Annotated in this window: 101 protein-coding genes and 6 pseudogenes (1 of these 107 running past the window's edge); 25 read left to right on the top strand and 82 right to left on the bottom strand. The window is 69.0% G+C overall.

What is annotated here, in order from left to right:
* The 7 genes from purF to aceE form a co-directional block, all read right to left on the bottom strand.
* Nucleotides 1-1,009, bottom strand: partial view of an amidophosphoribosyltransferase gene (purF, locus tag HNR28_RS11845; RefSeq protein ID WP_151025603.1) — the 5' portion only. 494 nt of this gene lie to the left of the window's left edge; the window shows 1,009 of its 1,503 coding nt (coding positions 1-1,009); the start codon lies at nt 1,007-1,009; the stop codon falls past the left edge of the window.
* Between the two features lie 69 nt (nt 1,010-1,078).
* The gene (locus tag HNR28_RS11840) at nt 1,079-1,567 is read right to left on the bottom strand and encodes a CvpA family protein (protein ID WP_043682474.1); all 489 of its coding nucleotides are present in this window, start codon (nt 1,565-1,567) and stop codon (nt 1,079-1,081) included.
* Nucleotides 1,564-2,334: an SPOR domain-containing protein gene (locus tag HNR28_RS11835; protein ID WP_322789938.1), complete on the bottom strand. Its 771-nt coding sequence runs from the start codon at nt 2,332-2,334 to the stop codon at nt 1,564-1,566. The genes HNR28_RS11840 and HNR28_RS11835 overlap by 4 nt, the downstream gene beginning before the upstream one ends.
* 129 nt (nt 2,335-2,463) lie before the next feature.
* Nucleotides 2,464-3,876, bottom strand: a complete 1,413-nt coding sequence (folC, locus tag HNR28_RS11830; RefSeq protein WP_151025595.1) for a bifunctional tetrahydrofolate synthase/dihydrofolate synthase — start codon at nt 3,874-3,876, stop codon at nt 2,464-2,466.
* Between the two features lie 211 nt (nt 3,877-4,087).
* Nucleotides 4,088-5,887 carry a dihydrolipoyl dehydrogenase gene (gene lpdA, locus HNR28_RS11825; protein WP_184142898.1) on the bottom strand — a complete coding sequence of 600 codons (1,800 nt, stop codon included), beginning with the start codon at nt 5,885-5,887 and terminating at the stop codon, nt 4,088-4,090.
* Nucleotides 5,888-5,897: 10 nt separating this feature from the next.
* Entirely contained in the window at nt 5,898-7,607 is a 1,710-nt protein-coding gene (gene aceF / locus HNR28_RS11820; protein ID WP_184142895.1) for a dihydrolipoyllysine-residue acetyltransferase, read from the bottom strand.
* Nucleotides 7,608-7,621: 14 nt separating this feature from the next.
* Nucleotides 7,622-10,330, bottom strand: coding sequence for a pyruvate dehydrogenase (acetyl-transferring), homodimeric type (gene aceE / locus HNR28_RS11815; protein ID WP_151024813.1), 2,709 nt, complete (start codon nt 10,328-10,330; stop codon nt 7,622-7,624).
* Nucleotides 10,331-10,604: 274 nt separating this feature from the next.
* Here aceE and HNR28_RS11810 point away from each other — a divergent pair, with 274 nt between their 5' ends.
* The 5 genes from HNR28_RS11810 (at nt 10,605) to HNR28_RS11790 (ending at nt 16,726) form a co-directional block, all read left to right on the top strand.
* Nucleotides 10,605-12,356, top strand: a complete 1,752-nt coding sequence (locus HNR28_RS11810) for a PAS domain-containing sensor histidine kinase (RefSeq protein WP_151024812.1) — start codon at nt 10,605-10,607, stop codon at nt 12,354-12,356.
* Nucleotides 12,353-12,976 (top strand): response regulator transcription factor, encoded by a 624-nt coding sequence (locus HNR28_RS11805; RefSeq protein ID WP_043682461.1) that lies wholly within the window; start codon nt 12,353-12,355, stop codon nt 12,974-12,976. The genes HNR28_RS11810 and HNR28_RS11805 overlap by 4 nt, the downstream gene beginning before the upstream one ends.
* A 1-nt stretch (nt 12,977) precedes the next feature.
* Nucleotides 12,978-13,832: a bifunctional methylenetetrahydrofolate dehydrogenase/methenyltetrahydrofolate cyclohydrolase FolD gene (folD, locus tag HNR28_RS11800; RefSeq protein ID WP_043682459.1), complete on the top strand. Its 855-nt coding sequence runs from the start codon at nt 12,978-12,980 to the stop codon at nt 13,830-13,832.
* 124 nt (nt 13,833-13,956) lie between these two features.
* Entirely contained in the window at nt 13,957-16,038 is a 2,082-nt protein-coding gene (locus HNR28_RS11795; protein WP_151024811.1) for a M3 family metallopeptidase, read from the top strand.
* A 115-nt stretch (nt 16,039-16,153) separates the two neighbouring features.
* Nucleotides 16,154-16,726, top strand: a complete 573-nt coding sequence (locus tag HNR28_RS11790) for an SCO family protein (RefSeq protein ID WP_409360351.1) — start codon at nt 16,154-16,156, stop codon at nt 16,724-16,726.
* 111 nt (nt 16,727-16,837) lie between these two features.
* On the opposite strand, the gene HNR28_RS11785 is transcribed toward HNR28_RS11790, so the two are convergent.
* The 5 genes from HNR28_RS11785 to HNR28_RS11765 form a co-directional block, all read right to left on the bottom strand.
* Nucleotides 16,838-18,226, bottom strand: a complete 1,389-nt coding sequence (locus HNR28_RS11785) for a dihydrolipoyl dehydrogenase (RefSeq protein ID WP_151024809.1) — start codon at nt 18,224-18,226, stop codon at nt 16,838-16,840.
* A 14-nt stretch (nt 18,227-18,240) separates the two neighbouring features.
* Nucleotides 18,241-18,441 carry a heavy-metal-associated domain-containing protein gene (locus HNR28_RS11780; RefSeq protein ID WP_151024808.1) on the bottom strand — a complete coding sequence of 67 codons (201 nt, stop codon included), beginning with the start codon at nt 18,439-18,441 and terminating at the stop codon, nt 18,241-18,243.
* A gap of 86 nt (nt 18,442-18,527) precedes the next feature.
* Complete coding sequence (locus tag HNR28_RS11775) at nt 18,528-18,821, bottom strand: HigA family addiction module antitoxin (protein WP_151024807.1); 294 nt, start codon at nt 18,819-18,821, stop codon at nt 18,528-18,530.
* Nucleotides 18,818-19,099, bottom strand: a complete 282-nt coding sequence (locus HNR28_RS11770; RefSeq protein WP_151024806.1) for a type II toxin-antitoxin system RelE/ParE family toxin — start codon at nt 19,097-19,099, stop codon at nt 18,818-18,820. Before HNR28_RS11770 ends, HNR28_RS11775 begins: the two co-directional genes overlap by 4 nt.
* An 80-nt stretch (nt 19,100-19,179) precedes the next feature.
* Entirely contained in the window at nt 19,180-19,572 is a 393-nt protein-coding gene (locus tag HNR28_RS11765) for a VOC family protein (RefSeq protein WP_151024805.1), read from the bottom strand.
* 108 nt (nt 19,573-19,680) lie between these two features.
* Between HNR28_RS11765 and HNR28_RS11760 the strand changes: the two genes are divergently transcribed.
* Nucleotides 19,681-21,957, top strand: a complete 2,277-nt coding sequence (locus HNR28_RS11760) for a heavy metal translocating P-type ATPase (protein ID WP_151024804.1) — start codon at nt 19,681-19,683, stop codon at nt 21,955-21,957.
* Complete coding sequence (gene cueR / locus HNR28_RS11755; protein WP_151024803.1) at nt 21,950-22,447, top strand: Cu(I)-responsive transcriptional regulator; 498 nt, start codon at nt 21,950-21,952, stop codon at nt 22,445-22,447. Before HNR28_RS11760 ends, cueR begins: the two co-directional genes overlap by 8 nt.
* Here the strand turns inward: cueR and HNR28_RS11750 are convergent.
* The 20 genes from HNR28_RS11750 to aroC form a co-directional block, all read right to left on the bottom strand.
* Complete coding sequence (locus HNR28_RS11750; protein WP_043682443.1) at nt 22,411-22,989, bottom strand: nitroreductase family protein; 579 nt, start codon at nt 22,987-22,989, stop codon at nt 22,411-22,413. The genes cueR and HNR28_RS11750 overlap by 37 nt on opposite strands.
* An 11-nt stretch (nt 22,990-23,000) precedes the next feature.
* A complete protein-coding gene (gene pdxJ, locus HNR28_RS11745) occupies nt 23,001-23,729 on the bottom strand; it encodes a pyridoxine 5'-phosphate synthase (protein WP_151024802.1) in 729 nt (242 codons plus the stop codon).
* Nucleotides 23,726-25,192, bottom strand: coding sequence for an efflux transporter outer membrane subunit (locus HNR28_RS11740; RefSeq protein ID WP_409360350.1), 1,467 nt, complete (start codon nt 25,190-25,192; stop codon nt 23,726-23,728). The genes pdxJ and HNR28_RS11740 overlap by 4 nt, the downstream gene beginning before the upstream one ends.
* Nucleotides 25,189-28,356: an efflux RND transporter permease subunit gene (locus HNR28_RS11735; RefSeq protein ID WP_151024801.1), complete on the bottom strand. Its 3,168-nt coding sequence runs from the start codon at nt 28,354-28,356 to the stop codon at nt 25,189-25,191. Before HNR28_RS11735 ends, HNR28_RS11740 begins: the two co-directional genes overlap by 4 nt.
* 50 nt (nt 28,357-28,406) lie before the next feature.
* The gene (locus HNR28_RS11730; RefSeq protein WP_184142893.1) at nt 28,407-29,723 is read right to left on the bottom strand and encodes an efflux RND transporter periplasmic adaptor subunit; all 1,317 of its coding nucleotides are present in this window, start codon (nt 29,721-29,723) and stop codon (nt 28,407-28,409) included.
* A 175-nt stretch (nt 29,724-29,898) separates the two neighbouring features.
* Nucleotides 29,899-30,447: a TetR/AcrR family transcriptional regulator gene (locus HNR28_RS18705; RefSeq protein WP_043682437.1), complete on the bottom strand. Its 549-nt coding sequence runs from the start codon at nt 30,445-30,447 to the stop codon at nt 29,899-29,901.
* Between the two features lie 289 nt (nt 30,448-30,736).
* Nucleotides 30,737-31,531 (bottom strand): ABC transporter ATP-binding protein, encoded by a 795-nt coding sequence (locus HNR28_RS11720; RefSeq protein ID WP_151025310.1) that lies wholly within the window; start codon nt 31,529-31,531, stop codon nt 30,737-30,739.
* Between the two features lie 27 nt (nt 31,532-31,558).
* Entirely contained in the window at nt 31,559-32,446 is an 888-nt protein-coding gene (locus HNR28_RS11715) for an ABC transporter permease (protein WP_043682432.1), read from the bottom strand.
* A gap of 91 nt (nt 32,447-32,537) precedes the next feature.
* On the bottom strand, nt 32,538-33,506 hold the full coding sequence (locus HNR28_RS11710; protein ID WP_043682429.1) for an ABC transporter substrate binding protein: 969 nt from the start codon (nt 33,504-33,506) through the stop codon (nt 32,538-32,540).
* A gap of 399 nt (nt 33,507-33,905) precedes the next feature.
* Nucleotides 33,906-34,583 carry a phosphoribosylanthranilate isomerase gene (locus HNR28_RS11705; protein WP_151025312.1) on the bottom strand — a complete coding sequence of 226 codons (678 nt, stop codon included), beginning with the start codon at nt 34,581-34,583 and terminating at the stop codon, nt 33,906-33,908.
* 53 nt (nt 34,584-34,636) lie between these two features.
* Entirely contained in the window at nt 34,637-36,304 is a 1,668-nt protein-coding gene (locus HNR28_RS11700) for a TRAP transporter large permease (protein ID WP_151025309.1), read from the bottom strand.
* Nucleotides 36,305-36,306: 2 nt separating this feature from the next.
* Nucleotides 36,307-36,921: a TRAP transporter small permease subunit gene (locus HNR28_RS11695; RefSeq protein ID WP_151025308.1), complete on the bottom strand. Its 615-nt coding sequence runs from the start codon at nt 36,919-36,921 to the stop codon at nt 36,307-36,309.
* Between the two features lie 279 nt (nt 36,922-37,200).
* A complete protein-coding gene (gene truA / locus HNR28_RS11690; RefSeq protein ID WP_151025307.1) occupies nt 37,201-38,034 on the bottom strand; it encodes a tRNA pseudouridine(38-40) synthase TruA in 834 nt (277 codons plus the stop codon).
* A 76-nt stretch (nt 38,035-38,110) separates the two neighbouring features.
* Entirely contained in the window at nt 38,111-40,243 is a 2,133-nt protein-coding gene (locus HNR28_RS11685) for a FimV/HubP family polar landmark protein (protein WP_184142891.1), read from the bottom strand.
* Nucleotides 40,244-40,245: 2 nt separating this feature from the next.
* Nucleotides 40,246-41,376: an aspartate-semialdehyde dehydrogenase gene (gene asd, locus HNR28_RS11680; RefSeq protein ID WP_151024815.1), complete on the bottom strand. Its 1,131-nt coding sequence runs from the start codon at nt 41,374-41,376 to the stop codon at nt 40,246-40,248.
* 66 nt (nt 41,377-41,442) lie between these two features.
* On the bottom strand, nt 41,443-42,519 hold the full coding sequence (gene leuB, locus HNR28_RS11675) for a 3-isopropylmalate dehydrogenase (RefSeq protein ID WP_043682415.1): 1,077 nt from the start codon (nt 42,517-42,519) through the stop codon (nt 41,443-41,445).
* Between the two features lie 121 nt (nt 42,520-42,640).
* Nucleotides 42,641-43,297, bottom strand: coding sequence for a 3-isopropylmalate dehydratase small subunit (leuD, locus tag HNR28_RS11670; RefSeq protein ID WP_151024816.1), 657 nt, complete (start codon nt 43,295-43,297; stop codon nt 42,641-42,643).
* A 10-nt stretch (nt 43,298-43,307) separates the two neighbouring features.
* Nucleotides 43,308-44,711, bottom strand: a complete 1,404-nt coding sequence (leuC, locus tag HNR28_RS11665; protein WP_043682409.1) for a 3-isopropylmalate dehydratase large subunit — start codon at nt 44,709-44,711, stop codon at nt 43,308-43,310.
* Between the two features lie 248 nt (nt 44,712-44,959).
* Nucleotides 44,960-45,772 carry a M48 family metallopeptidase gene (locus tag HNR28_RS11660; RefSeq protein ID WP_170288473.1) on the bottom strand — a complete coding sequence of 271 codons (813 nt, stop codon included), beginning with the start codon at nt 45,770-45,772 and terminating at the stop codon, nt 44,960-44,962.
* Nucleotides 45,773-45,880: 108 nt separating this feature from the next.
* Nucleotides 45,881-46,939 carry a chorismate synthase gene (gene aroC, locus HNR28_RS11655; protein ID WP_151024818.1) on the bottom strand — a complete coding sequence of 353 codons (1,059 nt, stop codon included), beginning with the start codon at nt 46,937-46,939 and terminating at the stop codon, nt 45,881-45,883.
* A gap of 212 nt (nt 46,940-47,151) precedes the next feature.
* On the opposite strand from aroC, the pseudogene HNR28_RS11650 reads away from it, so the two are divergent.
* Nucleotides 47,152-48,600, top strand: a pseudogene (locus HNR28_RS11650) (methyl-accepting chemotaxis protein); the annotation flags it as partial.
* Nucleotides 48,601-48,784: 184 nt separating this feature from the next.
* Here HNR28_RS11650 and HNR28_RS18520 read toward each other — a convergent pair.
* Nucleotides 48,785-49,186 carry a MerR family transcriptional regulator gene (locus HNR28_RS18520; RefSeq protein WP_084330610.1) on the bottom strand — a complete coding sequence of 134 codons (402 nt, stop codon included), beginning with the start codon at nt 49,184-49,186 and terminating at the stop codon, nt 48,785-48,787.
* 264 nt (nt 49,187-49,450) lie between these two features.
* On the opposite strand from HNR28_RS18520, the gene HNR28_RS11645 reads away from it, so the two are divergent.
* Nucleotides 49,451-50,206, top strand: coding sequence for an EAL domain-containing protein (locus tag HNR28_RS11645; RefSeq protein WP_170288474.1), 756 nt, complete (start codon nt 49,451-49,453; stop codon nt 50,204-50,206).
* Here HNR28_RS11645 and HNR28_RS11640 read toward each other — a convergent pair.
* A complete protein-coding gene (locus HNR28_RS11640; RefSeq protein WP_151024821.1) occupies nt 50,181-51,113 on the bottom strand; it encodes an alpha/beta fold hydrolase in 933 nt (310 codons plus the stop codon). The genes HNR28_RS11645 and HNR28_RS11640 overlap by 26 nt on opposite strands.
* 242 nt (nt 51,114-51,355) lie before the next feature.
* Here HNR28_RS11640 and HNR28_RS11635 point away from each other — a divergent pair, with 242 nt between their 5' ends.
* Entirely contained in the window at nt 51,356-52,948 is a 1,593-nt protein-coding gene (locus HNR28_RS11635) for a methyl-accepting chemotaxis protein (RefSeq protein WP_151024822.1), read from the top strand.
* Between the two features lie 136 nt (nt 52,949-53,084).
* On the opposite strand, the gene HNR28_RS11630 is transcribed toward HNR28_RS11635, so the two are convergent.
* Together HNR28_RS11630 and HNR28_RS11625 are read right to left on the bottom strand one after the other, a co-directional pair.
* Complete coding sequence (locus tag HNR28_RS11630) at nt 53,085-54,572, bottom strand: protein adenylyltransferase SelO (protein ID WP_043682400.1); 1,488 nt, start codon at nt 54,570-54,572, stop codon at nt 53,085-53,087.
* Entirely contained in the window at nt 54,565-54,930 is a 366-nt protein-coding gene (locus tag HNR28_RS11625; protein WP_043682398.1) for a DUF2069 domain-containing protein, read from the bottom strand. Before HNR28_RS11625 ends, HNR28_RS11630 begins: the two co-directional genes overlap by 8 nt.
* Nucleotides 54,931-54,973: 43 nt before the next feature.
* Here HNR28_RS11625 and HNR28_RS11620 point away from each other — a divergent pair, with 43 nt between their 5' ends.
* Both HNR28_RS11620 and HNR28_RS11615 read left to right on the top strand, forming a co-directional pair.
* Nucleotides 54,974-56,242, top strand: a complete 1,269-nt coding sequence (locus HNR28_RS11620; RefSeq protein WP_052355750.1) for a YihY family inner membrane protein — start codon at nt 54,974-54,976, stop codon at nt 56,240-56,242.
* A 39-nt stretch (nt 56,243-56,281) separates the two neighbouring features.
* A complete protein-coding gene (locus HNR28_RS11615) occupies nt 56,282-56,746 on the top strand; it encodes a CBS domain-containing protein (protein WP_043682395.1) in 465 nt (154 codons plus the stop codon).
* A gap of 140 nt (nt 56,747-56,886) precedes the next feature.
* Here the strand turns inward: HNR28_RS11615 and dusA are convergent, their stop codons facing one another.
* Nucleotides 56,887-57,816 carry a tRNA dihydrouridine(20/20a) synthase DusA gene (gene dusA / locus HNR28_RS11610; RefSeq protein ID WP_043682392.1) on the bottom strand — a complete coding sequence of 310 codons (930 nt, stop codon included), beginning with the start codon at nt 57,814-57,816 and terminating at the stop codon, nt 56,887-56,889.
* A gap of 263 nt (nt 57,817-58,079) precedes the next feature.
* Between dusA and HNR28_RS11605 the strand changes: the two genes are divergently transcribed.
* Together HNR28_RS11605 and HNR28_RS11600 are read left to right on the top strand one after the other, a co-directional pair.
* A complete protein-coding gene (locus HNR28_RS11605) occupies nt 58,080-59,054 on the top strand; it encodes a homoserine kinase (RefSeq protein ID WP_043682389.1) in 975 nt (324 codons plus the stop codon).
* A complete protein-coding gene (locus HNR28_RS11600) occupies nt 59,051-59,833 on the top strand; it encodes a BPSS1780 family membrane protein (protein WP_052355749.1) in 783 nt (260 codons plus the stop codon). Before HNR28_RS11605 ends, HNR28_RS11600 begins: the two co-directional genes overlap by 4 nt.
* On the opposite strand, the gene HNR28_RS11595 is transcribed toward HNR28_RS11600, so the two are convergent.
* The 22 genes and pseudogenes from HNR28_RS11595 to metE form a co-directional block, all read right to left on the bottom strand.
* Nucleotides 59,791-60,111 (bottom strand): DUF192 domain-containing protein, encoded by a 321-nt coding sequence (locus tag HNR28_RS11595; RefSeq protein WP_052355748.1) that lies wholly within the window; start codon nt 60,109-60,111, stop codon nt 59,791-59,793. The two genes, HNR28_RS11600 and HNR28_RS11595, sit on opposite strands and share 43 nt — an antisense overlap.
* Nucleotides 60,112-60,221: 110 nt before the next feature.
* On the bottom strand, nt 60,222-61,085 hold the full coding sequence (locus HNR28_RS11590; protein WP_043682386.1) for a type II secretion system F family protein: 864 nt from the start codon (nt 61,083-61,085) through the stop codon (nt 60,222-60,224).
* 33 nt (nt 61,086-61,118) lie between these two features.
* Nucleotides 61,119-61,964 carry a type II secretion system F family protein gene (locus HNR28_RS11585; RefSeq protein ID WP_043682383.1) on the bottom strand — a complete coding sequence of 282 codons (846 nt, stop codon included), beginning with the start codon at nt 61,962-61,964 and terminating at the stop codon, nt 61,119-61,121.
* A pseudogene (locus HNR28_RS18515) lies at nt 61,952-63,403 on the bottom strand (CpaF family protein); the annotation flags it as partial. The pseudogene HNR28_RS18515 and the gene HNR28_RS11585, both read right to left, overlap by 13 nt.
* Nucleotides 63,404-64,033: 630 nt before the next feature.
* Nucleotides 64,034-64,237 (bottom strand): annotated as a pseudogene (locus HNR28_RS18855) (FHA domain-containing protein); the annotation flags it as partial.
* 220 nt (nt 64,238-64,457) lie between these two features.
* Nucleotides 64,458-65,987: a type II and III secretion system protein family protein gene (locus tag HNR28_RS11575; RefSeq protein ID WP_244978280.1), complete on the bottom strand. Its 1,530-nt coding sequence runs from the start codon at nt 65,985-65,987 to the stop codon at nt 64,458-64,460.
* A gap of 182 nt (nt 65,988-66,169) precedes the next feature.
* Complete coding sequence (gene cpaB, locus HNR28_RS11570) at nt 66,170-67,192, bottom strand: Flp pilus assembly protein CpaB (protein ID WP_151025071.1); 1,023 nt, start codon at nt 67,190-67,192, stop codon at nt 66,170-66,172.
* Entirely contained in the window at nt 67,189-67,929 is a 741-nt protein-coding gene (locus HNR28_RS11565) for a hypothetical protein (RefSeq protein WP_151025070.1), read from the bottom strand. The genes cpaB and HNR28_RS11565 overlap by 4 nt, the downstream gene beginning before the upstream one ends.
* Entirely contained in the window at nt 67,926-68,669 is a 744-nt protein-coding gene (locus HNR28_RS11560; RefSeq protein ID WP_052355746.1) for a hypothetical protein, read from the bottom strand. The genes HNR28_RS11565 and HNR28_RS11560 overlap by 4 nt, the downstream gene beginning before the upstream one ends.
* Before the next feature lies 1 nt (nt 68,670).
* Nucleotides 68,671-69,984 (bottom strand): hypothetical protein, encoded by a 1,314-nt coding sequence (locus tag HNR28_RS11555; RefSeq protein WP_043682377.1) that lies wholly within the window; start codon nt 69,982-69,984, stop codon nt 68,671-68,673.
* 1 nt (nt 69,985) lies between these two features.
* Complete coding sequence (locus tag HNR28_RS11550; protein ID WP_043686616.1) at nt 69,986-70,216, bottom strand: hypothetical protein; 231 nt, start codon at nt 70,214-70,216, stop codon at nt 69,986-69,988.
* Between the two features lie 419 nt (nt 70,217-70,635).
* Nucleotides 70,636-71,334 (bottom strand): fumarylacetoacetate hydrolase family protein, encoded by a 699-nt coding sequence (locus HNR28_RS11545; protein WP_043682374.1) that lies wholly within the window; start codon nt 71,332-71,334, stop codon nt 70,636-70,638.
* An 88-nt stretch (nt 71,335-71,422) separates the two neighbouring features.
* Complete coding sequence (gene ppa, locus HNR28_RS11540; RefSeq protein WP_043682371.1) at nt 71,423-71,959, bottom strand: inorganic diphosphatase; 537 nt, start codon at nt 71,957-71,959, stop codon at nt 71,423-71,425.
* Nucleotides 71,960-71,993: 34 nt separating this feature from the next.
* A complete protein-coding gene (locus tag HNR28_RS11535; RefSeq protein WP_043682367.1) occupies nt 71,994-73,490 on the bottom strand; it encodes a heme biosynthesis HemY N-terminal domain-containing protein in 1,497 nt (498 codons plus the stop codon).
* Nucleotides 73,491-73,500: 10 nt separating this feature from the next.
* Complete coding sequence (locus HNR28_RS11530; RefSeq protein WP_151025069.1) at nt 73,501-74,748, bottom strand: uroporphyrinogen-III C-methyltransferase; 1,248 nt, start codon at nt 74,746-74,748, stop codon at nt 73,501-73,503.
* Between the two features lie 31 nt (nt 74,749-74,779).
* Entirely contained in the window at nt 74,780-75,544 is a 765-nt protein-coding gene (locus HNR28_RS11525) for a uroporphyrinogen-III synthase (protein ID WP_043682364.1), read from the bottom strand.
* 11 nt (nt 75,545-75,555) lie between these two features.
* A complete protein-coding gene (gene hemC, locus HNR28_RS11520; protein WP_043682362.1) occupies nt 75,556-76,506 on the bottom strand; it encodes a hydroxymethylbilane synthase in 951 nt (316 codons plus the stop codon).
* A gap of 88 nt (nt 76,507-76,594) precedes the next feature.
* Nucleotides 76,595-77,302, bottom strand: a complete 708-nt coding sequence (locus HNR28_RS11515; RefSeq protein WP_043682360.1) for a TerC family protein — start codon at nt 77,300-77,302, stop codon at nt 76,595-76,597.
* Between the two features lie 112 nt (nt 77,303-77,414).
* A complete protein-coding gene (gene sucD / locus HNR28_RS11510; protein WP_043682357.1) occupies nt 77,415-78,296 on the bottom strand; it encodes a succinate--CoA ligase subunit alpha in 882 nt (293 codons plus the stop codon).
* A gap of 19 nt (nt 78,297-78,315) precedes the next feature.
* Nucleotides 78,316-79,476: an ADP-forming succinate--CoA ligase subunit beta gene (gene sucC, locus HNR28_RS11505; protein WP_151024298.1), complete on the bottom strand. Its 1,161-nt coding sequence runs from the start codon at nt 79,474-79,476 to the stop codon at nt 78,316-78,318.
* 97 nt (nt 79,477-79,573) lie between these two features.
* On the bottom strand, nt 79,574-80,140 hold the full coding sequence (locus HNR28_RS11500; RefSeq protein WP_151024297.1) for a DUF2889 domain-containing protein: 567 nt from the start codon (nt 80,138-80,140) through the stop codon (nt 79,574-79,576).
* A gap of 106 nt (nt 80,141-80,246) precedes the next feature.
* Nucleotides 80,247-82,544 carry a 5-methyltetrahydropteroyltriglutamate--homocysteine S-methyltransferase gene (gene metE, locus HNR28_RS11495; protein ID WP_043682348.1) on the bottom strand — a complete coding sequence of 766 codons (2,298 nt, stop codon included), beginning with the start codon at nt 82,542-82,544 and terminating at the stop codon, nt 80,247-80,249.
* Between the two features lie 102 nt (nt 82,545-82,646).
* Here metE and HNR28_RS11490 point away from each other — a divergent pair, with 102 nt between their 5' ends.
* Nucleotides 82,647-83,561 (top strand): LysR family transcriptional regulator, encoded by a 915-nt coding sequence (locus HNR28_RS11490; protein ID WP_043682345.1) that lies wholly within the window; start codon nt 82,647-82,649, stop codon nt 83,559-83,561.
* On the opposite strand, the gene recX is transcribed toward HNR28_RS11490, so the two are convergent.
* Complete coding sequence (gene recX / locus HNR28_RS11485; protein ID WP_052356071.1) at nt 83,562-84,068, bottom strand: recombination regulator RecX; 507 nt, start codon at nt 84,066-84,068, stop codon at nt 83,562-83,564.
* Between the two features lie 22 nt (nt 84,069-84,090).
* Nucleotides 84,091-85,143: a recombinase RecA gene (gene recA, locus HNR28_RS11480; protein WP_043682343.1), complete on the bottom strand. Its 1,053-nt coding sequence runs from the start codon at nt 85,141-85,143 to the stop codon at nt 84,091-84,093.
* 308 nt (nt 85,144-85,451) lie between these two features.
* Here recA and HNR28_RS11475 point away from each other — a divergent pair, with 308 nt between their 5' ends.
* Genes HNR28_RS11475 through HNR28_RS11465 form a run of 3 tightly spaced genes read left to right on the top strand, consistent with a single transcriptional unit; the run spans nt 85,452 to nt 89,300 of the window.
* Complete coding sequence (locus HNR28_RS11475; protein ID WP_043682340.1) at nt 85,452-86,153, top strand: response regulator; 702 nt, start codon at nt 85,452-85,454, stop codon at nt 86,151-86,153.
* Between the two features lie 16 nt (nt 86,154-86,169).
* Complete coding sequence (locus HNR28_RS11470) at nt 86,170-87,621, top strand: sensor histidine kinase (protein ID WP_148304933.1); 1,452 nt, start codon at nt 86,170-86,172, stop codon at nt 87,619-87,621.
* Nucleotides 87,622-87,671: 50 nt separating this feature from the next.
* Complete coding sequence (locus HNR28_RS11465; RefSeq protein ID WP_148305042.1) at nt 87,672-89,300, top strand: MFS transporter; 1,629 nt, start codon at nt 87,672-87,674, stop codon at nt 89,298-89,300.
* A 488-nt stretch (nt 89,301-89,788) separates the two neighbouring features.
* On the opposite strand, the gene HNR28_RS11460 is transcribed toward HNR28_RS11465, so the two are convergent.
* Together HNR28_RS11460 and asnB are read right to left on the bottom strand one after the other, a co-directional pair.
* Nucleotides 89,789-91,279, bottom strand: coding sequence for a mannose-1-phosphate guanylyltransferase/mannose-6-phosphate isomerase (locus tag HNR28_RS11460; protein ID WP_151024296.1), 1,491 nt, complete (start codon nt 91,277-91,279; stop codon nt 89,789-89,791).
* 175 nt (nt 91,280-91,454) lie between these two features.
* A complete protein-coding gene (gene asnB, locus HNR28_RS11455; protein WP_151024295.1) occupies nt 91,455-93,449 on the bottom strand; it encodes an asparagine synthase (glutamine-hydrolyzing) in 1,995 nt (664 codons plus the stop codon).
* Nucleotides 93,450-93,683: 234 nt separating this feature from the next.
* Here asnB and HNR28_RS11450 point away from each other — a divergent pair, with 234 nt between their 5' ends.
* Nucleotides 93,684-94,589 carry a recombination-associated protein RdgC gene (locus HNR28_RS11450; RefSeq protein WP_151024294.1) on the top strand — a complete coding sequence of 302 codons (906 nt, stop codon included), beginning with the start codon at nt 93,684-93,686 and terminating at the stop codon, nt 94,587-94,589.
* 349 nt (nt 94,590-94,938) lie between these two features.
* On the opposite strand, the gene HNR28_RS11445 is transcribed toward HNR28_RS11450, so the two are convergent.
* The 5 genes and pseudogenes from HNR28_RS11445 to HNR28_RS18500 all read right to left on the bottom strand — a co-directional run bounded on the left by HNR28_RS11445 (nt 94,939) and on the right by HNR28_RS18500 (nt 97,640).
* Complete coding sequence (locus HNR28_RS11445; RefSeq protein ID WP_184142889.1) at nt 94,939-95,259, bottom strand: hypothetical protein; 321 nt, start codon at nt 95,257-95,259, stop codon at nt 94,939-94,941.
* A gap of 2 nt (nt 95,260-95,261) precedes the next feature.
* A complete protein-coding gene (locus tag HNR28_RS11440) occupies nt 95,262-96,488 on the bottom strand; it encodes an AAA family ATPase (protein ID WP_151024293.1) in 1,227 nt (408 codons plus the stop codon).
* Between the two features lie 164 nt (nt 96,489-96,652).
* Nucleotides 96,653-97,033 (bottom strand): annotated as a pseudogene (locus HNR28_RS11435) (ATP-binding cassette domain-containing protein); the annotation flags it as partial.
* Between the two features lie 68 nt (nt 97,034-97,101).
* Nucleotides 97,102-97,356, bottom strand: a pseudogene (locus HNR28_RS18505) (HlyD family efflux transporter periplasmic adaptor subunit); the annotation flags it as partial.
* Nucleotides 97,308-97,640, bottom strand: coding sequence for a biotin/lipoyl-binding protein (locus HNR28_RS18500; protein WP_244978279.1), 333 nt, complete (start codon nt 97,638-97,640; stop codon nt 97,308-97,310). The gene HNR28_RS18500 and the pseudogene HNR28_RS18505, both read right to left, overlap by 49 nt.
* 48 nt (nt 97,641-97,688) lie before the next feature.
* On the opposite strand from HNR28_RS18500, the gene HNR28_RS11425 reads away from it, so the two are divergent.
* Nucleotides 97,689-98,063 (top strand): CerR family C-terminal domain-containing protein, encoded by a 375-nt coding sequence (locus HNR28_RS11425; protein ID WP_170288438.1) that lies wholly within the window; start codon nt 97,689-97,691, stop codon nt 98,061-98,063.
* A gap of 164 nt (nt 98,064-98,227) precedes the next feature.
* Here the strand turns inward: HNR28_RS11425 and HNR28_RS11420 are convergent, their stop codons facing one another.
* Nucleotides 98,228-99,037 carry an AraC family transcriptional regulator gene (locus tag HNR28_RS11420; protein ID WP_244978278.1) on the bottom strand — a complete coding sequence of 270 codons (810 nt, stop codon included), beginning with the start codon at nt 99,035-99,037 and terminating at the stop codon, nt 98,228-98,230.
* Between the two features lie 70 nt (nt 99,038-99,107).
* On the opposite strand from HNR28_RS11420, the gene HNR28_RS11415 reads away from it, so the two are divergent.
* The gene (locus HNR28_RS11415) at nt 99,108-99,500 is read left to right on the top strand and encodes a nuclear transport factor 2 family protein (protein WP_151024291.1); all 393 of its coding nucleotides are present in this window, start codon (nt 99,108-99,110) and stop codon (nt 99,498-99,500) included.
* A gap of 701 nt (nt 99,501-100,201) precedes the next feature.
* Here the strand turns inward: HNR28_RS11415 and HNR28_RS11410 are convergent.
* The 8 genes and pseudogenes from HNR28_RS11410 to HNR28_RS11375 form a co-directional block, all read right to left on the bottom strand.
* Nucleotides 100,202-101,098 (bottom strand): annotated as a pseudogene (locus tag HNR28_RS11410) (tyrosine-type recombinase/integrase); the annotation flags it as partial.
* Between the two features lie 495 nt (nt 101,099-101,593).
* Nucleotides 101,594-103,342 (bottom strand): hypothetical protein, encoded by a 1,749-nt coding sequence (locus HNR28_RS11405; RefSeq protein ID WP_151024290.1) that lies wholly within the window; start codon nt 103,340-103,342, stop codon nt 101,594-101,596.
* A complete protein-coding gene (locus HNR28_RS11400; protein ID WP_211369287.1) occupies nt 103,339-105,021 on the bottom strand; it encodes a hypothetical protein in 1,683 nt (560 codons plus the stop codon). The genes HNR28_RS11405 and HNR28_RS11400 overlap by 4 nt, the downstream gene beginning before the upstream one ends.
* Nucleotides 105,022-105,061: 40 nt before the next feature.
* Nucleotides 105,062-105,304, bottom strand: a complete 243-nt coding sequence (locus HNR28_RS11395) for a hypothetical protein (protein WP_151024289.1) — start codon at nt 105,302-105,304, stop codon at nt 105,062-105,064.
* A gap of 26 nt (nt 105,305-105,330) precedes the next feature.
* Complete coding sequence (locus HNR28_RS18700; RefSeq protein ID WP_151024288.1) at nt 105,331-105,744, bottom strand: helix-turn-helix domain-containing protein; 414 nt, start codon at nt 105,742-105,744, stop codon at nt 105,331-105,333.
* A gap of 11 nt (nt 105,745-105,755) precedes the next feature.
* Nucleotides 105,756-106,016, bottom strand: coding sequence for a hypothetical protein (locus HNR28_RS11385; RefSeq protein ID WP_053244039.1), 261 nt, complete (start codon nt 106,014-106,016; stop codon nt 105,756-105,758).
* On the bottom strand, nt 106,017-106,307 hold the full coding sequence (locus HNR28_RS11380; protein ID WP_053244040.1) for a type II toxin-antitoxin system RelE/ParE family toxin: 291 nt from the start codon (nt 106,305-106,307) through the stop codon (nt 106,017-106,019).
* Nucleotides 106,295-106,573, bottom strand: a complete 279-nt coding sequence (locus HNR28_RS11375) for a CopG family ribbon-helix-helix protein (protein WP_053244041.1) — start codon at nt 106,571-106,573, stop codon at nt 106,295-106,297. Before HNR28_RS11375 ends, HNR28_RS11380 begins: the two co-directional genes overlap by 13 nt.
* A gap of 206 nt (nt 106,574-106,779) precedes the next feature.
* Here HNR28_RS11375 and HNR28_RS11370 point away from each other — a divergent pair, with 206 nt between their 5' ends.
* The 4 genes from HNR28_RS11370 to HNR28_RS11355 are packed head-to-tail and all read left to right on the top strand — an operon-like array spanning nt 106,780 to nt 108,492.
* On the top strand, nt 106,780-107,031 hold the full coding sequence (locus HNR28_RS11370) for a hypothetical protein (protein ID WP_151024287.1): 252 nt from the start codon (nt 106,780-106,782) through the stop codon (nt 107,029-107,031).
* Entirely contained in the window at nt 107,028-107,885 is an 858-nt protein-coding gene (locus HNR28_RS11365; RefSeq protein WP_457912088.1) for a recombinase family protein, read from the top strand. Before HNR28_RS11370 ends, HNR28_RS11365 begins: the two co-directional genes overlap by 4 nt.
* Nucleotides 107,882-108,130, top strand: coding sequence for a hypothetical protein (locus HNR28_RS11360; RefSeq protein WP_184142910.1), 249 nt, complete (start codon nt 107,882-107,884; stop codon nt 108,128-108,130). Before HNR28_RS11365 ends, HNR28_RS11360 begins: the two co-directional genes overlap by 4 nt.
* Nucleotides 108,131-108,159: 29 nt before the next feature.
* Nucleotides 108,160-108,492: a hypothetical protein gene (locus tag HNR28_RS11355; protein WP_170288437.1), complete on the top strand. Its 333-nt coding sequence runs from the start codon at nt 108,160-108,162 to the stop codon at nt 108,490-108,492.
* 60 nt (nt 108,493-108,552) lie between these two features.
* Here the strand turns inward: HNR28_RS11355 and HNR28_RS11350 are convergent, their stop codons facing one another.
* The 5 genes from HNR28_RS11350 to trbJ all read right to left on the bottom strand — a co-directional run bounded on the left by HNR28_RS11350 (nt 108,553) and on the right by trbJ (nt 111,784).
* Nucleotides 108,553-108,810 (bottom strand): hypothetical protein, encoded by a 258-nt coding sequence (locus tag HNR28_RS11350; protein ID WP_151024285.1) that lies wholly within the window; start codon nt 108,808-108,810, stop codon nt 108,553-108,555.
* A 12-nt stretch (nt 108,811-108,822) separates the two neighbouring features.
* Nucleotides 108,823-109,068: a type I toxin-antitoxin system ptaRNA1 family toxin gene (locus tag HNR28_RS11345; RefSeq protein ID WP_151024284.1), complete on the bottom strand. Its 246-nt coding sequence runs from the start codon at nt 109,066-109,068 to the stop codon at nt 108,823-108,825.
* A gap of 65 nt (nt 109,069-109,133) precedes the next feature.
* Nucleotides 109,134-110,708, bottom strand: a complete 1,575-nt coding sequence (gene trbL, locus HNR28_RS11340) for a P-type conjugative transfer protein TrbL (RefSeq protein WP_151024283.1) — start codon at nt 110,706-110,708, stop codon at nt 109,134-109,136.
* 18 nt (nt 110,709-110,726) lie between these two features.
* Nucleotides 110,727-110,960 carry an entry exclusion lipoprotein TrbK gene (gene trbK / locus HNR28_RS11335; RefSeq protein WP_151024282.1) on the bottom strand — a complete coding sequence of 78 codons (234 nt, stop codon included), beginning with the start codon at nt 110,958-110,960 and terminating at the stop codon, nt 110,727-110,729.
* Between the two features lie 11 nt (nt 110,961-110,971).
* On the bottom strand, nt 110,972-111,784 hold the full coding sequence (trbJ, locus tag HNR28_RS11330; RefSeq protein WP_151024281.1) for a P-type conjugative transfer protein TrbJ: 813 nt from the start codon (nt 111,782-111,784) through the stop codon (nt 110,972-110,974).
* Nucleotides 111,785-113,012: the final 1,228 nt, after the last annotated feature.

The following is a 113,012-nucleotide window of genomic DNA, read 5'->3' as shown; positions in this document are numbered from 1 at the left end:
TGAAGGTGCGGCCGACGTAGCGGTTCTTGATGAAGCCCTCGCGGTAGTTCAGGCCCAGGCGCGCGGCCAGCTGCATGGCCGAGGGCCGCGAGGAATCCGGGATCGGCATGACCACGTCCACGTCGCCCAGGCGCAGCGACTTGGCGACCTTGTCCGCCAGGTATTCGCCCATGTGCAGGCGCGCGTCGTAGATCGAGATCCCGTCCATCACGGAATCGGGCCGGGCGAAATAGACGTATTCAAAGACGCAGGGCGTCTGCTCCAGGCCGGGATCGGCGCAGAGTTCGGCGCAGAGCGCGCCGTCCTCGGTGATCACGACCGCCTCGCCGGGCGCGATGTCGCGCACCAGGGAGAAGCCGCTGCCGGTCAGGGCGACGGATTCGGAGGCCAGCATCCATTCGGGACCGGATTCCGTGTCGTGGCGGCCCAGGCACAGCGGGCGGATGCCATGCGGATCGCGGAAGGCCACCAGGCCGAAGCTGCTGATGCTGGCGATGACGGCGTAGGCGCCCTTGGCGCGCCGGTGCACGGCGCGCACGGCCTGGAACACCGCGTGCGCGTCCAGGGTGACGCCATTGGACGCCTGCTGCAGTTCGTGGGCGAAGACGTTGAGCAGGACCTCGGAGTCGGAGTTGGTGTTGATGTGGCGCCGGTCGTGCTTGAACAGGGACTCGCGCAGTTCGCGCCAGTTGGTCAGGTTGCCGTTGTGCACGAAGGTGATGCCGAAGGGCGCGTTCACGTAGAAGGGCTGGGCCTCGTCCACGCTGGCGCTGGAGCCGGCCGTCGGGTAGCGCACCTGCCCCACCCCGCTGTTGCCGGGCAGCGCCCGCATGTTGCGCGTGCGGAACACGTCGCGCACCAGGCCGTGGGCCTTGTGCATGCTGAAGAACTGATCGTGCGCGGTGGCGATGCCGGCCGCGTCCTGGCCCCGGTGCTGCAGCAGCAGCAGGCTGTCGTAGATCAGTTGATTGACGGGGCTGCGCCCCATGACACCCACGATTCCGCACATGATGAGAATGAATTCCTGAGTAGGGATCCCGGCCGGGAATGGATCCTGGCTGGCTGGCTAATAGGGAAGCTAATAGGGAAGCAGTTCGGCCACCTCGGCGGGCAGCAGCGATTTGACGTGTTGGAAGCCCCGGACGGCCGCGGCCGAGGTGCGCGCGTCCCGCCACCAGGGTTCCTGGGGGAGCTGAGTGTAGCCCGCCAGGCCCACCAGGGCGAGGACCAGCACGACGCCGCGCACCGCGCCGAACACCGCGCCCAGGCCGTGGTCGGCCGGCGTCAGGCCGGTGCGGTCCACCAGCGCGCCCAGCGCCATGTTGAGCAGGCCGACCAGCAGGAGCGCCAGGATGAAGACCGCCCCGTAGGCGGCCAGCGTGCGCAGCAGGCCGTTGTCGATCAGGCCCAGCAGCCAGTCCGATGCCGCCGGCCCCCACCAGATGGCGGCCACGAAGGCGGCGAGGTAGGCGACCAGGGACAGGACTTCGCGCAGGAAGCCGCGCAGCAGGCCGATCAGGGCCGAGACGGCCACGACGGCCAGGACGAAGTAGTCGAAGCTGGTCACTTGCCGGAGATCAGGCCGTTCTGGTAGCCCAGCGCCCGCAGCCGGGCCTGGGCCGCCTGGGCGGCCTCGTGGGAGCCGAAGGGCCCCACCCGCAGCCGGTAGACGGTGCGGCCGTTGGACTGGCCGCGTTCGACGTAGGCGTCGCTGACGCCGGCCTGGCGCAGGCTGTCGCGCCGCGCCTGGGCGTCCTGCTCGGTGGTGTAGGCGGCGACCTGGAGGTAGTAGCGTCCCCCCGCGGCGGGCTTGGCCTCGGACCGGGCCGCGGAAGGCGTCTTGCCGGCCAGCAGGGCCAGGGCGACCGAGCCGTCGTCGGTGCGGCCGGCCGGCGCGCGTTCCGCGGCGGGCTTGTCGGCGGGCCGGGCGGGCTCGGCGGGTTTTTCGCGCGGCGGCGCGGGCTGGGCCGGGGCCGGGGCCGGCGGCGCCGCGGGAGCGGGTCCGGGCGCGGCGGAGGCCGCCGGCGGCTGCGCCTGGCCGGAGGCCTGGAGCGCGTCGGCGGGCTCTCCGACGCCGGGCGCGGAGGCCGCGCCGGCCGGATGGTCGGCCGGGGCGGCATCGGTCTGGGCGGGGTCGGCCTGGACGGCGCCCGAGGCCGCGTCGGTCTGGGCGGGGGCGGGCTCGGCGGCCGGCGGCAGGCCGGCGACGGGCGCCGGCACCACGATCGGGGCATGCGTGTCGTCGGGCACGGGCTCGTCGAACAGCCAGGGCACGACGATGACGGCCGCCAGCACCAGCGCCAGCGCGCCGATCAGGCGGCGGCGGGCTTTCACGCGCAGTTCACGGAGCTGGGCCTCGGTGCCGGCGGATCGTGCCGGAGCGCGTTGTCCCGTTTCGGTTCCCTTGCGAAAAAGCATCGTGCAGCCAACCCATCAAAAGTGGCGGACCGGCCTCCGGCCCGATCAGGCTAGGACATCCCGGCCTTCGCGGCGCAGGAGGTCGAGCACGGGGCCGACCGTGGCAAACGATCCGAACACGAGGATTCTATCATTGTCGGTCGCCAGCCTCCTGGCCTCGGCAAAGGCTTGTTCCGGACTGTCAAATGTGGATACCTGCACGTCCCGGGCGGCCACGGCGGGCCGGGGCGCGGCCCGCACGCCCGGCTTGTGCTCGCCCGAGGGCCGGACGATTTCGCTGGTCTGGGCGATGAAGGGATCGACCGGCGCCTGTTCGCCGCCGATGCGGCGCACGATGGCGGCCAGTTCCTGCGCGGAGGTGCCGCGCGGCCCGCCCAGCGTGGCGCACAGCCAGCGGTCCACGCGCCGCGACAGGCGCGACAGCGTGGCCTCGATATCCTTGTCGCGCAGCATGCCGACCACCGCGTAGGTATGCGGATAATGGCCCATGCTGTCCAGGTTCTGGCCCAGCGCCGAGGCCGCGTGGGGATTGTGCCCCACGTCCAGGATGGTGGCGGGCAGGCCGGGCAGGATCTGCATGCGGCCCGGCAGGCTGACGTGCAGCAGGCCCTGGCGCACGTCCTGCTGCGTGACCACCAGGCGGTCGCGCAGGGCCTCCAGGGCCGCCAGGGCCGCCGAGGCGTTCAGCAGCTGGTTGGCGCCGCGCAGGGCGGGATAGCCCAGCGCGTTGCGGCGCTGCGAGCGGCCGCCGTAGGCCCATTGCTGGCGGTCGCCGGAATAGTTGAAATCGACCCCGACGCGCCAGAGGTCGGCGCCGATCGCCTGGGCGTGGTCGATCACGGTCTGGGGCGGCACCGGATCGGCGCAGATGGCGGGCCGGCCGGGACGGAAGACGTGGGCCTTTTCCCGGCCGATCGCCTCGCGGGTGTCGCCCAGGTATTGCATGTGGTCCAGATCCACGCTGGTCAGGATGGCGCAGTCGGCGTCGATCAGGTTGACCGCGTCCAGCCGGCCGCCCAGGCCGACCTCCAGCACCGCGACGTCCAGCCGGGCGTCCTGGAACAGCAGCAGGGCCGCCAGCGTGGTCATCTCGAAGTACGTCAGGGTGACGCCCTCGCGCGCCGCCTCGATGCGTTCGAGCCGCGCCACGATGTCCGCGTCGGAGGCCTCCTCGCCGTTCACGCGGATGCGCTCGTTGAAGCGCAGCAGGTGGGGCGAGGTGTATTTGCCGACCTTGTAGCCGGCGGTGAGCAGGATGGATTCCAGCATCGCGCAGGTGGAACCCTTGCCGTTGGTGCCGGCCACGGTGATCTTGACGCAGTCCAGGGACAGGTTCAGGCGGACGGCCACGGCGCGGATGCGTTCCAGGCCCAGGTCGATGGGTTTCGGGTGCAGGGTTTCGAGATAGGCCAGCCAGTCGGCGAGCGCGGCGCCCTGGGCGGGAGCGGAAATGGACATGGAATGAGGATGGGGGTGAAAGAAAAACGGCAGGTGCCGATATTAGCACCTGCCGTTCGGGGACAGGCCGGGCATCCCTGCTGTCCGCAAGGAGGTCCCTCGCCGCCTGCAGGCGGCGAGGTGGGCGGACTCCGGCCGCCGGGCCGCCCCAAGGCCGGAGGGCCCCCTTGGGGGGCAGCAAGCGGCCGAAGGCTGCGCAGCGTGGGGGCCCTTACTTCTTCCGCGCGGGCGGCACGTCCGTGCAATGGCCGTCGGCGACTTCGGCGGCCATGCCGATCGACTCGCCCAGCGTCGGGTGCGGGTGGATGGTCTTGCCGATGTCCACGGAATCCGCGCCCATCTCGATGGCCAGGGCGACTTCGCCGATCAGGTCGCCCGCATGCGTGCCCACGATCCCGCCGCCCAGGATGCGGCCGGTTTCCGCGTCGAACAGCAGCTTGGTGAAGCCCTCGTCGCGGCCGTTGGCGATGGCGCGGCCCGAGGCCTGCCAGGGGAACAGGCCCTTCTTGACGGCGATGCCGTCCTGCTTGGCGGCGTCCTCGGTCAGGCCGACCCAGGCCACCTCGGGATCCGTATAGGCCACCGAGGGGATCACGCGCGCGTCGAAGTAGGCCTTGTGGCCGGCGATGACTTCGGCGGCCACGTGGGCCTCGTGGACGGCCTTGTGCGCCAGCATGGGCTGGCCCACGACGTCGCCGATGGCGTAGATGTGCGGCACGTTGGTGCGCATCTGCTTGTCCACGGCGATGAAACCCCGCTCGGACACCGCCACGCCGGCGTTCTCCGCGCCGATCTTCCGGCCGTTGGGCGAACGGCCGACGGCCTGCAGCACCAGGTCGTAGCGCTGGGGCTCCTTGGGCGCGGCCGCGCCCTCGAAGGTGACCCAGATGCCGTCGTCCTTCGCCTCGGCGGCCACCGTCCTGGTGTTGAGCATGACGTGGTCGAAGCGCCTGGCGTTCATCTTGTCCCAGACCTTGACCAGGTCGCGGTCGGCGCCCGTCATCAGGGTGGGCAGCATTTCCACCACGTCCAGGCGCGCGCCCAGCGCGGAGTAGACCGTGCCCATTTCCAGGCCGATGATGCCGCCGCCGACGATCAGCATGCGCTTGGGCACCGATTTCAGGGCCAGCGCGCCGGTGGAGTCGACGATGCGCGGATCGTCCGGCAGGAACGGCAGCTTCACCGACTGGCTGCCGGCGGCGATGATGGCCGAGGCGAACTTGACCGTGGTCTGCCCGCCATCGGCCTTGGCCACCGTCAGGTGGTGCGGATCGGCGAAGGTGCCCACGCCCTGGATGACCGTGACCTTGCGGGCCTTGGCCATGCCGGCCAGGCCGCCGGTGAGCTTGCCCACCACGGAATCCTTGTAGCCGCGCAGCTTGTCCAGGTCGATCGCCGGCTCGCCGAAGGCGATGCCGTGGGCGGCCAGGGACCTGGCTTCTTCCAGCACGCCGACGGTGTGCAGCAGGGCCTTGGACGGAATGCAGCCGACGTTCAGGCAGACGCCGCCCAGGGTGGCGTAGCGCTCCACCAGGACGACTTTCAGGCCCAGGTCGGCGGCGCGGAAGGCGGCCGAATAGCCGCCGGGGCCCGCGCCCAGCACCAGGACGTCGTATTCGCCCTCGGCCGTGCCCGAGAACTGCGCGGGCGCGGGAGCCGCAGCCGCCGGCGCGGCGGCCGGGGCGGAGGATGCGGGCGCGGCGGCCTGTGCGGGCGCCGGAGCCTGCGCCGGCGTCGAGGCCTGCGCCGGCGCGGCCGGGGCGGCGCCGCCGCCGGCGGCCTCGATGCGGACGATGGGCGTGCCCTGGGAAACCTTGTCGCCCAGCTTGACGAGGATTTCCTTCACCACCCCGCCCTGCTCGGCCGGGATCTCCATGGAGGCCTTGTCGGATTCCACGGTGATCAGGCTCTGTTCGGGCTGGACGGTGTCGCCCACCTTGACCAGGATCTCGATGATTTCGACCGCGTCGAAATCGCCGATGTCGGGGACGTTCAGATCGATGAGGCTCATGCCGTCCCCCTTACAGGATGATGCGGCGGAAGTCCGCCAGCAGGCCAGCCAGATAGGCGTTGAAGCGCGCGGCGGCGGCCCCGTCGATCACCCGGTGGTCGTAGGACAGCGACAGCGGCAGCATCAGGCGCGGCTGGAAGGCCTTGCCGTCCCAGACCGGCTGCATGGCCGAGCGCGAGACGCCGAGGATGGCGACTTCGGGCGCGTTGATGATGGGCGTGAAGTCCGTGCCGCCGATCCCGCCCAGCGACGAGATCGAGAAGCAGCCGCCCTGCATCTGCGAGGGCGAGAGCTTGCCGTCCCGGGCCAGCGCGGCGAGCTCGGAGGTTTCCGTCGCCAGTTCCAGCACGCCCTTCTTGTCGGCGTCCCGGATCACCGGGACCACCAGGCCGTTGGGCGTGTCGGCCGCGAAGCCGATGTGGAAGTAGCGCTTGAGCACCAGGTTGTCGCCGTCCAGCGAGGCGTTGAATTCCGGGTATTTCTTCAGGGCCGCGACCACGGCCTTGATCAGGAAGGCCAGCATGGTGACCTTGACGCCGGACTTCTTGTTTTCCGCGTTCAGCTGCTGGCGCAGGGCTTCCAGCTCGGTGATGTCGGCCACGTCGTTGTTGGTGACGTGCGGGATCATGACCCAGTTGCGGTGCAGGTTGGCGCCGGAGATCTTCTTGATGCGCGACAGCGGCTTGGTCTGGATTTCGCCGAACTTGGCGAAATCGACCTTGGGCCAGCCCAGCACGCTGAAGCCGCCGCCCGCCGGCAGGGTCGAGCCCACGGGGCTGGCGCCGCCGGTGGCCAGGGCCTGCTTGACGTAGGCGCGCACGTCCTCGGCGGTGATGCGGTTCTTGGGGCCGCTGCCGGTGACCTGGGCGAGGTTCACGCCCAGCTCGCGGGCGAACTTGCGCACCGAGGGCGAGGCGTGCGGCAGGTTGCGCAGGGGCACGTCGGCCTCGGCGAAGGCCGCCGTGGGCGAGGTGCGCTCCGGCGCGCTGGACGCCATGGAGGACGCGGCCGGCGCCGGTGCGGGCGCGGTGGACGGAGCCGCCGCCGCGGGCCCGGAGGGCTCGGCGAGCTCGGGTGCCGGCGCGGCGGCAGGCGCCGCCGCCCGGGGCGCGCCGCCGGCCGTTTCCACCACCAGGATTTCGGTGCCCTGGGAGACCTTGTCGCCCACCTTGACCTTCAGTTCCTTGACCACCCCGCCCACCGAGGCGGGGATTTCCATGGAGGCCTTGTCGGATTCCACGGTGATCAGGCTCTGCTCGGGCTGGATGGTGTCGCCCGCCTTGACCAGGATCTCGATGACCTCGACCGCGTCGAAGTCGCCGATGTCGGGCACGACCACGGACTGCGTGCCGCCCGGGGCGGCCGGAGCGGCCGGCGCGGCGAGAGCCGCGGCGGCGGGGGCGGACACCGCCGCGGGCGCCGCAGCGGGCGCGGCGGCCGGCGCCGGGGCGGCGGAGCCGGAAGCGGGGGCGGCGGCATCGGCGGCCTCGACCTCCAGGATGACCGAGCCTTCGCTGACCTTGTCGCCCAGCTTGACCTTCACCGACTTGACCACCCCGCCCTGCGAGGCGGGGATTTCCATGGAGGCCTTGTCGGACTCGACCGTGATCAGGCTCTGTTCGGCCTCGATCTTGTCGCCCTCCGCCACCAGGACTTCGATCACTTCGACCGTGTCGAAGTCGCCGATGTCGGGGACCTTGATTTCCACGATATTGCTCATGTTGTTCGTCCTCCTCAGGCGTGGTGCGGATTGGCCTTCGCGGGATCGATGCCGTACTTGGCGATCGCCTCGGCGCATTTCTTGATGTCGATGGCGCCTTCGTCGGCCAGGCTGCGCAGGGCGGCCAGGACCACGAAATGGCGGTCGATCTCGAAGTGCTTGCGCAGTTCGGAGCGGAAGTCCGAGCGGCCGAAGCCGTCGGTCCCCAGCACCTTGAGGGGGCGCCCGTGCGGCACGAACGGGCGGATCATGTCGCCGTAGGCCTTGATGTAGTCGGTGGAGACGATGATCGGACCCTGCGTGCCCTTGAGCTGGCGGGTGACGTAGGCCTCCTGGGCCGGCTCGGTGGGGTGCAGCAGGTTGTGGCGCTCGACGTCCAGGCCGTCGCGGCGCAGTTCCGTGAAGCTGGTCACGCTCCAGACGTCCGAGGTCACGCCCCAGTCCTTTTCCAGCAGTTCCTGGGCCGCCAGGACTTCGCGCAGGATGGTGCCCGAGCCCATCAGCTGGACGTGGTGCTTGGCGGGCTTGGCGCTGGACTGGAGCTTGTACATGCCCTTGAGGATGCCTTCCTCGTCGCCGGCCTTCAGGCCGGGCTGGGCGTAGTTCTCGTTCATGACCGTGATGTAGAAGAACACGTCCTCCTGGTCATGCATCATGCGCTGCAGGCCGCTGCGGATGATGACGGCGACTTCGTGCGCGAAGGCCGGATCGTAGGCCACGCAGTTGGGGATCAGGGAGGCCTGGATGTGGCTGTGGCCGTCCTCGTGCTGCAGGCCCTCGCCGTTCAGCGTGGTGCGCCCGGCCGTGCCGCCCAGCACGAAGCCGCGCGCCAGCATGTCGCCCGCCGCCCAGGCGTGGTCGCCGAAGCGCTGGAAGCCGAACATCGAGTAATAGATGAAGAACGGGATCATGATGCAGTTGCTCACGGAATACGACGTCGCCGCCGCGATCCACGAGCTGAAGCCGCCGGCCTCGTTGATGCCTTCCTGCAGCAGCTGGCCGTTTTCCGCTTCGCGGTAGTACATCACCTGGCCCTTGTCCACCGGCACGTACTTCTGCCCTTCCGGGGCGTAGATGCCGATCTGGCGGAACAGGCCTTCCATGCCGAAGGTGCGCGACTCGTCCACCAGGATGGGCACCACGCGCGGGGCGAGGTCCTTGTCGCGCAGGATCTGGTTGAGCACCCGCACGAAGGCCTGGGTGGTGGAGATCTCGCGGCCCTCGGCGGTGGGCTCCAGCACGGCCTTGAAGGCGTCCAGGGGCGGCACCGGCAGGGACTGGTCGGCCTTGCGGCGGCGGTGCGGCAGGTAGCCGCCCAGCGCCTTGCGGTGCTCGTGCAGGTATTTCATTTCCGGCGAGTCCGCCGCCGGCTTGAAGAAGGGGATTTCCTCGAGCTTGTCGTCGGGGATGGGGATGTTGAAGCGGTCGCGGAATTCGCGCACCGAATCGATGTCCAGCTTCTTCTGCTGGTGGGTGGGGTTCTTGGCCTGGCCGATGTGGCCCATGCCGTAGCCCTTGATGGTCTTGGCCAGGATGACCGAAGGCTGGCCCTTGTGGCCGGCGGCGGCGGCGAAGGCCGCGTAGACCTTGTGCGGATCGTGGCCGCCGCGGTTCAGGCGCCAGACGTCCTCGTCGCTCATGCGGCTGACCATCTCCAGCAGCTTGGGATGCTTGCCGAAGAATTTTTCGCGCACGAACTTGCCGTCGTTGGCCTTGTAGGCCTGGTATTCGCCGTCCACGGTTTCTTCCATGATGCGGCGCAGGATGCCTTCCTTGTCGCGCGCGAACAGCGGATCCCAGTAGCCGCCCCAGATCAGCTTGAGCACGTTCCAGCCGTTGCCGCGGAAGGCGCCTTCGAGTTCCTGGATGATCTTGCCGTTGCCGCGCACCGGCCCGTCCAGGCGCTGCAGGTTGCAGTTGACGACGAAGATCAGGTTGTCGAGCTTTTCACGCGAGGCCAGGCCGATGGCGGCCAGGGTTTCGGGTTCGTCGATTTCGCCGTCGCCCACGAAGACCCAGACCTTGCGCTCGGCCGTGTTGGCCAGGCCGCGGGCGTGCAGGTATTTCAGGAAGCGGGCCTGGTAGATGGCCATCATCGGCCCCAGGCCCATGGACACCGTCGAGAACTGCCAGAAATCGGGCATGAGCTTGGGGTGCGGGTAGGACGACAGCCCCTTGCCCTTGCCGCCGACTTCCTGGCGGAAGTAGTTCATGTTTTCCTCGGTCAGGCGGCCTTCGAGGTAGGCGCGCGCGTACATGCCCGGGGAAGAATGGCCCTGGAAGTAGATCAGGTCGCCGCCGTGATCGGGCGACTCGGCGTGCCAGAAGTGGTTCTGGCCGCATTCGATCATGGTCGCCAGCGAGGCGAAGGAGGCGATGTGGCCGCCCAGGCTGCCGCCGTCGGGCGGCTCGACCTTGTTGGCCTTGACCACCATGGCCATGGCGTTCCAGCGGATGTAGGAACGGATGCGTTCCTCGAGCACCATGTTGCCCGGATGCGGCGGCTCCAGCCCCGGGGGAATGGTGTTCACGTAGGCCGTGTTCAGCGAATAGGGAATGTGCGCGCCGCTGCGGCGGGCCAGATCGATGAGCCGCTCGATCAGGTAGTGGGCGCGTTCCGCGCCTTCCCGATCGAGCACCGCTTCCAGCGCATCGATCCATTCCTGGGTTTCCTGCTGATCGACATCCGCCGCTGCCGCGTGGACTTGGTCAAGAGAGGACATGGTGTGTGTCTCCTGTGGTGTGGTTCGATGACGCGACCACACATCGCGCCAGCCTGACTAAATTGATCGAGAGAGTGAGGAGATGCGCCAGCGGCCCTGCAACGGATGTCCCGGACGCGGACGCGCCCCGGGAGCCGGCACTTGCAGCCATTCTAGGAAAGACCCCGCGCCAGCACAAGCAAAATTTCATTAGATGATATGTATTTTTATTATGTGAAAAGTTGAATGGAGGTTTTCACGTCTAAAATGACGCAACCGCGATACCCTCACGTCCATGGCTTCCTCGAATCGCAAGTCCCTGATTCCGACGACGTTCTACGAGCATGCTCGCCACAGTCGCCGTCTGTACTGGCTGACGCCGGCGATCGTGCTCGTGCTCTATTTGTGCGTCATGGGCGCCTTCATCTGGCTGCAGCGCCTGCAGAGCGACAGCGTGATGTTCGTCACCATCGACCAGGAAACCCGTCAGCAGCGCCTGATGATGGTGGTGTTCGCCCTGTCGCTGGTGATCGTCTTCAGCCTGCTGGCGCTGTGGCGCTACACGCGCTTCCGCACCCAGGCCGAGGCCGCCCTGATCGCCGAGACCGGCTTTCGCCGCGCCATGGAAAATTCCATGTCCACGGGCATGCGCGTGTTCGACATGCAGGGCCGCATCGCCTACGTGAACCCGGCCTTCTGCCGCATGATCGGCTGGAACGAGGCCGACCTGATCGGCCGCACCGCGCCCTTCCCCTACTGGCTGCCGGGGCGCCACGACCATCACCGCGAAACCCTGGCCCAGCTGCTGTCGGGGCGCACCCCCAGCAGCGGCCTGGAGATCGAGGCGCAGCGGCGCGACGGCTCGCGCTTCACCGCGCGCATGTACGTCTCGCCCCTGCGCGACCCCAAGGGCGAGCAGATCGGCTGGATGACCTCCATGACCGACATCACCGAGCCCAAGCGCATCCGCGAGGCCCTGACCGCCGCGCACGAGCGCTTCATGACCGTGCTCGAAGGGCTGGACGACGCGATCTCGGTGGTGGCCGACACGCCCGAGGGCCTGGAGCTGCTGTTCGCCAACCGCACCTACCGGCGCCTGTTCGGCGCCCAGACCGGCGGCCACGCGGAACTGCTGGGCGGACGCCTGGGCCGCTTCACCGACGAGACCATGGAGCTGTTCTCGCCCACGGCCCAGCGCTGGTTCGAGGTCCACCACCGGATGCTGGCCTGGACCGACTCCCGCCGCGTGCGCCTGCAGGTGGCGCGCGACATCACCGAACGCCGCAAGCACGAGGAGGAATCCCGCGTGCAGCAGGAAAAGGCCCAGCTCACCAGCCGCCTGACCACGATGGGGGAAATGGCCTCGTCCCTGGCGCACGAGCTCAACCAGCCGCTGACGGCCATCAGCAACTACAATATGGCGGCCGTGGCGATGATCAAGTCGGGCAAGGCCTCGACCGAATCCCTGCTGCAGGCGCTCGAAAAGGCCTCCCAGCAGGCCGAGCGCGCCGGCAAGATCATCAGCCGCATCCGCGAATTCGTGAAACGCAGCGAGCCGCGCCGCCAGGCCGTGGGCCTCGCGCGAATCGTGGAAAACGCCGTCGGCTTCGCCGACATCGACGCCCGCAAGCGCCGCATCGAGATCGTCCAGAACCTGCCCGAGCCCATGCCGGAAGTGATGGCCGATCCCATCCTGATCGAGCAGGTGCTGCTGAACCTGCTCAAGAACGGCGTCGAGGCCATGGAACACAGCGAGTGCCGCAGCCTGCACGTGCGGATCACCGACCAGCATCCCCAGGTCGAGATCGCCGTGATCGATCGCGGCCACGGCCTGCGCAATCCCGACCGGCTGTTCGAGCCCTTCTACAGCACCAAGTCCGAAGGCCTGGGCATGGGCCTGAACATCTGCCGCACCATCATCGAGTCGCACCACGGGCGCCTGTGGGCGAGCCCCAATCCGGAGGGCGGAACGATCTTCCGCTTCACCCTGCCCAAGGCCCCGCCGCGCTCCCAGTCCACGGAAATCACGGAGGAACAGCACGCATGAGCGATACCCAAATCCCCAGCACCATCTACATCGTCGACGACGACGAGGCGGTCCGCGATTCCCTGCGCTGGCTGCTCGAGGCCAACGGCTACGCCGTGCGCAGCTTCGCCGGCGCCGAGGAATTCCTCGCCGCCTACGATCCCGAGCAGGTCGGCGTCCTGATCGCCGACATCCGCATGCCCGGCATGAGCGGCCTCGAACTGCAGGAAACCCTCATCGCCCGCAAGGCGCCGCTGCCCATCGTCTTCATCACCGGCCACGGCGACGTGCCGATGGCGGTCTCCACGATGAAGAAGGGCGCCGTCGATTTCCTGGAGAAGCCCTTCAACGAGGCCGACCTGCGCGCCCTGGTGGCGGGCATGCTGGAGCAGGCCCGCGAGCGCGTGCGCGAGGCCCACGCCCAGCGCGACCAGCAGGCCGTGCTCAGCCGGCTGACGGCGCGCGAGCAGCAGGTGCTGGAGCGCATCGTGGCCGGGCGGCTGAACAAGCAGATCGCCGGCGACCTGAACATCAGCATCAAGACCGTCGAAGCCCACCGCGCCAACATCATGGAAAAGCTCGAGGTCACCACCGTGGCCGACCTGATGAAGATCGCCCTGGCCCGCGCCGAGGAGACCTGACATGAGCGCCCGACTGATCGACGGCAAGGCCCTGTCCGCCCGGGTGCGCGGCGAGGTGGCCGAACGCGTGCGCGCGCTCAAGGCCCAGGGCGTCACGCCCGGCCTGGCGGTGGTGCTGGTCGGCGAGGACCCGGCCTCCCAGGTCTACGTGCGCAACAAGGCCGCGGCCTGCACCGCGGCCGGCATGCATTCGCGCGTCATCCCGCTGGGCGCCGACACGCCCGAAGGCGAACTGCTGGACGTGATCGAGACGCTCAACGCCGATCCGGCCATCCACGGCATCCTGGTGCAGCTGCCCCTGCCCGGCCACATCGACACCGGGCTGGTGATCGAGACCATCAGCGCGGCCAAGGACGTGGACGGCTTCCACGTCAGCAACGCCGGCCTGCTGATGACCGGCCGGCCGCTGTTCCGCCCCTGCACGCCCTACGGCGTGATGAAGATGCTGGAATCCGAGAACGTCCCGCTGCGCGGCGCCGAGGCCGTGATCGTGGGCGCCAGCAACATCGTCGGCAAGCCCATGGCCATGCTGCTGCTGGCGGCCGGCGCCACCGTGACGCTGTGCAATTCCAAGACCCGCGACCTGGGCGCCCAGACGCGCCGGGCCGACGTGCTGGTGGTGGCCACGGGCCGGCCGGGCATCGTCACCGGCGACATGGTCAAGCCCGGCGCGGTCGTGATCGACGTGGGCATCAACCGGCTGGAGTCCGGCCGGCTGGTGGGCGACGTGGACTTCGACTCGGCCGCCGCGGTCGCCTCCGCGATCACGCCCGTGCCCGGCGGCGTAGGCCCCATGACCATCGCCATGCTGCTGGTCAACACCGTCGAGGCGGCCGAGCGCACGCTGCAGACCTGAGGCCGCGGGCGTGGCGCCGCGGGCGTAGCGCCGCGGAGATGAGGCTGCGGACGTGACGCGGCAGACTCGAAAGCGTGACGCGGCAGACTTGAAAAACGGGGGCGCCGCCCCCATCTGGGCTCGCATGAACAGTACCCGCACCGCCGGCAATCCCCTCCTCGTCCCGGCCGAGGCATTCGTGGACTACGGCGCCGTCCGGCCCGAACACATCGAGCCCGCCGTGCGCGAGCTGATCGAGGCCTCGCGCGCCGCGATCGAGGCCGCCGCCGCGCGCACCGACCCGCCCGGCTGGGACAACCTGGTCGAGGCCATCGAGGACCCGTCCGAACGCCTGCACCGCGCCTGGTCCATCGCCGGGCACCTGAACGGCGTGGTCAACACGCCGGAACTGCGCGCCGCCTACAACGCCTGCCTGCCGCTGATGAGCGAATTCTCCACCTGGGTGGGACTGCATCGCGGCCTGTACGAACGCTACCGCGCGCTCGCGGCGAGCCCGGCCTTCGCCGGACTGTCGCCGACCCGCCGCCGCATCGTCGAGCTGGCGTTGCGCGACTTCCGCCTGAGCGGGGTCGAACTGGAAGGCGCCGCGCGCGAGACCTACGCCCGCAACGCCGAACTGCAGGCCCAGGTCGCGCAGAAATTCTCCGAGAACGTGCTCGACGCGACCGACGGCTGGTCCCTGCTGATCACCGACGAGGCCCGCCTGGAGGGCCTGCCCGCGGACGTGGTCGCCGCGGCCGCCCAGACCGCCCGGTCGGCGGGCGAGCAGGGCTGGAAACTGACGCTGCACATGCCCTGCTACCTGCCGGTCATGCTGCACGCCCGGGACCGTGCCCTGCGCCAGACCCTGTACCGGGCGCACGCCACGCGGGCCTCGGACCAAGGCGATCCGGCCTTCGACAATTCCGAATCCATCGAGACGCTGCTGGCCCTGCGGGCCGAGGAAGCCGCCCTGCTGGGCCACCCCGACTTCGCCAGCCTGCGCCTGGAAACCCGCATGGCCGACAGCGCCGGCCAGGTGCTGGACTTCCTGCGCGAGCTGGCCGCCCGCGCCCGCCCCAGCGCCCAGCGCGACCTGGACGAACTGCGCGCCTTCGCCGCGCGCGAGCTCGGGCTCGATCCCCTGGAACCCTGGGACATCGCCTACGCGTCCGAACGCCTGCGCGAAAGCCGCTACGCCTATTCCGACGAGGAACTGCGCCCCTACTTCACCGAATCCCGCGTGCTGGACGGCCTGTTCCAGGTGATCCGCACCCTGTTCGGCGTGCGCCTGGAAGTCACCGACGCGCCCGCCTGGCACGCCGATGCGCGCATCTACCGGGTGCTGGACGCCGAGGGCCGGGAACTCGGCCGCCTGGGCATGGACCTGTACGCCCGCCCCAGCAAGCAGGGCGGCGCCTGGGTGGACAGCGAGCGCAGCCGCCGCGTGCATGCCGGGCGCCTGCACACGCCGCTCGCCTGGCTGACCTGCAATTTCCCCTCGCCGCAGGACGGCCGCGAGGCCCTGCTGTCCCATGACGACGTGATCACCCTGTTCCACGAAAGCGGCCACGCCATGCACACGCTGCTCTCGCGCGTGGACGATCCCGGCGCCGCCGCCTTCGCCGCCGTGGAATGGGACGCCATCGAGCTGCCCTCGCAGTTCATGGAGAACTTCTGCTGGGAATGGGACGTGCTGCAGTCCCTGACGCGCCACGTGGACACCGGCGAGCCCCTGCCCCGCGCCCTGTACGACCGCATGATCGCCGCGCGCAACTTCCAGAGCGGCCTGCAGACCCTGCGCCAGGTCGAATTCGCCCTGTTCGACATGCTGATCCACACCCGTTCCAGCGGCCTGTCGATCAGCGAAGTCCTGGACACGCTGGACCAGGTGCGCCAGGAAGTCGCGCTGCTGATCCCGCCCGCCTGGCACCGCTTCCCGCACGCCTTCTCGCACCTGTTCGCGGGCGGCTACGGCGCCGGCTACTACAGCTACAAATGGGCCGAGGTCCTGTCGGCCGACGCCTACGCCGCCTTCGAGGAAGCCGCCCGGCCCGGCCCGGACGGCACGCGCGACGTGTTCGACCCGGACACCAGCCGCCGCTACCTGGACGAGATCATCGCCGTCGGCGGCTCGCGCCCGGCCGCGGAATCCTTCCGCGCCTTCCGCGGCCGCGATCCCAGCATCGAGGCCCTGCTGCGGCATAGCGGGTTGCTGGAAGCGTGAGATGAAGCTCCCGTCCACCTCGCGGCTTGCAGGCCGCTCGGATTCGTCAGGCGTGGGTCAGTCCGCAGGGACTGACCCATGTCCTGGCTCATCCAGCGGCAAAAAGGGCGCTTTCGTGCAACACCTATTGTCGGGACTCATATTGTGGCTGGCCGGCACGAGCCTGGCGCTGGCGGCGGTCCATCCGGTGCGCGGCTTCCTGCCGGACCTGAAGTTCTCGCTGCAGGGCGCGGGCGGCGCGACCGTCACCCAGCAGGCCTTCGCCGGCAAGGTGGTGCTGATGTTCTTCGGCTACGCCAGCTGCCCGGACATCTGCCCGACGACCATGGCGCAACTGGCCCAGGTGACCGAGTCCCTGGGCCCGAAGGCCGACCAGGTGCGCATCCTGTTCGTCAGCGTCGATCCGCACCGCGACACGCCCGACATCCTGCAGGCCTACGTGGACCAGTTCGACCCCCACGCCATCGGCCTGACGGGCGATGAAAAAGCCATCGCCGCGCTCGCCCGGCGCTACCGGGTCGCCTACCAGATCGAGCGCCCCGATCCGCAGCACCCGGATGCCCCCTACGAGGTCGCCCACAGCCGCGGCATCTACGCCTTCGACCAGCACGGCAAGGCCACCTGGCTGGCCTCGGACGGCGAATCCCAGGAAGAATTGCTGGCTGCGCTGAAGCCGATGCTGCGCTGAAACCGGGCGGCGAACATGCCGCCCTGCGGCGCGCGCCCCGCGCACGGCCCGCATGCCGCCCGGATCCGCCCGGCGCGAAACGGTCCGCGGGAACCTCCGTCCGGGCCCGCTCTACCGCGCGGCGTCGCGCAGCGCCGTGCGGATGCCTTCCTCGATCGTTGGATGGTAGAACGGCAGCTTGAGCATGTCCGGCACGGTCAATTCCATCTGCAAGGCCCAGGCCAGCAGGTGGGCGACGTGCTCCGCGTCCGGCCCGATCATTTCCGCGCCCAGGAAGCGCCGGTCGGATTTGCGCATGTAGACGCGCAGCAGGCCGCGGTTGCGCAGCATGACCCGCGAGCGGCCCTGGCGCGTCCAATCGACCTCGCCGATGGCGACCGCCTCCGGATCGCCCAGCGCCGCGTAGCCGCCGCCCACCTGCATGATCTGCGGATCGCTGAACACCACCGCCATGGCCGCGCGGCGCGGCAGCGCATGCACGTCGGGCCAGGCGGCCGCGTTGCGCCCGGCCAGCCGGCCGTCGTCGGAGGCCTCGTGCTGGATGGCGTGGTGGCCGGTCACGTCGCCCGCCAGGAACACCGGCTGGCCGTGGACCTGCAGCGTGGCCGGATCGAAGCGCGGCCGGCCGCGCTCGTCCAGCGGCATCGTGGTGCGCTCCAGGTGCAGCGCGTCCAGGGCCGGGCTGCGGCCCGCCGTCAGCAGCACGCGATCGAAGCGTTCCACGGTTTCGGGGCCGCCGTCCACCGACCAGCCCACCACGGCCTGATCGCCCTCGCGGCGCACCGTGGCGACCCGGGCGCACTGCACCAGGGCCAGCTCGGGACCCAGCAGCTCCAGCGCGGCGGCCCGCACCCGGGGATCCGCCAGATGGACGAAGCTGTCGGAGCGGTTCAGCACCCGCACCCGAACGCCCAGGCGCGCCAGCGCCAGGCCCAGTTCCACTCCGATCACGCCCGAGCCGATCACCAGCACGCTGCGCGGCAGGTCGCGCCAGTCGAACACGTCGTCGTTGACGATCGCCAGCTCGCCCAGCGGCCGGTATTGCTCCGGCACGTTCGGCCGCGTGCCGGTGGCGAGGATGATGCGTTCCGCATGCACCTCGCGGCCGTCGGCGGCCCGCAGCACGCCGTCGCGCAGGAATTCCACGGGGGCGTCCAGGCGGTGCTCCGGCGGCATGGCTTCCACGTCGTCCACCACGAAGCTCACGAAGCGGTCGCGCTCGCGCCGCACCCGCTCCATCACGGCCGGGCCGTCCACCCGGGGCGGACCGCCCAGGCGGATGCCGAAGCCGTCGGCGTGGCGCGCATCGGCCGCCGCCTGGGCCGCCGCGATCAGCAGCTTGGACGGCATGCAGCCCACCCGGGCGCACATGGTGCCGTGCGGCCCGCCTTCGATCAGCAGGGGTTTCAGGCCCGCCTTGACGACCTCGCGGTAGGCCGGCAGGCCGGCCGAACCGGCGCCGACGATGGCGACGTCGCAGTCGATGATCCGATCGCTCATGGCCGCGCCCCGTTTCAAGCGGGTTGAACGTCGTAGCCTTCCTCGGCGATGGCGGCCTGGAGCGTCGCCGCGTCCGCCGACGACTCGATCGTGACGCGGTGCGCGCCCAGATCCGTCTGGACGGTGGCGTCGGGCGCCACGTCCTGCACGGCCCGGGTGATGGTCTGCACGCAGTGGTTGCAGGTCATGTCGGAAACGATGAATTCGGTCTTCATGGGGAAGGCTCCTGGAAAGGGACAGCCGGCATCTTAAACCTTGACACGGCGGGAAGCTCAAGGCGTTGAGCAGTGGAAGACGTCCTTCAAGCCACAGCCAGCTTCAACTCGCCCACATCATCCAGGTTGACGTATTGGCGCGCAACCCATAGATCATGGGCATCCTGCATGGCCAGCCAGCTTTCAGGACTGCGGCCGATGGCCTTGGACAGCCGCAAGGCCATTTCCGGCGTGACGCGGCTGGTGCCCTTGAGAATCCGGCTCAGGGTGGATGCCGCGACGCCGAGCTTGCCGGCAAGCTCTCGGCCGCTGATGCCATAGGGTTCCAGATAGATACCGGAGATGAACTCGCCGGGGTGCGGGGGATTGTGCATGCTCATGAGTGATAGTCCTCGTAATCCAGAATATAGGCATTGCCGTCCTGGAACTCGAACGTGACGCGCCAGTTGCCATTGACAGTGATCGACCAGCGCCCCTTCATGTCACCCTTCAAGGGATGCAGGCGGAAGCCAGGGATATCCATATCTTCAATCGTGCACGCGGTATCGAGGGCGGTCAGTTGAAGCCGCAGGCGTTTCGCATGACTTGCCTGTACGCCCGATGCGCTGCCCGTCTCGAAGAGCCTGCGCAGCCCTTTATGTCGGAAGGACTTGATCATGACTCAAGCGTACCATGTTGCGCATCACGCAACAACAGCAAGAAGCAAGCCAAATGCAGAGGCTTGGCCTTGCAACGCCTTCAGGCCTCGTCGTAGCTCGCCACCTCGATCAGGTTCCCGTCCGGGTCCCTGAAATACACCGAGGTGATCTTCCCCGTCGCGCCCGTGCGCGGCACCGGGCCGTCGAGCACCGGCACGCCGCAGGCCCGCAGATGCGCCAGCACCGCCTGCGGCGTTTCGGTGGTGACCAGGCACAGGTCGGCGGTGCCGGGCAGCGCCATGGCGGCCTTGGGCTCGATTTCCCGGCCCCGCTGGTGCAGATTGATCTTCTGGCGGCCGAAGGCCAGGGCCTTGCGGCCCTCGCCGAAGGTCACGACCTCCATGCCGAGCACGCGCGAGTAGAAATCGCAGGTGGCGGCGACGTCCCCGACCGTGAGGACGAGGTGGTCGAGTCTGTCGATGCGTATCGTCATGGCATTCCCATGGTTGTTGTGCGTGACCGGCGGCCCAGCGGCGCCCCTTGACCTTACCACATGGTCAAGCCTCATCCTACAATCATCGTGATGAACCGGAGCCCGTCCATGTCCACCCCGCCCGCCCCTTCCGCGCTCGACCTCGAAGTCGAGGGCATGACCTGCGCCTCCTGCGTGCGCCGGGTCGAAACGGCTCTGGCGAAAGTCCCCGGCGTGGCGCAGGCCAGCGTCAACCTGGCCACGCGCCGCGCCCACGTCACCCTCGCGGCCGAGGGCGCCGATCCCGGAGCGCTGGTCGCCGCCGTCGAAAAACGCGGCTACCAGGCGCGGCTGCTCCGCCGCGAGGATCCCGCGCAGGCGGCCGGCGACGCGGACGCGAACGAAGACGCGGCCGCTGGGCGGCGCTTCTTCCTGGCCCTGGTCCTGACGCTGCCGGTGTTCCTGGTCGAGATGGGCGGGCACCTGGTCCCCGCCCTGCACCATGCGATCCAGTCCCTGGTCGATCCGCAAGCACTGGCCTGGGCCGAATTCGCGCTCGCCACCGCCGTGCTGGCCGGGCCGGGCCGGGCCTTCTTCACCCGCGGCTTCAAGGCGCTGCGGCACCTGGGGCCGGACATGAACACGCTGGTCGCCCTGGGCGCGGGCAGCGCCTGGCTGTATTCCGCGCTGGTCACGGTGGCGTCCGCCCTCTTCCCGGACGAGGTCCGCCACCTGTATTTCGAGGCCGCCGCGGTCGTCGCCACGCTGATCCTGCTGGGCCGCTGGCTGGAAGCCCGCGCCCGGGGCCGGGCCGGCTCGGCCATCCGCCAGCTGATCGGCCTGCGGCCGCGCACGGCCTGGGCGCGGCGCGGCGGCGACTGGACCGAGCTGCCCATCGACGCGCTCGCGCCCGGCGACGAGGTGCGGGTGCGGCCCGGCGAGAAGATCCCGGTCGACGGCACGGTCGTCGAGGGCGAGTCCTGGGTGGACGAATCCATGATCACGGGCGAGCCCATCCCGGCCACGCGCCGCCCGGGCGACCGCCTCATCGGCGGCACGCTGAACACGCGCGGCGGCCTGGTGATGCGCGCCACGCAGGTCGGCGCCGACACGGTGCTGGCCCACATCATCCGCCTGGTCGAGCAGGCGCAGGGGGCCAAGCTGCCGATCCAGCGCCTGGTGGACCGGGTCACCGGCTGGTTCGTGCCGGCCGTCATGGGCCTGGCCGTGCTGGCCTTCCTGGGCTGGCTGTTCTGGGGCCCCGAGCCGCGGCTGACGCACGCGCTGATCGCCGGCGTGGCGGTGCTGATCATCGCCTGCCCCTGCGCCATGGGGCTGGCCACGCCGATCTCGATCATGGTGGCCACGGGCCGCGCGGCGGGCCTGGGCATCGTGTTCCGCCAGGGCGACGCCCTGCAGCGCCTGCGCAGCGTCCGCGTGGCGGCCTTCGACAAGACCGGCACGCTGACCCTGGGCCGGCCGGCGCTCAGCGACGCCCTGCCCCTGGACGGCCTGGACCGTCCCGCCCTGCTGGCGGCGGTGGCCGCGGTGCAGAGCGCCTCGGAACACCCCATCGCGCATGCCCTGCTGGAGGCCGCCCGGGCCGAGCGGCTGCCCCTGGCGCCGGTGGAGGGCTTCGCGGCGCTCACCGGCGCGGGCGTGCAGGGGCGGGTCGGGGGGCACGGCTGGCTGCTGGGCAGCGAGGCCCTGATGCGCGACCACGGCGTACCGGTCGAGGCCGAGGTCGAGGCACAGGTCCGGGCCCTGGCCGGCCAGGGGAAGACCGTCTTCCTGGCGGCGCGCGACGGCCGGCTGGCGGGGGTGCTCGCCGTGGCCGACCCGCTGCGGCCCGGCGCGCGCGAGGCCATCGCCCGCCTGCACGCCCTGGGGCTGAAGACCGCGCTCATCACCGGCGACCACGAGGCCGCCGCCCGCGCCGTGGCCGGCGAACTGGGCATCGACATCGTCCACGCCCGGACCCTGCCCGCGCACAAGGCGGAACTGCTGCGGGCCCTGCGGCGCGAGGCCGGCTCCCTGGCCTTCGTCGGCGACGGCATCAACGACGCGCCCGCCCTGGCGACGGCCGACGTGGGCATCGCCATCGGCCAGGGCACCGACGTGGCCATCGAATCGGCCGACGTGGTGCTGATGAACGAGGACCTGAACTCGGTGGCGCGCGCCATCGCGCTGTCGCGGCTGACGCTGCGCAACATCGCCCAGAACCTGTTCTGGGCCTTCGCCTACAACGCCGCCCTGATCCCAGTGGCGGCCGGCGCCCTGTATCCCTACACCGGGCTGCAGCTCTCGCCCATGCTGGGGGCCGGCGCCATGGCGCTGTCCAGCGTCTTCGTCGTGGTCAACGCCCTGCGCCTGAAATGGCTGCCCCTGGAGGTCCGTCATGGCTGAATCCCGCACCCGGCACGATGCCGGTTCCAGGCCGCGCGCCGCCGCCGCCCGCGCGCCGTTCACGATCGGCGAGGCGGCCGCCCGTACCGGCCTGAGCCCCAAGATGATCCGCTACTACGAGCAGGAAGGCCTGTTCGTCCCGCAGGCGCGCAGCGCCGCCGGCTACCGCCAGTACGGCGAGGCCGACCTGCACGCGCTGCGCTTCATCCGCAGCGCGCGCGACCTGGGGTTTTCATTGAAGCAGATCGCGGAGCTGACCGGCCTGTGGCGCGACCGCGGCCGCGCCAGCGCGGAGGTCAAACGCCTGGCCCTGGCGCACATCGAGGCGCTGGAGGCCAAGGCCGCCCTGCTGCGCGGCATGGCGGCGACGCTGCGCGAGCTGGCGCAGCGCTGCCATGGCGACGACCGGCCGGAATGCCCGATCCTCGAAGGCATCGAGGACGGCGCGCGGGCTCAGGCCGGCGCCGGCGCGTGCCACTCCGACACGTGATCCCGCCAGTCGGGCCGCCGGACCGGCGCCGGCGGTTCGATGGGCGTGCCGATGGCCAGGTAGCCCATGAAGCGCTCGTCCAGGGGATCGAAGCCCAGGGCCTCGCCCACGCCGTCCAGGTAGGTGCCGATGCCGGTGCTCCAGAAGGCGCCGAAACCCAGGGCGTGCGCGGCATTGAGCATGTTCATGGCCGCCGCGCCCACGGCCAGCAGGCTCTCGTGTTCGGGGATGCGGCCGGAAGGATCGGGGCGGCAGCCCAGGGCGATCACCAGCGGCACCCTGGAGAGCCACTTGCGCGCATTGTCCACCTTGGGCTGCGGCAGGGGCGTGCCCGCGGCGATGCCGGCCCGCACGCCCACGTCCACCAGGGCGGGCACGTCGGCGCCGCGCACCAGGACGAAGCGCCAGGGCTTCACGCCGCCGTGGTCGGGCGCGCGCAGGGCGGCCTGCAGGATCAGGTCCAGCTGCGCGTCGGTCGGACCGGGCGCCTGGACGAACTTGACCGACTGGCGGCCGAGCAGGACATCGAGGGGCGTGGACATGGAAGGGGCTCCTAGGGATGGGACGCCCTGACCATCAGGGCTTTCATGCGCCGGATCGAGGGCTCCCAGCCGTCGAACACGGCCTGGGCGACGATCGCGTGGCCGATGTTCAGTTCGGCGATCCCCGGCAGGGCGGCGACGGGCTCGACGTTGTCGTAATGCAGGCCGTGGCCGGCGTTGACCCGCAGGCCCTCGCCCACCCCCACGGCGACGGCGGCGCGCACGCGTTCGAGCTGGGCGGCGCGCGCGCCCGCGTCGGGCGCATCGGCGTAGGCGCCGGTGTGCAGCTCGATCACGCGGGCGCCGGTGCGCGCGGCGGCGGCGATCTGCCCGGCCTCGGGATCGATGAACAGGGACACGCGGATGCCGGCGTCGTGCAGCCGCGCCACGGCGGAGGCGACCTCGTCGTAGCGGCCGAGCACGTCCAGCCCGCCTTCGGTGGTCAGCTCGCGCCGGTTTTCCGGCACCAGGCAGACGTCCTGCGGACGGATGTCGCAGGCGATCGCCAGCATTTCCGGCGTGATGGCGCATTCCAGGTTCATGCGCGTGCGCAGGGCCGGACGGATGGCGCGCACGTCGGCGTCCTGGATGTGGCGCCGGTCCTCGCGCAGATGCAGGGTGATCAGGTCGGCGCCGGCATCCTCGGCGCGCAGCGCCGCCTGCAGGGGATCGGGATAGGCCGTCAGGCGCACCTGGCGCAGGGTGGCGACGTGATCGATGTTGACGCCCAGTTCCATCAGGAGGCCTCCGGCAGGTCGTCGGCGGACCAGCCCCCGCCCAGCGCCTTGTACAGCTCGACGCGGTTGAACAGCGCGTCGGTGCCCAGCTGGATGAACTGCTGCTGCACGCCGTACAGGGCGACCTGCGCGGACTGCACCTGCAGGAAGCTGTCCACGCCGGTCTCGTAGCGGATCTGGGCCAGCTTGAGGGCCTTGAGCGCGGATTCCTCGGTGGCGCGCAGGGCGTCGAGCTGGCTGCTGTAGGTGGCTTCGCCCGCCAGGCCGTCGGCGACTTCGCGGAACGCGGTCTGGATGGCCTTTTCGTAGGACGACACGGCGATGTTGCTGCGCGCCTTGGCCAGGTCCAGGTTGCCCTTGATCCCGCCCGAGAACAGCGGCATCTGGATCTGCGGCGAATACTGCCAGTAGCGCTGGCTGCCGCCGAACAGGCCGTCCAGTTCGGGGCTGGCGAAGCCCAGCAGCCCGGTCAGGGAGATGCGCGGGAAGAAGGCGGCGCGCGCGGCGCCGATCTGGGCGTTGGCCGCCATCAGGTCGTGCTCGGCGCCGATGATGTCGGGCCGGCGTTCCAGCAGCTGCGACGGCAGGCCCGCGGGCAGCGAGGACAGCAGTTGCGCGCGGCCGAACGGCTGCGGCGCGGGCAGGTCCTGGGGCACCGGCGTGCCCAGGATCAGCTGCAGGGCGTTGACGGCCTGCGCCATGGCGCGCTCGGTCGCGATGCGGTCGGCGCGCACCGTGTCGTACTGCGACTGTGCCTGCGCCAGGTCCAGGTCGGAGGCGACCCCGACGTCGAAGCGGGACTGGACCAGGTCCAGCGTGCCCTTGCGGGCCTCCAGGGTCTTGTCCATCAGTTCATGCAGGGCCTGGGCCGAACGCAGGCGGAAGTAGGCCTCGGCCGTCTGGGCGATCAGCCCCAGCTGGACGGTGCGGCGCGCCTGGTCGGTGGACAGGTAGGACTGGTAGGCGGCTTCGCTGAGGTTGCGCACGCGGCCGAAGAAGTCCAGCTCGAAGGCCGTCATGCCCACGCCCGCGACGTAGCTGCGGTTGACGGATTTGGCGTCGGCGCCGCCGTTGCGCATGTCGGCCGGCGAGCGGGTGACCTGCCCCGTGCCCTGCACGCCGATGGTCGGCAGGCGGTCGCTCTGGGCGATGCCGAACTGGGCGCGGGCCTCTTCGACCCGGTCCACGGCGATGCGCAGGTCGCGGTTGTTCTTCAGCGCGAGCTCGATCAGGGCCTGCAGGCGGGGATCCTGGAAGAAGTCCCGCCAGGCCGGCAGACCGGCCTGGGTGTCCTGGACGGCTTGAGCGGCCTGGTCCGCCTGGCCGTTGCCGGCGGCCGTGAGCGGAAAGCGGTCGGGCACCGGCGCGGCCGGCCGGTGGTAGGTGGGCGCCAGGGAGCAGGCGCCCAGCGCCAGCGCCAGCGTGGAGACGGCCAGGACACGCGCGGGGAGTCGTCGATTCATCATGTCCGTTCTCCCGCACCGGACTCGCCGGCGGATGGGATGTGCGGCGCCTGGTGGCCCAGCAGTTTCGGTTTGGTCTTGAACAATTTCAGAATCACCACGAAGAAAGTCGGCACGAAGATCACGGCCAGCGGCGTGGCCGCCAGCATGCCGCCCAGGACGCCCAGGCCCACGGCGTTCTGGCTGGCGGCGCCCGCGCCGCTGGCCGTCACGAGGGGCACCACCCCCAGGATGAAGGCGAAGGAGGTCATCAGGATCGGGCGGAAGCGCAGCCGCGCGGCCTCGATGGCCGAGTCGGCCAGGCCCGCGCCGCTGGCGTACAGGTCCTTGGCGAACTCGACGATCAGGATGGCGTTTTTCGCCGCCAGGCCGATCACGGTCACCATCCCCACCATGAAGTACACGTCGTTGTCCTTGCCCATCAGGCTGCTGAGCAGCACGGCGCCCAGCATGCCCAGCGGCACGGCCAGCATCACCGACAGCGGGATGGCCCAGCTTTCGTACAGGGCGGCCAGCACCATGAAGACCACCAGGATCGACAGCCCCATCAGGATCGTGGACTGGCTGCCCGCCTGGATTTCCTGGTAGGACAGGCCGGTCCATTCGTAGCTCAGGCCGGGCGGCAGCTGGGCGATCAGGCGCTCCATTTCGGCCATGGCCTGGCCGGTGGAATAGCCCGGCGCCGCCGAGCCGCCGATGCGGATGGATTCGTAGCCGTTGTAGCGCACGATCTGGACCGGACCGCGGGTCCATTCCAGGGACACGAAAGAGGACAGCGGCACCATGTCGCCGTTGGCGTTGCGGGCGTTGAGCCGCAGGATGTCGTCAGGCTCCATGCGGGCGTCCTGCTCGGCCTGGACCCAGATGTTCTGCACCCAGCCCTGGTTGGTGAACTTGCCGACATAGGACGAGCCGATGGCCGTGGAGATCAGGTTGGCGGCTTCGGAGAAGTCCACCCCCAGGGCGGCGGCCTTGGCGCGATCGATCTGCACCTTGAGCTGCGGCCCGGCGCCCAGGCCGGTGATGCGCGTGCCGGTCAGGATGGGGCTTTGCGAAGCCAGCTGCAGCAGCTGCTGGGTGGCCGCCTGCAGGGCTTCGCTGCCCACGCCGCTGCGGTCTTCCAGGCGCAGGTCGAAGCCCGAGGCGTTGCCCAGCGAGGAGATCGCCGGCGGGGTGATGGAAATCACCATGGAGTCCGGCAGGCCGAACAGCAGCTTGCCCATCGCGGTGCCGGAAATCGCCTGCGCCGAGTCGGCCGGACCCTTGCGTTCGGAGAAGTCCTTCAGGGGCACGAAGGCGATGGCGGCGTTCAGGCCGTTGCCGTTGAAGCTGAAGCCCTGGACCGCGATGATGTTGGCGACCTGCGGCAGCGCCATGAAGTATTTTTCGACCTGCTCGATGATCTCCACCGTGCGGCTGGACGAGGCGCCCGAAGGCAGCTCGATGTTGGCGATCACGTAGCCCTGGTCTTCCTCGGGCAGGAAGGAGGTGGGCAGGCGCAGGTACATCCAGCCCATCACGCCCACCAGCACGGCGAAGACGATCATCATGCGCAGCGTGCGCTTCAGGCTGCGCGAGACCCAGCGGGTATAGCCCCGCGTGGTGCGATCGAAGCCGCGGTTGAACCAGCCGAAGAAGCCGCCCTTGGACTCATGGTGGCCCTTGGGGATGGGCTTGAGCAGGGTGGCGCACAGCGCCGGGGTGAAGCTGAGCGCCAGCAGCGCCGAGAACAGGATGGACACCGCCATGGCCACGGAGAACTGGCGGTAGATCACGCCCACGGAGCCGGACATGAAGGCCAGCGGCAGGAACACCGTGGTCAGCACCAGGGTGATCCCGACGATGGCGCCGCTGATCTGCGGCATGGCCTTCTTCGTGGCTTCCTTGGGCGAGAGGCCTTCCTCGGCCATGATGCGCTCGACGTTCTCCACCACCACGATGGCGTCGTCCACCAGGATCCCGATGGCCAGCACCATGGCGAACATGGTCAGCACGTTGATCGAGAATCCCAGCGCCAGCATCACCGCGAAGGCCCCCATCATCGCCACCGGCACCACCAGCGCCGGAATCAGCGTGTAGCGCACGTTCTGCAGGAACACGAACATCACCACGAACACCAGCACCATGGCCTCGAACAGGGTGTGGACCACCTGCTCGATCGACAGGTCGATGTAGGGCGAGGTGTCGTAGGGGATCGCGTAGGTGATGTTGTCGGGGAAGAACCTGGCCAGCTCGGCCATCTTGGCCTTGGCCAGCTTGGCCGTTTCCAGGGCGTTGGCCGACGGCGTCAGCGACAGGGCGAAGGCGGCCGTGGGCTTGCCGTTCAGGCGGGCGCCGAACTGGTAGTTGTCCGAGCCGAGCTCGACGCGGGCGACGTCGCGGATGCGCACCGAGGAGCCGTCCGGATTGGCCCGCAGCACGATGTCGCCGAATTCCTCCGGCGTGGCGAGCTGGCCGTTGACGGTCAGCGGCACCACCGTGCGCTGCGTGTCGGGGTTCGGCGGCGAGCCCAGCAGGCCGCCGGAAATCACCAGGTTCTGCGCCGCCAGGGCGCTGTTGACCTGGGACATGCTCAGGCCGTAGCCGACCAGCTTCTGCGGATCGACCCAGACGCGCATGGCGCGGCTCGCGGCGAAGAGCTGGAACTTGCCCACGCCCTTGATCCGCGACATCGGGTTCTGGATGTTGCGCGTGATGTAGTCGGCCAGGGCGTACTGGTCGATGGAGCCGTCCTTGGACGAGAGCGTGACCACCATCAGGAAGCCGGAATTCGTCTGGCTGACCTTCAGGCCCTGCTGCACGACGGCGGCGGGCAGCTTGGCCGTCACGTTGGACAGGCGGTTCTGCACGTCCACCTGGGCCAGGTCGGGGTCCGTGCCCGGCGCGAAGGTGACGGTGATCTCGGCCTGCCCGTTGGAATCGCTGACCGATTCGTAGTACAGCAGGCCCTTGGCCCCGTTCAGCTCGTTCTCGATGACGCTCGCCACGCTGGTGGAGACCTCGGAGGCCGAGGCGCCCGGATAGGTGGCGTTGATGTTCACCGTGGGCGGAGCGACGTCGGGATACTGCGATACGGCCATGTTGGGGATGGCCAGGATGCCGGCCAGGGCGATGGCCAGCGCCACCACCCAGGCGAAGATCGGTCGTTCGATGAAAAACTGTGGCATGAGAGCTCGCGTGGAATCCGGAGGAGGGGTGTCGGGCGGCCGGGGCCGGATCAGTGAGCCTGGCCCTGTGCGGCCTGGCCTTCGGCGGGCTTGGCGCCCGCGGGCTGCCCGCCGGCGGCCTTGTCGCCCGCGGCCTGGCCGCCGGCCTGTTCAGCGCCGCCCTGGCCGCCCGCGGCGGGCGGCTGGGCCGCGCCGCCCTGCCCCGCCTGGCCGCCCGGCGCCTGGCCCTTCCAGGGGATGGGCTGGACCGGAGCGCCCGGACGGACCTTCTGGAAGCCCTCGACCATCAGCTGGTCGCCCGCCTGGATGCCCTGATAGACGATGTAGCCCTTGTCGGTGTGCGGCCCCACCTGGATCGGCGTGAAGGTCGCCTTGCCGTCCTTGATCAGGACGACCGTGCTGTTGCCGTCGGAAGCACGCTGGATGGCCTGCTCGGGCACCACCAGGGCCTGCTGGTCCACGCCCTGCACCAGGCGCACGCGCACGTACAGGCCGGGCAGCAGGATCTGTTCCGGATTGGGGAACAGCGCGCGCAGGTTCACCTGGCCCGTGCCGGGATCGACGGCCACGCCCGAGAACAGCAGCTTGCCGGGATGGCGGTAGGTGCCGCCGCCGTCCAGCAGGACCTCGGCCTGGGCGTCGCCGTTGGCGTCGGGCTTGACGATGCCGTCGGCGATCTGGCGGCGCAGGGCGGCGATCTGCGCCACCGGCTGGGTGATGTCCACATAGACCTGGTCCAGGCGGTGCACGGTGGCCAGCGAGGTGGCGGAGGTGGCGCTCACCAGCGCCCCCACGGTGACCTGGGCCTTGCCGATGGTGCCGTCGATGGGCGAGGTGACCCGGGTGTAGTCCAGGTTGATCTGCGCCGCGTCCAGCGCGGCCTGCGCCGCGGCGATGGCCGCCTCGGCCTGGCGCGCCTGGGCGACGGCGTTGTCGTATTCCTGCTGGCTGACCGCGTGCTGCTTGATGAGGGTGGCGTAGCGCTGCGCCAGCAGGCGTGCCGTCTGCGCCGACGCCTGGGCGTTTTTCAGCTGCGCGGCGGCCTGGTCGCGGGCCGCGCGGTACGGCGCCGGGTCGATGGTGAAGAGCAGCTGGCCGGCCTTGACCCGGCTGCCCTGCTCGAAGTCGATGGACTGCACGATACCGTTGACCCGGGCGCGGATTTCCGCGTCCTCGATCGCCTGCACGCGGCCGGGCAGTTCGGTGCGGATGACGGCGGCCTGGGGCTGGACCTGCACCACGCTGACCGGGACCTTCATGTCCTGCATCCCCTGCTGCGGCTCGCCCGAGCAGGCGGCCAGGGCCAGCAGCGACACCAGCGCGAGAGGCCGCAGGGTCCGGACGGCGGTCAGTCGATCAAAGACCATAGGAAAAGCTCCAGAAATGTTGATTTTCGATTTTTTTCGATTGATGAAGCGAAAAAATGGCCACCCGGCCATGCGAAGGCCAGGATCGCCGGCCCCGCAGGCAAGCCAAAAGTATAAGGGGAAAACCCTGAAAACCGATGCGGCGGCCTGGACTCGTGCCCCATGAATCCATGCGTCATGCCCCGTCCGCCGCGAAGTGGTCCACGAGGATGCGGATCCGGCGCTCCAGGACTTCCAGGCGGGGCCTGTCCTCGATCTGGCCTTCCATGGCCAGCAGGAACACCAGGGCGACCGCGGGATCGTCGAACACGCGGTCCAGGCATTCCAGCAGGGACGCGCGGTGCCGGCCGGCGACTTCGGGGCTCAGGCCCTGGCAGACTTCCAGGAATTCGCTGGACATGGGCGCGGCTTCCATTTCGGACCAGGGCTCCAGCAGCACGCGCCGGCAGACGGCGAACAGGCGTTCGCGCGGCGAGCCGGGCGCCTGCACCACTTCCATGGCGAGCGGCAGGCGCGACAGCATCCAGTCGTCGAAGACCTGCATGAAGAGGTCTTCCTTGTCCTTGAAGCTGCGGTAGAGCAAGGTGCGGGAGATCCCCGCGCGCTGGGCGATGTCGCCCAGGGACGTGCGGGCGAAGCCGAAATTCAGGAAGCACCAGCGCGCCGCGTCCAGTATCCTGGCGCGCCGCGCGATCATGGCTTCCGAACTGAGTTTGGGTGACATCGGCGCATTCTGACAACAAATGCGTTTTTTGTCAAAAAGAATTTTGCGCCCACCTCGCGGCTTGCAAGCCGCTCGGATTCGGCAGGCACGAAAGAGTCCGCAGGGACTCTCTTCTCAAATTGCCGCAGCCCTCCACCTCGCGGCTTGCAAGCCGCTCGGATTCGGCAGGCACGAAAGAGTCCGCAGGGACTCTCTTCTCAAATTGCCGCAGCCCTCCACCTCGCGGCTTGCAAGCCGCTCGGATTCGGCAGGCACGAAAGAGTCCGCAGGGACTCTTTCGTGTCCAGCCTCATCCTAATAGCAACGCGTCGTCGGCGAGTTCCTCGCCGCGCACTTTCTCGAACATGGCGAGCAGGTCGGGGACTTCCAGGCCGCGGCGGGTGTCGCCCGCGACGTCGAGCACCACCCGGCCCTGGTGCAGCATGACGGTGCGGTCGCCCACGTCCAGGGCCTGGCGCATGCTGTGGGTGACCATCATCGTGGTCAGGCCGTGCTCGGCCACGATGCGGACGGTCAGCTCCAGCACGAACTGGGCGGTGCGCGGGTCCAGCGCCGCCGTGTGCTCGTCCAGCAGCAGGATGCGCGAGGGGCGCAGGGCCGCCATCAGCAGGCTCACGGCCTGGCGCTGGCCGCCCGAGAGCAGGCCGATCCGGTCGGTCAGGCGGTTTTCCAGCCCCAGCCCCAGCATGGCCAGGCGCTCGCGGAACAGCACGCACATTTCCTCGCGCACCGCCTGGCGCAGGCTGCGGAACTGGCCCCGGCCCAGGGCCAGGGACATGTTTTCCTCGATGGTCAGGTTTTCACAGGTGCCGGCCATGGGGTCCTGGAAGACGCGCGCGACCTTGCGCGCGCGGTCCCAGACCGGCTGGCGCGTGACATCCTCGCCGTCGATCAGGATGGCGCCGCTATCCACGCCCTGCTCGCCGGAGATGGCGTTCAGGAAGGTGGACTTGCCCGCGCCGTTGGAGCCGATCACGGTGACGAACTGGCCCGCCGGGATGTCCAGCGACATGCCGCGCAGGGCCTGTGTTTCGATGGGCGTGCCGGGGTTGAAGGTGAGATGCAGGTTCTGGGCGCTCAGCATGGCGGGGCCTCTTTGTATGGACAGGCCCTAGGCCTTCTTTTTGCGGAAACGCTGCTTGGCGAGCGGGATCACCAGCGCGATCGTGACCAGCACGGCCGTGACCAGGTTCAGGTCCTGGGCCTTCAGGCCCACGAAATCCGCGTTCAGCGCCAGCGCGATGAAGAAGCGATAGAGCACGGCACCGACCACCACGGCCAGCGTCGCCACCATCAGGCGACGGCTGGGCAGGATGGACTCGCCGATGATGACGGCGGCCAGGCCGATGACGATGGTGCCGATGCCCATGGAGATGTCCGCCCCGCCCTGCGACTGGGCGAACAGCGCGCCGCCCAGGCCACACAGGGCGTTGGAGATCGCCATGCCCAGCAGGACCATGTTGCCGGTGCGGATGCCCTGGGCCCGCGCCATGCGCGGGTTCGAGCCGGTCGAGCGCATCGCCAGGCCCACCTGGGTGGCGAAGAACCAGTCCAGCAGCAGCTTGACGATCACCACCAGCGCCAGCAGGATGAGCGGGCGCGCGACGTAGTCCTCGATGCCCTCCGGCTGCAGCACGGTGAACACGGTGGGGTCGGTGATCAGCGGCACGTTGGGCGCGTCCATGACGCGCAGGTTGATCGAATACAGGGCGATCATCATCAGGATGCTGGCGAGCAGGTCCATGATCTTCAGCCGGACGTTGAGCCAGCCCGTCACCATGCCGGCGAAGCCGGCGGCCAGGGTGGCGGCGCCGGTCGCCAGGAAGGGATCCGTGCCGTGATGGATCAGGATGGCGGCCGTCGCGCCGCCCAGCGGAAAGCTGCCGTCCACCGTCAGGTCGGGGAAGTTCAGCACGCGGAAGGAAATGAGGACGCCCAACGCGACCAGGCCGAATATCAGCCCGATCTCGAAGGCACCCCACATGGAATAGATGGACATGGAATGAAAATCTCTGGATGCGGCCGCGGGGAAGCCGCCATGACAGCCGGGCCGCCTGGAGGCGGCCCGGGGATGCGAAACGCGCGGGGATTTACTTGACGACCTGGGCGGCCGACTTGATCAGGGCGTCGGACAGGGTCGCGCCCTGCTGGGCCGCCGCGCCGGGGTTGACGTAGAGTTCGAGCTTGGAGCTGGTCTCGGAAGCGATGGCGCCGGGCTTCTCGCCCTTCAGGATGCGCACCACGAGCTTGCCGGTCTGCACGCCCAGGTCGTGGTAGTTCACGCCCAGGGCGGCGATGGCGCCGCGCTTGACGCTGTCGGTGTCGGAAGCCACCAGGGGGATCTTGGCGGAATTGCCGACCTTGACCAGCGATTCGTAGGCCGAGACCACGTTGTTGTCGGTATTGGTGTAGATCACGTCGACCTTGCCCACCAGGCTGCGGGCGGCGGCGCCCACGTCCACGGTGCGGGCGGCGGTGGCTTCCACCAGGCTCATGCCCGACTGCGGCAGCAGTTCGCGCAGGCGTTTCACCACGACCACGGAATTGGCCTCGCCGGGGTTGTAGACCATGCCGACCTTCTTGGCGCCGGGCACGACCTTCTTGATCAGATCGACCTGCTTTTCCAGCGACAGGGCGTCGGACACGCCGGTGACGTTGGTGCCCGAGGCTTCCCAGCCCGGCACCAACTGCGCGGCCACCGGATCGGTGACGGCGGAATAGACCACCGGAATGGTCTTGGTGGCGGCGACCACGGCCTGGGCCGAGGGCGTGGCGATGGCGACGATCACGTCGGGCTTGTCGCCCACGAACTTGCGGGCGATCTGGGCGGCGATGGCGGTATTGCCCTGGGCCGTCTGGAATTGCCATTTCAGGCCCTTGGCCTCGGTGTAGCCGGCGGCGGCCAGGGCTTCGTGCACGCCGTCCTTCACGGCATCGAGGGCGGGATGCTCGACGATGGAGGTGACCGCCACGGATTGCGCCTGGGCCGGCGCGGCGGCCAGCGCGCCCGCCACGGCGGCGGCGCCGGCGAGCGAGCGAAGGACGGAATGCAGCTTCATGAAGGAACTCCTTTGAATGGGGAACGATGCCGGGTCGTGTCCGGATCGGGCAATGCGGCGTCCAGTCTACCCGCCGGCACCAATATTTTCTGCAGGGGATATCCCTGCGGCGGCAATTATTGTAGCTTGGACGCGAAATGGCGCGGCGATCGAAGCATCAAATGCCAATAAGGTGGAGAAAAACGGAATCAAAGTTCAATAAACACCGGACGTCCTCTCTCCGCGCCATCAAAGCCCCGCCCCGTCCGGCGATTGATGCCACGGGGCGCAGCCGCGCATCGCGCGCGGAATGCCGTTCGGGCGGTGCGCGGCTCAGGTCTCGCGCGGCTCGCGGCCCGGGTGTCGCACGGTTCGGGTGTCGCACGGTTCGGGTGCCGCACGGCTCAGGCGGCGTGCGGCTCAGGCGTCGCGCCGGGCGTCGGCGGCGCGCACCGCCCGCATGAAGGCCTGGATGCGCGCCGCGTCCTTGATTCCGGGCGCCGATTCCACCCCGCTGCTGACGTCCACGGCGTAGGGCGCCAGGGCGGCGATCTGCCCGCCGACCGTTTCCGCCTTCAGGCCGCCCGACAGGATCAGGGCCGGCGTGCCGGGGCCGCGCGGGACATCGGCCAGCAGCGCGGTGTCGAAACCGCCGCCGCTGCCGCCGTAGCCGGCGCTGTAGCTGTCGAACAGCCAGCCGGCCGCCTCGCCGTGGGCCGCGCAGGCCCGCGCCAGCGCGGCCGGCGAGTCCAGCCCGGGCGCTCCCGCGCGGAAGGCCTTGACGTGGCGCACGCCGAAGCCGGTGCAGAAGCCGGGCGATTCCTCGCCATGGAATTGCAGCAGGTCGGGGCGCACGGTCTCGATCACCCGGCGCACCGCATCGGCTTCGGGATTGACGAACAGGGCCGTGACGCCAACGAAGGCCGGCACCCGGGCGCGCAGCGCGGCGGCCCGGTCCGGCGCGAGGCAGCGGCGGCTGGGCGGATAGAAGACCAGGCCGATGGCGTCGGCGCCCGCGGCCACGGCCGCGTCCAGGTCCTGCGGCCGGGTCAGCCCGCAGATCTTGACGCGCGTGCGGCGCGGCCCGGCCAGGGACATGGGCGCGAGCACGGAGGCGGGCTCCGCGCCGTCCGGCGAGGCGGCCGGCGCGCTCATCGGAACGCGTCCCCCGCGTCGCCCGAACCGTAGCCGTCCTGGCCGTAGGCGCTGTCCTGGCCGAAGGTGACGCTGGCCGGATCGATGGTGGGCGCGTCGCTCTTGTAGTGCGTCACCAGGCCGGGGAAGGCCAGCACCGTCGCCACCATCAGGATCTGGATGACGATGAAGGGAATCGAGCCCCAGTAGATCTGGGCCGTGGTGACCTTGGCGATCAGCTTGCCGGTGACGCGGTCGTGGTAGTCCTCCTTGGGGGCCACGGAGCGCAGGTAGAACAGGGCGAAGCCGAACGGCGGGTGCACGAAGGAGGTCTGCATGTTCACCGCCAGCAGCACGCCGAACCAGATCAGGTCGATGCCCATCTTTTCGGCCACCGGCCCCAGCAGCGGCACAATGATGAAGGCCAGCTCGAAGAAATCCAGGAAGAAGGCCAGGAAGAAGGTCATCACGCTGACCACGACCAGGAAGCCCAGTTCGCCGCCGGGCACGTGCAGCAGCAATTGTTCCACCCAGAGATCGCCGTTGATGCCGCGGAAGCTGAGGCTGAAGATGGTCGAGCCCACCAGGATGAACACCACGAAGCAGGACAGCCGGGCCGTGCTTTCCATGGCCTGGCGCAGCTGCTTCATGGAGAAGCGGCCGCGCGACACCGCCATGATGAGCGCGCCGATGGCGCCCATCGCGCCGCCCTCGGTGGGCGTGGCCACGCCGATGAAGATCGTGCCCAGCACCAGGAAGATCAGCGCCAGCGGCGGAATCATCACGAACACGACCCGCTCGGCCAGGGGCGACAGCAGCTTCAGGCGCAGGAAGCGGTTGGCCAGGGCCATCGCCAGGGCGGCCGCGCCCCAGATCAGCAGGACGATGACGACGCGCTCGTCCACCGGCACGTCGGTGTGGGCGCGGAAATAGTAGTCCGAGCCCCAGTAGGCCGCCGCGGCCGCGATCAGCGTCAGGAGCGCCAGGGAGCGCAGGCCGCGCCGGCCGCGCTCGTCGACGAAGCCGCGCGCCTCCGGCGGCAGGGCCGGCACGTGGCCGGGCCGCACGATGGCCACCAGGAAGATGTACGCCATGTAGGCCCCGGCCAGCAGCAGGCCGGGCAGCATGGCGCCCCGGTACATGTCGCCGATGGAGCGTCCGAGCTGGTCGGCCAGGATGATCAGCACCAGCGAGGGCGGGATGATCTGCGACAGCGTGCCGGAGGCGGCGATGACGCCGGAGGCCAGGCGCCGGTCGTAGCCGTAGCGCAGCATGATGGGCAGCGAGATCAGGCCCATGGAAATGACCGAGGCCGACACCACGCCGGTGGTCGCCGCCAGCAGCGCGCCGACGAACACCACCGCGATCGCCAGGCCGCCGCGCAGCGGGCCGAAGAGCTGGCCGACCGTGTCGAGCAGGTCCTCGGCCATGCCGGAGCGCTCCAGGATCAGCCCCATGAAGGTGAAGAAGGGCACGGCCAGCAGCGTGTCGTTGCCGACGATGCCGAACACGCGCTGGGGCAGCGCCTGGAACAGCAGCGGGCTCATCAGGTTCAGGTCGATGGCCACCAGGCCGTAGAGCACGCCCGTGGCGGCCAGCGAGAAGGCGACCGGAAAACCCAGCAGCAGGAACACGATCAGGTTGAAGAACATGATCGGCGCGAGATTGTCGACGAGGAATTCCATGCTCAGCGTCCCTGCTCTTGTTGTTCGAGGCCGGCCTGCCGCTGGGCCGCCAGGATGTCTTCCACCAGCGCTTCCTCGTCGCTCTTGCCGCTGGAGACCTGCATCGGATTGGGACACTGGCCGCGCAAAAAGCCGATGCACTTGACCAGGTGCGACAGCCCCGCCAGGATCAGCAGGGCGAAGCCGACCGGGATCAGGAGCTTGGCCGGCCAGCGGATCAGGCCCTCGGTGTTCGAGGACAGCTCATGGGTGATCCAGGATTCCCAGAAGAACGGGATCGACAGCCAGAACACCAGGCAGGCCGCCGGCAGCAGGAAGAACAGCACGCCGAAGATCTCGATGCCGACCTGGGCGCGCTCGGGCAGCTTCTGCGACAGGACGTCCACCCGCACGTGTTCGTTGCGCAGGAAGGTGTAGCCCGCCGCCAGCAGGAAGATGGCCCCGAACAGGTACCACTGCAATTCCAGCCAGGCGTTGGACCCGAGGCTGAACAGCTTGCGCGCCACGGCGTTGCCGGCGCTGACCACGGCCACCACCAGCACGAGCCAGGTCACGGCCCGGCCGACGACCGTGTTCAAAGCGTCGATCCATCGGGAGATCGTCAGGAGAAGTTTCATCGTGCTTCCATGAAACAGGAAATGGAACGGCGCGGGCTTGCGCCGTCCGCAATCAAATCGCTCAATTCTATACGAAGCATCAAACATGCCGCCTCGGGATGAGGCGGGACATAGGGCAGTCCCCTACGGACTGCCCCATGCCAGACGAATCGGAGCGGATGAGGTGGGACGTGGAGCAGTCCCTGCGGACTGGTCCACGCCTACCGAATCGGAGCGGCTTGCAGGCCGCGAGGTGGGTACAGGCCGCGAGGTGGGTACAGGCCGCGAGGCGGAGGGCTGCTACGGCTGAGGGCCAGCCGTACCCGAAGAGGCATCCAGCCCTCCCAGGTGATGGCGCAGGGCCTCGCGGGCCGTGCGCTGCGGCAGGTCCGCATCCGGATAAGCGGCGTGCGCCAGGTACAGGCCGTCGGGCATGAAGGTGGGCGCGGCGCGCCGCCGGTCGCGCTCGAGCAACAGTTCCGCCGCCCACCCGGGCGGGCGCCGGCCCCGCCCCACCATCACCAGCACGCCCATCAGGTTGCGCACCATGTGGTGCAGGAAGGCGTTGGCGCGGAACTCGAACACCAGGAAATCCCCATTGCGCACGATCTCCAGCGCCTGCAGGGTGCGCACCGGGCTGGCCGCCTGGCATTCGGACGAGCGGAAGGCGCTGAAATCGTGTTCGCCCACGAGCAGCGCCGCGGCGGCGCGCATGGCGTCGTCGTCGAGCCGGTCGTGCACCCAGCCGACCCGGCCATGCAGGATGGGAGAGCGCACCGGGGCGCTGCGCAGCACGTAGAAGTAGGTTCGCGCCCGGGCGTCGAAGCGGGCGTGGAAGCTCTCGGGGACGGCGCGGGCCCACTGCACGGCCACGGTATCCGGCAGCAGGGCGTTCAGCCCGCGCACCCAGGATTCGTCGCGCCGCACCGCCCCGGTGTCCAGGTGCACGACCTGCTGCAGCGCGTGCACGCCGGCGTCGGTGCGGCCGGCGCACACGGTGGCCACGGCGGGCGCCGCCAGGAAGCGGCGCAGCGCCGACTCCAGGGCGTCCTGCAGGGTCCGGCCGCCGGGCTGGGTCTGCCAGCCCTGCCAGCCCCGGCCGTCGTAGCTCAAGCCGAGCGCGATGCGTCCCATCGAGGTTCGGTTTCCGGTGTGCGCACGGGGCGCCGGAGCGGACGGAAGGCCGGCAGGGCCGCCCGTCCGCGTCCGGCTAGGACCGCGGCGGGCGCGATTCGCCTGGTTCGAGATCCAGGTCGATGTCCTGGATCCGCTCGCGCACCATGGATTCGGTTACCCGGGGGGTGGCGTCGGCCTCGTCCCGGGCGGCGTTGGCCCGGCGCAGCAGCCAGGCGATGATGAGCACGATCAGGGCGAGCAGGCCCGTCATCACGCCCAGCAGGTGGTCTTGCAGCCACGAGGCCCGGTGCTGGGCACGCTCGGAGGGCTGCAGCTCGGCCGCCAGGGCGGCCGGGTTGGGCGCCGATCCGGCGGATCCCGCGGCGGCCGTGCCGGTGCCTGCTGCGGCTGTGGAGCCGGAGCCCGCCACGGCGGAGCCGGTGGCCGAGGCGCCCGCCGTGTTCGCGGACGATCCGGCGGCCTGGGATCCAGGCGCACCGGCCGCACCAGCTGTGCCATTCGCACCGGCGCCCGAATTCACACCGGCGCCCGAATTCACACCGGCGCCCGAATTCGCACCGGCGCCCGAAGCAGCCGCACCGCCGGCGGAAGCGGCTCCGCCGCCAGCCATGGAGCCGGCCTCCGCGGCGCCGGAGGCGGCCTGGGTCCCGGCCGCGGCCGCGCCAGTCCCGGCGCCCGGGGCTCCCGCAGCGCCTGGAACCTGCGTAGCGCCTTGAGCGCCTGACGCACCCGGAGACCCGGCAGTTCCCACCGAGCCCGAAGATCCAGCCGTCGAGCCCGCTGCGCCTGCGGAACCGGGCGTCCCGGAGGCATTGGAGGCGCCCGAAACATTGGATCCACCCGAGGCCCTGGACCCAGCCGAGGCGCCCGATGCGCCTGAAGCCCCCGCCGCGGCCGCGGCACCGGAAGCTCCCTTCCCACCGGAAGCCCCTTTCGCACCGGCGGCGCCCGGGATCCCCGAGGCGCCGGGCGCGCCGGAAGCCCCGGCTTCGCCGCCCGCCGAAACCGCTTCGTCGGCCTGGGCGGCGGCTTCCTGGCTGGCTTCGCTGATCGCGCTGGCGACCTCCTGGATCGACTGGCCGATGGCCGCGGCTCCCTGGGCGACGGCGCTGCGCGCGGCCTCGCCCTGGGCCTGGAGCGCCTGGTTCAGGTTCTGGACGTTGCTTTCGAGCTGGCCGACCCGCGATTCGGCGTCCTTCAAGGCATGGCCGCGCGCCGCGCGGGCGTCGGCCGCCGCATCGGCGCCGCCGCGCCCGGCTTCGCTCAGGCGCAGGCGGTCGCCCGCCGATGCGGCGGGCTCGGCCCGCGCGTGCGATTCATCCCGCGAGACGGCGCCGGCCGAGGCCTGGCCCGCGCCCGCCGCGGCCGCAGTGCCGGCCAGGCGCGCGCGCATCCGTGCGAAGGCGGCGGCCTGGACCTGGAACTGGCGCCGCGCCTCGGCGTCGGAAATCGACAGCATGTCGTTGATGTCCGGCACCGCCAGCGACGCGCCGGCGCGCACCAGGTTGACGTTGCCGTGGATGAAGGCCTGCGGATTGGCGCGCTGCAGCGCCATCATCAATTGGTAGAGGGTCACGCCATCGACCGCATGGCGGCGGCTGATGGCGAACATCGTGTCGCCGCGGCGCACGGCGATGGCGCCGGCCGGCACCCGCCGGGTGCTGGTGTGCGGCGCCGCCCCCACGGCGGTCGCCGAGGCCCCGCCCTGCCCCGCCGGCGCCGCGGCGGCGGCGGGGGCGGCGGCGCGGGCCGGCCCCGGCGCCACCAGCGAGACCTGATAGCGCTGTTCGCCGGTGGCGGTGCGCACGTCCAGCAGCAGGTCGGCCAGCGTGCCGTCGAAGGCCCGCCCGGAGCCGATGCGCAGGACGCGGCGCCCATCGGGCCGGACGTCGGCGCCGACGGAAACGGACAGGCTGTCCAGGGGCACCGGCGGCGTCAGGCCGGCCTGCGCCCAGTCGGCCGCCGGCGCGGGCCGGGCCGACAGCGCCTGCACATCGGCGTCCGTCAGGCCCGACACCGGCACCAGGATCAGCAGCGGCTCGCCGGCGCCCGAGGCCAGGCGCGCATGCCCGAAAGTCGCCGCCTGGGCCGCCCCGCCCGTCAGGAAAGCCAGCGCCAGCGCGCCGGCCGCGAAGCGGATGCGCGCCGGAAGCGCAGCGTGGACGCGGCCGGCCGAAGGCGCAGCGTGGGGGCCTTTTTCACTCATGTTCAGAGTTCACCCAAGGCAATGCGCAGCATGCGGCGCAGAGGTTCGGCGGCGCCCCAGAGCAGCTGGTCGCCGACCGTGAAGGCGCTGAGGTATTCGGGGCCCATGGACATCTTGCGCAGGCGCCCGACGGGAATGTCCAGCGTGCCGGTCACCGCCACGGGAGTCAGGTCCCGCATGGAGGATTCGCGGTCGTTGGGCACCAGGCGGGCCCAGTCGGTGCCGGTGCGCACGGCGTCGTTGATCTCGTCCAGCGGGATGTCGCGCCGCAGCTTGATGGTGAGCGCCTGGCTGTGGCAGCGCATGGCGCCGATCCGCACGCACAGGCCGTCGACCGGCACCGGATCGGTGCCGAAGCCCGGGCCGCGCCCGAGGATCTTGTTGGTTTCCGCGCCGCCCTTCCATTCCTCGCGCGAGACGCCGTTGCCCAGGTCCTTGTCGATCCAGGGAATCAGGCTGCCGCCCAGCGGCACGCCGAAGTTCTCGCGCGGCAGGCCGGGATCCTGCTGGGCCTGCAGCACGCCCCGGTCGATGTCCAGGATGGCCGAGGCCGGGTCGGCGAGCTGGTCGGCCACGGCGCGGTTGAGGATGCCGAACTGGACCAGCAGCTCGCGCATGTGGCGCGCGCCGCCGCCCGAGGCGGCCTGGTAGGTCATGGAGGTCATCCATTCGACCATGTCGGCCTTGAACAGGCCCGCCAGGCCCATCAGCATGCAGCTGACGGTGCAGTTGCCGCCGATGAAGTCGCGTACGCCGCGCTGCAGGGCGGCGTCGATCACCGGGCGGTTGACCGGGTCGAGGACGATGATGGCGTCGTCCTTCATGCGCAGGGTGCTGGCGGCGTCGATCCACAGGCCCTTCCAGCCGGCGGCGCGCAGCCTGGGGTAGACCTCGGTGGTGTAGTCGCCGCCCTGGGCGGTGACGATGATCGGCAGCTTGCGCAGGGCCTCGATGTCGTGCGCGTCCTGCAGGGGGCCCGCGCCCGCCGCCCACGACGGCGCCGCGCCGCCCGCGTTGCTGGTGGAAAAGAAGACCGGTTCAAACAAATCGAAGTCCTTCTCGTCGCGCATGCGTTGCATGAGCACCGAGCCGACCATCCCGCGCCAACCGACCAAACCGACTGCCTGAGCCATAATCCCTGCCTGAACCGTGAAAGTGGATGTGTGTATACGCCTAGTGTAATGCGTCAGTTTAACGCTTCAGTTTAATGCCTTCAGCACGGCATCGCCCATTTCCGAGGTGGACACCCGGGTGGTGCCGGCCTCGAAGATGTCGGCCGTGCGCAAGCCCTGGGCCAGCACCGCCTGCACGGCGGCCTCGATCCGGTCGGCGGCGGCGGGCGCGTCCAGGGAATAGCGCAGCATCATGGCCGCCGACAGGATGGTCGCCAGGGGATTGGCGACGTTCTGGCCGGCGATGTCCGGCGCCGAACCGTGGCTGGGCTCGTACAGGCCCTGCCGGCTGGCGTTCAGCGACGCCGAGGGCAGCATGCCGATCGAGCCCGTGAGCATGGCGGCCTCGTCCGACAGGATGTCGCCGAACAGGTTGCCGGTCACCACCACGTCGAAGGCCTTGGGCGCGCGCACGAGCTGCATCGCGGCGTTGTCCACGTACATGTGGGACAGTTCGACCTTGGGGTATTCGCGGGCCACGTCGGTCACGATGTCGCGCCAGAACTGCGAGGTCTCCAGCACGTTGGCCTTGTCCACGCTGCACAGCCGGCCCTGGCGCCTGGCGGCGGCCTGGAAGGCCACGTGGGCGATGCGGCGGATTTCCGTCTCGGCGTAGTGCATGGTGTCGTAGCCCTGGCGCTCGCCCGCGAAGGGGCCGTCCTCCAGCGTGCGCACACCGCGCGGCTGGCCGAAATAGATGTCGCCCGTGAGTTCGCGCACGATCAGGATGTCCAGCCCGGCGACCACTTCGGGCTTGAGCGAGGAAGCGTTGGCCAGTTCCGGGTACAGGATCGCCGGGCGCAGGTTGGCGAACAGGCCCAGCGCCTTGCGCAGGCCCAGCACCGCCTGCTCCGGGCGCAGGGCGCGTTCCAGGTGGTCGTATTTCCAGTCGCCCACGGCGCCGAACAGCACGGCGTCGGACTGCCTGGCCAGGGCCAGGGTGTCTTCGGGCAGGGGGTGGCCCTTGGCCGCGTAGGCGGCGCCGCCCACGGGCGCCTCGGCCAGCTCCAGGTCCAGGTCGAGCGCGCGCAGCACGCGCACGGCCTGTTCGACGATTTCGGGGCCGATGCCGTCGCCCGGCAGGACTGCGATGCGAGAAGTCATGAAAGATTCCGGTTCTTGAAGGCCCGGTCCCCGGTGCGCGAACGGATTCGCGCCTGCCGCGGGCCGGGCCGGAGGGCGCCGCTCGCGCGCGGCGCCATGGGGTTGAGGAAAAGGTGAAAAATCAAAGGCTGGCGGGGTTCTGGCGCACCAGCCAGGGGTGCCGCGCCATGCGCTGCGTCTCGAAGGCGCGGATCTCGTCGGCGTGCAGCAGGGTCTGGCCGATCTCGTCCAGGCCCTTCAGCAGCGATTCCTTGCGGTAGGCGTCGATCTCGAAGGGCCAGGATTCGCCGTCGGGCGCGGACACCCGCTGCTCGGCCAGATCCACGGTCAGCTCGTAGCCCGGCGCGGCTTCGACCGCCTGGAACAGGCGCGCCACCACGGCCTCGGGCAGCACGATGGGCAGCAGGCCGTTCTTGAAGCTGTTGTTGAAGAAGATGTCGGCGTAGGACGGCGCGATGAGCGCGCGAAAGCCGTACTGCTGCAGCGCCCAGGGCGCGTGCTCGCGGCTGGAGCCGCAGCCGAAGTTCTTGCGGCACAGCAGGATCGAGGCGCCCTGATAGCGCGGCTGGTTCAGCACGAAATCCGGATTCGGCGGCCGGCGGCTGTTGTCCATGCCCGGCTCGCCGTGGTCCAGGTAGCGCAGCTCGTCGAACAGGTTGGGGCCGAAGCCCGTGCGCTTGATGGATTTCAGGAACTGCTTGGGAATGATCAGGTCGGTATCGACGTTTTCCCGGTCCAGGGGGGCCACCAGGCCCCGGTGCGTGGTGAAGGCTTGCATGTTCGGAGTCCTATTGGAAAGTGCGCACGTCGACGAAATGTCCGGCCACGGCGGCGGCGGCGGCCATGGCGGGGCTGACCAGATGGGTGCGGCCGCCCTGCCCCTGGCGGCCCTCGAAGTTGCGGTTCGAGGTCGAGGCGCAGCGCTCGCCCGGCTCCAGCCGGTCGGCGTTCATGGCCAGGCACATCGAACAGCCCGGCTCGCGCCATTCAAAGCCGGCGTCCAGGAAGACGCGGTCCAGGCCTTCGCGTTCGGCCTGGGCCTTGACCAGCCCCGAGCCCGGCACGACCATGGCCAGGCGCACGTTGGCGGCCACGCGGCGGCCCTTGGCCACGGCGGCGGCGGCGCGCAGGTCCTCGATGCGCGCATTGGTGCAGGAGCCGATGAAGACCTTGTCGATGGCGATCTCGGTCAGCGGCGTGCCGGCTTTCAGGTCCATGTACTGCAGGGCGCGCTCCATGCCCTTGCGGCGCACGGCGTCGGCCTCGGCGGCCGGGTCCGGCACCTGCGCGCCGACGGCGGCCACCATTTCCGGCGAGGTGCCCCAGCTGACCTGCGGCTCGATGTCGGCCGCGTCGATCTCCACCACGCGGTCGAAGGTGGCGTCCGGATCGGAATGCAGGGTGCGCCAGTATTCCACGGCCTGATCCCACAGGGCGCCTTCGGGCGCGTAGGGGCGGCCCTTGAAATAATCGATGGTGGTCTGGTCGACGGCCACCATGCCCGAGCGCGCGCCGGCCTCGATGGCCATGTTGCAGACCGTCATGCGGCCTTCCATGGACAGGCCGCGCACGGCGCTGCCGCCGAACTCGATGGCGTAGCCGGTGCCGCCGGCCGTGCCGATGCGCCCGATCACGTACAGGATCAGGTCCTTGGCCGTACAGCCGAAGGGCAGCTCGCCTTCCACGCGCACCAGCATGCTGCGGCTCTTTTTCATCAGCAGCGTCTGGGTGGCGAGGACGTGCTCGACTTCGGAGGTGCCGATGCCGAAGGCCAGCGCGCCCATGGCGCCGTGCGTGCTGGTGTGCGAATCGCCGCAGACGACGGTCATGCCCGGCAGGGTGGCGCCCTGCTCCGGCCCGATGACGTGGACGATGCCCTGGCGGCGGTCGTTCATGCGGAATTCGGTGATGCCCCAGGTGTCGCAGTTCTTGTCCAGGGTCTCGACCTGCAGGCGCGAAACCGGGTCCTGGATGCCCTCGCTGCGCGCCGTGGTGGGCACGTTGTGGTCGGCCACGGCGAGGTTGGCGGAGATCCGCCACGGTTTGCGGCCGGCCAGTTCCAGGCCCTCGAAGGCCTGCGGGCTGGTGACTTCGTGGACGAGGTGGCGGTCGATGTACAGCAGACAGGTGCCGTCCGGGCCCTGGTGCACCACATGGGCATCCCAGAGCTTGTCGTACAGGGTTTGGGGCATGGTCGTGGCCTCGAGAATCGTCGGGAAAGGGGCGCCGTCCGCGAGCGTACGCCCGGAAGGACCCGGGTCCGCGGACGCGATGAATCCATTATGCCAGTGTGATCTTGCCGGACAAGGCCAGCAGGCATCCTAGTATTGGATGTACCAGATACCAGCTTGGATGAGGTGGCGGGGAGTGAGCAGCGGGGAACGCTGCGGCGTGGCGCCGCTGCCGTTTCTTGCGCTACGTTTCCTGCCCTATTCCTGCCCTATTTCTTGCCCTGGTAGAGCGGCAGCACGATCCCGGAGGCCTGTTGCAGATCCGCGATGCGGCTTTGCGACGAGGGGTGGGTGGACAGGATTTCGGGCTGTCCCCCGCCGCCGGACCGCTCCATCTTCTGCCACAGCGTGATGGCGGCACGCGGGTCGTAGCCGGCGCGGGCGGCCAGTTCCACGCCCATGCGGTCGGCCTCGGTCTCGTTGGAGCGGCTGTTGGGCAGGGTGAACATGACCTGCGTCAGCGAGGAGCCCAGGTCGGCCACGGCCTGGTTGCCGGTGACGGCCGAGAGGATCGACAGGCCGACGTTGGCGGCCATCTGGCGCGAGACCTGTTCGCGCGCGTGCTCCCGCAGGGCGTGGGAGATCTCGTGCCCCAGCACCGCCGCCAGTTCGGCGTCCGTGGGCTGGATCTTGTCGAGCAGGCCGGTGTAGACCGCGATCTTGCCGCCCGGCATGCACCAGGCGTTGACCTCGTCGGACTTCAGCAGGTGGATTTCCCAGGCCCAGTTGCGCGCATCCGGCCGGAAGACGCCGACCTGGGCGATGAGCTTGCGCGAGATGGCCTGGACACGCTGAGTCTGCGCGGCCGGGGTGTCCAGCGCGCCCTTGGCCCTGGCCTGGGCCAGGATCTGGCGGTACTCGACTTCGGCCTGCTGGTTCAGTTCGGCCTCGGACACCAGGGTGGACATGGTCTGGGTGCGGTTCACGCCCACCACTCCCGACTGGGTGGTCTGGACCTGGGCACAGGCCGCCAGCAGCGCGGCCAGACCCATCACGGAGAGGTTTCGGATGGCTCGGATCATCATCATTCCTTCACAGTGGCGGCATGTCTAGAATGGGACGGGCGGCCCGCGGGCCGCGCCGATTCGGCCGATATGAAAGGATCCGCGGGGACCCTTTCACGTGCGGCCTCACCCGCATTGCCCCCGGTGGCGCAGGGCGTGGTCCATCAGCACGATGGCCAGCAGGGCCTCGGCGATGGGCGTGGCGCGGATCGCCACGCAGGGATCGTGGCGGCCCAGGGTCTGCACCATGACCGGCTCGTTGGCGCGGTTCACCGAGCGGCGCTCGATGCGGATGCTGGAGGTGGGCTTGATCGCCAGCGACACCCGCAGCGGCTGGCCGGAGGAAATCCCCCCCAGCACGCCGCCCGCGTGGTTGCCCATGAAGCCGTCGGGGCCGAGTTCGTCGCCATGTTCCGAGCCGCGCATCGAGACGCAGTCGAAGCCCGAGCCGATCGACACGCCCTTGACGGCGTTCAGCCCCATCATGGCGTGGGCGATGTCCGCGTCCAGCCGGTCGTAGATGGGCTCGCCCCAGCCGGCGGGCAGGCCTTCGGCCGTGACTTCGATGCGCGCGCCGATGGAGTCGCCGTCGTGGCGCAGGCGGTCCATGAAGGCTTCGAGTTCCGGCACGATGTCGGCGTTGGGCGCATAGAAGGGGTTCTGCGGCACGGCGTCCCAGGACACGAAGGGAATCGGGATCGGCCCGAGCTGGCTCATGCAGCCGCGGATGCGCACGCCGTGTTCCTGCATCAGCCATTTGCGCGCCACCGCGCCCGCCGCCACGGTGGGGGCCGTCAGGCGCGCCGAGGAGCGCCCGCCGCCGCGGGGATCGCGCACGCCGTATTTCTTCCAGTAGGTGTAGTCGGCGTGGCCGGGGCGGAAGGTGTCGGCGATGTTGCTGTAGTCCCTGCTGCGCGCGTCGGTGTTGCGGATCAGCAGGCCGATGGGCGTGCCGGTGGTCACGCCCTCGAACACGCCCGACAGGATTTCCACGGTGTCCGGCTCGCGGCGCTGGGTGACGTGGCGCGAGGTGCCCGGCCGGCGCCGGTCGAGTTCCGCCTGGATGTCGGCTTCCGACAGCGCCATGCCCGGCGGGCAGCCGTCGATCACGGCGCCGATGGCCGGGCCGTGCGATTCGCCGAAATTGGTGACACGAAACAGGTTTCCGAGGGTATTGCCGGACATGGGTGGTGGTTTCTCGGTGGTGGTTTCTCAGGGGGCCGCGCCGGGGCGGCCTGGACGAGGAGCGCGCGGGCGCGGCCGCCGCGCGCGTACCGACCGATTATCGCATCTTTGCCATTGCGCGGCCCGTGCGCCGGCGGCGCGGGGCTTGACTCCGTAGCCGGGTACGGAGCGTAGCTTTCCAGCGATCGAACGACGCTCCCGAAGGAGGCTCCATGACACAGCGCCGAACCCTGCGTACGTCCACGCGGCTCATCTGCGGTTTTCTCATCGTCAGCGGCATCGCCGCGCTGATCGGCGCGCTGGGCCTGTACGCCACCCGTACGGTCAACCAGATGGCCGAGACCATGTACCGCCGCGATACCGTGGGCCTGCGCGACACGGCCCAGGCCAACCAGCAGCTGCTCATGAATGCCCGGGCCATCCGGATCGCCGCGCTGGCGCCCACAGCGGAAGTCCGGGACGCGCAGCTGCGGGCCGTCCGGCAGCATCTGGACAATCTGGACGCGAACCTGGCGCGCGCCGCGCAGGCGTTCACCACGCCCGAGGAGCGCAGCCTGCTCGCCCAGGCCACGCAAGCCTCGCGCGAATACCGCAAGCACATCCTGGAGGTGGCCGACATCCTGCCGACCGAGCCGCTCCAGCAGGCGCGCCAATCCGTCGGCATCCTGTACGGCCAGGTCGTCCCCACGGCCAACCGCCTGGACGCCCTGATGGCCCAGCTCATCGAGCGGCGCCTCGCCCAGGCGGCCGCGCTCAGCGAGGAAACCGCCTCGATCTACGCGCGCATGGTCTGGCTCATCCTCGGCCTGACCCTGGGCGGCGTCGCCCTGGGGCTGGGCATCGGGCTGGCCCTCACCCGCGGCCTGAGCCGCGTGCTGGGGGGCGAGCCGCAGGACGTGGCGCGGGTGGCCCGGGCCGTGGCCCATGGCGACCTGAGCACGGCGCTCGACGCCTCGCGCGCGCACCGCGACAGCGTGATGCGGGCCATGCTGCACATGCAGGAGTCCCTGCGCGGGATCGTGGGCACGGTGCGCGCGGGCAGCGATCACATCGCCAGCGGCTCCGAGCAGATCCGCCTGGGCAACACCGACCTGGCGCAACGCACGGAGCGACAGGCCGCGGACATCACCGAGACGGCCGCCGCCATGGACCAGATCTCGGGCACCGTGTCCGCGACGGCGCAGGCCATGCGCCAGGCCGCCCGGTTCTCCACGGATGCCAGCCAGGCGGCGGCGGACGGCGGCCAGCGCATCGAATCCATCCTCCAGACCATGCAGGGGATCCAGGAAGTCTCGCACGAAGTGGCCGGCATCGTGCAGGTGATCGACAGCATCGCCTTCCAGACCAACATCCTGGCGCTCAACGCCGCGGTCGAGGCCGCCCGCGCCGGCGAGCAGGGCCGCGGCTTCGCCGTGGTGGCCGGCGAGGTTCGCGCGCTGGCGCAGAAAAGCGCGCTGGCCGCGCGCGAGATCACGGCGCTCATCGCCCGCAGCGTGGAGCGCACCGATGCCGGCGCCCGGGAGATCGAACAGGCCAGCGTCGAGATCCGGTCGCTGGTGGACAAGATCCGGCAGGTCGCTCAGCTCATCGATTCCGCGGACGCGGCCACCACCGAGCAGACCTCGGGCCTGGGCCAGATCAACGCCGCCGTGAGCCAGCTCAACGACATCACCCAGCAAAACGCCGCGCTGGTGCAGGAATCGGCCGCCGCGGCCGCCAGCCTGAGCGAACAGGCCCTGCAGCTGCTGGGCGTCGTGCGGCAGTTCCGGATGGAAAAGGACATGGGGCCCGCGGACCTGGAGCACGACGGTGGCGGCGAAGACGAAGGCAACGGCAACGGCGGCGTCAGGCCGCACCCGGGGCCAGGCACAGCGCATCGCCCCGCAGCGGGCACTGGGCGCAGCCTGGCTGCCCGCGGCATTGCTCCAGCAGGGATTCCAGCCCCGCGACCATCCGGCCCAGGTCCCGCATCTGGCTATGCAAGGTCTGGATCTTCTCCTGGACCAGTTCCTGCACCTGCGCACATTGCACCTCGCGCGCAGGCTGCAGCAGAAGGGATATTTCGTCGAGCGAGAAGCCCCAGGCCTGCGCCCGTTTGATGAAGCGGATCCGCTCGACGACGTCCAGGGAATAGCGCCGGTGGGAACCGATGGGCTTGGCCGGCACCGCGACGAGGCCGCGGCGCTGGTAATACCGTATGGTTTCCACGTTCACGCCGGCCAGTTTCGCGGCACGACTGATGTTCAATGCGTCACCTCATGAATCCCTTGATTCCGTACCTGGGTACGGACGTTAGATTGCCCGCTGGCAATCAGGAATTCATGAATGCCGCGTACCGATATGCCTTCCATGCAGATCGGCCGCGCTCTCACCGCTATACGACGCACGGTTATGTTATCCGTAACAAAACGATTTGACTAGAATCAAAAAATTAAAGGCCTAAACCTTATGGAAGAAGCCGCGGCAGGGCGCCATTCCGGAGACCGTTCCCCCCTCGCGCAGATCGATGGGGTGTGGGGATCTCTCGCGGAAAGCACCGGGCCGGGCCTTCTGGCCGCCCTGAGGCTCGCCCTGGAGCGGCGGGAATTCCGTCTGGCCTACCAGCCCATCGTGGACCTGCGCAGCCGCCGGCCGGTCGGCATCGAAGCCCTGATCCGCTGGCCGCGGATGTCCATCGGTCCCGACGTCTTCATTCCCATCGCCGAGCGCGCCGGCCTGATCCGCGACATCACGCGGCAGGTCTGCCGGCTGGCCGCCGAGGAGCGCATCACCCACCGGATCGCCGATCCGGTCCGCCTGTCGATCAACCTGTCGGCGGCGGACGCCAGGACCCTGGAAACCGCCGCGCTGCTCTCGAAACTGGTCCAGGCGCTGGGCGGCCCGTTCCTGAACGTCGAGCTGACCGAGCGCTGCCTGCTGGAATCCGAACGCTGCGGGCCGGTGATCCGGGCGATCCGCGCCCAGGGCATCCAGGTGCACCTGGACGACTTCGGCACCGGCTACGCCAATCTCCAGGCCCTGGTCGAACTGACGCTAGACGCGGTCAAGATCGACCACCGCCTGACCCGGCGCGTCTGCGATTCCCGCACCGCCCGCGAAGTGGTCCTGCATCTCGGGCGGCTGGCCGGCACGCTGGGGCTTTCGCTCACGGCCGAAGGCGTCGAAACCGAAGCCCAGGCGCACCAGCTGGCGGAGCTGGGCGTGCAGCGGGCGCAGGGCTGGCTATTCGGCCGCCCGCGGTTCATCGAGGACTGCGAGGACCACTGAGGAACGCCGCCACCAGGCGCAGCACTTCGTCCATGCGTTCCCGATGGGGAAAATGCCCCACGCCCGGCATGAGTTCGATGCGCGCCGGCCCGCCGCTGTGCCGGCGGATCAGCTCGGGATGGATGGTGGAACCGTACTCGTCCTGGTCTCCGTGAATCGCCAGGACGGGGCAGCGCACGCGCGGCAGCACGCCGGTCAGCGACCAGGCGTCGAAGTCCGGGCTGAGCCAGGTCTCGACCCACGCCGCCAGCACCCAGGAAGCCTTGTCGCCGTGGTATTTGGCCAGCCGCTCCAGTTGCGCCGGATCGCGGAACGATGCGCTGGCCGCGCGGATGCCCGCGCGCGTCCGGTCTTCCGCATAGACCTGCGCCGCCAGCGTCACCAGCGCTTCGCAGCGCTCCGCGTGCAGCGCCGCGCAGGGAATCGCCATGCAGCCGCCCACGCTGTGGCCCATGGCCACGAACGCCGAGATGCCCAGCCGTTCGCAGACCGCGGGGAACACGTCGGCCGCCTCCTCGGCGACGAAATCCGGCGACGGCAGATCCGCGCGCGGGTCGGAGCGCCCGAAGCCCGGCCGGTCGTAGGCCACCACCGTCCGGCGGGTGGCCTGGGCGAGCGCCGCCGGAAAGTCGCGCCACAGATCGACGCAGCCCAGCGAATCGTGCAGCAGCACGATGGGCGGCGGCGCGGAGCCGGCCGTGCCAGCGATGCTCGCGGTCCCCGCAGCGCCGGCGGCCCCAGACGCCTCGGATGCGCCTGGAGACTCCGACGCATCCGAAGCCTCCGACACATCCGAAGCCTCGTCCGCGCCCGGCCGCCAGACGCGGACGAAGATGCGCCCCCGCGGATGCTCGACCCAGTGGTCGCTGGAGGGGGTGAGGGAATGGGCGTCGTTCGGAGCATTCATGGCGAAAAAGGAAAAACCGCGGGCGAAAAAACGGAGTGCTTCAAGGCTAACAGATCGGCGCGCCGTTGCGATCGGCGCGCCGCTGCCGCGGGCCGAAGGCCTCGTACGGGATAACCCGGACGGCTCCGTACCCGGGTACGGTCTTTACAAGTCCGTCCGGATGGGACAATCATTCTCGCGGTCCACGGACACCCATCACGGACTCCCATTCTTGCGGAACACATCGGAGGATTCCCTTGCGCATGCGTACCCTGAGCCGGCCCGGCGTCGCCACCCGGCTGATTGCAAGTTTCCTGGCGGGCGCGGCCCTGACGCTGCTGATGGGCGCCATCGGCCTGTACGCCAGCGGGCGGATCCACACCCTGGCGGAAACCATGTACCACCGGGATCTGCGCAACCTGCAGCAGGCGGCCCTGGCCAATCAGCAGATGCTGCTGACCGCCCGCGCCATCCGCATCGCCGCCCTGGCCCCCGCCCAGGAAACCCGGGATGCCCAGCTGGCCGCCGTCGAGCGGCATCTCGGCGCGTTGCAGCAGGCCCTGGCCGCCACGGCCCCCGACGCCGATCCCAACGCCGATTCGCCCCTGCTCGAGGAAACCCGGGCCGCGGCACAGGCCTATGCCGCCGGCATCCGCCAGGTCGCCCGGCTGATCGCCGGCGAGCCCCTGCAGCCCGTGCGCGCATCGGTCTCGATGCTGTACCGGGAGATCGTGCCGCTGGCGAATCATGCCGATGCGCTGATGGGCCGGCTCATCGAAGAGCGGCAGCAGCAGGCCGGCGCGCTCAGCCGGGACACCCGCACCATCTACGACCGCGCCAGCCTGCTGATCGTCGGCCTGACCATCGCCAGCGCCCTGTGCGCGGTCCTCCTGGGGATCGTCCTGACCCGCTGGCTGATGCGGCAGATGGGCTCCGAGCCCGCCGAGGTCGCCGACATCGCGCATTCGATCGCCGCGGGCGACCTCAGCCTGCCCATCGACACCTCCCGGGCGCCGCCCCACAGCGTGCTCAGCGCGATGGCCCACATGCAGGAATCGCTGCGCCGGATCGTGTCCTCGGTGCGCGCCAGCAGCGACCACATCGCCACAGGCTCCAGCCAGATCCACCTGGGCAACACGGACCTGGCCGAACGCACCGAGCTGCAGGCGGCCGACATCTCGGAAACCGCCGCCGCCATGGAGGAAATCACCGGCACCGTGCGGAACAACGCCGAAACGGCCCGCCAGGCCGCCCTGTTCGCCGCCCGCGCCAATGCCGCCGTGATCCGCAGCCTGCAGCAGGTGCGCGCCATCGAAGCGGCCATCGGACGCATGAGCCACACCTCGCGCCAGATCGAAGGCATCACGGCCCTGATCGAGGGCATCGCCTTCCAGACCAAGATCCTGGCCCTCAACGCGGGCATCGAGGCGGCGCGCGCCGGCGAGCGGGGGCAGGGCTTCGATGTGGTCGCCATGGAAGTCCAGGCGCTGGCCCTGCGCAGTTCCAACGCGGCGCGGGAAATCGCCAGCCTGGTGGAAAACAGCACGCGGCAGGCCGAGCAGGTAGCCAGCGGCATCCAGGCGATCGCCGAAGACACGCGCTTCTCCGGCGAGCAGATCGGCCAGCTCAACCAGCTCGTGAGCCACGTGCGCGCCAGCACGGACGAGCAGTCCCTGGGCCTGGAGCAGATCAATGCCGCCGTCTCCCAGCTCAGCGACATCACCCGCAGCAATGCGGCGCTGGTCGAGGAAGCGGCCGCCGCATCCGGCAGCCTGGCGCAGCAGGCGTCCTCGCTCGTGGCGGCCGTCAGCCGCTTCCGCCTGGGGCCGCCCGCGGAATCGCTGCGGCCGGCGTGATCGTTAAGCGTGATAGCCGGACGTGGCGGTCAGGCGTGACGGTCAGACGTGTCGGCCAGGCGCGATAGCGGACCCTGGCGGCCGGACGGCGGCGGGGCGGCGGGCCGTAACGGTCCGGCCCGCGCGCACCCCGTCCTCAGGACGAGCAGCTCACCGGCACCGCCGGCGTGTCGTCGGCGGGCGGCTGGGCATGGGACTCGAAGCCGGGACGCTCGGTGTACGGGTCGCGCAGCAGGCCCAGCAACAGGTCGATTTCCGAGGCATCGCCCCGCTGCGCGGCCTCGATGGCGCGCTGCGCCAGATGGTTGCGCAGCACGTAGAGGGGATTGGCGCGGTCCATGGCGGCGCGGCGCGCGGCCGCATCCCCGCCCTGCCCGGCCCGCCGGGCCAGATAGCGGTCCAGCCAGGCGCGCGCCGGCGCGGGATCGGCGAACAGCGCCAGCCAGGGGCCGGGATCGCGGTCGGCATCGGCCAGCCGGCGGAAGGCCAGAGTGAAATCGGCCCGCTGCGCATGCAGCAGACCCCACCAGTCGTCCTCCAGCGCCGCGTCCTCCGGCCGCCAGGCGTTCAGCCCCAGCTTGCGCGCCAGGCCGTCCCGGTAGGCCGCGAGGAACTCGGCCTCGAAGGGCGCCAGACAGGCTTCCAGCGAGGGCGCCTCGCAGCCCAGCACCAGCAGGCTGCCCGCCAGGCGGTACAAATTCCAGCGCGCCACGGCCGGCTGGGCGTTCCAGGCGTAGCGGCCCGCCGTGTCGCTGTGGTTGCAGACGTGGTCCGCCTGGAAGGCGTCCATGAAGCCGTACGGCCCATAGTCCAGCGTCAGGCCCAGGATGGACATGTTGTCGGTGTTCATCACTCCGTGGCAGAAGCCCGCGAGCTGCCATTGGGCGATCAGGCGCGCCGTGCGCCGCGTCACCTCGGCCAGCAGGCGGCAGGCCGTGGCCGGCGTGTCGGTCTCGCCGCCGGCCGTCTCCCGGCATTCGGGATACCAGTGCTCGACGACGTAGTCCAGCAGCGCCTTCTGCTCGTGGTGCGAATGGCCCCAGTGCTCGAAATGGCCGAAGCGCACGAAGCTGGGCGCCAGGCGGGTGACGATGGCGGCGGTCTCGACAGTCTCGCGCACCACCGGATCGTCCGAGGCGGCCAGCGCCAGCGCCCGGGTCGTCGGGATGCCCAGGCCGGCCATGGCCTCGCTGGCCAGGTATTCGCGCACGCTGGAGCGCAGCACGGCCCAGCCGTCGCCCATGCGCGAATACGGCGTGCGGCCCGAGCCCTTCAGCTGGAGTTCCCAGGTGCCGCCGGAGGTGCGGACATCGCCCAGCAGATGCGCCCGGCCATCGCCCAGCTGCCCGGCCCAGACGCCGAACTGGTGGCCGCTGTAGACCGTGGCCAGGGGCTGGATGCCGGCCAGCCGGCCGGCGCCGGAACACAGGGCGAGGAATTCGGGCGAGCGCAGCGCGGCGGCGTCCAGGCCGATCAGGGCCGCGGCGTCCGGATTGGCGTGCAGCAGGCGCGGCTCCCGCAGGGGACGGGGCTGCACCCGGGAGTAGAAAGCCTGCGGCAGGGACGCGAACGAGCAGCCCGCGCGCAGGCTGGCCAGCGGGCCGTCCGCCTGCGCATCAGCCATGGCGCGCCGCCCGCTTGGCGGGACGCACATAGAGGATGGCGCCCAGGTACAGGCCCAGCGACAGGAGGATCTCCAGGCCGGCCAGCGCCGCCGACAGCGGCGAGACGTCGGACCAGGCCCGCACCACGCCTTCCATCAGGTAGAGCAGGCTGAGCATGGACACCCACTGCAGCGTATAGAGCCGGCGCCGCAGCACGCCGCCCACGGCGAACAGCAGCGGCACGGCCTTCAGGGCCATCAGCGTGCCGCCCGGGCGCAGGGGTGCCCACCACAGCTCCCAGCCCACGCACAGCACGATCAGGCCGAACAGGCAGACGCACGCCAGGCCGTGCAGGCCCGGACTGAACTTGATTTCCATGCTTTCCATGCTGGTATTATGACCCGAAACCCCTGCCCGCCCCATGACGATACCGCAAACCACCGCCCCGTCCCCGGCCGAGCGCCGCAGCCGCGCACTGGACGTCCTGCGCTTCACGCTGGACTTCGCCGCGCACCGCAAGCTGACCCGGGTGGCCTCCAGCCTGACCTTCACCACGGTGCTGGCGATCGTGCCGCTGCTGGCGGTGGTGCTGGCGCTGTTCACCGCCTTCCCGCTGTTCGCCCAGTTCCGCCAGGCCCTGGAAACCTTCCTCAGCGAAAGCCTGCTGCCGCCCTCGGTGTCGGACACCATCATGAGCTACCTCAACCAGTTCGCCGCGCAGGCGTCCGGACTGACGGCGGTGGGCAGCGCCTTCCTGGTGGTGACCTCGATCATGCTCATCATGACCATCGACGAGGCCTTCAACGAAATCTGGAACGTCGCGCGCCAGCGCCCCATGCGCCAGCGGCTGCTGGTGTACTGGGCGATCATTTCGCTGGGGCCGATCCTGATGGGCGCCAGCCTGTGGGCCAGTTCGGTGCTGGCACGGGAATCCCTGGGCTACATCGGCGACCTGTCCGAGGGCATCGGCCTGCTGCTCAACCTGGTGCCCCTGCTGATGTCGGTCCTGGGCTTCACGGCCCTGTTCATGTTCGTGCCCAACTGCCGCGTGCTGTGGCGCGACGCCGCGCTGGGCGGCCTGGGCACCACGGCGGTGCTGGCCGTGATGAAGGCCGGGTTCACCGCCTACCTGACGCGTTTTCCCTCCTACACCGTCATCTACGGGGCCTTCGCCACCCTGCCGATCTTCCTGCTGTGGATCTACCTGTCCTGGCTGGTGGTGCTGATGGGCGCCACGGTGGCCTCGCTGCTGCCGGCGCTGCGCCTGCACCGCTGGGCGCTGCGCCGGCACGTCGGGGCGCAGGCCGTCGACGCGCTGGGCATCCTGCGCATCCTGTGGCATGCGCGCGGCGCGCTGCCGCCGGGACGCAGCCTGGGCTACCTGGAAAAGCACCTGCGCGTCCATCCCGACGCCCTGCGCGACATGCTCGGCGCCCTGCGGGAGCTGGGCTACGTCGTGCCGGTGGCCGACGGCGAGCAATGGGTACTGGCCTGCGATCCGGCCCGGGCCGACATCGGCCCGCTGGTGGACCGGCTGCTGATCGACCGCGCGCAGGCGGGGCTGCGGCCCGGCATGCTCGACGCCCTGTCGCGCACCCTGCTGGGCGACCCGCCCGTCCTGGACGCGCTCTTCGGCGGCGACGCTATCGGCGGCGACGCTATCGAAAACCGGGACGATGATGCACAATAATGGACAAATAGCCGGACCGCGGCGCCACTGGGAATCGACATGCTGAAAGTCAATGAAATCCTGCGCGTGAAGGGGCACACGCTGTACACGGGGACGCCCGACATGCCGGTGCGCGAAGCCATCGCCACCATGAGCCAGCTCGACATCGGCTCGCTGGTCATCATGGACCACGGCCGGCTCGCCGGCATGCTGACCTTCCGCGAAATCATCAACCACCTCAACACCCACGACGGCCAGGCCGGCGACTACACGGTGCGCAGCATCATGGACGACGCGCCCGTCAGCGTCACGCCCAACACCGACGCCGACGAGGTCCAGCGCCTGATGCTCGACAAGCACGCGCGCTACATCCCCGTGATGGACGGCCCCACCCTGATGGGCGTGATCTCGTTCTACGACATGGCGCGCGCCATCGTCGAGGCGCAGCAGTTCGAGAACGACATGCTCAAGGCCTACATCCGCGACTGGCCCGCCGACACGTCCGAGACGGCCCGCAAGGCCTGAGTCCGGCGCGGCCGCAAGGCCCCCTGCACGGCCGGGCGGCGGACGCCGCCCGGCGCTTCCCTCTTCTTCCCCGAAGACGAAGGGCTTGCCGGCGCGGAGATCCGCCAGCGCGGGGGTTCACCGATGCGGGGGTTCGCCGTTCAGCCCACGGCCTGCCAGGCGCGGCGCAGCAGTGCCGGGCCTTCGGCCCGCAGCAGCGCGGGGTCCGACAGCATGCGCCGCCATTGCCGCGCGCCGGGACGGCCGGTGCGCCAGCCCAGCACGCCGCGCATCATGATGTGCATCGGCACGCCGCGCGCGTGCTGCGCCGCCACATAATCCACCCAGGCGTCCAGCACGGCTTCGGGGTCCGGAAATGCCGCACCGGGCGCCATGCGGCGGTCCAGCTCGGCCAGGATGTCCGGATGGTGCCAGGCCGCCCGGCCCAGCATCACGCCGTCCAGGCGCTCCATCCATTCCAGGCAGGTCCCGACCTCGGCCAGGCCGCCATTCAGCACGAACGCCGCATCCGGAAAATCCTGCTTCAGGCGCACGGCATCCGCATAGCGCAGCGGCGGCTTTTCCCGGTTGTCCTTGGGCGACAGTCCCTTGAGCACCGCGTTGCGCGCATGGACGATGAACACCCGGCAGCCGGCCTCGAACAGGATGCCGACGAAATCGCGCACGAAATCGTAGGACTCGTCGTAGTCCAGGCCCAGGCGATGCTTGACCGTCACCGGCACCGACACGGCATCCCGCAGGGCGCGCACACAATCGGCGACCAGATGCGGCTCGGCCATCAGGCAGGCGCCGAAGGCGCCGCGCTGGACCCGTTCGGACGGGCAGCCGCAGTTCAGGTTGATCTCGTCGTAGCCCCAGCGCTCGCCCAGCCGGGCGCACTGCGCCAGTGCGTCCGGCTCGCTGCCGCCCAGCTGCAGGGCCACGGGATGCTCGGCGGGATCGAAGTCCAGGTGCCGGCCCACGTCGCCGTGCAGCAGCGCGCCGGTGGTGATCATCTCGGTGTACAGGCGGGCGCGGGGCGACAGCAGGCGATGGAAATAGCGGCAATGCCGGTCGGTGACGTCGATCATCGGCGCCACGCACAGGCGCCAGGGCCGGGGTTCGGACGCGGACTGGGGCGCGGGTCGGGACATGGATCCGGGCCTGACGGGACGGTCGCCGGGCCGGGGGCTGCCGGGCAAAGAGTGGGACATGCGGAACATTCCTGGGCAATCCGCCATTTTAGCCGGGCGGCGCGGACCCGCGCCGAAGCCGGGCCCGGCTTTTCGTCTAAAATCCCGGCTGACCGATTCCGACTCCAACCCCGGCCTTTCGCGGCCGCATGCGTATCCCCATGGCCGTATTCACCCCCGTCACCGAAGACGATGCCCGCGCGCTGCTGCGGCGCTACCAGCTGGGCGAACTGGTCGCCCTGCGCGGCATCACCGCCGGCATCGAGAACACCAACTATTTCCTCGACACCACCGGGGGCGCCTACGTCCTGACCTTGTTCGAGGTCCTGACCGCCGAACAGCTGCCGTTCTACATCGAGCTGATGCACCACCTGGCCGGCCGCGGCGTACCCGTGCCCGAGCCCCAGACCCTGCTCGACGGCACCCGCCTGACCGAGCTGAACGGCAAGCCGGCCGCGATCGTGACGCGCCTGTCGGGCGGCTACGAGCCCGAGCCCGGCCCGGCCCATTGCGCCCTGGCCGGCCAGACCCTGGCCCGCGCCCACCTGGCGGCGCAGGACTTCCCCATCCACCAGCCCAATCTGCGCGGCCTGGACTGGTGGAAGGCCACCGCCCCGGCTCTAGCGCCCTTCCTGGATCCTGGGCAGGCCGCCCTGCTGCAGGGCACGCTGGACGAGCAGATCGCCTTCGCCGCCTCGGGCGCGCCCGCGCGGCTGCCCTACGGGCCCGCGCACTGCGACCTGTTCCGCGACAACGTGCTGTTCGACGGCACCTTCGAGTCGCCCCACATGGGCGGCTTCATCGATTTCTACTTCGCCGGCTGCGACACCTGGCTGTTCGACGTGGCGGTCAGCGTCAACGACTGGTGCATCCACCGCGCGACGGGGGCCTTCGTGCGCCGGCGCCTGGAGGCCTGGCTGCAGGCCTACCACGCCGTGCGCCCCTTCACCGAGGAAGAGCGCGCCGCCTGGCCGGCGATGCTGCGCGCGGCGGCCCTGCGCTTCTGGATCTCCCGCCTGTACGACTTCCACCTGCCCCGGCCGGCCCAGACGCTCAAGCCGCACGATCCGCGCCACTTCGAGCGCATCCTGCGGCTGCGCACCGAGCAGCCCGCGCCCGCCCTGCCCCGCCCATGACGTCCCTGCAAGCCGCCATTCTGCCCCCCAGCGCCGGCTGGTCCTGGATCGTCCAGGGCATCCGGCTGTTCCGCCGCCAGCCTATGGCCATGATCTTCTGGAGCGTCGCCACCAGCTTCTTCGTCAACGTCGGCGCCCTCGTTCCGGTGCTGGGCCAGGCCGCGCTGGTGCTGCTGACCCCGCTGCTGGCCTTCCTGACGCTGTGCGCCTGCCGCAAGCTGGACGAAGGCGTGCGGATGGTGCCCGGCCTGTGGCTCCAGCCGCTGCAGAGCCCCGGCACGACGGGCGCCCTGCTGAAACTGGGCCTTGCCTACCTGGGCTGCTCCTTTCTCGCCGCCCTGGCCGCCGTGCTGCCCTTCATGTCCTCGATGCTGGACGCCCTGGGCACCGCCGAGCAGCCCGACTTCACCGCCCTGCTCCAGGCCCTGCAAGGTCCGCTGATGGTGTTCGGCCTGTTCTACGTGCTGCTGTCGGCCCTGTTCTGGCACACGCCGGCCCTGGTCGGCTGGCACCGGCTGCCCCTGCGCCGGGCGCTGTTCTATTCCATGGTCGCGTGCTGGCGCAACAAATACGCCATCATCCTCTACGTGGCCACCTGGGCGGCCCTCTTCTTCGGCCTGCACGGCCTGCTGGAAGGGCTGGCCGCCGTCGGCCTGCCGGCCGGCCTGCTGGCCTGGCTCGCGCTGCTGCTGGACGTCTTCATCACCGCCCTGCTGTACTGCAGCTTCTACACCATCTACACCACGATCTTCCGCCCCAGCCAGGCGGCCTCGACCTGAGCGCGCCAGTCGCGCCGGGCGCAATAGCCCGCGGGCAATTCGACGACGGCCCGGGCGCGGCGGCACAGCACGCAACGCCCCGGGTCCACGCGCGGCAGCACCCGCACGACGCGGCCCGCGGCATCCAGGAACACCAGGTCCACGGGCTGCGCCAGGCCCAGGGTATGCACGGCGCGGCACCCCGGCAGGAGCAGTCCGCGGGGCCGCGCGCCCCAGTCGGGCCACAGGCGCAGACCCAGCAGGCGCGCGGCGAACGAGCGCGCGCAATACAGGCGCAAAGGCCCGGCCGAGGCGAGCCACGGCGCCGGCGTCCGGGGACCGCGCCAGGCAAACCGCCGGCAGGGCCCCGGCCGCCTTCGGCCGCCACCCCAGGTATCGGGGCACAGCATCAGAATCCCGCATCCAGCAGCTTCACCGCCACGGGAAAGCCGATCACCAGGAAGGTGCAGGGAAAGATGCACAGCACCATGGGGAACAGCATCCGCACCGGTGCCTCCAGCGCCAGCTTTTCGGCGCGCAGGAAGCGTTCGCTGCGCTGGCGCTCGGCCTGGGCCCGCAGCAGCGGCCCCAGCCCCATGCCCAGCCGGTCGGCCTGGGCCAGGGCCGCGACCAGGTTGCGCACCCCGGGCACGTCCGCGTGGTCCGCCCAGTGCAGCAGCCAGCGCGGCCGGTCCACGCCGGTGCGCTCCAGCGCGGCGGCATCCCGCAGGCTCTGGCGCAGCGGGCCGTCGGGCGCATGGCCGGCCACCTGATGCAGCGCCGCCGGCAGGCTCAGGCCGGCTTCCACGCACAGGGTCAGCAGGTCCAGCATGAAGGGCAGCTCCCGCATCATGCGCAGCCGCCGCGCCGCGGCCCGGCGGCGCAGGATCTGGTCCGGCCAGACGAAGCCCAGGGCGGCGCCCGCCAGCGCCGCGAGGATGCCGATCCGCACCGGCGCGCCTCCCATCAGCGCGCCCGCCCCGGCCAGCGCGGCGCCGCAGCCGGCCAAGAGCACGCAGGCCGCCAGCCAGCGGTCCGCCGCCCAATGCGGCGCCAGACCGGCGCGCGGCCCCCAACGCTGCAGTTCACGGCGCATGCGCCAGGTGACGAAGGGCGCGCACCAGGGCGCCAGCGCCAGCACCCAGGGCCACCAGAAGGCGGGCGGCCGGATGCGGGCCTCGCCACGCGCCGCGGCCCAGGGACCGCCCAGCACCCACAGGCCCAGGCAGGCCGCCAGCGCCGCCAGGCACAAACCGATCCAGAACCACGCCATGCCGTTTCTCCCCTCGGTCGCCGGCCCGCCGCCCTACACCTCGATCGCGGCCACGCGCCGGATCCAGAAGATGCCCAGGCCCTCCAGCAGCAGGATCGCCGCCAGCACGATCCAGCCATACCAGGTCTGCCACAGCAAGGCCATGGCCTCGGGCTCCAGGCGGCTGAGCACCAGTGCCAGCACCGCCGGCAGGCCGGCCATGATGCGGCTCTGCATGCGGCCCTGCGCGGTCAGCGCCTCGACCCGGCCCAGCCAGTGCTGGCGTGCCCGCAACGTCTGGGCGATGCTCTCCAGCGTGTCGGCCAGGCTGCCGCCCGTGCGGGCGGCGATGCCCAGCGCCGACACCACCAGGCCGCAGGATTCCGTCGGCATGCGCGCGCGCAGCTGCAGCAGGGCGTCCTGGAAACCCAGGCCCAGGCGCTGTTCGCGCAGCATCAGGCCGAACTCCTGGGACAGCGGCGGACTGGATTGGGCCACGAGATGCCGCAAGGCCGGCTGGACGCCCGCCCCCGCGCGCAACGCGCCAGCCAGCGCCAGGACCAGATCGGGCAGCTGGGCGTCGAACCGCCGCGCGCGGCGCCGGCGCACGTGGCGCAGGATCAGCGGCGGCGCGCACAGCAGGCCGGCCAGCACGGGCAGCACGCCCCACCAGCGGCCCGCCAGCCAGGCCACCGCCAGCATCAGTGCCAGGCCCAGGCCGGCCACGGCCGGCCGCAGCTGGGCCATGTCCAGGAACAGGAAGGAGGCGTCCAGCGTGCGCCGGGTCTCGTCGCGCATGCGGTCCTCGTAGCGCGCCCAGGCGCGCTCGGCCTGGCCGAACAACCACCAGACGGCGAGCGCGACGCTGCCCGCCAGCAGCACGAAGATCAGGATCGACATGACGCGCCTCCCGGAGACGATGCGTCCCGGCGGGAGGCATCGCCGGGCGGGGTGCCGCCGGGCGAGGCATCGCTGGACGGAGTACCGCCGGACGAGGCATTCCGCGGCGGGGCCTCGTCCAGGGCCGCCCGGCCCTGGATGACCGTGCGGCCGGAGAACAGGGCGGTGTCCAGCGCTGCCGCGCCCTCGAAGCCGTCGGGCGGCAGGCCGCAGCCGGTGAACACGGCGGGCGGCCCGACGCGTCCCAGGAACAGTTCCTGGAGCTGAATGCGGCCGCCCTCCTGGCCCGTCACCTGGACGATCGCGCTCACCAGGCGGCGGCCATCGGCGGCGCGCACCAGCTGGACGATGAAATCGATGCTGGAGGCGATGTGCTCGCGGATCGCGGCCAGCGGCAGGTCCATGCCCGCCATGAGGATCATGGTCTCCAGCCGGCCCAGGGCATCGCGCGGACTGTTCGCGTGCAGCGTGGTCAGCGAGCCCTCGTGCCCGGTGTTCATGGCGGCCAGCATGTCGAAGGCCTCGCCGCCGCGGCATTCTCCCACCACGATGCGGTCCGGGCGCATGCGCAGCGCGTTGCGCACCAGATCGCGGATCTCGACGCGGCCCCGGCCTTCCGCATTGGGCGGCCGGGCTTCCAGGCTGACCAGGTGGGCGTGGTTGAGGCGCAGTTCGGCGGCGTCCTCGATGGTGATGATGCGCTCGCCGGCCGGGATGGCGTTGGACAGGACGTTCAGCAGGCTGGTCTTGCCCGAGCCCGTGCCGCCGGAGACGATCAGGTTCCTGCGATGGCGCACGCAGTGCATCAGGAACCGCGCCATGGCCTCGTCCAGGGCGCCGACCGCCAGCAGGTCGGGCATGTCCAGGCGCCGCGCGGGAAACTTGCGGATCGTCAGGCTGGCGCCGCGCAGCGCGATGGGCGCGATCACCGCATTCACCCGCGAGCCGTCGCGCAGGCGGGCATCGACCATGGGCGCGCTCTCGTCGATCCGCCGTCCCAGCGGCGCCACGATCCGGTCGATGATGCCCAGCACCGCCTGCTCGCCGCTGAAGCTGGCGGCGGCGCGCACCAGGCGCCCGCCGCGCTCGACGAAGATTTCATCGTGGCGGTTGACCATGATCTCGGTGACGCCCGGATCGGCGAGCAGCGGTTCGAGCGGCCCGAGGCCGACGGCCTCGTCCACCAGCTCCCGCGCCAGCGCCTGCCTGTCGAGCCCCGCAGGCAGGGCCTCGTCGGCCGCGATCAGGCCGGCCAGCACGGCGGCGGCCTCGGCGCGCAGCGCAGCGTCGCTCATCCCGCCGATGTCGCGGCGGCGCAGTTGCAGCGCCGCGATCAGGCCCTCGTGCAGGCGGCGCCGGTGGGCCTGTCCGGCAGGGTCGGGCCCGCCGAACGGAGCCCCCCCGACTGCAGGGGCTGTGCCGGCTGCACCGGCCGCAACAAACGTACCGGTTGCACCAAACGTATCGGCCGTACCAAACGTACCGGCTGTATCAAACGCGCCGGCCACACCGACCGCACCGGCCGTGATGACCGCGCCGCCTTGCGGCCGGGATGGCGCCTCGTTCGAGCGGCCGCCATGCGGGCGTGCCCCGCCGGCCCGAGTCTGGGCCCGGGCATCGGCCGCGAGGCCATCGGCAGCGATTCCGTCCGGCATGGTTCCGCCTGGCACGGCTTCATGAGCGAGAGTTCCGTCTGGAACGATTCCGCCCCGGACGGCTTCGTGGAAGGAGATCCCGCCTGGAACCGCTCCGCCTTGGGCGGCCCCAGGGGAGGAAGCCATGCAGCGAACCACGCCCTCCGGATCGATCCCCCCGGAGGCGATTCCGCCCGCCGTGGCACCCTTCGACGCACCGTTCTCCAGCGCGCCGCCCGCTGATGCGCCGCCCCGCGCCACCGTTCCGGCGAAGGCGAACCCGCCCGGGGCGGCCGCGAGCGTTCCGATCGGGCCGGCCGGTCCCGACTGCGGCACGGTCTCCGCCCCCGCCGGCAGGACACGCATCAGGCATGGACCGATGACCACCTCGTCGTGCGCGAGGAGAGGGCCGTACGCGGCGACCCGTTCGCCGTTGACGACGGTGCCGAACAGGGAACCCAGGTCTTCGATCCAGATTTCATCCTGGCGCCGCAGCAGGCGCGCGTGCCGGCGCCCGACCCGCCAGGCGCGCAGGACCAGGCCGCTGGCGGCGTCGCGGCCGATCGACAGCGGCAGGGCATGCCGCTCGCGCCGGCGGCGGCCATCCTCGAAGCACAGGTCGAGTTCGATGCCGTCCATCATGCCTCCCCGACCGCCCGGTGAGCACGGCGCCGAGCCACGATCCCGCGACGGAGCCGCGGCACAGGGTATCTCATGCCGCATTGCATGACGTGTTGTTTCACCGCGGATCGCATGGCAGGCCTCATGACAGGCCTCATGGCGGATCGCAAGGCGGATCCCGGTGCGAGCCCCCAAGCGGATCTCACGGCGGATCTCATGGCGGATCTCACGACGGATCTCATGGCATGGCCTCCCCGGCGCGGGGTTCCGGCCCGGCGGCCCCCTGCCATTGCGAACCGGGGCCGACGGCGCGCGGATTCCAGGACGGCCGGGGCCGTGGGGCGGCAGCCAGGGGCATGGGGCGAACGGGCGCCATCAGCGCGGGCTCGGCCGGAAAGGCCCGCTCCAGGATCGCATCCGCGCGCTGGACGCGCCGGCGCAGGTCGGGATGCTCCGCCGTGACCAGCTGGGGCGTCACCAGGATGGCCAGCTCCGTCTCGTTGCGCTGGAAGCGCGTGGAGCGGAACAGGGCCCCCAGGATCGGCAGATCGCCCAGGCCCGGCAGGCGGTCCACGTTGCGGGCCGTGTCCCGCGACAGGAATCCGGCCAGCACCAGGGTCTGGCCGGAACGCACGTTGAATTCGGTGGCCGTGCGCCGGGTTTTCAGGGAAGGGCCGCCGGGCACCGACAGCGACGGGTCGATGGCGCTGACCTCGACTTCCAGGCGCGAGCGCACGGCGCCGCTGCGTTCGATGGACGGCGTGATGCGCAGCGACACGCCGTAGGGCTTGAAGGCCGTCTGGGTGTTGCCGTTGCCGTCCACCGTGCTGTAGGGCACTTCGCCGCCCGCCAGGAACTCGGCGGTCGCCCCGCTGCGGGCCAGGAGCTGGGGCTGGGCCAGCACTACCGCCCGCCCGTCCTGGGCCAGCAGGTCGATGCGCGCCGACAGCAGCGCATTGATGCCGAAGTAGCCGGCAGCCTGGGGCGACGGGAAGGCCAGGGGCAGCACGGTCTCCCCCGGCCGGTCGGCATAGCGGCGCGAGCCGCCGTCCCAGCCCAGGCCGGCGTTGACGCCCCCCGCTCCCTCGCTGCCCCAGCGCAGGCCGACTTCGCGCAGCAGGGAGCGGGGCACTTCGACCACGCGCACGTCGAGCAGCACCATCTGGTCCCAGCCGACCGTGCCGGTGAAATCCAGCAGCTGCGGATAGCGGCGCCCGAGTTCCGCCAGACGCTGGCGGTCGCCGTCGGACAGCCCGTCGCCTTCGACCAGCAGCTTGTCGCCCAGGGTCGTGACGCGGGCGCCCGGAATGCGCTCCAGCAGGCTGCGCAGTTCGTCCTGGAGCTGGCGCGCCCCTTCGGGCGCGACCTCCACGGCGTAGCGGTAGGCCTGGCCGTCGGCCGTCCAGGCGTGCAGCGTGCTGAAGCCGGGCTTGCGGGCGAATACGATGACCTCGCGGTCGTCGGTGCTGACGGCGTTCAGGATCCTGCCGTCGCCCACCGCCACCCGCGCCACGCCGGGGATGCCCAGCACCCGGACCTCGCCCGCCTGGAGCGCCAGCGGGGTTTCGGCGGCGGGTCCCGGGACGGGGGCGGCCAGGACCGGGCCCGACAGGGCCAGTCCCCAGAACAGGCTCCCGAACAGGCTCCCGAACAGGCTCCCGAACAGGCTCCCGAACAGGCGCCAGGACAGGCGCCAGGACAGGCGCTGGAACGGACCTCGGGACGGATTCCAGAGTCGTCCCCCGAACGGATTCCAGGACTTGCGCAAGGTCCGGCACGAGGTCCGGCACAAATTCTGGCGCATGGCCCCGCGCACAGCCCTCCACGAGGTCCCGCACGCGGCCCTGTGCGAGGTCCCGCACAGCCGGCGGCCGGATGCGGGGCGCGGTTCCACCGGGGCATTCTCGCGCTGCGCGCCGCGGCCGGCGCGCGGGGGACGGACCGGCGCGATCATGGGGTCTCCTCGTCGTGGTCTTGCGGCAGGCCGGCCCGGCCCATGGCGGCGTCGTCGGCCTCCTCGCCGTCCGGCGGCACCGCCAGCGGCGGCGACATGGCCTGCTCCGCCATGGAATGCATCCAGGCGCTGGCCAGCGCCTGCCCCACGGGCAGGTCGAACCAGCCGCTGCCCGGCCGCGCCGCCAGCGCCTCGGGATCGGCCCAGGCCGGCAAGGCGCGGGCGCCCGAGGCTCCGTACAGGATGACGGCCCGCCGGGCCGGCGCGCGCGGCGGATCGCCCACCCCCAGCAGGGACGCCAGATCGCCGCGGGCGGCCCGCCGGTCGGCGTGGGCATCGCCAGGATGGCGCAGGATGGCGGTCAGCGTGCCCGCCTGGCGGGCGGCGACCAGCTTCACCACGTCTTCGGGCGCCGCATCGAGCGTCACCGTGGAATAGGAGGATTCCTCGGCGCCGGCTTCCGTGGTCCGGGTCTCGCGGCCCGTCGCCAGCACCAGCACGCCCTGCAGGAGCGGCACCGTCAGGCGCTTGCGCCGGTGATCGAAGGACACGTACAGATCGATCAGGTCGCCGGGCTGCAGCAGGCCGGACAGGGAATTGACCTGATCCACGGGCAGCGTGATGGCGCGCCGGCCGGGGGCCAGATGCGCCGAAAAAGCGGGCTGGGGGCGCACGGTGTGCACGGGCAGCAGCGCGTCGCCGGCCCGCACGGCGGTGCCCAGGACGCGGCCCTCGAGTTCGCCCAGCCGGGCCAGCGGCAAGGTGTCGCCGCCCACCCAGCGGGCGGGAAAGCTGCGGACGGCCAGATCGTCCGGCGACAGCCGGGTGCCGACCGCGAGATCCCGGGCGGCCACGATGCGTTCGACCATGTCCAGGCGGCTGCGGGATTCGATCTGCCGCTCGCGCTCGCGCACGTGCAGGGCCAGCGCGCCGGCCGCCAGCAGGCCGGCCGACAGGGCCAGCGTCCCGAGGACGGCGGATCGGGGAACGCGGGGAAACGGGAACGTCGTGAGGATCATGAGGCCTCCTTCGGCCGGTGCCAGAACGTCAGGGCGACGGTGTCGGCCCGGGGGTGGAGATGGACCGTCAGGCGCCCGCCATCGGGCCGCGCCCATTCGCCGGCCAGCGGAGCCGCCTGCGCCCGCGCGGACCCGGCCACCTCGCCGGAGCCCGCGGCCGCCGCCACCGGCCGCCAGCGCCGCTCCCAGAGGGCGCGCCGCACCGCGGCGGCCACGCGCGGATACGGCCCCGGACACAGATAGCTGGCCAGCAGGCCGGTGCCGCCGGCCATGCGGCTGGAGGCCCGCAGCACGGCCCGCGCGCCCGGCGGCGCGATCTGCGCCGGATCGAAGCCGGCCTCGCGGCGGTCCTCAGGGCCCAGGCTGGACAGCAGGCCGACCGTGCCCGCGCCGCCATCGTCGGCGGGCCGCAGCTGCGCCAGCCAGTGCCGGCCTTCATGGACCCCGGAGAGCGACAGTACCGGGCCGGAGAATTGCAGACGGTCGAACCGGGACGCCGCGGCGCGCGTCAGCCGCCGCGCCGCATCCACCGGTGCCATCGGCGCCCGGAAACGCCGCACCTGCAGGCGAGCGCCCGGGAGGTCGAAGGCCAGGGGCGCCGCCCAGGACCATTCCGCCAGCGCGGCGGCACGGGCCGGATCCCAGGGTGCGGGAGCGGCGCAGGCCGGGCCGGCGCACAGCAGCAGGACCGCCATCAGCATCGAAGGCGGGCGCAGGGGCGGAACGGACGGATTCATGGCTGTCTCCAGGGTTGCAGGTGCGGACGCGGCACGCTGCTCGTCCAGCGGTCGATCCAGTCCCAGTCGGGCGAGGCGCGGCCCCAGGCGGCGTCCACGCCGCGCAGGCGGCCGAGGACCGACTGGCCGGCCGACCGGGACGCCGCGGCCGCATCGGCCCAGGCGCCGGGACTGCCCGCCAGGATCGACTGGGTGTCGGCATCGCCCGCGGCGGCGCCGTCGCCGCGCAGGATGGCGGTATGGCGGCTCAGGCGCAGCCCCAGCCGGTCGAAATCGGACAGGGCGCCCGTGGTGGCCTCCCCGCCGGCGGTCTCGGCCCGGGCGGCGGCGCGCCAGACGGTCGGATCGCCCAGCCGCAATTCCCGGCGCAGGTCCGCCGCGCCGGCCACGGGATCGCCGGCCTGGCGGCCGGCGAGGGCATCCAGGGGTTCGAGCGCCAGGCGCGCCTCGGCCGCCAGCAGATCCAGGCCCCGCCGCGTCCGCCAGCGGTGGCCCGGCGCGTCCAGGTAGCCGTCCGCCCCCGCGTCCAGCGCCTCCGGCGCCAGACCCTGGTGGGCATGGGCGAAGGCGGCGCGGCGGCTGGCATGGGCCAGCTGCAGGCCGGCATCCTGCAGGCGCCCCAGCCAGGCGATGGCGGCCCACAGGCTGCCCAGCACGGCCAGCGCGACCAGGGTTTCGGCGAGGGCCTGGCCGCCCTGGCGTCCGCGCCGATGCCCGCCCCGGCATGCGTGATCGGCCATGTCAGTCTCCTGGCGCATCGGACAGCCCGGCCGCCAGGCGCGCGTGCCAGTAGGGATGGAACAGGCTCGGCGTCTCGTCCAGCCCGTCCGCGCGCCGCTCGGGTCGGGAGAACAGGCTTTCCGCCGCGCTGCGGGCGCGGATCGGGCGGCCGGAGGCATCCGCCAGCTCCATGTGCACGACGAATCCCGACGCGGCGTCCGGGCCGGCGGCTGCCGCGACGTCCAGGTAGCCGCCCAGGCCGCGGGAGGACCAGGGCTGGCGGTCCCGCAGGGCATAGGAATTGGCGAGGGGATTGTCCCGGCCGCCCACCAGATCCCACTGCGTCGCCGCCCGCACCCAGCGCCAGAAATCCTGGTCGGCGAAATCCTCCGGCGGGTCCTCGACGTGGCTCGCGTCCATCGCCTGGCCGGGCTGCGCCGGCATCCAGGCCCAGCCCATGGCGTATTCGCGGTAGTAGCAGCCGATCCAGCGGTTGGAGCGCACCGCGTGGAAGGATTGCGTATCCCCCGCCCGCCAGCGGCCGGATTCGTCCAGCGCCGTGCCCCCGCGCCGCCGCAGTTCGTGGCGCAGCTGCGGGCAGCGGGCGCTGACCGGCCAGGGATTGCGCGCCGTGTGGTCCCGCGGATCGAGGAAGGGATACAGGCCGGCCAGATCGCGCACCCAGTCGAACAGCGGCGCATCCGGCGCATGGTGGCGCAGCAGGCCGGGCCAGGCGTCTTCAGACACCACGGGCCGCAGGTCCTCGGGCCGGCGTTCGGGATAATGCCCGGCCAGCACGGCTTGCATCGCATCCTGGCGCGCCAGGGGCAGGTCCCGGGCGAGGACGCGGGACAGGTCCGCCGACAGCTCGTGGACGAAGCGCTCGTGCGCGGCGTAGGCCCGGCCGAGCGCGCCGCCGGCGCGCGCCTGGGCCTCCAGGCCCGCGGCGCCGGCCGCCGCCAGATAAGCGCGGCCGTGGTCGGCGCCGAACATCAGGCCGATCAGGTGGGCGGGCGGGTTGCCCTGGGCGAGGCGGCGCGATTCCATGCCGGCGTAGTGCGCCCAGCTGCCCAGCGTGACCAGGTGCGCCATGGCCAGCTGGTGCGCCATCCGGGCACGGTTCAGGTAGGCCAGGAAATTGAGCGTCCGCGCCTGGACCAGGGCGCCGCTGTAGGCGGCTGCATCCAGGCCGTGGACCAGCCGGGTCTTGGCGGCCAGGACCTGGCCGGTGGCGAAATAGCGCATCCAGGCCAGGCCCAGCACGGCCGCCAGCAGCATGCCGAGCACCAGGACCTGGCCCTGCTGGGCGCGCAGCGCGGGGCGGACGCCGGCCATGTCACTGCCCCGCCGCCGCGTTGCCGGTGAAGGACTTCAGCGATTTGGCGGCCGCCTGGGCGGCGGCGGATTCAGCCGCCGTCTGGGCGATGCGGGACTGCTCGGAGCCGTCCTCGCCGGCGATCTCGCGCGCCATGGCCGCCGTCTGGGCACGGATCACCTGACCGAAGAGCTGGTAGACCGCGATGGCGGCCACGGCCACCAGGGCGACGACAATGACGTATTCCACCATCGCCTGCCCGCGCTGCCCGGACCGGGTGGACGGGACGGGCCTGGACGACAGGAGGACGGGCGCATGCGGCACGCCCGGCCGCGAGGGCTCGCGCACGGCGCCGAAGGACGGCGCGCCGGGCAGGACGCGGCGGATGCGGCCGGAGAATGCGCCGGGACGGGCGCGGCGCGACAGACGAAGGAAGGCGGACATGGCGGGCTCCGGTAACGGGATGAAGCCCAGTGTGCCCCGCCCTCGCCCGCCCGCCTATTCGCACTTCCCGTGCTGGCTGAAAATGTCCCGCCCGCCTTCCGCGCCGCCGGCCGCCCGCATTCCGGACCACGCCTGCCGCCCGTTATCCGCGGCCGGCGTCCGATCCGCCCGCGGAACCATGCTGCGGCGGCGTGGAAGCCGGCCCGGACACCGGCGCGGACGGCGGATCAGCCGATGCGCAGGCGCAGGGTGCCCAATCCTTCGATGGCGGCTTCGAGCCGGTCGCCGGGCACGACGGCGCCGACGCCGGCCGGCGTGCCGGTGAAGACCAGGTCGCCGGCCCGCAGCTCGAACAGGGTGGACAGGTAGGCGATGGCTTCCGGCACCGACCAGATCATGTCCGACAGGTCGCCCGACTGGCGCGGCTGGCCGTTGACCGAGAGGGTGATGGCGCCCTGCGCCATCGTGCCGGCGGACGCGGCCGGATGCAGCGGCCCGATGGGCGCGCTGTGATCGAAGGCCTTGCCGGTTTCCCAGGGCCGGCCGGACTTCTTGGCGGCGGCCTGCAGATCGCGGCGCGTCATGTCCAGGCCGATGGCGTAGCCCCAGATGCAAGCGGCCGCCTGCTCGGGCGTCAGGTCGCGTCCGCCCGAGCCCAGCGCGGCCACGAGCTCGACTTCGTGGTGCAGGTCCCGGGTGAGCGGCGGATACGGCAGCACGCCCTCGGCGCCGTCGGCGACGTTCAGGACGGCATCGGCGGGCTTGGCGAAGAAGAACGGCGGCTCGCGCCCCGAATCGCCCATTTCGCGCGCGTGCTCCGCGTAATTGCGGCCGACGCAGTAGATGCGCCGCACGGGAAAGCGGGCCGAGCTGCCCTGGACGGCCACGGTGGCCGCCTCGGGACGGGGAATCACGGTTTCATCCATCATGGACTCCGGAAAAAACTGGCCCGGCGGCAAAAACGATGACCCGGCCGAAGCCGGGCCGTCAGGCACGCACAGGCGAAGGAACGCCTCAGGCCTTGGCCTGCTCGTAGCGTTCGACGGAGGCGCGGATCTCCTGCTTGGCGGCATCCACGCCCGACCAGCCCTGGACCTTGACCCACTTGCCCTTTTCCAGGTCCTTGTAGTGCTCGAAGAAGTGCTGGATGCGCTGCAGTTCCTCGGGCAGCAGGTCGGCGGTCGATTCGATCTGGCGGTACGGCGGGTAGAGCTTGTCCACCGGGCGGGCCAGGAGCTTGGCGTCCTTGCCGGCCTCGTCTTCCATGTTCATCACGCCCAGGGCGCGGCAGCGGATCACCGAGCCGACCTGCACCGGGAACGGCGCGATCACCAGCACGTCCACCGGATCGCCGTCTTCCGACAGGGTCTGGGGGATGTAGCCGTAGTTGCAGGGGTAGTGCATGGCGGTCAGCATGAAGCGGTCCACGAACACGGCGCCGCTGGCCTTGTCGACTTCGTACTTGACCGGATCCGCGTTCATGGGGATTTCGATCACGACGTTGAATTCTTCAGGCAGCTTGTCGCCGGCCGGCACTCGATCTAGGCTCATGGGGTTCCTTGATAGGTCAGACTGAAAAAACGATCTACTTGCGCGCGCCGCCGTCCGAGGTCTGGGACATGTCCACCCCGGGGATGGGCGCGGTGTCGAAATATTCGTCCTCGGCGGTCATGGACGCGGGCGCGGGCGGCGTTTCGGGCGCCGATCGGGGCGCCGGCGCGGCCACGGGCTCCATGGCGCCGCCCGTCTCGTCCTGGACGTAGACGCCGCTGGCCGCGGGGGGCACGGCCAGGGGCGATTCCGCCGGGGCCGGTTCGTCCGCCGCGACCGCCTCGTCGAAGCGGGGGTCGCCGCGCATGTCGGCGGCGGGCAGCAGCCGGCTGACGGCGGGGATTTCGGCATCCGCCGCCTGGCAGGCCAGCCGCCAGTTGCGCAGGGCCTGGTCGGGATGGCCCAGGGCGTCGTGCAGATTGCCCAGCAGGGCGTGGATGTGGGTGTCGGCGCGCAGGGCCAGGCTGCGTTCGAGGTAATGCTCGCCCTGGCCCCAGAGGCGGGCCGCCAGGCAGAGCTGACCCAGCGCCGCCAGCAGGCCCGCATGGTCGGGGCTGGACCTGAGCCAGAGTTCGGCATGGCCCAGGCGCTGACCGGCCTGCGTGGCGTCGCACTGAGCGTAGAGGCGCAGCAGGCGGTCGTCCAGCCGGCGTCCCAGGGCGGCTTCGAGGATGCGGGCCGACTCGGCCGGATGGCCCAGGCGCACCTGGGCCTGGGCGCCGGCCAGGGCCACGTCGGGATCCAGCCGTTCGTCGGCGCTCAGGTCGCCCCAGACGGCGTTCCAGTCGGATTCCTCGACGCGGGACAGGCGCTGCGCGGTCGATTCGCGGATGAACTGGCGGGCCTGGGTCTCGTCGATCGCGCCGCGGCGCAGCAGCAGGCGCGTGAGTTCGTACACGCGGTCCGCATGGCCGAGCTGGCGATGGGCGCGCAGCAGCAGGCGGGTGCCATGCAGGAAGCGCGACGAGGCGTCCTGCAGGGGTTCCAGCAGGGCCAGGGCTTCCTCGGCGCGGTTCTGGTCCAGGTACATTTCCGCCGTCACGGTATCCACGGCCTGGCGCAGGCGGGAATCCTGGCCGGCGCCCTCCTGGGCGAGCCGCAGCACCTGGTCGCGCCGCGCGGTTTCGCCCAGCAGGTGCAGGGCGCGCGCCGCGCTGAGCCCGGCCAGCACCTTGCGGTCGGCCGAGCGGGTGCGCGACACCAGGTTGGACAGGTCCTTTTCGGCCTGGACGTAGCGGCCTTCCAGGACGTTGATCCAGCCGCGTTCGAGCAGTTCGATGTCGCGCTTCTGGGCGCGGCGCCCGCGCCAGGCGCGCAGCCGGCCGGGGCTGGTGCCCAGCCAGTTCAGGGCGCGCAGCAGCCAGTGCAGCGCCAGGAAGGCCACCAGCGCGAGCACGACCGCCAGCGACAGGGACAGTTCGATGCGCCACGGCTGGGCGACGATGAGGACGTTGCCGCCGTGCTCGCGCAGCACCAGGGCCAGCGCCACGGCGGCCGCGAACAGAATCAGGGTCCAGATCCAGGATCGCATCGCGCTCCCCTCAGACCGAGCCGGCGACGGCGGGCGACGGCGCCGCGTCGCGCAGGGAATCGCCGGGGGCGGGCGCGTCCTGCTCGTCTTCCTCGGCGGCCGCGTCCCGGGCGGCGGCGATCGCGGCCAGGCTGTTGTCCACCGTGGGCAGGGCGATCTCGATCGGGGTGTCGTGCAGTTCGCGGGCGATCTTCAGGGCTTCGCGGGCGGACTCGGCGCGCATGTCGTAGCGCTGGTCGATGGCCCGGGAGAGCTGTTCGAGTTCGGCCTGCCAGATGCGCGACTGGCGCATCATCAGGGCCAGCTGGGCCGTCACGGCGCGCTGCTTCAGGACTTCGCGGAAGCGCAGGGCCTGGTCGGGCGACATCAGCAGCGCGGCTGCGTCGTCCACCCGGCGCACGTCGAACAGGCTGCGCAGGTCGCGCGAGACCAGGCCGGCCGCGTCGCGCGTCCATTGCCAGGCGTCGGCGGCCACGGCGCGCCAGCCTTCGGGCGCCGGCTGCGCCGCGGGGTGGGGTTCGGCGGCGGGCGTGCCGGCCGCCGGCGCCTGCGCGGCCGCCGGAGTGGCCTGGCCGGCCGGATGCGCGGCGGCATCCGGGACCAGCAGGGGCGCGGTCCCGATCAGGTCGGACAGACGGTCGATGCGCGCCGACAGGGCCGGCAGGTCGATGGTGGCCACGGCGCGCAGGCGGTCCAGGTCGCCGTTGATCGACTGCTGCAGCGCCGCCAGCCCGGGCCGGTTGGCGCGCGCCAGCTGGGCCTGCGCGGCTTCGAGGGAGATGATCGCGTTGGCGACGTTGCCGCCCAGGGCGAGCTGCTGCTGGGCGATGGTGACGAGGTGGTCGATGTCGTTGAGCAGCAGCAGGTCCGAGCCGCTGTCGGTCATCATCCGCAGGGCCTGGTCGAGTTCCTGGACCTGGCCGGAAGTGGCGTCCAGCGCGCCGCGCAGGTCCTCGATCCGGGCGGCCTGCTCCTGTACCAGGGACAGGGCCTGGCCGGCCTGCTCGCGGGTTTCCTGGACCAGCCGGACGCTTTGCTCGTGCTGCTGTTGCAGGTCGGCGCGCAGGGTGCGGTACTGCTGGTTCTGGTAGTACAGCGCCCCGCCCAGGATCAGGGCGAGCAGGACCAGCAAGACCACCGCCGGGACGAAGCCGCCCCGGCGCGCCCTGCCCGCCCCCGCCTGGGCCGTTGCCAGCGCCGAGGCGGGCTGCGCCGATTCTGGAGTCGAGGCGGGCGAGCTGTGATCGGTATCGGTCATGGCGGCGTACGAGTCCTTCTAGGCTGATCTTCTAGTCTGATCGTGCAGATGCCAATATAGCCTGAAACAAGGCGGCCTCATCGGGCGCGCTGATGCGCACGGTCAGCGCGCCCGCGGGGCGGTCGGCATAGATGCATTGTAAACGCCGCGCGATCCGCTCGTGCAGGGTGACGAGCCGCAGGGCGGGCGGCCAGTCCAGGCCCTGCAGGCGCAGGCTGTCGGACACGGCGTCGACGGCCTCGGGGCTGGTCAGCAGCAGCGTACAGGCGGCGGACTGCGCCAGGGCGGCGCAGGTGGCGCGGTCCCAGGCCACGGGGCTGCGCCGGTACAGGGCATGGCATTCCACCGCCCAGCCGCGCGCCCGCAGCTGCCGCGCGAGCCAGTCGCGCCCCCGCTGCGCCCGCAGGATGTGGGCGCGGCCGGGCGCGAGGCGGGCGGCCTCGATGACGGCCAGCAGCGCTTCCGAATCGGGCGGCGCGCCGGCGGCCGGCGCCAGGACGAGGTGCCCGGGCACGTGCGCGCGCAGCGCCCGGGCGGTGGCCGCCCCCACGGCCGCGGCGCGGACGCCGTCCGGCCAGGGCGCGCCGGCGCGGCCGGCGAAACAGGCGTCCACCGCCTGGCGGCTGACGAAGACGCAGAGATCGCCCGCCGCGAGTTGGGGCGCCTCGACGTCCAGGCGCTCGATCGCCAGGGCCGGCGCCTCGATCACCGTCGCGCCGGCCGCGCGCAGGGCGCGGGCCAGCGATTCGTTGCGCCCCGCGGGGCGCGTGAGCACGACCGGAGCGTGCGGGTCCATCCGGACGCCGTTCAGGACGCGGCGGACTCGGACAGGCGGGCCAGGATCGCGTCCGCCCCCTGGCCGAGCAGGTCGCGGGCGGCGTCTGCCCCCAGCGCCTCGGCGGCCTCGGGCGCGCCTTCGGCCTGCGCACGCAGGACGCGGCTGCCGTCGGGTTCCGCCACCAGCGCCTGCAGGCGCAGGCGGCCGTCCCGCAGCACCGCGTACGCCGCCAGCGGCACCTGGCAGGAGCCCCCCAGCGCGCGCGACACGGCGCGCTCGGCCAGGGCACAGGCGGTGGTCCGGGCGCAGGCCAGCGGCGCGAGCCAAGCGCGCAGTTCGGCCCGGTCCGCCAGGGTCTCGATCCCCAGGGCGCCCTGGCCCGCGGCCGGCAGGCTGATTTCCACCGGCAGGACGGCGCGGATCCGCTCCGCCAGGCCCAGGCGCCGCAGGCCGGCGGCGGCCAGCACGATGGCGGCGTAGTCGCCGCGGTCGAGCTTGGCCAGGCGGGTGTCGAGGTTGCCGCGCAGGGGCTTGACCACCAGATGGGGATGGCGCGCGCGCAGCTGGGCCTCGCGGCGCAGGCTGGAGGTGCCGACGACGGCGCCCGGCGCCAGTTCGTCCAGCGAGGCCACGGTGTTGGACACCAGCGCGTCGCAGGCGTCGGCCCGCTCCAGGATGGCGGACAGGGCGAACGGGGCCGTGAGATCGACCGGCACGTCCTTGAGGGAGTGCACGGCCAGGTCCGCGCGCCCGTCCAGCAGCGCGGTTTCCAGTTCCTTGACGAACAGGCCCTTGCCGCCGACCTTGGACAGGGTCCGGTCCAGGATCTGGTCGCCGCGCGTGGTCATTTCCAGCAGATCGACGCGGCAGCCGGGATACAGCGCCTGCAGGCGGGCCTGCACATGGCGGGCCTGCCACAGCGCCAGGCGGCTGGCCCGGGTGGCGATGACAAGGGTTCGGGGAGCCGGGGCATGGGTCATGCGATATACCTCGAGAGCAGCAGACGGAGCAGCAGGCCCAGCGCGGCCAGGATGGCCAGGCCCTGCAGCAGGGTGGGACGTTTCAGTTTCATGGCGTGGTCCGTGCGGCCGCCGCGCGGCGGCCCAGCCAGGTGCCCAGGCCCATGACGAGCACGGCCCCGGCGATTTCGGCGATCAGGCGGACCGGCCCGGGGACGGCTGCCAGCCGGTCGGCCAGGAGGGCGTCGGTGACCAGCATCCCGCCGGCGATCCAGCCCAGCAGGCCGGCGCCCAGCGTCACCACCAGCGGATAGCGGTCGATCAGTTTCAGCACCAGGGTGCTGCCCCAGACGATGATGGGCACGCTCATCAGCAGGCCGAAGACGACGTAGGCCATCTGGTGTTCCGCGGCGGTGTTCTGCGCCGCGCCGGCGATGGCGATGACGTTGTCCAGGCTCATGACGAAATCGGCGATGATGATGGTGCGCACGGCCGCCCAGACGGAGCCGGCGCCTTCGATCCGGCCATGCGCGCCGTCGTCGGGCAGCAGCAGCTTGACGCCGATCCACAGCAGCAGCAGCGCGCCGGCGATTTTCAGGCCGGGAAAGACCAGCAGCGTCAGCGCGAAGGCGATCAGGGCCACCCGCAGAACGATGGCGCCCGCCGTGCCCCACAGGATGCCCTGCAGGCGCCGACGGCGTTCCAGCCGGCGGCAGGCCAGCGCGATGACGACGGCGTTGTCGCCGCCCAGCAGCACGTCGATGAGGACGATCTGGAAGACCGCGCCCCAATGCAGCTGTTCCAGCCATTCGAGCATGCCGCGCCCGCCTCCTGGTCGATAAGCAGAAAAAGAATAGAAAAAGCCCCCACGCCGGGGGGCCTGGACGATCGGCGCGCGGGGCGCAAGCCGCCCGCGCGCCGGTCTGTCATTACAGCACGGTTTTGAGCAGCTTGCCCATTTCCGAGGGATTGCGCGTGGTGCGGATCCCGCAGGCTTCCATGATTTCCAGCTTGGCGTCGGCGGTGTCGGCGCCGCCCGAGATCAGGGCACCGGCGTGGCCCATGCGCTTGCCCGGAGGCGCCGTGACGCCGGCGATGAAGCCGACCACGGGCTTTTTCATGTGGTCCTTGGCCCACTGCGCGGCGTTGACCTCGTCGGGCCCGCCGATCTCGCCGATCATGATGACGGCGTCCGTGTCCGGATCGTCGTTGAACATCTGCAGCACGTCGATGTGCTTCAGGCCGTTGATCGGGTCGCCGCCGATGCCGACCGCGCTGGACTGGCCCAGGCCCAGTTCCGTGACCTGCGCCACGGCTTCGTAGGTCAGGGTGCCGGAGCGGCTGACGATGCCGACGCGGCCCTTGCGGTGGATGTGGCCCGGCATGATGCCGATCTTGATTTCGTCGGGCGTGATCAGGCCCGGGCAGTTGGGGCCCAGCAGCAGGGTCTTGCGGTTCTCGGCGCGCATGCGGTTGCGCACTTCGAGCATGTCGCGCACGGGGATGCCTTCGGTGATGCAGATGGCCAGGTCCAGGTCGGCCTCGACGGCTTCCCAGATGGCGGCGGCGGCGCCCGCGGGCGGCACGTAGATGACCGACACGGTCGCGCCGGTGGCCTGCTTGGCGTCCTTCACGGAGGCGTAGATGGGGATGCCCTCGAAGTCCTCGCCGGCCTTCTTCGGGTGCACGCCGGCCACGAAGGCGGCGCGGCCGTTGGCGTAGTCGCGGCACATGCGGGTGTGGAACTGGCCGGTCTTGCCGGTGATCCCCTGGGTGATGACCTTGGTGTCCTTGTTGATCAGAATCGACATGTTCTATTCCCTGAGATGCTTATTTCGCGGCGGCGACGACGGCGGTCGCGGCTTCGGCCATGGTGTCGGCGCTGATGATGGGCAGGCCCGAGGCCGCCAGCATCTGCTTGCCCTTTTCTTCGTTGGTGCCCTTCATGCGCACCACCAGCGGCACGCTGAGGTTCACGGCCTTGCAGGCGGCGATGACGCCTTCGGCGATCACGTCGCAGCGCATGATGCCGCCGAAGATGTTGACCAGGATGGCCTTCACGCCATCGTTGCGGAGCATGATCTTGAAGGCTTCGGTGACCTTTTCCGCCGTGGCGCCGCCGCCGACGTCCAGGAAGTTGGCCGGCTCGCCGCCGAACAGCTTGATGGTGTCCATCGTGGCCATGGCCAGGCCGGCACCGTTGACCAGGCAGCCGATGTTGCCGTCGAGCTGGATGTAGGCCAGGTCGAACTTGCTGGCTTCGACCTCGGCGGGGTCCTCCTCGTCCAGGTCGCGGTAGGCGACGATCTCGGGGTGGCGGAACAGCGCGTTGGAATCGAAGTTGAACTTCGCGTCCAGGGCGACGATGTTGCCCTTGCCGTCGCGGTTCAGGGGGTTGATCTCGACCAGCGAGGCATCGGTTTCCATGTAGCAGGTGTAGAGCTTCTGGCACACGTCGATGAACTGGTCCACGGAATCGGCCGGCATGGCGACGCCCTGGGCCAGCTTCTCGCCGTCGGCCCGGGTGAAGCCCTGCAGGGGGTCGATCTGCACGGTGACGATCTTTTCGGGGGTCGAATGGGCGACTTCCTCGATGTCCATGCCGCCTTCGCTCGAAGCGATGAAGGCCACCTTCTGCGTGGCGCGGTCGGTCACGACGGACAGGTAGTATTCCTTCTGGATGTCGGCGCCTTCCTCGATGTACAGGCGGCGCACCTTCTGGCCTTCGGGGCCGGTCTGGTGCGTGACCAGCTGCATGCCCAGGATCTGGCCGGCCAGGGAGCGGACCTCGTCCAGCGACTTGGCGACCTTCACGCCGCCGCCCTTGCCGCGCCCGCCGGCGTGGATCTGCGCCTTGACGACCCAGACAGGACCCCCCAGTTTTTCGGCTGCCGCCACGGCCTCCTCGACCGAGAACGCGGGAATGCCGCGCGGGACAGTCACGCCAAACTTCTTCAGCAATTCCTTGCCTTGATATTCGTGAATTTTCATGAGTTACCTGTCAGTGGAGAGAAAAGGAAGCCGCCGGCCCGCCGCTTCGGCGTGCCGGTCCGAGGAACGCCATCCGGCCCGCGGCCCGTGGGGGACGCTAGGCTTCATCGGAATGGGCCTCGGCGGGGACGTACCAGGGGGAATAATGCATGCGCACCACCGGGCCATCCACGCGCAGGGCGTGGCAGCCGTCCAGCTGGAACGGCCGCTCGCCGGTGTCGGCCTCCTGGCGCTGGCGTCCGGCCATGGTCTGGACCGCCACGGTGGGCAGCACGTCGGTCAGTTCGGTGACGTGGGTACAGCCGGCCGTGCGGCCGAAACGCTCGCGCACGCGCTTGCGGAACTGGTTGAGCAGGTTCAGGCCGACCAGGCGCTGGTATTCCGGCGCGATCGCGCTGCAGAATTCGCCGTAGGGCGCGGCTTCGTAGGCGGCCTCGGAGGCGGTGATGGTGAAGTGGTCGTCGATGGTGACGCGCAGGCGCATGTGGTGCACCGGCGCGCCCGCGGGATGGACTTCGTTCCCGCGGACCGGGAAATCGTAGGCCTTGGTATCGACGAGTTCGGCTTCGAGGTCCCATAGCCCGTCATCCCGGGCATAGGATTCGACGCGAATGGAGCGCGTGTGGATGGGACGGCGCGGACACGCCGGATCGGACAAGGGCATTGGGAACGGAAAGGCCGGAATTCGTAAAACCTTTCAATTATATACCGTGTATAAGCCCCCGCTTATGTAGCCCCGCTCGTGTCGGGGCCATGCCCCCGCCGCGCGCTCAGGCCGCTTCGCGCAGCGTCCGGGCCGCCTGCACCATGGCCTGCAGCGCCGAGCGGGTTTCCGGCCAGCCGCGGGTCTTCAGGCCGCAGTCCGGATTCACCCAGAGCCGCTCGGCCGGCAGGCGCCGGGCGGCGCGCCGCACCAGGTCCACCATCCAGTCCTCGCGCGGGACGTTGGGCGAATGGATGTCGTAGACCCCCGGCCCGATGTCGTTCGGGTAGGCGAAGGCCTCGAACGCGCCCAGCAGCTCCATGTTCGAGCGCGAGGTCTCGATGGTGATCACGTCCGCGTCCATCGCCGCGATCGATTCGATGATGTCGTTGAACTCCGAATAGCACATGTGGGTGTGGATCTGCGTGTCGTCGCGCACCCCGCTGGTGGACAGGCGGAAGCAGTCCACCGCCCAGTCCAGATAGGCGGCCCAGTCGCCGCGCCGCAGCGGCAGGCCTTCGCGGAAGGCCGGCTCGTCGATCTGGATCACGGTCACGCCGGCCTGCTCCAGGTCCAGGACCTCGTCGCGCAGGGCCAGGGCGATCTGGCGGCAGGTCTGCTCGCGCGGCTGGTCGTCGCGCACGAAGGACCATTGCAGGATCGTCACCGGGCCGGTGAGCATGCCCTTGACCGGCTTGTCCGTCAGGGACTGCGCGTAGGCCGACCAGGCCACGGTCATGGGCGCCAGGCGCGCCACGTCGCCGTAGATCAGGGGCGGCTTGACGCAGCGCGACCCGTAGCTCTGCACCCAGCCGTAGGCGGTGAAGGCGAAGCCGGCCAGCAGCTCGCCGAAGTATTCCACCATGTCGTTGCGCTCGGGTTCGCCGTGCACCAGCACGTCCAGGCCGATTTCCTCCTGGAAGCGCACCACGCGCTCGATTTCCTCGCGGATCGCCTTTTCGTAGGCGGCGTCGCCCAGCGTCCCGGCGCGCCAGTCGCGGCGCAGCGCGCGGATCTCCGGCGTCTGCGGGAAGGAGCCGATGGTGGTCGTGGGATAGCGCGGCAGGCCCAGGCGCGCCTGCTGGGCGGCGATGCGCCGGGCGAAGGGCGCGCGCGCGCGGCGGATCGAATCCGAGGCGGCGAGGCGCGCGGCCACGTCGCGGCGGTGGATGCGGGCGGAGGCGGCGCGATCGCGCACGGCCTGGCGGGCGGCCGCCAGCGCCTGCCGGTCGAGGTCGTCGGCATCGCCGTCCACCAGGGCGCGCAGCAGGCGCAGTTCGTCGAGCTTCTGCACGGCGAAGGACAGCCAGCCGCGCAATTCCTTGTCTAGGGCGGTCTCCAGGCTCAGGTCGATGGGACTGTGCAGCAGCGAGCACGAGGGCGCCAGCCACAGGCGGCTGCCCAGGCGGGCGGCCGCCGCGCGAACCTGTTCGTGGATGCGGTCCAGGTCGGCGCGCCAGACGTTGCGCCCGTCGATCACGCCCAGGGACAGGACCTGGCCGTCGCGCAGCGCGGCCAGCACGGCCGCCTGCTGGTCCGGCGCGCGCACCAGGTCCACGTGCAGCCCGTGCACCGGCAGGGACCGGACCACGTCCAGGTTGTGCTCGATGCCGCCGAAATACGTCGCCAGCAGCAGCTTCGGCCCCTGCGCCGCCAGGCGGGCGTAGACGCCGGCCAGCGCCTCGCGCCAGGCCCGCGGCAGGTCCAGCACCAGGATGGGCTCGTCCACCTGCACCCATTCCACGCCCTGGGCGGCCAGCCGCCGCAGCACCTGCTCGTAGACGGCCAGCAGGCCGGGCAGCAGGTCCAGCTTGGCCGCGTCGCCCGCCCCGCCCGCGTAGGCATCGCCCTTGCCCAGCCACAGCCAGGTCAGCGGCCCCGGGATCACAGGGCGGGCGCGGTGGCCCAGCGCCTGGGCCTCGGCCACCTGCTCGAACAGCGATTCGCGCGCGATGCGGTAGGTCTGGCCAGGATGCAGTTCCGGCACGATGTAGTGATAGTTGGTGTCGAACCACTTGGTCATCTCGCAGGCCGCCGCCGGCGTGCCCGAGGGGGCGCGGCCGCGCGCCATGCGAAACAGCGTGTCCAGCTCGACCGGGGCGTCGTCCGCCTGGCCGAAGCGCGCCGGCACCGCGCCCAGCAGCGTGGTCCATTCCAGGATCTGGTCGTACCAGGCGAAATCGCCCACCGGCACCCACTGCGCGCCGGCTTCGGCCTGGATCGCCCAGTGACGGGCGCGCAGCGCGCGGCCCGTGGCCAGCAGGCTGTCCGCGTCGGCCTTGCCGGCCCAGTAGGCTTCCTGGGCGCGCTTCAGTTCCCGGGCGGCGCCGATCCGGGGAAAACCTAGATTATGAATGATCGTCATGATTAATCCTGATAACATTAAAATTATTCAATGAACGACATTCTGCCTGGAGAGGCAGAAAATAAAAAATCAAATCCTGCACGGATAACATGAGAGAAATTCATGATTGAGCTTCGCCACCTGGAAACCCTGCTGGCCATCCGCGACGGCGGCAGCCTGCAGGAAGCCGCCGAGCGCCTGCACCTGACCCAGTCGGCCCTGTCGCACCAGCTGCGCGACCTGGAAGTGCGGCTGAAGACGCCGCTGCTGAACCGGCGCACCCGCCCCGCCCGCCTGACGACGGCGGGCCTGCGGCTGGTGGCGCTGGCCGAGGACGTGCTGCCGCGCGTGCGCGCGGCGGAACAGGAACTGCGCCGCCTGGCCGCCGGCCGCGCCGGCCGCCTGCACGTCGCCATCGACTGCCATTCCTGCTTCCAGTGGCTGATGCCCACGCTGGACACCTTCCGCAAGGACTGGCCGGAGGTTTCCCTGGACCTGACGGCGGCGTTTTCCTTCGCCCCCCTGCCCGCCCTGGCGCGCGGCGACCTGGACGTGGTGATCACCTCCGACCCGGAGCCGCTGGAATCGGTGGACTACACGCCACTGTTCGCCTACGAGCTGGTGCTGGCGGTGGCCAGCCAGGGGCCGCTGGGCGCGGCCGGCCGCGTCCTGCCGGAGGACCTGGCCGACCAGGTGCTGATCACCTACCCGGTCGACCGGAGCCGGCTGGACGTCTACACGGCTTTCCTGGACCCGGCCGGCGTGGAGCCCGCCGCCGTGCGCACGGCGGAGCTGACGCCCATGATCGTGCAGCTGGTGGCCAGCGGCCGGGGCGTGGCGGCGCTGCCCAGCTGGGCGCTGGAGGAATACAGGAACCTGCCGGGATTGCGGATCTGCCGGCTGGGATCGGGCATCTGGCGCACCCTGCAGGCCGGCGTGCGCGCCGAGGACGTGGAAACCCCCTACATCCAGGCCTTCCTGGAGCAGGCCCGGCGCACGTGTTTCGAGACCCTGCCGGGCATCCGCGCGCCGGGCTGATCAACGGTCCAGCAGGCGCCGGATGCAGTCGGCGGAAAACCCCCGCCCCGCCATGAAGCGGTACTGCCGCGCGTATTCGCGGGGATCGGCGGGCGGCTGGCCGAACTTGCGCTGCCAGACGGCGCGCGCGCGATCGGCTTCGGTGGCGCGCAGGGAATCCCGCAGGCCGGCCAGCTCGTCGTCGGCCAGCCCCTGCTGGCGCAGGGCGCCCAGGATGCGCTGCGCGCCCTGGCGCGCGGCGGCGCGGTGGGCGTAGGCCTGGGCGTAGCGCTGGTCGGACTGCCAGTGCTCGCGCGCGAGTTCGTCGAGCACGGCTTCGATGGCGGCGGGATCGTCGCACCAGGCGGAGAGCTTGCGCCGCAGTTCCTGGCGGGAATGCTCGCGCCGGGAGAGGTAGGCGACGGCCCGCGCCTTCAGGCTGGGGCCGGAACCGGCGCCAGGCCTGGCCCCGGACCCGCGCCGGGACGGGCCATCGCCGTCCGGCGATGCGGCATCGCCGCCGGACACGGCGCTGAAGCCGTCGCCGGCCCTATTCCCCATCGGCGGCGGAAGCGGCGGGCACGGCCCGCGGGACGATGCCCAGGTGCTCGCGCACCCGGTTCTCGATCTCGAAGGCCATGTCCCGATGCTCTTTCAGGTAGTCGCGGACGTTGTCCTTGCCCTGGCCGATACGCTCGCCGTTGTAGCTGTACCAGGCGCCGGACTTGTCGATCAGGCCGGCCTGGACCCCGAGGTCGATGATCTCGCCCTCGCGGGAGATGCCGGTGCCGTACATGATGTCGAACTCGACCTGCTTGAACGGCGGGGCGACCTTGTTCTTGACGATCTTGACGCGGGTTTCGTTGCCGACGACCTCGTCGCCCTTCTTGATCGAGCCGATGCGGCGGATGTCCAGACGCACCGAGGAATAGAATTTCAGCGCGTTGCCGCCCGTGGTGGTCTCGGGGTTGCCGAACATGACGCCGATCTTCATGCGGATCTGGTTGATGAAGATCACCATGCAGTTGGCGCGCTTGATCGTGGCGGTGAGCTTGCGCAGGGCCTGGCTCATCAGGCGGGCCTGCAGGCCGGGCAGCGAATCGCCCATGTCGCCCTCGATTTCGGCCTTGGGCACCAGGGCGGCGACCGAGTCGATCACGATCAGGTCGACCGAGCCCGAGCGCACCAGGGCGTCGGTGATTTCCAGGGCCTGCTCGCCGGTGTCGGGCTGGGAGATCAGCAGGTCTTCGAGATTGACCCCCAGGCGCGCGGCGTACTGCACGTCCAGGGCGTGCTCGGCGTCGACGAAGGCGCAGGTGCCGCCGATCTTCTGCATTTCGGCGATGACCTGCAGGGTGAGCGTGGTCTTGCCGGAGGATTCGGGGCCGTAGACCTCGACCACCCGGCCGCGCGGCAGGCCCCCGACGCCCAGGGCGATGTCCAGCCCCAGCGAACCGGTGGACACGACCTGGATGTCGTGCTCGACCTGGTTGTCGCCATAGCGCATGATGGAGCCCTTGCCGAACTGCTTTTCGATTTGAGACAGCGCGGCGGCCAGCGCCTTGGCGCGTTCGGGGTTGGCCTTGCCGGAGCGTTCATCCATGAGGGAATTCCTATCGTGAGTGACGGGCCGCCGGGACCCGGGCCAGGGATCGGCCGGGTCCGCCTGCGGCGGGATTCGGGAAATTATGGCATTAATTATACTGTATGAAAATACAGATGTGCCAATTCGATCCCGGCCGCGCCGGCGGGGCCCGGCGCCGGCGGCCGCCCGGCCTTTCCCCGGCGTCCGGTGCCGCGTCCGTCGCGGCGCCCATCGTTTACCCTAATGACCCGGCGGGGCCGCGCATGCCACAATGGCGGCAGTCAGGGCGCCCGGGCGCCCGCCTCTCCCTGGATGTCATTCCCGCCATGCGTATCCTGATTGCCGAGGACGACAGCATTCTCGCGGACGGGCTGTCCCGATCGCTGCGCTACGACGGCTATGCCGTGGACGTCGTCAGCGACGGCTCCAGCGCCGATTCCGCGCTGCAGCTGCAAGCCTTCGACCTTCTGATCCTGGACCTGGGCCTGCCGCGCCTGGACGGCCTGTCCGTGCTGCGCAAGCTGCGCCAGCGCGGCACCCCCCTGCCGGTCCTCATCCTGACGGCCGCCGACTCCATCGAGCAGCGCGTCGAAGGCCTGGACCTGGGCGCCGACGACTACATGTCCAAGCCCTTCGCCCTCAGCGAACTCGAAGCCCGCGTGCGCGCCCTGATCCGCCGCCACGGCGGCGCGCGCGCCTCCGTCCTGCGCCACGGGCGCCTGGCCTTCGACCTGAACGGGCGCGTGGCCACCATCGACGACGCCGCCGTCGAACTGTCCGCCCGCGAGACCAGCCTGCTGGAAATCTTCCTCTCGCGCAGCGGCCGCATGATCAGCAAGCACCAGCTGGTCGATCTGCTGTGCGAATGGGGCGAGGAAGTCACCACCAACGCCATCGAGGTCTACATCCACCGGCTGCGCAAGAAGATCGAGCCCGCCGGCGTCCACATCCTGACCGTGCGCGGCCTGGGATACTGCCTGGAGCCCGACAACCGCTCCGTGCCGGCGGACGCGGCGGCCGTCGGCTGACGGCGCGCTCCCCGCCATGTTCGCCGACCCGGTACCGCGCAGGCCCCGCCGCCGCCGCGCGACCCTGCTGGGCCGCATCCTGCTGTGGATGATCGTGCCGCTGTTCGTGCTGTGGTCGATCGGCATCGTCATCACCTACTTCATCTCCCTGAACATCGCCAATTCGCCCTACGACCGGACGCTGGCGAGCCACCTGCGCCTGCTGCGCCACGAGGTCGAGCAGCAGCGCCTGGCCGGCGGCGTGGCGCTGTCCGAATCGGCCCGCACGGTGCTGGCCGGCAGCGCCGACGAATCGGCCACCAGCTGGCAGATCCTGGACGCCAACGGCCACCTGCTGGCGGGCGATCCCAGCATCCCCACGCCGGAAAACTGGGGCTACGACATCGACCAGATCCGCTTCCGCAACGCGTCGCTGAACCACCAGTCCATCCGCATGGCCTATGTGTGGGGCGGGCGCGACCAGGACGGCACCGGCTTCCTGACGGTCGTGGCCGAGCCGGCCGAGGCGCGCGCCACGCTGCAGCAGGAAATCCTCACCGGCATGCTGACGCCCCAGCTCATCATCCTGCCGCTGGCCGCCATGCTGGCCGGGCTGGGCCTGACCCAGGGCCTGGAGCCGCTCAGCCTGCTGCAGGAGCACATGCGCCGGCGCAAGCCCAGCGACCTGTCCCCCATCCGCGACGACCTGGCACCGGCCGAGATCGTGCCGCTGATCGCCTCCATGAACAACGTGCTGCAGCGCCTGTCCGACTCGATCGAGTCCCAGCGGCGCTTCGTCGCCAATGCCGCCCACCAGCTGAAGACCCCGCTGGCCGGCATCCGCACGCAATGCGAACTGGCGCTGCGCGAGCAGGAGCCCGCGCGCATGCGCGACAGCCTGCAGCAGCTCATCACCGGCTCCCAGCGCGCCACCCGGCTGGTCAACCAGCTGCTGCTGCTGGCGCGGGCGGAATCGATCGACCCCAACCAGTCCCGCACCACGGAAGTGCTCGACCTGCTGCCGCTGGCCGAGGCCTGCACCCTGGAATGGGTCGAGACCGCCCTGCAGCGCCGCCTCGACCTGGGCTTTGAATCGCCCGGCGAGCCCCTGCCGGTCTTCGGCAACGCGGTCATGATCCGCGAACTGCTGAACAACCTGATCGACAACGCCCTGCTCTACACGCCCGCCGGCGGCCGGGTCACCGTGCGCGCGCTGCCCGAGGGCGACCGGGTCTGCCTCGAAGTCCAGGACTCCGGCCCCGGCATCCCGCCCGAAGAGCAGTCCAAGGTCTTCGACCGCTTCTACCGGATCCTCGGCCACGGTGCCGAAGGCAGCGGCCTGGGCCTGGCGATCGTGCGCGAGGTCGCCGAACACCACCACGCCACCATCGCCTTCCTGCCGCCCGGCAACCACCGCGATCCCGTCAGCGCCGGCACCCGGCTGCGCGTTTCCTTCCCCCGCGACGATGCGCCCAGGACCCGATCATGAACCGAGCCCGACCCATGCCGCACGATGCCATGGACGAAGCCAACCGTCCCATGACCCACGAGGAACGCCGCGTCATCCTGGCGTCCTCGATGGGCACCGTCTTTGAATGGTATGACTTCTACGTCTACGGATCCCTGGCGGCCGTCATCGCCCAGCATTTCTTCACCGGCCTGAACCCCACGGCCGGCTTCATCTTCGCCCTGCTGACCTTCGCAGCCGGCTTCGCCGTGCGGCCCTTCGGCGCCCTGGTGTTCGGCCGGCTGGGCGACATGGTCGGGCGCAAGTACGCCTTCGTGGTCTCGATCCTGGTGATGGGACTGTCCACCTTCCTGGTGGGCGTGTTGCCCTCGTCGGCCTCGATCGGCACGGCCGCGCCCATGATCCTGCTGCTGCTGCGCCTGCTGCAGGGCCTGGCCCTGGGCGGCGAATACGGCGGCGCGGCCGTCTACGTGGCCGAGCACGCCCCGCAGGGCCGGCGCGGCTTTTTCACCAGCTGGATCCAGACCACCGCCACCACCGGCATGTTCCTGTCGCTGGTGGTGGTGCTGGGCACCCGCGCCACGCTGGGCCAGGAGGCCTTCGACGCCTGGGGCTGGCGGGTACCGTTCCTGATCTCCGTGCTGCTGCTGGTGATCTCGGTCTGGATCCGCCTGCGCCTGCATGAATCGCCCGCCTTCACGCGCATGAAGAGCGAAGGCCTGGTCTCGCGCGCGCCCATCAAGGAAGCCTTCGGGCGCTGGCGCAACCTGCGCCTGATCCTGCTGGCCCTGATCGGCCTGACGGCCGGCCAGGCCGTGGTCTGGTACACCGGACAGTTCTACGCGCTGTACTTCCTCACCGAGACGCTGGGCGTGGACGCCAACATCGCCAACATCCTGGTGGCGCTGGCCCTGCTGCTGGCCTGTCCGTTCTTTCTGGTGTTCGGCGCGCTGTCTGACCGGATCGGCCGCAAGCCCATCATCATGACCGGCTGCCTGATCGCCGCCCTCACCTATTTCCCCGTGTTCAAGGGCCTCACCCACTACGCCAACCCGGCGCTGGAACGCGCGCAGAACCAGGCGCCCGTGTACGTCGTGGCCAATCCCGAGGACTGTTCGCTGCAGTTCAATCCCGTGGGCATCGCCTCCTTCACCAGCGCCTGCGACCTGCTCAAGGCCTTCATGGCGAGCCATTCGGTCCACTACATCAACCAGACCGCCCCCCCGGGCACCATGGCCTACGCCCTGGTGGGCGAACAGCGCATCGACTCCTTCGACGGCACCTCGCTGCCGCGCGCGGAATTCGCCCGCCGCAACGCGCGGCTGCAGGAAGAACTGCGCCAGGCGGTGCGCAACCACGGCTATCCGGCCTACGCCGATCCGTCCCAGATCAACTTCACCATGGTGCTGCTGCTGCTGTTCTTCCTGGTGCTGCAGGTCACCATGGTCTACGGGCCGATCGCCGCCATGCTGGTGGAAATGTTCCCCACGCGCATCCGCTACACCTCCATGAGTGTGCCCTACCACATCGGCAACGGCTGGTTCGGCGGCTTCCTGCCGCCCGTGGCCTTCGCCACGGTGGCCACCACAGGCAACATGTACGACGGCCTGTGGTATCCGATCGCGGTATGCATCATGACGCTGGTCGTGGGCCTGCTGTTCGTCAAGGAAACCCGGCACAACGACCTGAACGCGCCCTAGGACGCCGGATTCACGGTCTCCGGCGAGCAACTCGCGCAGGCTGGTGACGATCCAGGGCCGTGATCCAGGGCCGTGATCCAGGAATGCGATTCAGGAGTGCGGTCCGGGGCCGCAATTCAGAGTCGCGTCAGGCGCGCGGCTCTAGAATGGCGGGGCACGCCGACGCTTGCCCGGGCGCTTCGATCCCCTTTGTCCGCCCGGGCATCCCAGCCGCCGGCTGCCGCCGTCCGCGCCCCCCGCGAGCTCCTTTTCGTGCGCGCGGACGGATGCCCTCCCGGCCCGGCCTCGTCCGGGCCGTTTTTTTCCAGCGCTGGAGGCCAGCGCGCCCGGGGTCCAGCGCCCAGCCCGAAAGCCAGGAACCGGGCGTCCTGCGCCTGGATCCCATGCCGGGTACTGGATGCTGGATGGGCTGGAGACCGGATATCGAACGCGGAATATCGAACGCGGAATATCGAACGCGGGATGCCGGAAGCCGAAGCCAGCGGGTCCTAGCCGCCCGAAAGATCCTCCTCGGGCAGTTCCGCCAGGCCCGCTCCCGCCGTCTCGCTGCGCCCGTAGGCGTCCTCGAAGCGCACGATGTCGTCCTCGCCCAGGTAGGTGCCGGACTGCACCTCGATCAGTTCCAGCGGAATGGTGCCGGGGTTTTCCAGGCGGTGCTTGGTACCCAGGGGGATGTAGGCGGACTGGTTCTCGGTCAGGAAGAACGTCTCGCCGTCGCGCGTGACCCGCGCCGTCCCCTTGACGACGATCCAGTGCTCGGCCCGGTGATGGTGCAGCTGCAGCGACAGGCGCTCCCCGGGGCGCACGATGATGCGCTTGACCTGGAACCGGTCTCCCGCGTCGATCGACTCGTAATGCCCCCAGGGCCTGAAGACCCGATGCGACACGAGCGCCTCCGGGCGCCCCTGGCCTTTCAGCTCGGCGACCAGGCCGCGGATGTCCTGCACCCGGTCGCGCGCCGCGACCAGCACCGCATCCGCGGTATCGACCACCACCACGTCCTCCAGCCCCAGCAGGGAAACCAGGCGGCCGTCGCTGCGTGCGTAGACGTTGCGGCAGCCGACCGCCTGGACGTCGCCCTGCAGCGCGTTGCCCTCGCCGTCGCGCGCGGCGATCCGCCACAAGGCGTCCCAGGAGCCGATGTCGCTCCAGCCGGCGGCCAGCCCGACCATCGCCACCTTGTCGGCGTGCTCCATGACGGCATAGTCCACGGATTCCGCGGGGCAGCCGAGAAACGCCGCCGCCTCGATCCGCGTGAAGTCCCCGTCGTCGCGGGTGCGCGCCATGGCGGCCCGGCACGCCCGCAGGATGTCCGGGCGCAGGCGGCCCAGGGCGTCCAGGTAGGCCGAGGCCCGGAACAGGAACATGCCGCTGTTCCAGTGGTAGTTGCCCGCCGCCAGGTAGGCGGCGGCGCGCTGCGCGTCCGGCTTCTCGGAAAAGGACTCGACCGCGTGGACGCCGGGCAGGCCGTCCAGCGGCTCGGCGCTGGCGCGCACGTAGCCGTAGCCCGTCTCGGGCCGGTCCGGCGCCACCCCGAAGGTCACCAGCCAGCCCGCGCGCGCCGCCGGCGAGGCGCGCTGCACCGCCTGCCTGAAGGCGGCGCGATCCTCCAGGGCGTGGTCCGAGGGCAGGACCAGCAGCAGGGCGTCGGCGCCGTCGCGCGTCGCGCGCAGCGCGGCCAGGGCGATGGCGGGGGCCGTGTTGCGGCCCTCGGGTTCGAGGATGAGCGTGCCCTGGGCCGGAAAGCCGGCCTGGCGCAGATGCTCGGCCGCGAGGAAGCGGTACGTTTCGTTGGCCACGGCGATGGGGGCGCCCTGCGGCAGGTCCGCGACGCGCAGCCAGGTGTCCTGCAAGGGGGAACGGCCGTCGAACAGCGGCAGGAACTGCTTGGGATGATGCTCCCGCGACATCGGCCACAGCCGCGTCCCCGATCCCCCGACCAGCAGGACGACGCGCAGCGGCAGGGTTTCAGGAGACATGGCGCTTCGGGGAAAACGATCCGTTCATCGGGCAAACGCTCAGGGTTGATCAAGGAATGGGCCGGCCATCGAGCAGCCGGCGGCCGGCCCCCCGCCGCTTCGGAGACGGCGTCTGGATGCGATCTTAGCGCATCCCCAGGGGCGGAAGGCGCGCGGATGCACGTCCTTGGGGCCTTTATCCTTCCAGGCCCGCGCCGGATGCGCCGCGCTCCCGCGTCCGTTCCAGCCAGGCCTGGAACATCAGCACGCCCCACAGGGGATACTGCCCGTTGTGGCGCCCGGACACATGCTCCGCCCACATCCGCCGGATCGGCTCCGGCCGCAGAAAGCCTTCGCGCCGCAGGCGCGATTCGTCCAGCAGGCTTTCCGCCCAGTCGCGCAGCGGGCCGCGCAGCCAATGGTCCACGGGGACGCTGAACCCCATCTTGGGCCGCTCGATCAGTTCCCGGGGGACGTGCCGGTACAGCACCTGCCGCAGGATCCATTTGGTCGTGCCGCCGCGCAGTTTCATGGACTGCGGCAGCCGCCAGGCGAATTCCACCACCCGGTGGTCCTGGAACGGCATGCGGCCTTCCAGGGATACGCCCATGGCGGCCCGGTCCACCTTGGCCAGGATGTCATCGGGCAGATAGCTGACGGTGTCCAGGACCATCAGGCGCTGGATGTCGTCCAGGCCTTCCAGCGGCAGGGGCCGGCCGCGCAGGCAGGTCGGGGGCTCGCGGCCGCCAATCACCACGTCCGCCGGCTCCCAGCGGGTGATCGACTCCAGGTACAGGTCGTCGATGCGCCCGGCCGACAGCATGCGGGCGCCCCGGTGCATTTTTTCGCCGGCCAGGGCGCTGCGCAGCGGTCCAGGCAGCACCGGCCGCAGCGGCCGGAACACGGCGTTCCAGGCCTCGGGCGACAGCGTACGGATGCCTGCGGCCGCCAGCCGCCGCAGGCCGTGCGGCACACGCGCGAAGCGGTTCCAGCGCCGGCTGTTGTGCAGGTAGCGGCCGTAGCCGGCGAACAGTTCGTCTCCCGCGTCGCCCGACAGCGCGACCGTGACATGCCGGCGCGCCAGCTGCGCCACCAGGAAGGTCGGGATCTGCGAGGAATCGGCGAAGGGCTCGCTGTACAGGTCGGGCAGCCGGGGGATGACGTCCAGCGCCTGTTCCGGCGTGACGTACAGCTCGGTATGCTCGGTGCCCAGGTGCCGGGCGACCGCCTGGGCGTGCTCGGCCTCGTTGTAGTCCTGCTCGTGGAAACCGATGGAAAAGGTCTTGACCGGCCGCGCGGACTGGACCTGCATCAGCGCCACCACGGTCGAGGAATCGATGCCCCCCGACAGGAAGGCGCCCAGCGGCACGTCGGCGAGCATCTGCTGGCGCACGGCGGACTTGAGCAGATCCTCCAGCGCATCGGCGGCTTCCTGGTCGGACCCGGCGAACGGCGCGCGGCTGCCGGCCACGGCGACCTCCACGAGCGACCAGTAGGCCTCGATCCGCGGCTCGCGCCGGTCGAGCGACACCGTCAGCAGGCAGCCCGCCGGCAGCTTGGAGATGCCGCGGTAGATGGAATGGGGCGCGGGAATGTAGTTGTACCGCATCAGCAGGCACAGGGCGTCGCGGTCGACGTCCGCCGCGCAGCGCGGATGCGCCCGCAGCGCCTGGAGCTCGGAGCCGAACAGGAAGCAGGCCTCGTCCCCGGCGCCCTGCCAGCCGTAGTACAGGGGCTTTTCGCCCAGGCGGTCGCGTCCCAGGGTCAGGACGCGCGCCTGCGTGTCCCAGACGGCGAAGGCGAACATGCCGATGCAGCGCTCCACCGTCGCCCGGATGCCCCAGGCCGCGAAGCCCGCCAGCAGGGTTTCGGTGTCCGAATGGCCGCGCCAGCCCGGCGCCAGGCCGGACTGCTCCAGTTCCCGGCGCAGGTCCAGGTGGTTGTAGATCTCGCCGTTGAAGACGATCACGTGGCGCCCCGAGGGGCCCGCCATGGGCTGGTGCCCCGCCGCCGAAAGGTCCAGGATGGACAGGCGCCGGTGGGCCAGCCCGATGCCCGAGCCGTCGGCCCAGACGCCGGCGTCGTCCGGCCCGCGCGACACGATGGTGCCGGCCATACGCTCCAGGATGACGGCGGCCGCATGCGCGTCACGCCCGCCGCCGCTGTCCAGAAAACCCGCCAAACCGCACATTGCGCCTTCCTTTCGATCGTCGTGCGCCCGCCGGTCCGCCGGCGCGCCCGCGCATTTCAAGATTGCCGGCCCGCGATGCCGGATTCGATGGAGGCATAGCATATACCAATCGCCCGCCGGCCCCTACGCGCGCCGCCGCGCCTGTGCGCTGCACGGGATCGGCCGCCGGAGACTTTACCGCGTACAATCAAGGCCCATTTTCACCGCCGCCCGCCGGCCCCGCCGTACAAGACCATGTGGTTCAAGAATCTCAAACTCTATCGCCTCGCCCCCAACGCCTCCCTGACCCCCGCCGACCTCGAAGCGGCCCTGGAGCCGCTCGCCTTCCAGCCCGGCGGCAGCCAGGACAGCCAGGTGTCGGGCTGGCTGCCGCCGCGCGAGGACAGCGGCCTGGTCTACGCGCAGCACGGCCAGATCCTGCTGAACCTGCACACTGAAAAGAAGCTGCTGCCGGCCACGGTCGTCAACCAGGCCAGCCGCGCGCGCGCCCTGCAGATCGAGGAGCAGCAGGGCTACAAGCCCGGGCGCAAGCAGATGAAGGAGATCAAGGAGCAGATGACGATGGAGCTGCTGCCGCGCGCCTTCGTCATCGCCCACGACACGCGGATCTGGATCGACACCGTGAACCGCTGGGTGGCCATCGACGCCGCGGCCGCCGCGCGCAGCGACGAGGTCCTGAGCCTGCTGGCCAAGACGCTCACGCCCTTCCCCATCGTGCCGCTGCACGTGGAGATGTCGCCCGCGGCCGCCATGACGCTGTGGCTGTCCGAGGACGAACCCCCGGCCGGCTTCTCCGTCGACCAGGACACGGAACTGCGCTCCACCGGCGAGTCGCGCGCCACCGTGCGCTACGTGCGCCAGACGGTGGAGCTCGACGAGGTCCGCCGCCACGTCCAGGCGGGCAAGCAGTGCACGCGCCTGGCCATGACCTGGAACGACCGCGTGTCCTTCGTGCTGACCGACAACCTGGACATCAAGCGCGTGGCGCCGCTGGACGTGCTGAAGGAACACCAGGACGCCCAGGCCGCCAACGAGGCCGAGCAGTTCGAGGCCGACTTCGCCCTGATGGCGGGCGAGCTGGCGCGCCTGCTGGACGACCTGGTCGCGGCGCTGGGCGGGATGCGGTCGGATACGAAATAGAAATAGGGCCCCTCACGCTGCGCCTTCGGCTTGCTGCCCCCCCTTGGGGGGGCGCATTTTGCCTTGGGGCGGCCCGGCGGCAAAACAGGCCCCCCACGCTGCGCCTTCGGCTTGCTGCCCCCCACGGGGGGCGCATTTTGCCTTGGGGCGGCCCGGCGGCAAAACAGGGCCCCCCACGCTGCGCCTTCGGCTTGCTGCCCCCCCACGGGGGGCGCATTTTGCCTTGGGGCGGCCCGGCGGCAAAACAGGGCCCCCCACGCTGCGCCTTCGGCTTGCGTCCTTCTCACGGCTTGCATGCCGCGAGGATCCATCAACGGATGTTGCGGTTTCGACGGCGCTCATGGCGCGATCAAACGGCGCAGGCCCTCACGCAGTTTGCCAAAACTGGGCTAGAGGTTGCGATCTGGATCCAGCAGGGGGCCAATACCACCACGACGGCATCGATACCAGGGGTTTTACCGTACCCCCGCAATGCCAAAGGCAGTCGGTCAAGCAGTATCCGTTTCGATGCATCCGTACCAGGCTTCAAATGCTTCGGGACGCGCCCAATACCTTTGTAAGAATGCGTTCGCCATGTGTGCGGATCGCCCTGTCCGCCAAGCAGCTTGGGCAGTACGGCTTCGAGCAGCTTCTCTCCCGATACATCTTCCACCAGAAACTCGATGTGCATGCCTACCTCGCATCGAGATAATCGCTGTACCACAGTCCACCCAGCGGCAAGCCTTCGGCCACCAGGTTCCTGACCATCTCCAATTCGGATACTCGGCGTATCGTCGAATAGCCATCGGCGCCCTTTTCCAGAATCCACACTTCCTCGGGTGCCAGCGCATCGACGAAATACGGTTGATGCGTCGTCACAAAAATCTGTGGCGCATGTTTCTTGCCGCTTGCATGCGCACGAAACTCCTGCGCCAGGGCCTCCAGCAGCTTGTGATACAAGCCATTCTCGGGCTCCTCGATGCAGATGAATGGCGGCGGATCGGGATCTTCCAGCAGCAGAAGATAGGCAAACACCTTGAGCGTGCCATCGGACATCTGCTGCGCAAAGAATGGATCGTCGAACGCGCCATCATTGAAACGCAGCAACACCCGCTTGTCCGCCGTCACCTCCGTGTCGATCCTGGCAATGCCGGGGATCTTGCTGGCGATACGATCCAGAATGTTCCTGAACCGATCCTTGTGCTCCCGCTCCATGAACTGCACGACATTGCCGATATTGTCTCCATGCACATTCAGATGCCGCTGTGGCCCTGCGCTGGGCAGGCTGCGCGCCGCATCGGGGTAGAAATACGAAAGATACCAGCCCTTCAGGAAGTCGCGGAATCGCTTGATGCGCGGATGTTCCTTCAGGGTACCCAGCGTGGCGATGCCCAGTTGACGCGGATCGGTCAGTTCCACGTCCGTCTGGGCGCGATCTTCTTCGCCTTCGATTTCAAGCGCTTCTTCGCCCGCCCATACCTTGCCCTTGCCATGGTCTAGTCGCAAAAAGGGGTACGGCCGGCCGTGCTTCTGCCCTTTGCGGCGCTGCTTGAGCACCTCCGATTCGACGAACGGCCTTCCCGAGGTGTCCAGATTGATGGAAAGCTCGTAGGTAATGGGCCGTTCCTTGGGTTCCTCCCGATAATAGATCTCGAAGCGGATCGGCTCATCCACCCCTTTCGACCGCAACCGCTCGAAACCGCCACGCTGCTTCAAATCGCACGCCGTTTCCACATCCATGGCCAGACAGTCGGCCACGAAGCCGAACGCATCGAACAAGGAGCTCTTGCCTACACCGTTCTTGCCGACGACCACTGTAAAAGGCGTCAGGGGCTCGCCTCCCTGGCCAGATAATTTTCCCAGCGTCACATCGCGCAACGCACGGAAGTTCCGGACGCGAAATCCTTCGATAATGGCCATACTGATCATTCCTTGCGAGTTGAGGCTCCAGGCTACCCGAGACTGGGCGGCGGGCCATGGACAAAACCAGCCATCGCCCGGCTGCGCCATTTTTACATGGAAGGACACGCGCCAAACAAATCAGAAGATCTTCGGCTCAAGCGCAGCCACGCGCCCCCCACGCACTTCTGCTTCATGCCGCCCGACAGCTTGCCGGCCGGGCGGCCGGTGAAGCGCGCCATGTCGGTCATCTCCAGCATGCGCGCAAAGCGTTCGCGGCGAACCTCCCGCGGCACGCCATGCAGGTCGACGTACAGGTCCAGGTTCTCCTGCACGCTGAGGTCCTCGTACAGGCCGAAGCGCTGCGGCATGCAGCTGATCCGGTCCTGCACTGCCTTCAGGTCTTTGGCGACGTCGATGCCGAGCACGCGCAATGTCCCCGCGTCCGGCTTGAGCAACCCGGCCATCATGCGCATCAGGGTGGTCTTGCCGGCACCGTCCGGGCCGACCAGCGCCGTCAGCTCGCCCGGGCGCACGCGCAGCGACACCTCGTCGACGGCATGCAGCGGCCCGCCGCCCGGTGCCTCGAAGGTCTTGCGCAGGGCCGCGGCGAGAACGGTTGCGCCGCTGTCGCTCACTGCGCGGCGCCAGCCATCAGGCAAACCGTCGCCGGCCGCCCCAGACGCAGCACGTCGTGCGGATCCTCGACGAGCACCCGCACCTCGTAGACGAGGCTGGTACGCAGTTCCTCGGTCTGCACCGACTTGGGTGTGAACTCGGCCACCGACGAGATGTGGCCGACCTTGCCCTCGATGGACCGGTCGGGGGCGCCATCCGTGGTCACGCGCGCGTTCTGGCCGGGCTTGACCCTGCCCAGGTCGGATTCGCTGCCTGGGCCTGCTCGGCCTGCAGCACCACTGCGCGAGTGTCCAGCAAGCCCAGCACGGCTCCTGCCTTCACGCGGTCGTCTTCCTCGGCACGCAACTGCACGACGCGCCCACTGCCATCGAAGGCCAGCGAAATCTGCCGGATATCCACATTGCCGTGCAGCACCAGCGTGCCGTCGTCGCCGCAACGCTGGTGAAAGCCTCGTGCCCGCCGGCACGAATCATGAACACGATCGAGGCCCATCGCCGATTGGTGGACATCGCCGACCTGCAGCGACCCGTCCAAAGCGCCTTGCCGGCAAGGGACTGACTCCAGGAGCTGATCGACTGCCTCGTGCCAAGGGCAGCAGGCGATCCGGCAGGCTGGCACCTCGCCGTCCTGGCGGCCGAGGTTCTCGCGCCGTCCTCCCACATCCAGGTGCTCCTCCGGTCCGAGGTGCCGACGAAGGCATCGCTGGTCATGGAAATCCTCACCGAGATCACAGGCATTCCCGCAAAGGACCCGGCCCTGCTGCAGTGTCTGGTCAGCGTCCTAGCACCGTGCATGTTGCTGCAGCTCGGACGGCGCGGCATCCCCGGCCTCGTCCAGGCGATCCTGCGGATGCCGCGCAACAAAGTCGTCGAGCATCTGCACCGATTCGCAATCGCAGGGCTGGAGGCGATGGGCGGCAATTACCGGCTGCATCGTCCCGGCCGCCGAAAGAAGTAGGCGGCGCGAAGGGGTTTTTCCCTGGAGGCAAGCGCAGCGCGCAACGCCGCAGGCGTGAAGGCGGGAGAGATGGGAGCCGAATGGCCGTGACGGCAAAGACGGCATAGAGCGCAGCCCGAAAGCCTGAGGACGCAGCACGCCGGAACGCGCGATTGAAAGCCGAATCAGCGCATCGATGCCTCATACCGCCCCGGCGTGACGCCAAAAACCCGCCGGAACAAAGCGATGAACGCACTCACGTTGTCGTAGCCCAGGTCCAGCGCGGCCGCCTTCACCGGCCTGCCGGCGGCCAGCAGTTCCAGCGCCTCCAGCAGGCGCACGCGCTGGCGCCATTCGGTGAAGGTGAACCCCGTCTCGGCGATGAACCGGCGGGTCAGCGTGCGAGGCGCGATGCCTGCCCACTCGGCCCATTCCTCCAGCCGCCGCCCCTCATCGGGTCGGTCGGACAGCGCCCGCGCGATCCTGAGCAGGCGTGCATCCCGCGGCATGGGGAGGCCGAGCGCCACTCGCGGCGACGAACGGATCTCATCGAGGATGACGCCCGACAGCCGCACCTGCGGCGCATTCAGCGCATCGCCTGTCCACGAAGCGGCGCGCGTCACGGCCTCGCGCAGCAGGCCGGAGACGGCCAGGACGCACGCATCGCCGGGCAACTCGGCGCAGGCGGATGCCGCCACGTACACGCTCCATCCCGAGAAAGGTCCATGCGAGCGCAGCCCATGCTGCACGCCCGGTGGTATCCAGACGGCATGTGTGGCCGGCACTACCCAGCGGCTGTTGTCCGCATCGACCGACAGCAAGCCTTGCGCCGCCCCGAGCAATTGCCCGCGTGCATGGCGATGGCGGTGCGTCACGCGCACCTCGCCAGACCGGCGCAGCACTGCCAGCAGGGGCGGACCACCCGCGTCAGCGGCTTGCGCTGGAAGGATCATTGGATCGGACATGATTGGCGTCAAAAAGGTATTAAATGACATTTATACCGTACCCACGCCGTCCTGGCTTGCCTACAGTGGCGGTTCGATCTACTGACAGGAACGACACCCCATGCGAACAACCGACATCCGCTCCGCCCTGGACGACATCCTCAACCAGCAGCGGCGCCCGCTGGAGGATGTGCTCGACCGCCATTTCAGTCCCGGCTACCGGCAGCGCACCAACGGACACTGGGACGATCGCGAAGCGTTCGCGCAGCACGCGCGCAAGCTGCGCGAGGTAGTGGCATCGGCCCGCATCGAAGTGTTGGACGAACTGCGTGACGGCCAGCGCTACGCCGACCACCATCGCGTCCACGTCAGCAAGCGCGACGGCACACGAGTCGTACAGGAGGTGTATCTGTTCGCGGAACTGGATGCCGAGGGGCGCTTCGCGCGCATCGAGGAAATCACGCTGATGCTCGAAGGCGCGGAGTCCGATCGCGATATAGGCCACATGAAATGATGCACGCCGCGTCGCCGCCCGATGTGACGTGATTCAACTGTTTGCTTGGAGATGGGTCACGGCTGCTGCCGCGCCTGGTTTTGCTTTTCACCGCGCCCAGAGCGGAACGGCCTGGGCGCGGTGTTGGGCGGCCCCCGGCATCCGTCCGAACCAGCGATGCGCCCGGCAGAACCTGCGCCATTTGGGCGGCGACCAGTGCCACTGCCGTATCGCGGTCCGGCGCCTTCCGGCCGAAGGCCAGCGCGACGTGCCCTTTCACTGCGCAACCGCCGATATCCCGGATGTCCCAAGCGTCGTCCAGAAGATTGGAGGCGGCGACGAAATCTTGGCTCAGCCGGTGGTGGTGACGAAACATCAGCACCGTTCCACCACCCAACGCCCAGAACGGGGCCATGATGCCGCCATGCCGGCTGATCTCGTCGATCAGCGCCAGCGCTCGCGGGAACAGTTTCTCCCAGGGACCACTAGGGGCAAGGCTCCGGACTTCATACCCACAGCGTGCGAAGGTGCACGGACAACGATCCGGCCAGCTTCGCCACGTTGCGCCAGACCTGCTTTGGTGGCAGATGCGTATGCGAGGCTGCCTCCTCCACGGCCATCACGACGACAGGCACAGGGGCGTCGTCGAGCAAATGGGTCAGGTGTGGAGCAAATGAAGCAAGCCCACTATCGGAAGACCCCTGATGGGCTCAAGAGTGTGTTCGGCGGGCGCTTACGAACCTTGAGCCGGCCGCGCAGGCGTGCAGCGTCACGAAGATGTCGAGTGCCTGGCGCGACAGATAGACCACGTGCGGGTTGCGTCCCTTCATCCGCTGCGTCGGGATCGTCCAGGCCTTGCTCTCGAAATCGACTTCATCCCAGGTGGCCTGGATCAGTTCGCTCTTGCGTACCAGCGTCAGCAGGATCAGGCGCAGCGCCAGCTTGATGGTCGGATAGGTCGCCACCGATTCCATCTGTTGCACGAACAGTCGGATTTCCACCGGCGACAAGGCGCAGTCCTTCGGGACGAAGGTGGCGATCGACGCCGCGCCCACGCTGTTGGCGGGGTTGTCCACCTTTTCGCCGTGGGCGATGGCGTAGACATAGACCTGCTTCACGATGTCCCGAATCTGAACCGCAGTGGCTGGCGCACCGCGTTCCTTGACCTTGTTGCACAAGGCCTGCAGGTCTTCAGCATGGATTTCAGTCAGCAGGCGATTCTGGAAAGCCGGCAGGATGTCCCGGTTGATGATGTGCTTGCGCGCAGCCCGAGTGCTGTCTGCCAACCTTGCATTGGTCAGCCACGCCTCCATCGCCATGCCAAAGGTCTTGCTGGCGACCACGCGGCGTTTCTCGCGCTGCTTTTCAAGCGCGGGGGATATACCTGCCTGAACGGACTTCCGCGCCTCCAGGAGCAGCTCGCGCGCCATCGCCAGTGAGATGCCGCCTGGTCCGTAGCGTCCGATGGTCAACGTCTCCCGGCGGCCGTGGAGACGGTAGTCGTAGCGGAAGGTGATGGTACCGCTGGGCGATACCGTCACGCACAAGCCATCACGGTCAGAAGCCTTATAAATCTTGGACTTAGGCTTCAGATGTCGTAGTGCAGTGTCAGTAAGCATCGAGGTTTTCTCCGGCTTTTGACGGCTTTACCGTCAGGTTTTACCGTCAAGGACCTGGAGACCTGCTGATGCCCGGAAAGCCGCTTAAAACAAGATTCTCCGAGAAAACTTTTACCGTCAAAGACGGTAAAAGTCTCAATAGTGAACGAGAGTGTCTTAATCCGGCCTCGATTCTTACCGCCAGCGCCACCGTCAACCTGTTTTGCTGGCCGGCGATAGCCACCGATAGATGCCGTGACTCATTTCCTCAATGAATCAACACGTTACGGCGATTTCTCGATAACTGGCGATAGTCCTCGAAGGACATCAATTCACTCCCACTCCTTATAGATAGATCGAAAAAGTTATTTTAATTCAATGCTGTAAGATCATTCACGCTAAAGATGCCATGAAAAATACCATGATCGACAGCCACCTTGGCCACATCGGAATCTACTGCCCTCACCTCTGATTTTGTTGGACTGCACTCCGGCAGAAGTGTGCCCACGCCAAAGATTATCCGCCTTGCGACTGCTGCTTCTCCGTATCCGGCACTCTTTGATCGGAAACGGTGCTGTCAGGCGATGAACGCTTCTGACCTTGCCAAACATGTGGTGGTACAGGCATGCGATAGTGGCGGCAGGCCATAAGAAAAATTGGAGTCAGGTGATTTCGGACAGCGCTTATCCGCTCATCCAGCGGATACTCCTTCATCACACGGTTCAGTAGGCTAAAAACGGCCTCTAGCGAGTCATTGAGTGGCAGACCTGGTACCGACACCCCGTGATCTCGATCACCATCCCAGAAAACCTCATCGGTTCGTGCGTCGGGAATCCAGATTTGGTGGGTCATGTGCGGAGCGTACTCTAACAGCGTGCTGCGCAACTGCTCTGCTCGCTCCTGATCTCCTATCATCGCAAGCCAAGCGAGCACGAAAGTGTAAAGAATCCCCGCACGCGTATGCTCTTCGAAGTATGCGTCACTGCGTTCTCTTGGATGTGAGAGGACATCACGATATTCTGTCGTCGGCGTCGGATAGTGCCGCCGAGCCCGCAGTCCGTAGCAAAGATGATCGGACATGCTGCGGATGTAGTCAGCAACATTAGATAGGCGTCCGCGCACATCTGCGAGACGCATAAACAGCGCCAATTCAATCGTGAAATCGTCACGAACGGGGACGGCAAGCGCCGGGTTCGCGTTCAGCATCCCAATCGCTATGTTGAGCGCCTCGTCTGCTCCTTCACTCATTGCCTGTGCGAATGCCGCATCGCCCCCAGCACTGATGGCATCTAGCCATAACCCGTGGAGAGACAACCTACCCAGTGTCTCGAACAGCGCGATGTTGATGTCTACTGCGTAACGTGAATTTACGGCCATTGAAAGCGCATAGCGTTTGTCGGCGAACGGGCCAATCTTCTCGACTAGTAGAAGGCGAGCGATGATTAGGTGCAGTTTGAAAACCTGATCGAAATGAGCTAGCCGCTCCTGTTGCGCCGCTCCCCTGCGTAGACGGGTACTATCACAGTGGGGCCAACTGCGTAGCAGCACCAACTCGGATGCTCGATATGCAGCCTCAAGGTTATCGGTGTCGCGAGCCCACACAAAGAGTATCCAAAGGCACAGGTAGGCCTTACGTAGCTGACGTGTGCGCTCTGCCTGGCTCTTCGGCTCAGTGAAGATGACATTGAGTAATTGACGGAAATGCCGATAAGCGACGTCGGGCTGATCAAGCATCGCTAGCGCCTTCTGAAATAGCCCCCGATTCTCGCTCTCAATTAACTCAGCACGCAACATGCCGCTGAGGATCAAATCGGAGAGACGATCCCCGTTCCATTCGGCAAAGTGAACGTTGGCTTTCTCGTTCGCCCGACAGTAACCACTCCACTGAGCACGAACATCCTCGCGCATCTCGCCGCCCATGCAGACGCATATAACAACAGGCAAATCCGCAAAATGGGGCGGGATGCGGTTCGGAATATAGTCATCCAAAACCTCATTCAGTGACGGACGTACAGCCTGCTGGCCAGTATCCCAATGCTCTCGTGTCAAATCACCGGACTTGATCGTAAACAGGAACAGGCTTCGAGTGCCATCCCGATCGGGATTGGGGCCAACTGCCGCTACGTCGACACCAGCTTGCCGGGTACCGCGACGGGGACGGGTTAGAACTTCAAAACCACTCTCAGCCAAAAGATCAGGCAGAATAGCGTCGAGTTCGTCACGCTCGCGTAGCGAGCGCAGATAGTGCATTACGACAAGTTTCATCTCTGCTCTCGCTGCTCAAGCTTGAATTGCAAGAGCATATGCTCGAGTCCAACTGGGTCAACGATGTCGAGGATGGGCAACTCTGACGAGACCGAGAACGAATGCATCCCAGTCTCGGTGAGATGTGTGGTGCCCTCTCCGGTGTGGATCGGCGTCAACGACGATCGGCCATATAGGATGTATTGTTTAGTGACGAGATCCTCAAAAATAGATTTCCGGCGCCCCTGCTCCATGCTCCGTTCCATCTGCTCGTGCCATTGGACGTGTGCCGCCTCGCGCTGCATTTCACTAGGGTGCAGCTCGACTAAACGCTCAATACCTTCCATCGCATCTTGAAGTGCCGCCTTTCGTGTGAGCACTTCAGCAACGTCCGGAATGCTCTCAGCGTAACGCTCAAGGTAGTCCTTCAACTTTCCCCCATAGCTCACCAGCAAGGGGTGATAGATCAGATCGAGGACATCATTTTTGATATCTGAAGCCCCATCGCGAAGTACCGCTAACGGTATAGTAACTGCGGCCAGAGGATCAATGAAGAACCACCCAATGGCCTTGCGGCAGAGATATAGTTGATCCAATGGCTCCAATGGAATAGATGACGTAGGGATGGAGAAAGGAGGATCATCGTTTCCGACACCGCAAACTTCGCTAGCCACGCATTGGTGGGTGTACGTATTCCCGTTCAGCAGCCAGTACACAACCGCGCCACCCACCACATCAGAGCCGGCATTTTTCAGCGCGTAGTAAGTGCTCTGGAACGCGCTCAGCGTAATCCGGCCTTTTGAACGATCAAATAACTTACTAAGCAGGGAAATCACTTTCTCAGCATGCCCTGCACCGACAAGCAGATATGCTGCATGGTCGAGGTGCGAAATCGTTCCTGCGCTATCTGGGTCAACATCCGCAGCGGCATCAAGGCACAGGTTCATAGCGTTTTCTGTGAGACCGACCCGGTGACGCCACAGCAGGTCCACTGCCAAGTGGATCGAGATGGGACTCCTCGTCTGAACGACCCGTTCAAGTTGTTCGTCCAAGCCGACTGGTGCGAGTGTTTTTCGCTGTGCAGCAGCACGATAGCCCGCTTCGAGGGAACGGAATGCGATGTCTTCGTCATTGCTGGACGCCCCTTGGAGCAGTATGTTGAGCACCTCGTCGTAGCGTTCACCCAGTTCCATGGCACCCAAAGCTGAGAGGGCAGCGAGCTTCGCCTCGCGCTCGTGAGCCTGCGCGAAAATGAGGCCTTCTTCGATATCGGTGTTCATTACGAGAACCGTGAATAGCTGACGCAAAGCCAGGTTATCACCGGCACGTGCTGCTTCGTAGACCTTGAAAGCTCTGACTGGGTTCTTCCTCGTCCATTCCCCAAAAGCAGTACTAGGGGCACCTGCAGCCAAGTCGTTGCCGCCCGCATCAAGCAGGCGCGTGATGAAGGCAAGAAGGACATCCTGATCTACGTTCAAAAGGGGTATCAAATCGCATAGAACATGCTGAACAAAGAAGAAGCGCGGTCCCTCCAACTCCGCCAGCGCTTCTTCGATATGAAGGTCAATCGGTGGCGCATCAGTAGCGTTCAATATTGTTGCAAGAGTCTCGAGCAATGCAGAATGGCTATCATCCAAGCGACGATAGCCACGATCCGCAACAGTACGAACCAAACCGCATGTGCGAAGCTGCGCAGCCAATTCCGTCTCGTCTACCGATGCCCCATTCGCTGTCATTACTTTACCCATTGGATCCATAGCGCGAAGACTGCTTGTTTTGTCGGCGCTTGCGTTCCTGCTCTGCAATCTCGCCTGGTTGCAATGCCAGCTCGGCATCGATCATGCGCTCCAGTATGTCACCCAATCGGATGGTGCAAGGAATGAGCGGCGGCTCGAACTCGTAGCCGCCGGCGATCATTTGAGCCGCAACTTCCTTGGTGATAAAAAAAAGCCCATCTTGGTTGTACTGGTGCGGCTTCGTCATGCTCGTTCCCGTTGCGTTCGTCTTGGCTAAGGACTTTCTGTGCTATTTAGCCCAGTGCCGGCGTCGATCTGGGCTAGCTCATCATCGAGAATTTCACCGACGCCTTTGGCGGACACCTGCCCCGCCAGGCCGGCGTCGATCCGTTCGGCCAGCAATGCCTTGAGCTGCGTCCATGCCACATCGTCCTTGAGCAGACCCGCAGCGACGGCCATGCTCACAAGCGCATCAAGCCCGAATTCGTTGATCTTCCCGCGCATCAGGTCAGATACGCGAGGTTGCGTCACGCCAAGACGGCGCGCGGCTTCGGCCGGCGTCCATCCGTGATCCCGGATTTGCTTTTCCAGGGCCATCATCAGCGTCGAACGCAGCTTCATGTTTTCCGCTTCGGCGGGGGTGTTTTCGATGGCATCCCACACACTGGCAACGGGTTCATTGCTCATCGCTTGGTCCTTCACTGGCTCGCCGGCGCGGTCAGCATGTCGAGGGTGATCCGCCGCACGAGCTGCAACGCGGCTGCCGGCGTTCGCGCCGGCGCAGGGTGCTCCAGGTCCGCGCGCACCTGGTCGCGCAGGCCATCCAGATCATTGCCGCCGTCCACGACCGCTTGCATGAACGCGCGCACCAGGGCCGCGCCGCTGGACCCATACTCACGCGCGGCCGCGAGAAAATCCCGCTTCAAGTCGTCATCGACCGTCACCGAAAGGCGTGCCATTCAATACCCCGCTTCTTTCTGGTGCCGAACGGCAAGAATGGCGATGTTCTCCCCGTCGAAGCGATAGAGGGCGACATAGCCGCCGTTGCCGAAGTCGATCAGCCATTCCCGAAACTCGGGTTCCATGTCCTCGACCGGGCGGCCAATGCGCGGCTGATGGGCCAGAATCTTGACCCCGGCCCGGATAGCCTGCACCGCGCGTTGCGCCGCATTGGCATCCTTGGGCGCGAGGAAGCGATAGAGCCGCAGCACATCAGCTAGTGCCGGCGGCGTCCAGATTAGACGTGACACTTAGGCAACTCCGCATCCTCGCCGGCTTCCAGCTTCGCCAGCCAGGCGTCGGCTTCCTCAAGTGTCAGATGCTGGCCGGTGCGCTGATAGTCCTCCCAGGCCCGGAGCGCATCCTGTTTGAACGCCTCGCGCTTTTCCTCGCGCTCGACGTACTGCGCGATGGCTTCTCGCATGATCCAGTGCGACGTGCGCCGGCGGGCTTCGGCCAGGTGCTGGACGCGCCCTTTCAGCTCGTCATCGAGCTTGATGGATGTTGCCGTTGCCATGTGGCCTCCGTAGCAAAAGGTAATACCTTTTAGTACTATAGCTCGCTCCTGCCCTGCCGTCCACCCCCGAGGAGGCCGTGCTGAAACTGTCTTGAAAGCTCATTAGGGCGAGAGAAATGCGCTAGGCGCATATAAATCGGCATTTCAGAATTGAGCCGTGTCGGCTACGATAGGCGCAATAGCCTATACCTAAAGGAGCCGAACGCATGAAATCAATCCCCCAGGGTCGCATCGGCCGACAACCTGAATCCGTTGCGTACGCGGTAGAGATGGCCCTTTTTGACGCTGAATACCCGCCAACGAGCTGGGTTGTTCTGACCTGGCGTGATGGTGTGCCAGCGGAACGCAGCCGCCACGATGGCCGGGATGCCGCGCTGGCGGCTGCAAGGGCTTTGCTGCCGGCGGACGTGAGCATCGAGGACGGCGACCAGTGGGACCAGGTGAAGGAGGCAGCATGAGCACAAGGAAGGACCGGCGCGTCGGTTCGATGCTGGCCGGGATCGCACGCGAGGCAGGCGGCCTGACCGAAGCCGAAGCCGAGGCCATCGACCAGCTCCGCGACAAGACGCCGGCCGAGCCGATGAGGTTTGACGAGGCCCCAGCCCTCAAGGTCGCCCGCGTCTATTTGCGCGTCAGCACCGACGCGCAGGACCTGGAACGCCAGGAAAGCATCATCGAGGGCGCGCGGGCGGCCGGCTACTACGTCGCCGGCGTCTACCGTGAGAAGGCATCCGGCGCTCGGCCCGACCGGCCCGAGCTGCTGCGCATGGTCGCGGACCTACAGCCCGGCGAGGTGGTCATTGCGGAGAAGATCGACCGCATCAGCCGCTTGCCGCTGGCCGAAGCCGAGCGCCTGGTTGCCGCGATCCGGGCCAAGGGCGCCCGCCTGGCCGTCCCTGGCGTTGTAGACCTGTCCGAGCTGGCGGCCGAGGCGCAGGGCGTCGCCAAGATCGTGCTGGAATCGGTCCAGGACATGCTTTTGAAGCTGGCCCTACAGATGGCCCGCGACGACTACGAGGACCGCCGCGAGCGGCAGCGCCAAGGCATCGAGCTGGCGAAGGATGCGGGCAAGTACCGGGGCCGGCGGGCCGATCCCAAGCGCCGCGCCCAGGTCATCGCCTTGCGCCGATCCGGTCATAGCATCACCAGGACGGCCGAGCTGGCCGGCTACAGCCCCGCCCAGGTCAAACGGATATGGGCAGAGGTCAGCCAGGCCGAGGCGGAACATATGGGAGCCTTCCAGGAGGACGCCTTGAGCGAAGCCGACGCCCTGGCGGCCGCCGACGATGGACACCAGGAGGAACAGGCATGAAGGACCGGCACCACGACGACGCAATGGCCGAGGTCTACCGCAACGACCCGGAGCTGGCGGCCGCCGTGCTGGCCGCCGTCGAGGCGGACGGCGATCCGGCCGAGCTGGCTATCGTTCGCCGGCAACTGGCAATGGCGGCCTCCCCTCGCCCGCTCACGCCGGCCGAGATCGAGGCGCTACGCCAGGACATGGGCCAGGCCATCGAATGGGCGCGCGCCGAGCTGGCGCGCCGGCGAAATCAGTAACAGCTATTTAGCAGCTAAGTGGAGTGTGTATGAGCGAAACAAGAAAGCCCGCCAATCGGCGTCGTATGGATGAACTCAAACTAGGGCTGGATTTAGGAGCGGTGGCAGAGGCGCTCGCGGCCGGGGAGATCACGGAACGCCAGGCGAAGAACGCGAGCAAGTTCATCAACCAGGTCAAGGCGGTCCATGAAAAGCCGCTCAAGGCCCGTCTCATCCAGTCCGATAGAGGCCAGTTTTTAGGTGAGGCTCATCCATTGGACTGCGGAGCCTGGAAAGCGTACCGCTATGGCCCGGAGTTTCGAGACGGGGGTAAGGTCTTTCCGTCACTGGAAGACGCGGAGCAATTCATCATAAACGGCTAGCATGAGCCACTAAAGGCGATGATTAAACGAAGCTGCCCCGCGTAGCGCGGGGCAGAAGGGTCAGCGCTGGCGGCCGCTAAATGGCCGGACCCGCAGTTTTGAGAGCTGGTCAGCCGTTCCGATCAGCCGATGCCCGGTTGGCCGCATGACGGTCTGCTGTATGCGTTCCATCTTGTCCGCGATCGCCGATGCCTGGGGGCCGAAACCCAACGCCCAAATGAGCTGGCCGAGCAGATAGAAGCCCGGCACGAACACCAGGAACAACACCCCCATGACAAGCAGGAAGTCGGAAAACGATTGAGGGGGAAAGAAGTCCATAAAGCCTCCGATTTATTGAAAGCGAACGTGTCGGGTGGCCAGGGCATGCTGGAGCTGCGCCCTGGCCTGCGAAAAGTCCTCGCGCGTCGCGAGGCCCGTTTCAGCCTGGTAGAACAGCACCATGAACAGGTTAGCCGTTGCCTCGGCCAGCGGCCCCAGCTCGTGCGCGGCGTCCTGGTCCAGCCAGTCGATAGCGTTCAATTCCACTGCCGCGTGCTGAACTGCCTGGGAAAATTCGTTAGGATGTAGAGTTGCCATTTTTCACCTCTCTCACAGGTGGTTAGTGGAAGTGTCGGCCGGCGTTGATGCGCCGGCCGGCGCGCTTAGGTCGGCTGCGGTCGGTTCACGAACGCGGCCACCTCGTCATTTGCCCCGGCCGCTGTGCTGTCGTTCGTGCCGGCCAGGTTATTTCCGTCGAATGTGCCAGCGCTTTTGTTTCCATGGGTCGCCTTGATCGTCGCGGCGAGTTTGCCGCCGGTCGTCTCTGCAATCCGGCTCTTTGCCGCGTCGGCCATGCTGCCGGCCTTCGTGGATGCCCTCGAGCCGATGCCTTTGGCGAGGTTAGCGACGGTATCAGCCGCGATCCGGCCGCCCTTGGCCGCAGTGGCCCCGATACCGCCGGACGAGCGGCCACCACCCAAGCCACCGCCCGAGTTGCCGCCGCGTGCGCCGGTGCTGTTGTGGCCTGCTGCCGCTGCCAACGGCGTTTCACCACTGCCAGAGACGCCACCACTACCACCGTCGGCGTCGCCGCTGGTGCTGCTGGTACCGGCGCTGCCACCGCCACCGCCACCGCCACCCATCATGGTCGACAGAATGTCAGTCCCCGCAGAGACGTTGTCGTTGGCCTTCGACGCGGCCGCTGCTACGGCCGCAGCGCCACCGGCGGCAGATGCGGCCAAGGAGGCACCGCCGGATGCAATGGCCGCGCCCGCTTGAGTAGCGAGTCCTGCCGCCGTCATGCCAGCGCCGAACAGGGTTCCCGCGCCGAAACTTCCGATTCCACCGCCGCCCGCACTTGCGCCGGTGATGATGCCGGCGATGAGGGGTGGCACCTTGTTGACCAGGACAAGCAAAATGATGGCAACAACCAGCATGACGGCGAGTTCCTGGGTAGCCAGGTTGTTGCTTAGCTGGGCGAAATAGTGTGTCAGGAACGATTTGCCGATGGAGACGATGAGAACCATCGCCAAGAGCTGCAAGGCAATTCCGAGGATCGTCTTGTAGTAGTTGATGGCTATATCCGTTGTCCATCGGGAGCCACCGAACCCCAGGACAATAATGCCGGAGTAAAGTACGATCCAGGCCGATGCGAGCGTCAGAAGCATATTGATCGACACAAGCGCCAGGACCAACAGAACAGCCAGAGCTTGCAGCTCCATAACTATCGCCGTGCCCATTTCGCGCCAGCTCAATTCCGAGGTGGCCTGGATTGTTCGGTTATAGAGATCGAACCCAAGATCGACGATGCTCGAAGGTCCAAGATTGGACGTGCTAAGGCCGCCCGCCTCTGCGCCCAGCTTCTGCATTGAGGTAATGATCGTGCCGGCAATGTTCATGCCGGTGACGGCGTTTGTCAGCAGCCACCAGAAAAAGCCTGTGACGATAATGAAGCGCGAAAGCTCGGCGAAGAACTCACCGATATCCGCTTTTCGGACCACCATCATGCCGAAGGTCCAAACCATGCTAATGGTCGTGAGCGCCCAAAATAGCCGCGAGGCGGCGGCCTCGATGATCGTTCCCCAGGTGCTCGCAGCTTCATTGAATCGGCGCAGCACATCGTTCATGATGCCGCCGCTACTCAGTTGACCGCCGGTGCTTCGGGCTAGCACTGGCTCGACTAGCAAGAGCGTCAACACTGCAACGATTGCCGCCCCTTTCCAGTAGGTGATTTTCATGTTCTTGCCCTCTCGGGATTAGAAGTCGTCGGCCGGGCTGGGCTTGTATTCCCACTGCCGCATTGCCTTCGCTTTCTGGAACGACTTGCAGCCATCCATGAAGGCTTGGCGCTTCGTCTCGCTATGAATCTCCGACAGCGATTTTTCGAGCAGGTCAGGGGCGCACGTAGCTGCGGTCGGCTCCGGTACATCGTCGCAGCCGGCAAGGCCGGCAGCGACAGTGACCACCACAATCAAAGGGAAAATCCGCATATACGCCCCTCTTAGAAGTCGTCGGCCGAGCTGGCCTTGTATTGCCAGGTACGCAACTGTGTAGCCCGAGCTTGGCCGCGCGCTTTCTCATCCAACTCGGCGGCTGATTGCGCCGCTATCGCGTTTTGTTGCGCGATCAACAGCCCCCGGATTTGCAGGAGCTGGTTAGCCTGCTGGCTGGCGAGCTGGTTGGCGTAGCCGAGGGCTTCCATCTGCCCTTGTGCGCCCTGCGCCTTCGATTGCAGCCGTTCGAGCTGGCGCGCGTCCGACTTGAGGTTTTCCTGTTGATCCTTGATGCCCTTGAACAGCGCATCGTTCGCCGCCTTTTGCGACTGCGATCCCAGGGCGCGCGTTTTCTCCAACGCTGCGCGTTCGGTGTCAGAGCAACCGGCCGAGGTGAAGCACGGCGACGACTTGTAATAGGAAACGTCCTGGAACTTGCCCAGGTAGGCATCCAGGCTACCGGCCTGATTGGTGAGGTTGTTCAGGGTGTCAATGGACTGCATCAGCCCGTTGATGGTGGACTGTGCCTGATCCCAGATGTAGGCCGCCGGTGCGACCGTGTTTTGCAGCATGTTCTCATACTGCTGCAATTGGGTCCGGTATTGATCGATTTGCTTCTGGACCTGCGCAACCTGCTGAATCGCGGTGACAGTGGTTTGCGACAGGTTGGTACCGTCGAGGACCGGAATGCCCGCTTGCGCTGGCATTGTGGCGACGCCAAAGGTCGCGGCGATGGAAAGAGCGATTTTAGCCGCTAAATTTTTCGGCTTCGCGGTCAGCTTTCGATTGTTGATTAGGGCGCCGTACGTCTTTGCTTGCATTGCATATACCTCCATCAGTCGCGTTTCGAATGTGTGCCTGATCATGCCTTGCAATGCGGAATATGATCGACCTAATGATTGTACAAAACGGTTGACATCACAAAAATCACCTGTTGGGCAAGCGGGTCGTGTCTGTCTCGTCTCGTTCCATCGCTCAACTTGGTTAGCCGGCGGTAGCCCGCTAGCCTCGCAGAGCAGGATTCCCGTTGAGCACCGCCTGGTGCGAATAAGGGACAGTGAAGAAGGAACACCCGCTCGCGGGTGGGCCCACTTCACCTATCCTGCCCCGCTCACGCACCTGCAAACTCTGAGGAAAATCATGCAGTCCCTTCTGTATAAGGCGGTGTATTGCATGGAAATGACCGCAACCGACTGAATACAGCGAAAGGCCGCGTTTTCGTAGCGATAGACCGCCATTTACCGACGATCTACCGATTAAAAACAGGCAAATACAGGAAATTGCAAACATTTGACTGTCGCGAGCGGCGACCGCGCAGCGGGGCCGCCGCATCTGTCAAAGAACGATCAGACCCGAACGCAGAACGCCCGGTTTCCCGGGTTTTATCGGTCGCATGTTCCTGGTTTGTATTGCGTTCTTTGACACTTGAGGGGCGGCAAATTTAGCCGCTGAAATTCTGATCGCGGCCGCGAGGGTTCCACACTGGTCGAACCGCGCTCATGTTCACGAAGCCGCAGACGTTTGGCAGCAAGGGCTATGCAGTAATAATAAGAATATTATTATTCTTACCGACTAAAGGGCTGTTGGCCCAATTCGCCTGCATTCTTTCTCTGGCGATTGCAAAAGCAAGTATCGGCCTGCGGCCTGGTTGGACGCCAAGAATGGAGGAGCGGCTGCGGCGGAGCGGCCCAGATGGCCTGAAGCGGCCGTAGCGGCGTTGTAAGAACGATTCGGCGCCCCTGTGGGCAGGGGAAGCCCTAGACGGCCATAGCGGTCGTTGTAGGCGGTCTGACGACCACCTGCACTCTCCTTGGTGTTCAACCGTCGGCCCACGGCCGACTGGCAAGGCCAGGTCGCGCCTCAAGCGCGGGCTGCGCCGCGCAGGATCTGAATATCCTGAATATCCTGCTAACTCCGGGCGGGTGTGCCACATTCCGGGCGGCTGTGCCACGCATGTCAAGCGACACCAGGAATTGACCCCCTGGCGACACCTAAAACTGACCCCCCCTACGGTTGAACGAACGGCTGCCCGATGGCAGCAGAACTGGG

It is taken from the genome of Castellaniella defragrans, assembly GCF_014203015.1.
GTDB classification, from domain to species: Bacteria; Pseudomonadota; Gammaproteobacteria; order Burkholderiales; family Burkholderiaceae_B; genus Castellaniella; species Castellaniella defragrans.
Note: the sequence above shows the minus strand (reverse complement) of the source record. Positions and strands in the feature narration are given on the sequence as shown.

What these genes read in the sequence shown, in the direction of transcription:
- HNR28_RS11705 (WP_151025312.1), bottom strand. Translation starts at nt 34,583, where the DNA reads ATGTCCCTGGCCGGGCCGCGCCGCACGCGCGTCAAGATCTGCGGGCTG.
- HNR28_RS11735 (WP_151024801.1), bottom strand. Translation starts at nt 28,356, where the DNA reads ATGCCACAGTTTTTCATCGAACGACCGATCTTCGCCTGGGTGGTGGCG.
- HNR28_RS11775 (WP_151024807.1), bottom strand. Translation starts at nt 18,821, where the DNA reads ATGAGCATGCACAATCCCCCGCACCCCGGCGAGTTCATCTCCGGTATC.
- HNR28_RS11710 (WP_043682429.1), bottom strand. Translation starts at nt 33,506, where the DNA reads ATGAAGCTGCATTCCGTCCTTCGCTCGCTCGCCGGCGCCGCCGCCGTG.
- HNR28_RS11355 (WP_170288437.1), top strand. Translation starts at nt 108,160, where the DNA reads ATGAGCGAAACAAGAAAGCCCGCCAATCGGCGTCGTATGGATGAACTC.
- HNR28_RS11695 (WP_151025308.1), bottom strand. Translation starts at nt 36,921, where the DNA reads ATGAAACTTCTCCTGACGATCTCCCGATGGATCGACGCTTTGAACACG.
- HNR28_RS11530 (WP_151025069.1), bottom strand. Translation starts at nt 74,748, where the DNA reads ATGACCGATACCGATCACAGCTCGCCCGCCTCGACTCCAGAATCGGCG.
- HNR28_RS11770 (WP_151024806.1), bottom strand. Translation starts at nt 19,099, where the DNA reads ATGATCAAGTCCTTCCGACATAAAGGGCTGCGCAGGCTCTTCGAGACG.
- aceE (WP_151024813.1), bottom strand. Translation starts at nt 10,330, where the DNA reads ATGTCCTCTCTTGACCAAGTCCACGCGGCAGCGGCGGATGTCGATCAG.
- HNR28_RS11590 (WP_043682386.1), bottom strand. Translation starts at nt 61,085, where the DNA reads ATGGCGTGGTTCTGGATCGGTTTGTGCCTGGCGGCGCTGGCGGCCTGC.
- sucC (WP_151024298.1), bottom strand. Translation starts at nt 79,476, where the DNA reads ATGAAAATTCACGAATATCAAGGCAAGGAATTGCTGAAGAAGTTTGGC.
- aceF (WP_184142895.1), bottom strand. Translation starts at nt 7,607, where the DNA reads ATGAGCAATATCGTGGAAATCAAGGTCCCCGACATCGGCGACTTCGAC.
- HNR28_RS11460 (WP_151024296.1), bottom strand. Translation starts at nt 91,279, where the DNA reads ATGTCTCCTGAAACCCTGCCGCTGCGCGTCGTCCTGCTGGTCGGGGGA.
- HNR28_RS11600 (WP_052355749.1), top strand. Translation starts at nt 59,051, where the DNA reads ATGACGTCCCTGCAAGCCGCCATTCTGCCCCCCAGCGCCGGCTGGTCC.
- HNR28_RS11445 (WP_184142889.1), bottom strand. Translation starts at nt 95,259, where the DNA reads ATGCACATCGAGTTTCTGGTGGAAGATGTATCGGGAGAGAAGCTGCTC.
- metE (WP_043682348.1), bottom strand. Translation starts at nt 82,544, where the DNA reads ATGACGATCATTCATAATCTAGGTTTTCCCCGGATCGGCGCCGCCCGG.
- HNR28_RS11620 (WP_052355750.1), top strand. Translation starts at nt 54,974, where the DNA reads ATGACGATACCGCAAACCACCGCCCCGTCCCCGGCCGAGCGCCGCAGC.
- HNR28_RS11550 (WP_043686616.1), bottom strand. Translation starts at nt 70,216, where the DNA reads ATGGTGGAATACGTCATTGTCGTCGCCCTGGTGGCCGTGGCCGCCATC.
- cpaB (WP_151025071.1), bottom strand. Translation starts at nt 67,192, where the DNA reads ATGATCCTCACGACGTTCCCGTTTCCCCGCGTTCCCCGATCCGCCGTC.
- aroC (WP_151024818.1), bottom strand. Translation starts at nt 46,939, where the DNA reads ATGTCCGGCAATACCCTCGGAAACCTGTTTCGTGTCACCAATTTCGGC.
- HNR28_RS11535 (WP_043682367.1), bottom strand. Translation starts at nt 73,490, where the DNA reads ATGCGATCCTGGATCTGGACCCTGATTCTGTTCGCGGCCGCCGTGGCG.
- HNR28_RS11475 (WP_043682340.1), top strand. Translation starts at nt 85,452, where the DNA reads ATGCGTATCCTGATTGCCGAGGACGACAGCATTCTCGCGGACGGGCTG.
- HNR28_RS11700 (WP_151025309.1), bottom strand. Translation starts at nt 36,304, where the DNA reads ATGGAATTCCTCGTCGACAATCTCGCGCCGATCATGTTCTTCAACCTG.
- asnB (WP_151024295.1), bottom strand. Translation starts at nt 93,449, where the DNA reads ATGTGCGGTTTGGCGGGTTTTCTGGACAGCGGCGGCGGGCGTGACGCG.
- leuC (WP_043682409.1), bottom strand. Translation starts at nt 44,711, where the DNA reads ATGCCCCAAACCCTGTACGACAAGCTCTGGGATGCCCATGTGGTGCAC.
- HNR28_RS11660 (WP_170288473.1), bottom strand. Translation starts at nt 45,772, where the DNA reads ATGATCCGAGCCATCCGAAACCTCTCCGTGATGGGTCTGGCCGCGCTG.
- HNR28_RS11685 (WP_184142891.1), bottom strand. Translation starts at nt 40,243, where the DNA reads ATGAGTGAAAAAGGCCCCCACGCTGCGCCTTCGGCCGGCCGCGTCCAC.
- HNR28_RS18700 (WP_151024288.1), bottom strand. Translation starts at nt 105,744, where the DNA reads ATGAGCAATGAACCCGTTGCCAGTGTGTGGGATGCCATCGAAAACACC.
- leuD (WP_151024816.1), bottom strand. Translation starts at nt 43,297, where the DNA reads ATGCAAGCCTTCACCACGCACCGGGGCCTGGTGGCCCCCCTGGACCGG.
- folC (WP_151025595.1), bottom strand. Translation starts at nt 3,876, where the DNA reads ATGTCCATTTCCGCTCCCGCCCAGGGCGCCGCGCTCGCCGACTGGCTG.
- trbK (WP_151024282.1), bottom strand. Translation starts at nt 110,960, where the DNA reads ATGCGGATTTTCCCTTTGATTGTGGTGGTCACTGTCGCTGCCGGCCTT.
- HNR28_RS11720 (WP_151025310.1), bottom strand. Translation starts at nt 31,531, where the DNA reads ATGCTGAGCGCCCAGAACCTGCATCTCACCTTCAACCCCGGCACGCCC.
- HNR28_RS11630 (WP_043682400.1), bottom strand. Translation starts at nt 54,572, where the DNA reads ATGGCTGATGCGCAGGCGGACGGCCCGCTGGCCAGCCTGCGCGCGGGC.
- hemC (WP_043682362.1), bottom strand. Translation starts at nt 76,506, where the DNA reads ATGACCCATGCCCCGGCTCCCCGAACCCTTGTCATCGCCACCCGGGCC.
- HNR28_RS11385 (WP_053244039.1), bottom strand. Translation starts at nt 106,016, where the DNA reads ATGGCACGCCTTTCGGTGACGGTCGATGACGACTTGAAGCGGGATTTT.
- HNR28_RS11640 (WP_151024821.1), bottom strand. Translation starts at nt 51,113, where the DNA reads ATGAATGCTCCGAACGACGCCCATTCCCTCACCCCCTCCAGCGACCAC.
- trbJ (WP_151024281.1), bottom strand. Translation starts at nt 111,784, where the DNA reads ATGCAAGCAAAGACGTACGGCGCCCTAATCAACAATCGAAAGCTGACC.
- HNR28_RS11545 (WP_043682374.1), bottom strand. Translation starts at nt 71,334, where the DNA reads ATGGATGAAACCGTGATTCCCCGTCCCGAGGCGGCCACCGTGGCCGTC.
- HNR28_RS11560 (WP_052355746.1), bottom strand. Translation starts at nt 68,669, where the DNA reads ATGGCCGATCACGCATGCCGGGGCGGGCATCGGCGCGGACGCCAGGGC.
- sucD (WP_043682357.1), bottom strand. Translation starts at nt 78,296, where the DNA reads ATGTCGATTCTGATCAACAAGGACACCAAGGTCATCACCCAGGGGATC.
- HNR28_RS11450 (WP_151024294.1), top strand. Translation starts at nt 93,684, where the DNA reads ATGTGGTTCAAGAATCTCAAACTCTATCGCCTCGCCCCCAACGCCTCC.
- recA (WP_043682343.1), bottom strand. Translation starts at nt 85,143, where the DNA reads ATGGATGAACGCTCCGGCAAGGCCAACCCCGAACGCGCCAAGGCGCTG.
- HNR28_RS11565 (WP_151025070.1), bottom strand. Translation starts at nt 67,929, where the DNA reads ATGAATCCGTCCGTTCCGCCCCTGCGCCCGCCTTCGATGCTGATGGCG.
- HNR28_RS11395 (WP_151024289.1), bottom strand. Translation starts at nt 105,304, where the DNA reads ATGACGAAGCCGCACCAGTACAACCAAGATGGGCTTTTTTTTATCACC.
- HNR28_RS11615 (WP_043682395.1), top strand. Translation starts at nt 56,282, where the DNA reads ATGCTGAAAGTCAATGAAATCCTGCGCGTGAAGGGGCACACGCTGTAC.
- HNR28_RS11440 (WP_151024293.1), bottom strand. Translation starts at nt 96,488, where the DNA reads ATGGCCATTATCGAAGGATTTCGCGTCCGGAACTTCCGTGCGTTGCGC.
- ppa (WP_043682371.1), bottom strand. Translation starts at nt 71,959, where the DNA reads ATGAGCCTAGATCGAGTGCCGGCCGGCGACAAGCTGCCTGAAGAATTC.
- HNR28_RS11345 (WP_151024284.1), bottom strand. Translation starts at nt 109,068, where the DNA reads ATGGCAACTCTACATCCTAACGAATTTTCCCAGGCAGTTCAGCACGCG.
- HNR28_RS11605 (WP_043682389.1), top strand. Translation starts at nt 58,080, where the DNA reads ATGGCCGTATTCACCCCCGTCACCGAAGACGATGCCCGCGCGCTGCTG.
- HNR28_RS11780 (WP_151024808.1), bottom strand. Translation starts at nt 18,441, where the DNA reads ATGAAGACCGAATTCATCGTTTCCGACATGACCTGCAACCACTGCGTG.
- leuB (WP_043682415.1), bottom strand. Translation starts at nt 42,519, where the DNA reads ATGACTTCTCGCATCGCAGTCCTGCCGGGCGACGGCATCGGCCCCGAA.
- HNR28_RS11805 (WP_043682461.1), top strand. Translation starts at nt 12,353, where the DNA reads ATGAGCGATACCCAAATCCCCAGCACCATCTACATCGTCGACGACGAC.
- HNR28_RS11370 (WP_151024287.1), top strand. Translation starts at nt 106,780, where the DNA reads ATGAAATCAATCCCCCAGGGTCGCATCGGCCGACAACCTGAATCCGTT.
- HNR28_RS11375 (WP_053244041.1), bottom strand. Translation starts at nt 106,573, where the DNA reads ATGGCAACGGCAACATCCATCAAGCTCGATGACGAGCTGAAAGGGCGC.
- HNR28_RS11740 (WP_409360350.1), bottom strand. Translation starts at nt 25,192, where the DNA reads ATGATGAATCGACGACTCCCCGCGCGTGTCCTGGCCGTCTCCACGCTG.
- HNR28_RS11635 (WP_151024822.1), top strand. Translation starts at nt 51,356, where the DNA reads ATGCGTACCCTGAGCCGGCCCGGCGTCGCCACCCGGCTGATTGCAAGT.
- HNR28_RS11490 (WP_043682345.1), top strand. Translation starts at nt 82,647, where the DNA reads ATGATTGAGCTTCGCCACCTGGAAACCCTGCTGGCCATCCGCGACGGC.
- HNR28_RS11555 (WP_043682377.1), bottom strand. Translation starts at nt 69,984, where the DNA reads ATGGCCGGCGTCCGCCCCGCGCTGCGCGCCCAGCAGGGCCAGGTCCTG.
- cueR (WP_151024803.1), top strand. Translation starts at nt 21,950, where the DNA reads ATGGCTGAATCCCGCACCCGGCACGATGCCGGTTCCAGGCCGCGCGCC.
- asd (WP_151024815.1), bottom strand. Translation starts at nt 41,376, where the DNA reads ATGGCTCAGGCAGTCGGTTTGGTCGGTTGGCGCGGGATGGTCGGCTCG.
- HNR28_RS11585 (WP_043682383.1), bottom strand. Translation starts at nt 61,964, where the DNA reads ATGTCGATCCTGATCTTCGTGCTGCTGGCGGGCAGCGTCGCGCTCGCC.
- HNR28_RS11810 (WP_151024812.1), top strand. Translation starts at nt 10,605, where the DNA reads ATGGCTTCCTCGAATCGCAAGTCCCTGATTCCGACGACGTTCTACGAG.
- HNR28_RS11785 (WP_151024809.1), bottom strand. Translation starts at nt 18,226, where the DNA reads ATGAGCGATCGGATCATCGACTGCGACGTCGCCATCGTCGGCGCCGGT.
- HNR28_RS11470 (WP_148304933.1), top strand. Translation starts at nt 86,170, where the DNA reads ATGTTCGCCGACCCGGTACCGCGCAGGCCCCGCCGCCGCCGCGCGACC.
- HNR28_RS11760 (WP_151024804.1), top strand. Translation starts at nt 19,681, where the DNA reads ATGTCCACCCCGCCCGCCCCTTCCGCGCTCGACCTCGAAGTCGAGGGC.
- folD (WP_043682459.1), top strand. Translation starts at nt 12,978, where the DNA reads ATGAGCGCCCGACTGATCGACGGCAAGGCCCTGTCCGCCCGGGTGCGC.
- HNR28_RS11365 (WP_457912088.1), top strand. Translation starts at nt 107,028, where the DNA reads ATGAGCACAAGGAAGGACCGGCGCGTCGGTTCGATGCTGGCCGGGATC.
- HNR28_RS11730 (WP_184142893.1), bottom strand. Translation starts at nt 29,723, where the DNA reads ATGGTCTTTGATCGACTGACCGCCGTCCGGACCCTGCGGCCTCTCGCG.
- HNR28_RS11500 (WP_151024297.1), bottom strand. Translation starts at nt 80,140, where the DNA reads ATGCCCTTGTCCGATCCGGCGTGTCCGCGCCGTCCCATCCACACGCGC.
- HNR28_RS11465 (WP_148305042.1), top strand. Translation starts at nt 87,672, where the DNA reads ATGACCCACGAGGAACGCCGCGTCATCCTGGCGTCCTCGATGGGCACC.
- HNR28_RS11420 (WP_244978278.1), bottom strand. Translation starts at nt 99,037, where the DNA reads ATGTCATTTAATACCTTTTTGACGCCAATCATGTCCGATCCAATGATC.
- HNR28_RS18705 (WP_043682437.1), bottom strand. Translation starts at nt 30,447, where the DNA reads ATGTCACCCAAACTCAGTTCGGAAGCCATGATCGCGCGGCGCGCCAGG.
- HNR28_RS11360 (WP_184142910.1), top strand. Translation starts at nt 107,882, where the DNA reads ATGAAGGACCGGCACCACGACGACGCAATGGCCGAGGTCTACCGCAAC.
- HNR28_RS11515 (WP_043682360.1), bottom strand. Translation starts at nt 77,302, where the DNA reads ATGCTCGAATGGCTGGAACAGCTGCATTGGGGCGCGGTCTTCCAGATC.
- HNR28_RS11525 (WP_043682364.1), bottom strand. Translation starts at nt 75,544, where the DNA reads ATGGACCCGCACGCTCCGGTCGTGCTCACGCGCCCCGCGGGGCGCAAC.
- HNR28_RS11795 (WP_151024811.1), top strand. Translation starts at nt 13,957, where the DNA reads ATGAACAGTACCCGCACCGCCGGCAATCCCCTCCTCGTCCCGGCCGAG.
- trbL (WP_151024283.1), bottom strand. Translation starts at nt 110,708, where the DNA reads ATGAAAATCACCTACTGGAAAGGGGCGGCAATCGTTGCAGTGTTGACG.
- dusA (WP_043682392.1), bottom strand. Translation starts at nt 57,816, where the DNA reads ATGATCGACGTCACCGACCGGCATTGCCGCTATTTCCATCGCCTGCTG.
- truA (WP_151025307.1), bottom strand. Translation starts at nt 38,034, where the DNA reads ATGGGACGCATCGCGCTCGGCTTGAGCTACGACGGCCGGGGCTGGCAG.
- HNR28_RS11405 (WP_151024290.1), bottom strand. Translation starts at nt 103,342, where the DNA reads ATGAAACTTGTCGTAATGCACTATCTGCGCTCGCTACGCGAGCGTGAC.
- HNR28_RS11350 (WP_151024285.1), bottom strand. Translation starts at nt 108,810, where the DNA reads ATGGACTTCTTTCCCCCTCAATCGTTTTCCGACTTCCTGCTTGTCATG.
- HNR28_RS11625 (WP_043682398.1), bottom strand. Translation starts at nt 54,930, where the DNA reads ATGGAAATCAAGTTCAGTCCGGGCCTGCACGGCCTGGCGTGCGTCTGC.
- HNR28_RS11715 (WP_043682432.1), bottom strand. Translation starts at nt 32,446, where the DNA reads ATGTCCATCTATTCCATGTGGGGTGCCTTCGAGATCGGGCTGATATTC.
- HNR28_RS11750 (WP_043682443.1), bottom strand. Translation starts at nt 22,989, where the DNA reads ATGTCCACGCCCCTCGATGTCCTGCTCGGCCGCCAGTCGGTCAAGTTC.
- HNR28_RS11765 (WP_151024805.1), bottom strand. Translation starts at nt 19,572, where the DNA reads ATGACGATACGCATCGACAGACTCGACCACCTCGTCCTCACGGTCGGG.
- HNR28_RS11415 (WP_151024291.1), top strand. Translation starts at nt 99,108, where the DNA reads ATGCGAACAACCGACATCCGCTCCGCCCTGGACGACATCCTCAACCAG.
- lpdA (WP_184142898.1), bottom strand. Translation starts at nt 5,887, where the DNA reads ATGAGCCTCATCGATCTGAACGTCCCCGACATCGGCGATTTCGACGCG.